The 115,343-nt window shown below is 61.7% G+C and carries 96 protein-coding genes, 2 tRNA genes and 4 rRNA genes (2 of these 102 only partly in view); 42 read left to right on the top strand and 60 right to left on the bottom strand.

Features of this window, described 5'->3' with window-relative positions; genetic code table 11:
- The 17 genes from pgaB to LQ249_RS01695 form a co-directional block, all read right to left on the bottom strand.
- Positions 1 to 447 carry the start of a poly-beta-1,6-N-acetyl-D-glucosamine N-deacetylase PgaB gene (pgaB, locus tag LQ249_RS01775; RefSeq protein WP_046385107.1) on the bottom strand. It extends 1,551 nt beyond the left edge of the window, so the window shows 447 of its 1,998 coding nt (coding positions 1-447); it begins with the start codon at positions 445 to 447; its stop codon lies beyond the left edge, outside the window.
- A gap of 12 nt (positions 448 to 459) precedes the next feature.
- A complete protein-coding gene (gene pgaA, locus LQ249_RS01770) occupies positions 460 to 2,940 on the bottom strand; it encodes a poly-beta-1,6 N-acetyl-D-glucosamine export porin PgaA (protein WP_057006045.1) in 2,481 nt (826 codons plus the stop codon).
- Between the two features lie 302 nt (positions 2,941 to 3,242).
- Positions 3,243 to 4,739, bottom strand: coding sequence for a YdgA family protein (locus tag LQ249_RS01765; RefSeq protein WP_126587699.1), 1,497 nt, complete (start codon positions 4,737 to 4,739; stop codon positions 3,243 to 3,245).
- Positions 4,740 to 4,888: 149 nt separating this feature from the next.
- Positions 4,889 to 5,521, bottom strand: a complete 633-nt coding sequence (locus LQ249_RS01760) for a hypothetical protein (protein WP_026139839.1) — start codon at positions 5,519 to 5,521, stop codon at positions 4,889 to 4,891.
- Positions 5,522 to 5,617: 96 nt separating this feature from the next.
- A complete protein-coding gene (locus LQ249_RS01755; RefSeq protein WP_046385110.1) occupies positions 5,618 to 7,060 on the bottom strand; it encodes an efflux transporter outer membrane subunit in 1,443 nt (480 codons plus the stop codon).
- Positions 7,057 to 7,947 carry an efflux RND transporter periplasmic adaptor subunit gene (locus LQ249_RS01750; protein WP_017845524.1) on the bottom strand — a complete coding sequence of 297 codons (891 nt, stop codon included), beginning with the start codon at positions 7,945 to 7,947 and terminating at the stop codon, positions 7,057 to 7,059. Before LQ249_RS01750 ends, LQ249_RS01755 begins: the two co-directional genes overlap by 4 nt.
- Positions 7,944 to 8,153, bottom strand: coding sequence for a DUF1656 domain-containing protein (locus LQ249_RS01745; RefSeq protein ID WP_046385111.1), 210 nt, complete (start codon positions 8,151 to 8,153; stop codon positions 7,944 to 7,946). The genes LQ249_RS01750 and LQ249_RS01745 overlap by 4 nt, the downstream gene beginning before the upstream one ends.
- The gene (locus LQ249_RS01740) at positions 8,150 to 10,228 is read right to left on the bottom strand and encodes an FUSC family protein (RefSeq protein ID WP_057006042.1); all 2,079 of its coding nucleotides are present in this window, start codon (positions 10,226 to 10,228) and stop codon (positions 8,150 to 8,152) included. The genes LQ249_RS01745 and LQ249_RS01740 overlap by 4 nt, the downstream gene beginning before the upstream one ends.
- Complete coding sequence (locus tag LQ249_RS01735) at positions 10,225 to 10,656, bottom strand: MarR family winged helix-turn-helix transcriptional regulator (RefSeq protein ID WP_017845527.1); 432 nt, start codon at positions 10,654 to 10,656, stop codon at positions 10,225 to 10,227. Before LQ249_RS01735 ends, LQ249_RS01740 begins: the two co-directional genes overlap by 4 nt.
- 513 nt (positions 10,657 to 11,169) lie before the next feature.
- On the bottom strand, positions 11,170 to 11,586 hold the full coding sequence (locus LQ249_RS01730) for a hypothetical protein (RefSeq protein ID WP_169882130.1): 417 nt from the start codon (positions 11,584 to 11,586) through the stop codon (positions 11,170 to 11,172).
- A complete protein-coding gene (locus LQ249_RS01725; protein ID WP_128192268.1) occupies positions 11,583 to 11,783 on the bottom strand; it encodes a hypothetical protein in 201 nt (66 codons plus the stop codon). The genes LQ249_RS01730 and LQ249_RS01725 overlap by 4 nt, the downstream gene beginning before the upstream one ends.
- Positions 11,784 to 12,028: 245 nt before the next feature.
- Positions 12,029 to 12,265 carry a DUF2789 domain-containing protein gene (locus tag LQ249_RS01720; RefSeq protein WP_177030626.1) on the bottom strand — a complete coding sequence of 79 codons (237 nt, stop codon included), beginning with the start codon at positions 12,263 to 12,265 and terminating at the stop codon, positions 12,029 to 12,031.
- Positions 12,266 to 12,330: 65 nt separating this feature from the next.
- Positions 12,331 to 12,918 (bottom strand): adenylyl-sulfate kinase, encoded by a 588-nt coding sequence (gene cysC, locus LQ249_RS01715; protein ID WP_201021698.1) that lies wholly within the window; start codon positions 12,916 to 12,918, stop codon positions 12,331 to 12,333.
- Positions 12,902 to 14,416: a TolC family protein gene (locus LQ249_RS01710; protein WP_232566137.1), complete on the bottom strand. Its 1,515-nt coding sequence runs from the start codon at positions 14,414 to 14,416 to the stop codon at positions 12,902 to 12,904. The genes cysC and LQ249_RS01710 overlap by 17 nt, the downstream gene beginning before the upstream one ends.
- 40 nt (positions 14,417 to 14,456) lie before the next feature.
- On the bottom strand, positions 14,457 to 21,431 hold the full coding sequence (locus LQ249_RS01705) for an Ig-like domain-containing protein (RefSeq protein WP_232566136.1): 6,975 nt from the start codon (positions 21,429 to 21,431) through the stop codon (positions 14,457 to 14,459).
- Positions 21,432 to 21,482: 51 nt separating this feature from the next.
- Positions 21,483 to 22,316, bottom strand: a complete 834-nt coding sequence (locus tag LQ249_RS01700; protein WP_017845533.1) for a sulfotransferase family protein — start codon at positions 22,314 to 22,316, stop codon at positions 21,483 to 21,485.
- A gap of 118 nt (positions 22,317 to 22,434) precedes the next feature.
- Positions 22,435 to 24,048, bottom strand: a complete 1,614-nt coding sequence (locus LQ249_RS01695; RefSeq protein ID WP_057006041.1) for a glycosyltransferase family 39 protein — start codon at positions 24,046 to 24,048, stop codon at positions 22,435 to 22,437.
- A 202-nt stretch (positions 24,049 to 24,250) separates the two neighbouring features.
- On the opposite strand from LQ249_RS01695, the gene LQ249_RS01690 reads away from it, so the two are divergent.
- Together LQ249_RS01690 and LQ249_RS01685 are read left to right on the top strand one after the other, a co-directional pair.
- The gene (locus tag LQ249_RS01690; protein ID WP_046385118.1) at positions 24,251 to 24,838 is read left to right on the top strand and encodes a phage tail protein; all 588 of its coding nucleotides are present in this window, start codon (positions 24,251 to 24,253) and stop codon (positions 24,836 to 24,838) included.
- 55 nt (positions 24,839 to 24,893) lie between these two features.
- Positions 24,894 to 25,202 (top strand): hypothetical protein, encoded by a 309-nt coding sequence (locus tag LQ249_RS01685; RefSeq protein ID WP_046385119.1) that lies wholly within the window; start codon positions 24,894 to 24,896, stop codon positions 25,200 to 25,202.
- On the opposite strand, the gene LQ249_RS01680 is transcribed toward LQ249_RS01685, so the two are convergent.
- The 4 genes from LQ249_RS01680 to LQ249_RS01665 are packed head-to-tail and all read right to left on the bottom strand — an operon-like array spanning position 25,178 to position 29,837.
- Entirely contained in the window at positions 25,178 to 25,693 is a 516-nt protein-coding gene (locus tag LQ249_RS01680) for a GNAT family N-acetyltransferase (protein WP_046385120.1), read from the bottom strand. The two genes, LQ249_RS01685 and LQ249_RS01680, sit on opposite strands and share 25 nt — an antisense overlap.
- Before the next feature lie 15 nt (positions 25,694 to 25,708).
- Positions 25,709 to 27,805 carry a biotin/lipoyl-binding protein gene (locus LQ249_RS01675; RefSeq protein WP_046385121.1) on the bottom strand — a complete coding sequence of 699 codons (2,097 nt, stop codon included), beginning with the start codon at positions 27,803 to 27,805 and terminating at the stop codon, positions 25,709 to 25,711.
- Positions 27,805 to 29,124, bottom strand: coding sequence for an efflux RND transporter periplasmic adaptor subunit (locus LQ249_RS01670; RefSeq protein ID WP_232566135.1), 1,320 nt, complete (start codon positions 29,122 to 29,124; stop codon positions 27,805 to 27,807). Before LQ249_RS01670 ends, LQ249_RS01675 begins: the two co-directional genes overlap by 1 nt.
- The gene (locus LQ249_RS01665; protein WP_231590069.1) at positions 29,121 to 29,837 is read right to left on the bottom strand and encodes an efflux RND transporter periplasmic adaptor subunit; all 717 of its coding nucleotides are present in this window, start codon (positions 29,835 to 29,837) and stop codon (positions 29,121 to 29,123) included. The genes LQ249_RS01670 and LQ249_RS01665 overlap by 4 nt, the downstream gene beginning before the upstream one ends.
- Positions 29,838 to 30,056: 219 nt before the next feature.
- Between LQ249_RS01665 and LQ249_RS01660 the strand changes: the two genes are divergently transcribed.
- Complete coding sequence (locus tag LQ249_RS01660; protein WP_128192273.1) at positions 30,057 to 32,225, top strand: outer membrane assembly lipoprotein YfiO; 2,169 nt, start codon at positions 30,057 to 30,059, stop codon at positions 32,223 to 32,225.
- Positions 32,222 to 32,926 carry a DUF3142 domain-containing protein gene (locus tag LQ249_RS01655; protein ID WP_046385125.1) on the top strand — a complete coding sequence of 235 codons (705 nt, stop codon included), beginning with the start codon at positions 32,222 to 32,224 and terminating at the stop codon, positions 32,924 to 32,926. The genes LQ249_RS01660 and LQ249_RS01655 overlap by 4 nt, the downstream gene beginning before the upstream one ends.
- A gap of 126 nt (positions 32,927 to 33,052) precedes the next feature.
- Here the strand turns inward: LQ249_RS01655 and LQ249_RS01650 are convergent, their stop codons facing one another.
- The 8 genes from LQ249_RS01650 to LQ249_RS01615 form a co-directional block, all read right to left on the bottom strand.
- Complete coding sequence (locus LQ249_RS01650; RefSeq protein WP_046385126.1) at positions 33,053 to 34,498, bottom strand: efflux transporter outer membrane subunit; 1,446 nt, start codon at positions 34,496 to 34,498, stop codon at positions 33,053 to 33,055.
- Complete coding sequence (locus LQ249_RS01645; RefSeq protein WP_046385127.1) at positions 34,495 to 35,553, bottom strand: HlyD family secretion protein; 1,059 nt, start codon at positions 35,551 to 35,553, stop codon at positions 34,495 to 34,497. Before LQ249_RS01645 ends, LQ249_RS01650 begins: the two co-directional genes overlap by 4 nt.
- A gap of 27 nt (positions 35,554 to 35,580) precedes the next feature.
- Complete coding sequence (locus LQ249_RS01640) at positions 35,581 to 37,116, bottom strand: MFS transporter (RefSeq protein ID WP_057006032.1); 1,536 nt, start codon at positions 37,114 to 37,116, stop codon at positions 35,581 to 35,583.
- 107 nt (positions 37,117 to 37,223) lie between these two features.
- Positions 37,224 to 38,180, bottom strand: a complete 957-nt coding sequence (locus LQ249_RS01635) for a LysR family transcriptional regulator (RefSeq protein WP_057006033.1) — start codon at positions 38,178 to 38,180, stop codon at positions 37,224 to 37,226.
- 72 nt (positions 38,181 to 38,252) lie between these two features.
- Positions 38,253 to 39,101, bottom strand: a complete 849-nt coding sequence (locus LQ249_RS01630) for an ABC transporter permease (protein WP_057006034.1) — start codon at positions 39,099 to 39,101, stop codon at positions 38,253 to 38,255.
- A 12-nt stretch (positions 39,102 to 39,113) separates the two neighbouring features.
- A complete protein-coding gene (locus tag LQ249_RS01625; protein WP_232566134.1) occupies positions 39,114 to 39,965 on the bottom strand; it encodes an ABC transporter ATP-binding protein in 852 nt (283 codons plus the stop codon).
- A gap of 1 nt (position 39,966) precedes the next feature.
- Positions 39,967 to 40,992 carry an ABC transporter substrate-binding protein gene (locus tag LQ249_RS01620; protein WP_017845545.1) on the bottom strand — a complete coding sequence of 342 codons (1,026 nt, stop codon included), beginning with the start codon at positions 40,990 to 40,992 and terminating at the stop codon, positions 39,967 to 39,969.
- Positions 40,993 to 41,006: 14 nt separating this feature from the next.
- Complete coding sequence (locus LQ249_RS01615) at positions 41,007 to 41,900, bottom strand: TauD/TfdA dioxygenase family protein (RefSeq protein WP_102618795.1); 894 nt, start codon at positions 41,898 to 41,900, stop codon at positions 41,007 to 41,009.
- A gap of 332 nt (positions 41,901 to 42,232) precedes the next feature.
- On the opposite strand from LQ249_RS01615, the gene LQ249_RS01610 reads away from it, so the two are divergent.
- From LQ249_RS01610 to LQ249_RS01590, 5 genes are all read left to right on the top strand, one after another.
- On the top strand, positions 42,233 to 42,931 hold the full coding sequence (locus tag LQ249_RS01610; protein WP_026139846.1) for a GntR family transcriptional regulator: 699 nt from the start codon (positions 42,233 to 42,235) through the stop codon (positions 42,929 to 42,931).
- A 379-nt stretch (positions 42,932 to 43,310) separates the two neighbouring features.
- Complete coding sequence (locus LQ249_RS01605; protein WP_046385135.1) at positions 43,311 to 44,069, top strand: DUF3050 domain-containing protein; 759 nt, start codon at positions 43,311 to 43,313, stop codon at positions 44,067 to 44,069.
- Entirely contained in the window at positions 44,066 to 45,013 is a 948-nt protein-coding gene (locus LQ249_RS01600; RefSeq protein ID WP_046483732.1) for a diiron oxygenase, read from the top strand. The genes LQ249_RS01605 and LQ249_RS01600 overlap by 4 nt, the downstream gene beginning before the upstream one ends.
- Positions 45,010 to 48,378 carry an amino acid adenylation domain-containing protein gene (locus LQ249_RS01595; RefSeq protein WP_232566133.1) on the top strand — a complete coding sequence of 1,123 codons (3,369 nt, stop codon included), beginning with the start codon at positions 45,010 to 45,012 and terminating at the stop codon, positions 48,376 to 48,378. The genes LQ249_RS01600 and LQ249_RS01595 overlap by 4 nt, the downstream gene beginning before the upstream one ends.
- A 19-nt stretch (positions 48,379 to 48,397) precedes the next feature.
- A complete protein-coding gene (locus LQ249_RS01590; protein WP_232566132.1) occupies positions 48,398 to 48,856 on the top strand; it encodes an SRPBCC family protein in 459 nt (152 codons plus the stop codon).
- A gap of 39 nt (positions 48,857 to 48,895) precedes the next feature.
- Here the strand turns inward: LQ249_RS01590 and LQ249_RS01585 are convergent, their stop codons facing one another.
- From LQ249_RS01585 to LQ249_RS01545, 9 genes are all read right to left on the bottom strand, one after another.
- Entirely contained in the window at positions 48,896 to 50,776 is a 1,881-nt protein-coding gene (locus LQ249_RS01585) for a methyl-accepting chemotaxis protein (protein ID WP_079442568.1), read from the bottom strand.
- Positions 50,777 to 51,122: 346 nt separating this feature from the next.
- Positions 51,123 to 51,238: ribosomal RNA gene (rrf, locus tag LQ249_RS01580) — 5S ribosomal RNA — on the bottom strand.
- Positions 51,239 to 51,347: 109 nt separating this feature from the next.
- Positions 51,348 to 51,463: ribosomal RNA gene (rrf, locus tag LQ249_RS01575) — 5S ribosomal RNA — on the bottom strand.
- Positions 51,464 to 51,620: 157 nt separating this feature from the next.
- A 23S ribosomal RNA gene (locus tag LQ249_RS01570) occupies positions 51,621 to 54,512 on the bottom strand.
- A 247-nt stretch (positions 54,513 to 54,759) separates the two neighbouring features.
- Positions 54,760 to 54,835: transfer RNA gene (locus LQ249_RS01565), tRNA-Ala, on the bottom strand.
- 27 nt (positions 54,836 to 54,862) lie between these two features.
- A tRNA-Ile gene (locus LQ249_RS01560) sits at positions 54,863 to 54,939 on the bottom strand.
- An 82-nt stretch (positions 54,940 to 55,021) separates the two neighbouring features.
- Positions 55,022 to 56,558: ribosomal RNA gene (locus LQ249_RS01555) — 16S ribosomal RNA — on the bottom strand.
- Together the 16S, 23S and 5S rRNA genes with 2 tRNA genes alongside form the textbook arrangement of a ribosomal RNA operon.
- A 639-nt stretch (positions 56,559 to 57,197) precedes the next feature.
- Positions 57,198 to 58,418, bottom strand: a complete 1,221-nt coding sequence (locus LQ249_RS01550; protein ID WP_046381519.1) for a CaiB/BaiF CoA transferase family protein — start codon at positions 58,416 to 58,418, stop codon at positions 57,198 to 57,200.
- A gap of 13 nt (positions 58,419 to 58,431) precedes the next feature.
- Positions 58,432 to 59,613, bottom strand: coding sequence for an acyl-CoA dehydrogenase (locus LQ249_RS01545; RefSeq protein ID WP_017849059.1), 1,182 nt, complete (start codon positions 59,611 to 59,613; stop codon positions 58,432 to 58,434).
- Between the two features lie 156 nt (positions 59,614 to 59,769).
- Between LQ249_RS01545 and LQ249_RS01540 the strand changes: the two genes are divergently transcribed.
- The 20 genes from LQ249_RS01540 (at position 59,770) to LQ249_RS01445 (ending at position 80,282) form a co-directional block, all read left to right on the top strand.
- A complete protein-coding gene (locus LQ249_RS01540) occupies positions 59,770 to 60,669 on the top strand; it encodes a LysR family transcriptional regulator (RefSeq protein ID WP_104904171.1) in 900 nt (299 codons plus the stop codon).
- A gap of 452 nt (positions 60,670 to 61,121) precedes the next feature.
- Positions 61,122 to 62,243, top strand: a complete 1,122-nt coding sequence (locus LQ249_RS01535) for a Re/Si-specific NAD(P)(+) transhydrogenase subunit alpha (RefSeq protein ID WP_046381520.1) — start codon at positions 61,122 to 61,124, stop codon at positions 62,241 to 62,243.
- A gap of 15 nt (positions 62,244 to 62,258) precedes the next feature.
- Positions 62,259 to 62,579, top strand: a complete 321-nt coding sequence (locus tag LQ249_RS01530; RefSeq protein ID WP_003187417.1) for an NAD(P) transhydrogenase subunit alpha — start codon at positions 62,259 to 62,261, stop codon at positions 62,577 to 62,579.
- Positions 62,579 to 64,015 carry an NAD(P)(+) transhydrogenase (Re/Si-specific) subunit beta gene (locus LQ249_RS01525; RefSeq protein WP_017849056.1) on the top strand — a complete coding sequence of 479 codons (1,437 nt, stop codon included), beginning with the start codon at positions 62,579 to 62,581 and terminating at the stop codon, positions 64,013 to 64,015. Before LQ249_RS01530 ends, LQ249_RS01525 begins: the two co-directional genes overlap by 1 nt.
- Positions 64,016 to 64,194: 179 nt before the next feature.
- On the top strand, positions 64,195 to 65,688 hold the full coding sequence (locus tag LQ249_RS01520; protein WP_017849055.1) for an acetyl-CoA hydrolase/transferase family protein: 1,494 nt from the start codon (positions 64,195 to 64,197) through the stop codon (positions 65,686 to 65,688).
- A gap of 316 nt (positions 65,689 to 66,004) precedes the next feature.
- Positions 66,005 to 66,220: a DUF1127 domain-containing protein gene (locus tag LQ249_RS01515; protein ID WP_017849054.1), complete on the top strand. Its 216-nt coding sequence runs from the start codon at positions 66,005 to 66,007 to the stop codon at positions 66,218 to 66,220.
- A gap of 265 nt (positions 66,221 to 66,485) precedes the next feature.
- A complete protein-coding gene (locus LQ249_RS01510; RefSeq protein WP_232566131.1) occupies positions 66,486 to 66,668 on the top strand; it encodes a DUF1127 domain-containing protein in 183 nt (60 codons plus the stop codon).
- A gap of 159 nt (positions 66,669 to 66,827) precedes the next feature.
- Complete coding sequence (locus tag LQ249_RS01505; protein WP_017849052.1) at positions 66,828 to 67,148, top strand: DUF2388 domain-containing protein; 321 nt, start codon at positions 66,828 to 66,830, stop codon at positions 67,146 to 67,148.
- A 106-nt stretch (positions 67,149 to 67,254) separates the two neighbouring features.
- Positions 67,255 to 67,563 carry a DUF2388 domain-containing protein gene (locus LQ249_RS01500; RefSeq protein ID WP_046381522.1) on the top strand — a complete coding sequence of 103 codons (309 nt, stop codon included), beginning with the start codon at positions 67,255 to 67,257 and terminating at the stop codon, positions 67,561 to 67,563.
- 26 nt (positions 67,564 to 67,589) lie between these two features.
- Positions 67,590 to 67,910: a DUF2388 domain-containing protein gene (locus tag LQ249_RS01495; RefSeq protein WP_057004952.1), complete on the top strand. Its 321-nt coding sequence runs from the start codon at positions 67,590 to 67,592 to the stop codon at positions 67,908 to 67,910.
- Positions 67,907 to 69,868: a DUF7844 domain-containing protein gene (locus LQ249_RS01490; RefSeq protein ID WP_057004951.1), complete on the top strand. Its 1,962-nt coding sequence runs from the start codon at positions 67,907 to 67,909 to the stop codon at positions 69,866 to 69,868. Before LQ249_RS01495 ends, LQ249_RS01490 begins: the two co-directional genes overlap by 4 nt.
- Before the next feature lie 311 nt (positions 69,869 to 70,179).
- Positions 70,180 to 71,487 (top strand): CitMHS family transporter, encoded by a 1,308-nt coding sequence (locus tag LQ249_RS01485; protein WP_017849048.1) that lies wholly within the window; start codon positions 70,180 to 70,182, stop codon positions 71,485 to 71,487.
- Positions 71,488 to 71,551: 64 nt separating this feature from the next.
- Positions 71,552 to 72,319, top strand: a complete 768-nt coding sequence (locus LQ249_RS01480) for a TerC family protein (protein ID WP_017849047.1) — start codon at positions 71,552 to 71,554, stop codon at positions 72,317 to 72,319.
- 211 nt (positions 72,320 to 72,530) lie between these two features.
- A complete protein-coding gene (locus LQ249_RS01475) occupies positions 72,531 to 74,189 on the top strand; it encodes a Na/Pi cotransporter family protein (RefSeq protein WP_126589231.1) in 1,659 nt (552 codons plus the stop codon).
- A 57-nt stretch (positions 74,190 to 74,246) separates the two neighbouring features.
- Complete coding sequence (locus tag LQ249_RS01470) at positions 74,247 to 75,629, top strand: M16 family metallopeptidase (protein ID WP_046381525.1); 1,383 nt, start codon at positions 74,247 to 74,249, stop codon at positions 75,627 to 75,629.
- 70 nt (positions 75,630 to 75,699) lie between these two features.
- Positions 75,700 to 76,731 (top strand): DUF5924 family protein, encoded by a 1,032-nt coding sequence (locus tag LQ249_RS01465; protein WP_046381526.1) that lies wholly within the window; start codon positions 75,700 to 75,702, stop codon positions 76,729 to 76,731.
- 54 nt (positions 76,732 to 76,785) lie between these two features.
- Positions 76,786 to 77,934, top strand: a complete 1,149-nt coding sequence (locus tag LQ249_RS01460; RefSeq protein ID WP_046381527.1) for an ABC transporter permease — start codon at positions 76,786 to 76,788, stop codon at positions 77,932 to 77,934.
- Entirely contained in the window at positions 77,931 to 78,734 is an 804-nt protein-coding gene (locus LQ249_RS01455) for an ABC transporter ATP-binding protein (protein ID WP_046381528.1), read from the top strand. The genes LQ249_RS01460 and LQ249_RS01455 overlap by 4 nt, the downstream gene beginning before the upstream one ends.
- 1 nt (position 78,735) lies before the next feature.
- The gene (locus LQ249_RS01450; protein WP_046381529.1) at positions 78,736 to 79,674 is read left to right on the top strand and encodes an MlaD family protein; all 939 of its coding nucleotides are present in this window, start codon (positions 78,736 to 78,738) and stop codon (positions 79,672 to 79,674) included.
- The gene (locus LQ249_RS01445) at positions 79,671 to 80,282 is read left to right on the top strand and encodes an ABC-type transport auxiliary lipoprotein family protein (protein WP_177033575.1); all 612 of its coding nucleotides are present in this window, start codon (positions 79,671 to 79,673) and stop codon (positions 80,280 to 80,282) included. Before LQ249_RS01450 ends, LQ249_RS01445 begins: the two co-directional genes overlap by 4 nt.
- A 103-nt stretch (positions 80,283 to 80,385) precedes the next feature.
- Here LQ249_RS01445 and LQ249_RS01440 read toward each other — a convergent pair whose 3' ends face one another.
- From LQ249_RS01440 to LQ249_RS01420, 5 genes are all read right to left on the bottom strand, one after another.
- Positions 80,386 to 81,615: a nucleoside recognition domain-containing protein gene (locus tag LQ249_RS01440; RefSeq protein WP_017849039.1), complete on the bottom strand. Its 1,230-nt coding sequence runs from the start codon at positions 81,613 to 81,615 to the stop codon at positions 80,386 to 80,388.
- Positions 81,616 to 81,710: 95 nt separating this feature from the next.
- Positions 81,711 to 83,042 (bottom strand): glutamate/aspartate:proton symporter GltP, encoded by a 1,332-nt coding sequence (gene gltP / locus LQ249_RS01435; protein ID WP_232566130.1) that lies wholly within the window; start codon positions 83,040 to 83,042, stop codon positions 81,711 to 81,713.
- Between the two features lie 728 nt (positions 83,043 to 83,770).
- A complete protein-coding gene (locus tag LQ249_RS01430; RefSeq protein ID WP_046381532.1) occupies positions 83,771 to 84,238 on the bottom strand; it encodes an inhibitor of vertebrate lysozyme family protein in 468 nt (155 codons plus the stop codon).
- Positions 84,239 to 84,240: 2 nt separating this feature from the next.
- Positions 84,241 to 84,405 carry a DUF1328 domain-containing protein gene (locus LQ249_RS01425; protein WP_003170804.1) on the bottom strand — a complete coding sequence of 55 codons (165 nt, stop codon included), beginning with the start codon at positions 84,403 to 84,405 and terminating at the stop codon, positions 84,241 to 84,243.
- Positions 84,406 to 84,484: 79 nt separating this feature from the next.
- Positions 84,485 to 84,784, bottom strand: a complete 300-nt coding sequence (locus LQ249_RS01420) for a hypothetical protein (protein WP_017849036.1) — start codon at positions 84,782 to 84,784, stop codon at positions 84,485 to 84,487.
- Between the two features lie 376 nt (positions 84,785 to 85,160).
- Between LQ249_RS01420 and algB the strand changes: the two genes are divergently transcribed.
- A complete protein-coding gene (algB, locus tag LQ249_RS01415; protein ID WP_017849035.1) occupies positions 85,161 to 86,507 on the top strand; it encodes a sigma-54-dependent response regulator transcription factor AlgB in 1,347 nt (448 codons plus the stop codon).
- A gap of 10 nt (positions 86,508 to 86,517) precedes the next feature.
- Complete coding sequence (locus LQ249_RS01410) at positions 86,518 to 88,305, top strand: KinB sensor domain-containing domain (RefSeq protein WP_126589234.1); 1,788 nt, start codon at positions 86,518 to 86,520, stop codon at positions 88,303 to 88,305.
- 3 nt (positions 88,306 to 88,308) lie between these two features.
- Here the strand turns inward: LQ249_RS01410 and LQ249_RS01405 are convergent, their stop codons facing one another.
- From LQ249_RS01405 to LQ249_RS01380, 6 genes are all read right to left on the bottom strand, one after another.
- A complete protein-coding gene (locus LQ249_RS01405; RefSeq protein WP_057004947.1) occupies positions 88,309 to 89,085 on the bottom strand; it encodes an N-acetylmuramoyl-L-alanine amidase in 777 nt (258 codons plus the stop codon).
- Between the two features lie 88 nt (positions 89,086 to 89,173).
- Complete coding sequence (locus LQ249_RS01400; RefSeq protein ID WP_232566129.1) at positions 89,174 to 91,258, bottom strand: GGDEF domain-containing protein; 2,085 nt, start codon at positions 91,256 to 91,258, stop codon at positions 89,174 to 89,176.
- Positions 91,255 to 92,133, bottom strand: a complete 879-nt coding sequence (locus LQ249_RS01395; protein ID WP_046381537.1) for an endonuclease/exonuclease/phosphatase family protein — start codon at positions 92,131 to 92,133, stop codon at positions 91,255 to 91,257. Before LQ249_RS01395 ends, LQ249_RS01400 begins: the two co-directional genes overlap by 4 nt.
- 10 nt (positions 92,134 to 92,143) lie before the next feature.
- Complete coding sequence (gene dsbA / locus LQ249_RS01390) at positions 92,144 to 92,779, bottom strand: thiol:disulfide interchange protein DsbA (protein ID WP_017849030.1); 636 nt, start codon at positions 92,777 to 92,779, stop codon at positions 92,144 to 92,146.
- A gap of 167 nt (positions 92,780 to 92,946) precedes the next feature.
- Positions 92,947 to 93,552: a c-type cytochrome gene (locus LQ249_RS01385; RefSeq protein ID WP_017849029.1), complete on the bottom strand. Its 606-nt coding sequence runs from the start codon at positions 93,550 to 93,552 to the stop codon at positions 92,947 to 92,949.
- 37 nt (positions 93,553 to 93,589) lie between these two features.
- Entirely contained in the window at positions 93,590 to 93,889 is a 300-nt protein-coding gene (locus LQ249_RS01380; protein WP_017849028.1) for a c-type cytochrome, read from the bottom strand.
- Positions 93,890 to 94,081: 192 nt separating this feature from the next.
- Between LQ249_RS01380 and yihA the strand changes: the two genes are divergently transcribed.
- Positions 94,082 to 94,723, top strand: a complete 642-nt coding sequence (gene yihA / locus LQ249_RS01375) for a ribosome biogenesis GTP-binding protein YihA/YsxC (RefSeq protein ID WP_017849027.1) — start codon at positions 94,082 to 94,084, stop codon at positions 94,721 to 94,723.
- A gap of 269 nt (positions 94,724 to 94,992) precedes the next feature.
- Here yihA and polA read toward each other — a convergent pair whose 3' ends face one another.
- On the bottom strand, positions 94,993 to 97,767 hold the full coding sequence (gene polA / locus LQ249_RS01370) for a DNA polymerase I (RefSeq protein WP_169882140.1): 2,775 nt from the start codon (positions 97,765 to 97,767) through the stop codon (positions 94,993 to 94,995).
- A gap of 74 nt (positions 97,768 to 97,841) precedes the next feature.
- Between polA and LQ249_RS01365 the strand changes: the two genes are divergently transcribed.
- Positions 97,842 to 98,132: a DUF2782 domain-containing protein gene (locus LQ249_RS01365; RefSeq protein ID WP_017849025.1), complete on the top strand. Its 291-nt coding sequence runs from the start codon at positions 97,842 to 97,844 to the stop codon at positions 98,130 to 98,132.
- A gap of 56 nt (positions 98,133 to 98,188) precedes the next feature.
- Positions 98,189 to 99,142 carry a homoserine kinase gene (locus LQ249_RS01360; RefSeq protein WP_017849024.1) on the top strand — a complete coding sequence of 318 codons (954 nt, stop codon included), beginning with the start codon at positions 98,189 to 98,191 and terminating at the stop codon, positions 99,140 to 99,142.
- Positions 99,143 to 99,193: 51 nt separating this feature from the next.
- Here LQ249_RS01360 and LQ249_RS01355 read toward each other — a convergent pair whose 3' ends face one another.
- Entirely contained in the window at positions 99,194 to 100,123 is a 930-nt protein-coding gene (locus tag LQ249_RS01355) for a zinc ABC transporter substrate-binding protein (protein ID WP_017849023.1), read from the bottom strand.
- 58 nt (positions 100,124 to 100,181) lie between these two features.
- On the opposite strand from LQ249_RS01355, the gene zur reads away from it, so the two are divergent.
- From zur to LQ249_RS01335, 4 genes are read left to right on the top strand one after another with little or no spacing between them, the layout of a single operon-like run.
- Positions 100,182 to 100,664 carry a zinc uptake transcriptional repressor Zur gene (gene zur, locus LQ249_RS01350; RefSeq protein ID WP_026140288.1) on the top strand — a complete coding sequence of 161 codons (483 nt, stop codon included), beginning with the start codon at positions 100,182 to 100,184 and terminating at the stop codon, positions 100,662 to 100,664.
- Positions 100,664 to 101,449 carry a zinc ABC transporter ATP-binding protein ZnuC gene (gene znuC, locus LQ249_RS01345; RefSeq protein WP_017849021.1) on the top strand — a complete coding sequence of 262 codons (786 nt, stop codon included), beginning with the start codon at positions 100,664 to 100,666 and terminating at the stop codon, positions 101,447 to 101,449. The genes zur and znuC overlap by 1 nt, the downstream gene beginning before the upstream one ends.
- Positions 101,442 to 102,230, top strand: coding sequence for a zinc ABC transporter permease subunit ZnuB (znuB, locus tag LQ249_RS01340; protein WP_017849020.1), 789 nt, complete (start codon positions 101,442 to 101,444; stop codon positions 102,228 to 102,230). Before znuC ends, znuB begins: the two co-directional genes overlap by 8 nt.
- A gap of 37 nt (positions 102,231 to 102,267) precedes the next feature.
- Positions 102,268 to 102,987, top strand: a complete 720-nt coding sequence (locus LQ249_RS01335; protein WP_017849019.1) for a PA5502 family lipoprotein — start codon at positions 102,268 to 102,270, stop codon at positions 102,985 to 102,987.
- Positions 102,988 to 103,119: 132 nt separating this feature from the next.
- Here LQ249_RS01335 and katE read toward each other — a convergent pair whose 3' ends face one another.
- Positions 103,120 to 105,282, bottom strand: coding sequence for a catalase HPII (gene katE, locus LQ249_RS01330; RefSeq protein ID WP_261754920.1), 2,163 nt, complete (start codon positions 105,280 to 105,282; stop codon positions 103,120 to 103,122).
- Between the two features lie 244 nt (positions 105,283 to 105,526).
- Between katE and LQ249_RS01325 the strand changes: the two genes are divergently transcribed.
- The 3 genes from LQ249_RS01325 to LQ249_RS01315 are packed head-to-tail and all read left to right on the top strand — an operon-like array spanning position 105,527 to position 108,030.
- Positions 105,527 to 106,534: a methionine ABC transporter ATP-binding protein gene (locus LQ249_RS01325; protein ID WP_017849017.1), complete on the top strand. Its 1,008-nt coding sequence runs from the start codon at positions 105,527 to 105,529 to the stop codon at positions 106,532 to 106,534.
- On the top strand, positions 106,534 to 107,208 hold the full coding sequence (locus tag LQ249_RS01320; RefSeq protein WP_017849016.1) for a methionine ABC transporter permease: 675 nt from the start codon (positions 106,534 to 106,536) through the stop codon (positions 107,206 to 107,208). The genes LQ249_RS01325 and LQ249_RS01320 overlap by 1 nt, the downstream gene beginning before the upstream one ends.
- A 51-nt stretch (positions 107,209 to 107,259) precedes the next feature.
- Entirely contained in the window at positions 107,260 to 108,030 is a 771-nt protein-coding gene (locus LQ249_RS01315; RefSeq protein ID WP_017849015.1) for a MetQ/NlpA family ABC transporter substrate-binding protein, read from the top strand.
- A 144-nt stretch (positions 108,031 to 108,174) separates the two neighbouring features.
- Here the strand turns inward: LQ249_RS01315 and LQ249_RS01310 are convergent, their stop codons facing one another.
- Genes LQ249_RS01310 through LQ249_RS01290 form a run of 5 tightly spaced genes read right to left on the bottom strand, consistent with a single transcriptional unit; the run spans position 108,175 to position 112,107 of the window.
- On the bottom strand, positions 108,175 to 108,810 hold the full coding sequence (locus LQ249_RS01310) for an SCO family protein (protein WP_017849014.1): 636 nt from the start codon (positions 108,808 to 108,810) through the stop codon (positions 108,175 to 108,177).
- Entirely contained in the window at positions 108,807 to 109,706 is a 900-nt protein-coding gene (cyoE, locus tag LQ249_RS01305; RefSeq protein ID WP_046381540.1) for a heme o synthase, read from the bottom strand. The genes LQ249_RS01310 and cyoE overlap by 4 nt, the downstream gene beginning before the upstream one ends.
- On the bottom strand, positions 109,694 to 110,773 hold the full coding sequence (locus tag LQ249_RS01300; RefSeq protein WP_017849012.1) for a COX15/CtaA family protein: 1,080 nt from the start codon (positions 110,771 to 110,773) through the stop codon (positions 109,694 to 109,696). The genes cyoE and LQ249_RS01300 overlap by 13 nt, the downstream gene beginning before the upstream one ends.
- 10 nt (positions 110,774 to 110,783) lie before the next feature.
- The gene (locus LQ249_RS01295) at positions 110,784 to 111,377 is read right to left on the bottom strand and encodes a hypothetical protein (protein WP_057004956.1); all 594 of its coding nucleotides are present in this window, start codon (positions 111,375 to 111,377) and stop codon (positions 110,784 to 110,786) included.
- Positions 111,343 to 112,107, bottom strand: coding sequence for an SURF1 family protein (locus LQ249_RS01290; protein WP_046381542.1), 765 nt, complete (start codon positions 112,105 to 112,107; stop codon positions 111,343 to 111,345). The genes LQ249_RS01295 and LQ249_RS01290 overlap by 35 nt, the downstream gene beginning before the upstream one ends.
- A 32-nt stretch (positions 112,108 to 112,139) precedes the next feature.
- On the opposite strand from LQ249_RS01290, the gene LQ249_RS01285 reads away from it, so the two are divergent.
- On the top strand, positions 112,140 to 112,343 hold the full coding sequence (locus LQ249_RS01285) for a twin transmembrane helix small protein (RefSeq protein ID WP_017849009.1): 204 nt from the start codon (positions 112,140 to 112,142) through the stop codon (positions 112,341 to 112,343).
- Positions 112,344 to 112,349: 6 nt separating this feature from the next.
- On the opposite strand, the gene LQ249_RS01280 is transcribed toward LQ249_RS01285, so the two are convergent.
- The 3 genes in view from LQ249_RS01280 to ctaD are tightly spaced (at most 43 nt apart) and all read right to left on the bottom strand, a layout consistent with a single transcriptional unit that may run on beyond the window.
- Complete coding sequence (locus LQ249_RS01280; protein WP_017849008.1) at positions 112,350 to 113,237, bottom strand: cytochrome c oxidase subunit 3; 888 nt, start codon at positions 113,235 to 113,237, stop codon at positions 112,350 to 112,352.
- A gap of 35 nt (positions 113,238 to 113,272) precedes the next feature.
- Complete coding sequence (locus tag LQ249_RS01275; RefSeq protein WP_026140285.1) at positions 113,273 to 113,824, bottom strand: cytochrome c oxidase assembly protein; 552 nt, start codon at positions 113,822 to 113,824, stop codon at positions 113,273 to 113,275.
- Between the two features lie 43 nt (positions 113,825 to 113,867).
- Positions 113,868 to 115,343 carry the 3' portion of a cytochrome c oxidase subunit I gene (gene ctaD, locus LQ249_RS01270; protein WP_017849006.1) on the bottom strand. 114 nt of this gene lie beyond the right edge of the window, so only the last 1,476 of its 1,590 coding nucleotides appear in the window; the start codon falls outside the window, past its right edge — the gene reads right to left on this strand; it ends in the stop codon at positions 113,868 to 113,870.

The following is a 115,343-nucleotide window of genomic DNA, read 5'->3' as shown; positions in this document are numbered from 1 at the left end:
CACCGGTTGGTTCATCGGCGTGTCGATCCAGGTGCCAACCGGCGCGAGCAGGGCCGGCCAGTGATAGGCCCGCAGTATCGGCATCACGCGGGTATAGAAGCTCGAATAGCCATCATCGAAGCTGAGCATCACGGCTTTCGGCGGCAGCGCTGGACCGCCACGGCGGGCCGCGAGGATCTGGTCGACACTGACCGCCTGGTAACCGTTCTCCCGCAGCCAGGCCAACTGCTCGATCAAACGTTCGGTACGCACCGCCACCACCGCCTGGTCGGGGTCGCGATCCTCGACGTCGTGATAGGCAATGCCCAGGAAATGGTTTTTCGGCCACGGCACTTCGTTGGCCGGGGTCGGCCGCTCGGCGGGTGGAGTGAAAGGGGCGGGCTGCTGGGCACAGGCACTGGCCAGCAATACACCCAGGACCAGCAAGCAACGGCTGAGGACAGTCATGGTCAGGCTCTTCTAGAAACGGTAAGTGAGGTCGACGAGCAGGCGCAGATCGCGTTCGCGATCACCGTCATAGGGTCGACTGATCAGGCTCAGGTTGGCGCCGGCTTCGAGAACGTCGTTCCAGCGAAAGCGTTGGCCGTAACCGATCAAGCCGACACCGCCGGTGGAATAATCCCTCTGGCTATACGTACCCGCTCCGACTTGGAACTGCTGACTCCACTGGGTCTCGTAGCGGTGATAGAGCACATGGTTGACGGTGACGGTGGGCAACACGCTGAAGTCCGACTTCGGGTTGAAGTACACCGTGTCGGCCTTGCTGTTGTGGCTGGCGCTGACTTCCAGGCCCAGGTCCACTTGCACGCCCGGCGAGCTGTAGATGCCCTCGCGGCCAGTGAGCAAGGTTTCGATGCGGTCGTTGCCGTCGCTGAAGTGCGACGGGCTGAGGGACAGCTTCCACTCACGGCTTTCATTGGCGCGCCAGCGGATGAAGCCGCTGCCGCCGTTGGCCGTGATGTCGGCATTCAGCGCACGCAACGGTGTGGTGGCCGAGAGGTAATCGAGGCTGCCGCCGTATTGCCAGTTATCGTTGATGTCGCGGGCGATCGACACGCGCGCGCCTTGTTTGGAGCCAAAGCCGTAGGAGTGGTTGGACACCTCGGCTTCCAGGGTCATGTCGCGGGTCCGCCGCTCCACGCCCACGCGCTGCCAACGGTGCTGGCCGGTGCCTTCGGAAAAGTCGGCGGTGGCGTAGCCGGCGCCGGCGAACAGGCGCCAGTCTTCATCGATGGGCGGCGTGTAGATCACGCTTTCAATGCCCCAGTCACGGCTGCCGGTGACCGCGCCCACGTCGCCGTTATTACCGCCGCCATAGCTTTTGCCGGTGTAGGCCTCGACGCGCACTTCGGCCATGTCGTGGACGTTGCGCAGGCGCTGGAGACGCTGCACCTGGCGGCTGTCGGGGTTGCGGGCGATGACGTCGTCGGCGAGCACGTCGAGTTGGCGCCACTCCTGCAGATCCATGGCGGTGTAGGCCTGGGACACTTCCAGGCTGATGTCGCGCGGCACCTGGGCTTCGGTTTCCTTGAGGGTCGCTTCGGCGCGCCGTGGCAGGTCGCGGGCGCGGTACATGTCCGCCTGGGCCAGGCGCAGGCCGACGTTGCCCGGAGCCCGTGCCACCAGGGCTTCCAGGCCGGCTTCGCTGCCCGGCAGATCGCCCCCGTACACGCCGGACTGCGCCGACAGTTGCTGGGCATCCATCCATGCATCGTTGGGGTTGCCGATGGGCAGGCCTTTGAGTTCGACCCGCGGTTTCTGGTTGTCGGCGAGGGTAGTGGCAACCTTGCGGGCTTCGACACCTTTGTCGCTTTCCTGCAGGGCGTAGAACAAGGCCGTGCTGTCTTCGACCCGGTCATCGGGCTCGGCGTCGGTGGCGCTCAGTGCCTGGCGATACAGCGGCTCGGCCTTTTCCGGCTGGCGCTGGTCGAGGTAGGACGCCGCCACCCAGCGCACTGCGTAGGTCGGCAATTGCACGCCTTCGGCCGTGAGGGTTTCGTACTCGCGAATCACCTCGGCGGTGCGCGCCCGGGCCTTGAGTGCGCCCAGGCGGTCGATGCGCCAGCGCACCACGTCGTCATGGGCGCTGGCATCGGGGGTCCAGCGGGTGAGCAGTTTGTCGTAGTCCTGCAGGGCGCGGTCGGCGATCACGTAGCGTTCTTTCTCGGTGCGCGTGGCGAACTCGGCCATGCGTACCCGTTCGGCGGCCAGGTCGCCTTCGAGGCGGCGCTGGGTGACGGGGTCGAGCAGGCCCGGGCGCTGGGTCGCCAGACGCAAGGCCGGCTCCGGCAGGCGGGCCTTTTGCAGGGCGACGATGTATTCACGGGCGACCTCAGGCTTGTCGCCGGCGCGGATAAACGCTTGGTCGAACTCGAACAGGGCGTCGTAATTCAAGCCGGCGCGGGTCAGCGCGTAGCCCAGGGCCATGCGCCGGTTGGGGTCGTCGGGCTTGGCCGCGACCATTGCGCGGGTGCGCTGCACGGCCTCGCTGGCTTGGCCGCCGTCGGCCTGGGTCAACGCCAGGCCGAGTTGCAGGTCGGTATTGTTCGGTTCACGCAGCAACGCCTGGCGATACACCGCCTCGGCCTTGGCCCACTGCTGTTGGTTGCGATAGGTGCGCGCCACCGTGGCGAGCGCCTGGGGCGTGAGGTTGCGATTCTGGCCCTGGGCCTCGTACACCTTCAGTACTTCGGCGTCCTGGCCGGCCCACCCGGCGATCACCAGATGGTCGCTGACCTGGCCCGCTGTCTGCCGTTCGGCAGGCAACTGGCGCAGTTGGGTCAGCGCGGGGGTGAAGTTGCCGTTGCGCGCCTGAATGATCAGGGCGTCATAGGCCGGGTCGGCCACGGCGAAGGTGGGCATCAGCAACTGACTGCACAAGGCGACCCCGATGAGCAGTCGCAACCGGCCTGATGCACTGAGTGGAGGGTTTGGCAACATATCGCGAGCTTCCTTACACACGGAAAGCTGTAACGATAGGTGGTCCTGAGCAATTTGCTGCAGGGTGCCGGCGTCTCGGGACCCGGCCTAGCTTTCCTGTGGGAACTATCCCTCAAGAAAATAGGAAAAAGTCCAATTCAGAACAATTGTTCAGAATTGCCCGACATCCTGAAAAAAATCAATGTGGCGACGGACTTACCGAAGATAACGGGGCTTCAGCCAATCGCCATGGCGACTATTTGACCCGTTTCACCCGCAAACCCGCCCCCGCTTTTTTTATTTCTGACCGGTGCAGAATATTTTTACTGCGCGCCGCCCATCGCACCGACTTTGGACATGACGAAGGAGAGGAATTGCTCAACCGTCATCTTCTGGCCGTTGAACGTCACTTCGTTGTTGGCGTAGTGCAGCTTGGACACCACGTCGCTGCCGACCAGGGTCGCCAGTTGCGTACCGACGGCCATGCCGCTGATCATCTCGCTGGCCATCTGGGATTGCTGCTCGATGGCTTCAGGGTCGGTCACACCACCGAGCTGCGCTTGCAGGGCGGCAACGTCGGCGATCATCGGCTTGGACAGGCTCAGGTTGGCATCGAGCAACGCGATGATCTGCTTGCCCAGCTCCATCGGCGGCAGTTCCATGCTGCTTGGCTTGGCCAGGTCCACGACCAGGCTGAATTTGCTTTCGCCACGGGTGGTTTTCAGCGACAGGTTTTCCACCGCCACTTGCGGCTTGGCGGCCAGCAGTTGGTTGACGTTGGTATCGGCCAGGGCCTGCTCGGCGTCGCTCAGTTGCAGCTCGGGTACCGGTTCACCGGCGGCAGCGGCGGCCTGCACGGGTGCCATCTTGTCCTGATAGAGCTTGGTCAGCACCAGCATCGACGGCACGTCGACGTTCTTCATGCTCAGGGCCATGGCGGCCGAACCCACGGGTTTGCCCTGGTAACCGATCTCGTCGATCTTGTAATCGACGCGCCCGGCCAGGTTGTTGTCCTTGGTGTCGCTGGTGTCTTTCTGCTCGAAGCCCTTGAGGGTCAGCACGGCCTTCTGCGGGCCCATGGTGAGCTTGGTGTCGGTCAGTTCCACGGTGTTCTGCCCGGTGTAGAAACCGAACGTGGATTTTTCCAGGTTGCTGGCCACTGTCAGCCCGGCCAGTTCGGCTTCGAACGGCGAGCCATTGGCGTCGACGACGGCGACCTTGAGGCTGTTCATGTAACCGTCGGCCTTGACCTTCTTGCCTTCGGCGCTGCTGTCGAAGTTCAGGTTGGCACCGGAGAAGCTCACCGACGACTTGTCGTCCTTGAACGCCAGGGGCAGCAATTCGACGTTGCCGTTGACCGAGAGGCTGTAGCCGATGTTGGCCACGCCCTTGAGCGGCGACACGTCTTTGGCGGCGGCAAACCACTTCTCGGTGGTGGCGTTCTTTTCCAACTCATAGTGACTGGTGGCCATGACCGGCAGCCACTTCAGCGTGACCAGGCGCGACAACGGCAGCGGGCCGTGTTCGATATGGTCGACGAACAGCAATTCAGGGTTCGGGTTGTCTTCGCCGAAGACCGCACCTTGTGCTTTCAGGCGGTAATGGGCGGTGCTGCTGAACACGCCACGCTCCAGGGACACCAGCTCAAGGGCCATCGTGCCGTCGACGCCGGCCATGGAGGTCTTCAGTTCCTTGTTGGCGTTCTGGATCGCGGTTTGCAGCACCGGTTCCAGTTGCTTACCGGTGTACCAGGCGCCGCCTGCACTGACGACGCCAACGGCGACAACAAAACCCAAAAGAACGACTGCTGGCTTATTCATGAGGTGACCTGATCAAATCCTGTGAGAAGTGGGCTGTCTTCCTTGAACCCCGAGTGAGGTTGGCTCAAGCCCGCCGAAAAACGGGGGGAAGATTAGCACTGGCGGCCGCGAACGGCCCAGACTTTCAGAGGGATCAGTTCCACGCAAGTTCAGGAATATTCCGTTTCGATCTCGTCCAACTGGTGGTCGAAACTCTTCAACCGGGCAGTCCAGGTGTACACCAACACCTCGAATTCACGGTGTATCACGGCATTACCGGGGGTATCGACCTTGGGGTCGCAGAAGTCCAGTTGGTAGCGCTCGCGGGCCATCTGCGTGGCCACATCGGACAATTCCCGCGCATTATTCAGCCAATGCCTACCGTCGGCGACCTGCCGATCCAGCAGCACGCATTGTTTTTTCAGGGTCTCGAGGCTTTTTTCCAGGGGCGTGCCGGTCAGGTCGCCCATGACTTCCTGGAAGGTGCGCCCGGGCTGCCAATAGCTGCCCCAGAAATAGCGGTCGAACACGGTTTCGACCCGCCGCAGGGCGACCTTGGTGTCCCAGATCGCGACGCGGGTCTTGCCTTGTTCGAGGAGTTTTTTCTTCACCTTTTGGTTTTGGTAGGACGCCCAGGCGACGACGCCGATGGACAAGGTGCCGATCACCAGGCAGGCGCTGTCGAGAAACACCATGGCCGTGTCGATTCGGTGAGCGAGCATGACGCCGTAGAAGTAGGCCGCCGATAACAACACCAGTGCGAAGCACACGCACCAGAAAGCGGGAGCATAAGGGTTTTTCATTATTGGAATCCCCATGAGCAAACGCGAGCTGTGTCAGGCGGGCCCTCTGCCGGTCAAAAAGCATGGCGGCCCGCTTGTCAAAGCATAGCTAGCTGCTCAGGGTTTGCCGGGCTGTGAGGCTTGCGTTCGTCCGCTTTCCCAGCCGCCGCCCAGGGCCAGGAACAGATCGATCTGGCTCATGGCAACCTGGGTGTTGGCCGCCGCCAGTTGCGCGCGCACATCGGTGTAGGTGCGCGTGGCTTGCAGGTCGGCGAGGAACGATGCGCGGCCGGCCTGGAAGAAGCGGTGGGTCTGGTCTGCGGCTTCCTTGGCCGATGCGTCGGCTTCGGCCAGGGCATCGCGGCGCTGTAACTGCGCGGTGTACTGCGCCAGGCCGGTCTGGGTTTCGCGGATGGCGTTGAGCACCACCCCGTCGAAGTGCGCGAGGGCGCCCTGGGTTGCCGCTTCGGCTTCGTGGATGCGCGCGCGGGCGCCGTTGGTCGGCACGGTCCAACTGATCATCGGGCCAAAGCCCCAGCGGTTGGTGGCCGGCGTGCCGAGATTTTCGAGCAACCCGACCGTGCTGACCGAGGCGCCGATGCTGATGTCCGGGTACAGCGCGCCCGTGGCCACGCCGATGCGCGCAGTGGCCGCGGCCAGTTGGCGTTCCGCCTGGCGCACATCGGGGCGACGCTTGAGCAGCGTCGCGCCATCGCCCACCGGCAGCAGTTGGGCGATGTGCGGGAGTTCGGCGCACGTACCGGTGCCCGCCGGCAGTTGCGCCACCGGCTTGGCCAGCAGCATCGACAGGCGAAACAGCCCGGCCTGGCGCGCAGCTTCGTAGCGCGGCATGTCGGCGCGCAAGGATTTGTACTGGGTCTGCGAGCGGGTGACCTGGGTTTCATCGCCGCGCCCGGCGTCGCGCAGGCGCTGGGTCAACGTCGTGCTCTGGGCTTGCAGGTCGAGGGATTCGTTGGCGATCGCCAGCTCTTCGTTGGCCGCGCAGACTTGCGTGTACGAACGCACCACATCGGCGACCAGGGTGATCCGCGCAATATCGGCCGCGGCCTGGGTTGCGTCGGCGCTGGCCTGGGCGCTTTCGATGCCGCGCTGCAAGGTGCCGAACAGATCGAATTGATACGAGGTGGTGATCCCCACGCTGCCGATGTTGCCCACCGGGACTTTTTCCGAGAGTAAAAACGCTTCGCCGGACTCTTGCAGGCGCTGGGCTTCGGCCTTGGCGCCGGCGCTCCAGCCGCCGACGGATTCAGCCTCCTGCACCTGATAGCGCGCCCGCTGCAAGTTGGCGGCGGCGACGCGCAGGTCGGTGTTGGAAGCCATGGCCTGGCGCACCAGTTCATCCAGGCGCGGGTCGTTGTACAGCTTCCACCAGTCCGCCGGCACCGGCGCCGAGACCACGTTAGCGCCCTCGCCCGCCAGTTGCCCTTGCAGGTCGCCACGGTTCATGGCGGCCTTGTCCGGCAGTCGATAATCCGGGCCGACCACCTGGCAGGCTGACAACAGCACACCCAGCGCCGCGGTTGCCAAAATCTGCTTCATGGCTGGGCTCCGTCCTTGGGCTTGTCGCCGATGATCGACACCGTCGCGGTGCGCCCGGCGATCATGCGAAAGTCCGCCGGCACCTCGTCAAACGCGATACGCACCGGAATCCGCTGGGCCAGGCGCACCCAGCTGAACGCCGGGTTGACGTTGGGCAGCAGGTTGGCGCCGCTGCTGCGGTCACGGTCCTCGATACCGGCGACGATGCTCTGCACATGGCCGTGCAGGCGGGCGCCGTCGCCAATCACACGGATATCGACGCCCATGCCGACGTGGATGCCGTCGAGCTTGGTCTCTTCGAAGTAGCCGTCGATATGGAAGGAGTTGCTGTCCACCACCGACAGCACCGGGCGCCCGGCGGTGACGAACTCCTGCGTGCGCGGCGCACGGTCGTTGACGTAGCCGTCCACCGGGCTGCGGATCACCGAACGGTCGAGGTTGAGTTGCGCCGAGTCCACCGTCACTTGCGCTTCGGCCAGGGCCGACTGGGCACGGGCGACGCGGGACTGGCTTTCTTCCAGTTGCTCGCTCGGCACCAGGTTGCCCAGGCCACGGTTACGCTTGTACTCGCGCTGGGCCTGGGCCAGGGTTTCCTGGCGGTCGGCCACGGCGGCCTGGGCCTGGCGCAGGGCCAGTTTGAAGCGGTCCTGGTCGACGGCGAACAGCACCTGGCCTTTGCTCACCAGTTGGTTGTCGCGCACGTCGACGCGCTGGATCAGCCCGGACACGTCCGGGGCGATCTGCACGATATCGGCACGGATGTGGCCGTCACGGGTCCAGGGCGCAAACATGTAGTACATGACCATGCGCCATACGACGACGACCGCGAAGCTCACGATCAACAACGTCAGGACGACACGGCCGATGGTCAAAAAAGGTTTTTTCATGTCATCAGGTATCGACTGAGTGAGTCCACCGCGCCCAGCAACAGCGCGTAGAGCCCCACGTTGAACAATGCCCGGTGCCAGACCAGGCGATAAAAGTGCAGACGGGTCAACAACCCGTGCACCAGCAGAAACAACACGTAAGCAATGCCCATCAGCACCAGCAGCGTGGGCAGGAACACCCCGCTGATATCCAGATCACCGATCATAAAGGCGCTCCATCAGGCAGCGGCGCCTCGGTCTCGGTGCCGCCAATCAATTCCACGCCGGGCAACAGCGCCAGGCGCAGACCCGCCAGGGCATGCAACAGATGCAGGCGGGTGTCGTCTTCGTCTTGCAGGCCTTGGCCGTTGAGGGCGCGGCGCGTGCGGTCGAGGGTCATCAGCAGGCCGCTGGGCGAAGGCAAGCGTCGGCCCGCCTTGAGGCAGGCCTTGTAGTAAGCGCCGACGCCTTCCACCACTTGGCCGAGCAACACCCGCGGTACGCCGTAGATCCGTGGCGAGTAGGCCAGCAGGTCGAGCAGGTTCAGCGCCACGCGCAAATCGCGCAGGGCGACGCCGGTGTCATGGCCGATGATGGCCAGGCGCGGCAGGTGCTGCATCAAGCGGTCGAGCATTTGCGCGGCCAGGTGCCGTTGTTCGGCCAGGTTCGCCGGTTCGGTCAGGCCGACGATGTCGTGCCAGGTGAACCGGGTCAGGCGCTTGGCGGCCAACTCGGCACCGAAGGGCCGCGCGATCAGCGTCCACACAAAGGCAAACAGCAGGCCCACGGGCCCGGCCAGGTTGACGTTGGCGAAGTTGAGGAAGTCGGCGTCATAGGCGCCCTGGATGCTGATGAACGACGAGGTGTTCACCAACGTCAGCAGCATGCCCAGGTAGAAACGCGGTTGGACCGTGAGTGTGCCGATGCAGATAAACGGCACCGCGAACGCCAGCACCAGCATGGGGAAATCGTGCAGGTTGGGCAGCACCAGGAACAGATACAGGCTGGCGAACAGCACCGACATGGCGGTCCAGAAAAAGAACCGGTAGATCTGCGGTGCCGGGTCGTCCATCGACGCAAAGAAGCTGCAGGCGACGGCTGCCAGGATCACGGCGCTGCCGCCGTCGGTCCAGCCCAGCAGAATCCACAGCACCGAGGCGACGATGATCGCGGTGACGGTGGAAAACGCCGAGTAGAACATCAGGCCACGGTCGAGAAAAGGCGTCAGGCGGCCCAGGCGCCAGTGGCGGTAAACGGCGCGCCAGGTGTCCTGGCTCTCGCATTGGATCGCGGCCTGCAGGCTGCGGCAGTCTTGCCACAGGTCGATCCACTCACCCAGGCGATACAGGGCGTTGGAGAACAGCAGCGTGTGGCGGTCGTCCAGCGCTTCGCCTGCCGGTTGCAGCGCGTCGAGTTGGTCACGCAGGGTGCGCCAGCGCTCCAACGGGGCCGACTCGGTGGTGCTTTGCAGCCACTGATCCGTGGCCTCCAACAGCGGCGCGAGCGTTTCGAGAAACTCCGGCGCACGGTGTTCGATGGCGTATAGCGCATCGTCGAGCGCATCCACCACCGGCAGCAGGTGGATCATCCGCCCGCGCAGTTCCTTGGTGTTGCGCACCGTCTGCGGCCGGGCGCCTTCGTGTGGCAACTGGCCGATCATCAATTCCAACGTGTTGAAGGTGGCGACCATACCGCCGCGCAAGGCGCTGACTTCGTCGCGCGCCACGTTGCGGCTCATAAAGCGCTGGCTGTAGACCTGGGCGTCGCTGAACCACTTGGCCACCGAGCCATCGAACACCGGCATCAGGCGCCGCGGCCAGAACATTGCGCCGACCACCGCCGCCACCGCGATGCCAAGAAAGATTTCCTCGGTGCGCGCTTCAGCCACGTCCCACACCGTCAACGGGTTATCCACCACTGGCAAGGCGATCAGCGGCAAGGTGTAGCCGGCCAGCATCAGGGCGTAGTTGTTCGCGGTGCGCAGGTGCATGGAGAGAAACAGCAGGGTGCCCGTCCACAATGCAATCACCACCACCAGCAGGTAGGGCGATTGCACAAACATCGGCACGAACACCACCGCCGCCGCCGCGCCCATGAAGGTGCCGATCGCACGGTACAGCGCCTTGGAACTGGTCGGCCCGACAAACGGGCTGGAGACGATGTACACCGTGGCCATCGCCCAGTACGGACGCGGCATTTGCATGAGCATGGCGATGTACAACGCGATCATCGACGCCGCGAACGTGCGTACCCCGTAGAACCAGTCCTTGGCCGGCGGCATGCCGGTAAAAAATCCTCTCAAGATGCTGCAACCACAGGGTATTGATGCGCGACTTCAAAGGCGCGCAACACGCGCAGCGCAACCTCCATGTCCGCAGGCGCAATATCGGCCAGCACGTCGCGGCGCAGGCGCACCAGTTGCGCCTCCACCGCCTGTACCAGCTCACGGCCCCGCGCGGTGAGGCTCAAGGCCTTGGCGCGGCGGTCGTGGGTGTCTTCGCTGCGGCACACATAGCCGCCGCTGCACAGTTGGTCGAGCAGGCGCACCAGCGACGGGCTTTCCATCCCCGAAGCCTGGGCCACTTTGACTTGATGCACCCCGTCGCCCAGGCGGCCGATCATCAGCAACGGCACGGCGCAGGCTTCGGAAATACCGTAGCTCACCAGCGTGTTCTGGCAGATTTTGCGCCAATTACGGGCGCCCACCACCATGCTGCTGCTGAGGTTCATCTGGAGTTGTTCGAGGGTCTTGGGCACTGGATCGTTCGCATACAGTTAGTTTGCTAACTATCAATATGGTGGATGGCGCTAGATGCGTCAAGTTTTGAAACAAATTTAGCGGATGGGTGGTGTCGGTAAGTAAAGCGGCTTTCAGCACGAAGGTTGGATCTTCAACGATAGCCGCAACGCCGCATGACCCATGTGGGAGGGGGCTTGCCCCCTCCCACATTTGGATCGGTGTCGGCTTCAGGATTGCTGTGCTGCCTGCCATTCGGGCGTGGCGTGGGTAAGTAAAGCGACTTTCAGTGTGAGGGTTGGATCTTCAACGATAGCCACAACGCCGCATGACCCATGTGGGAGGGGGCTTGCCCCCGATAGCGGAGTGAAGGCAATACACGATTGACTGATCTGCCGCTATCGGGGGCAAGCCCCCTCCCACATTTGGATCGGTGTCGGCTTCAGGATTGCTGTGCAACCGGCTTATTGACCGCTCAGTCTCCTAAGTGGCTCTGCCGGAAAATATCAGCACCTTTTGCTCCACCGCCAGACGCTCCAGACTTTCACTGCCTCGGATACAACAACTAACGCAGCCATTAACACCACGTTGTAGTTGGGAACAAGCTGAGCACCCACTAGCAACAGCGAAACAGAAGGCACAATAAAAGCCAATCGCAAGGGTGTTTGAAGGTAAGTAATCCACCTCACCTGTTCACGTCCAAGAAAGAACAGCAAGCACGAGATCACAATGGAAACTTGCAGCAGCATGGCAAAGCCGAACATGAATAACTGCACAACGCTATGATCACGCAGCACCCATAAAGCACTTTCAAGATCACTTAAAAAAGGAATCCTTGCCTGTATTACGGCGGCCACTGCATAGCGAATCAGATAAAGGGCATCCATGGCTCCCCAAAACCAAAAAACATGCTTGCGCGTCATTTTCCTGCGTCCTTTGATCTTTTTTCCCCAGAACAACAAACAGGGGAAATATTGCATTCACCAAGAAGTTCACTCAGTCCCTGCAACGCATAAGGCGCACGGAAAAACTCCCTTACTTTGCTGCCGGCAAAATAGGGACTCTCGATTTTTGTGAGGTCATATTGTTCAATTTCAGCGCGGGGGATCAGTCGTTTCATGTTGTGTTCAGAAGAAGGAGTCAGCCCCGTTGATAAGGGTTCCTCACTCTGCCCACCATCATCCACTTCCTTTTAGTCGATAGGAAATTTCCCAACCTCGTGTATCACCCGCCCCAGCGCGCAGGTCGATTGCCATGGTGCGAAGCTTTCCAGAAAAAATTAACTGGGCCGCTTACAGCCCAGTTTTTTACCGCACACTAATTTTTTTACATTACGGCATTTCATCAAAGATTTTTTTTCACCTCTCAATCACGCCGCAACATCAGGTTCAACTCATCCACCACTTCAGCCCAATCCGCATCCTCCAGAATTTCCTCACGCAAAAACGCTTTCTGGCTATCCGTCCAGAAAAACGCATCGGCCAGTTTCAGGTCCGCCTTGAGCGGTGAGTGCGCGGTGACGAATTGCTCGATGCCAGCGGGGTCGTCGGCCAGGCCGAGTTGTTTGAACAGGGAGGGCAAGCTGTGTTCAGGCGATTGCATGATGAGCTCCGGATAGGTGGGTTTATCCGAGTCTAGCCCTCACCCACGGCAGGCGCGAGCTTGCGCTACAGGGTTTGCAACCAGGCCTGCAGTTGTGCGACGCATTGCTGCACGGATAGCTGGCCGGTCTCCAGGACCAGGGCGGCTTGCGGCGGCGGTTCGTAGGGTGAGCCGATGCCGGTGAACCCCGGCAGTTCGCCGCGTCGGGCGCGGGCGTAGTGGCCTTTGGGGTCGCGGCGTTCGCAGATGTCCAGTGCGGCGTTGCACCACACTTCCCGATAGTCCGCGCCCAGGCGTTCGGCGAGCACCGCGCGTAATTCGACCAACGGCGCGATCAGCGCCAGGATCACGATTTGCCCGTTGTCCACCAGCAACGCCGCCAGTTCGGCGGCGCGGCGGATGTTTTCCAGGCGGTCGCCGTCGGCAAACCCCAGGTCTTTGTTCAAGCCGCCACGCAAGGCATCGCCGTCGAGCACGATGCTGTGTCGGCCTTGTTCGAACAACGCCGCCTGCAGCCCTTGGGCCAGGGTCGATTTACCCGACGCCGGCAGGCCGGTCAGCAGGATCGCCACGCCGCGATGACCGTTGCGAGCCTCACGCTGGGCACGCGTGATGCTCGCGGTCGGTGCCACCAGGTTACTTGGCGGCGGCACGGGGCACCGGGGCGGCGATGTTGCCGGCGGCCCACGCCGATTCGCGGCCGGCCAGCGCGGTGGCGATGGACTGCACGCGGTCGGAATCGACCTGCTCCGGCAACGGGTCGAGCCCGGCGCTGGCGAAGATCTGGCCGTAGGCGTTGCGCAGGTCGGCGTAGGCCAGGTCGCGGCGCAGGTCGGCTTGCAGGGTATTGAGTTCGCCCTGGATCAGGTCCAGTTCGCCCAGGCCTGCGGCTTGGTGACGGTTGCGCAGTTGGGTGAGGATCTGCCCGTCGATGTCGGCCAGCTGTTCGTTGGTCTTGAACTGGCGCACGGCGTCCTGGAAGTTCGCGTTGGCGACGTAGAGTTGCGCCAGCACCGCGATGGACATGGCCTGGCGCCGTGCGGTGGCGACTTCTTCGCCGGCCTTGGCGACGTCGATGGCCGCCGGGGCGGAGAGCACGTTGAACAGGTTCCAGGTGACCTTGGCGCCGTAGTCGGCCCAGCGGTTGTCCACCAGGAACGAGTTGCTGTCGTAATGCCCACCGGCCGAGAATTCCAGGCCCGGCAGCAGGCGCAGCATGGCCTTGCGGGTTTCGGCGGCGCTGATGCGGGTCTGGTAGTCCTGCTCGCGCAGTTCAGGGCGGTTGGCCAGGGCTTCCTGTTCCAGGCTGGCGAAGTTGACCTTGAGCTGCGGCACGGCGTAGTCGTCCGGCGTGGCCAGCTTGAGGTCGGTGCCCATGGGCAGGTTGATCAGGGTCGACAGTTCAGTCTTGGCCAGGGAGAGCGCGCGGCGCTGTTCCTGCAATTGGCGCGTGGCTTCGATCAGCGAGCGCTGGTAGCCCAGGGCCTGGATCGGGTCGCCGATACGCTGCTCGCTCATGCTTTGGCTGTTGCTCTGGGCCTGGTCGACCCGCGCCATCAGGCTGTCGATCTGGGTCAGCAGGCGTTCGGCCGCGACCGCCCGCCAATAGGCCGAGCGCACATCCTGGACGATGGTGTTGATCACCTTGCGGCGCCGCTCCTGGACGATCAGGCGTTGGTCGCCTTGCTGCTTGGCACTGATGTAGCTGACGCCAAAGTCGAGGACGTTCCACACCATGGTCAGGTCGGCCACGCGACGGTCGCGGTCCTGGGATGTCGACGGTTCCAGGGACTGGGTGCCGGTGCGAACACTCTGGCTGCTGGAGGCGTTGGTGTTGTTGCGCCCGGCGTAACCGGCGGACAACGCCATGCGCGGCAGCATGTCGAAACTGGCGAGGTCGAGTTGGCGCTTGGCCAGGGCCTCCTCCATGATCTTCAAGCGCCCTTCGAGGTTGTATTTAACCGCCCGGGCCATGGCCTGGTGCAGTGTCAACGGGCCGTTCAATGGCTCCTGATCCTTGTACATACCGTGCAGGTCGCTGCGGGCTCGCTGCTCACTGACACTGCGCTCAATCGGCTCGCTGGTGACCGCACAACCGCTGATCGCCAGCGCCAGCACGCTGGCGCCGAACAACTTATGAACTGTATTCATCCTTGGACTGCCCCTGTTACTGCGCCTTGATTTAAGTGTGTCAGGCCTGCATTTCGCTGATGCCGACCTGTTGCAATGCCTTCGCCAGGTCAATCACCTGACGCTGTTCCACGTCTTTGATCTGCTGCAATTGCTGGCCCAGGGTCGGGGCGCCGAATGCGCCCCGCAGGCCTTGGGCCGCGTCACCGCCGCCCTGGATCGCTCGGCCGTCGAACGCCTTGAGGCCACTGTCCCCGCCACCACTCTCACGATTGAACAACCCCGACAAGGTGCTTGAGCCAAACACCCCTCCATCGCCGCCGCCAAAACCGAGGAAGCCCTGCGCGCCGCCGTTCGCGCCACTGTCGCTGTTGAACACCTGGGCAATGAAGCTGGGCGCCAAGGCACCGTTGCGAATGAAGATGTTACCGATAGGCGGCAAGCCCGCGCCCATCTCGCGCTGTTCGAACAACGCCGGGAAGCCAATGGGTGAACCCAGGTCGCCCACGGGCCGGCCAAACACGATCGGTTGCAGCGGCACATCCGGCGCGCCGGGTGGCGGTGCCGGCTCGGTGACGCGGAACAGCGGGTCGCCGGTCAGGGCAATGGTGTTGATCGCGTAGTTGTTGGAATTGGCATAACCGCTGCCAGCGTTGCCCGTCATGTCATTCACCAGGCCCGTGTCGAGGGTGATGAAGTTGCTCGGGTCGTTGAGGTTGGCCGTCGGTGTGAGGGTCGCGGTCCAGGTTTTGCCGCCGTCGTTGCTGGCCAGGTTGGACAAGGTGCCGTTGGCCACGCTGAGGTCATCCAGCACGAAGCCGCTGACTTTTTCACTGAAGGTAAACGTGACGGTGGTGGTCTGGCCGACGGTCAGGTTCGGGTTGGCAATGGTGATGGTCGCCGTCGGGCGTTCGCCATCGATCACGAAGTTGTTCGAGATCGCAATGCCGCTGCCGGCGTTACCGGCAGCATCGTTGACCTGGCCGGCGTCCAGCACGATCACGTTGGTCGCATCGGTAATCGCCGCCGTCGGGGTCAGGGTGGCGGTCCAGGTTTTGCCGCCATCGTTGCTGGCCAGGTTGGACAGCACGCCATTGGCCACGCTCAGGTCAGACAGATCGAAACCGCTGACGGCCTCGCTGAAGCCGATGGTGACGGTGGTGGTCTGGCCGATGCCCAGGGTGCCGTTGGCCACCGAAATGGTCGCGGTCGGGCGCTGGGTGTCGATCGCATAGTTGTTCGAATCGGTGCTGCCGCTGCCCGCGTTGCCGGCGGCGGTCTGTACGCCGCTGTTGTCCAGGCTGATCAGGTTGCTGGTGTCGGTCACGTCGGCCGTCGGCGTCAGGGTCGCGGTCCAGGTCACGCCGCCGTCGCTGGAGCCCAGGTTGCTCAGCACGCCGTTGGCCACGCTCAGGTCGGCCAGGGTGAAACCGCTGACAGCCTCGGAGAAGGTGATGGTCACCGGGGCGGTCTCGCCGGCCTTGAGGGCGGTGTCGCCGACCACGATAGTCGCCGTCGGCAGCACGGTGTCGATGCTGTAGTTGGCCGAGTCGGTCGTTCCCGTACCGGCGTTGCCGGCCAGGTCGGCAATGCCGGTATTGGCCAGGGTGATCACGTTGCTGGCGGCGCGGATACCCGCCGCCGGTGTGAAGAGAGCCGTCCAGGTGATGCCGCCGTCGCTGCTGCTGACCGCGCTCAGGGTGCCATGGGCGACGTTCAGGTCGCTGTTGTCAAAACCGCTGACGGCTTCCGAGAAGGTGACCGTGACCAAGGAGGTTTCGCCGGCACTCAACACAGGGTCGGCCATCACGATGGTCGCCGTTGGCCGCTGGCTGTCGATGGTGTAGTTGTTCGAGTCGGTGGTGCCGCTGTCGCTGTTGCCCGCCAGGTCGGCGATGCCGGTGTTGTCCAGGGTGATCACGTTGCTGGTGTCGGTGATGCCGGACGTCGGGGTGAACGTCGCGGTCCAGGTCACGCCGCCGTCCGCGCTGCTCACGGTGCTCAAAGTGCCGTTGTTGATCGTCAGATCGGCGTTGCTGAGCCCGGTTACCGCCTCCGAGAAGGTGATCACCACCAGTGAGCTGTCACCCACGCCGAGGGCCGGGTTCGCGACCACGATGGTGGCCGTTGGGCGCACGGTGTCGACGGCGTAGTTGTTCGAATCGGTGGTGCCGCTGCCGCTGTTGCCGGAGCCGTTTTGCACACCGCTGTTGTCCAGGGTGATCACGTTGCTGGTGTCGCTGATCGCGCTGCTCGGCGTGAAGGTGGCTCTCCACGTCACGCCGCCGTCGTTGCTGCTGACGGAGGTCAGCGTGCCGTTGGCGATCGTCAGGTCGGCGTTGGTAAAACCGCTGACCGCTTCGGAGAAGGTAATGGTAACCAGCGAGGTGTCGCCGATTTTCAGGGCATTGTCGGCGACGACGATAGTTGCGGTTGGCTGCACCGTGTCGATGGTGAAGTTGCCCGAGTTGGTGACACCGCTGCCGGCGTTGCCGGCCAGGTCGGTGTAGCCGGCGTTGTTCAGGCTGATCAGGTTGGTGGTGTCGCGGACGTTGCCGGTCGGCGTGAAAGTCGCCGTCCAGGTCACGCCGCCATCCGCGCTGCTGACTGTCGAGAGGGTGCCGTTGGGTGCGTTCAGGTCGCTGTTGTCAAAACCGCTGACGGCTTCCGAGAACGTGACCGTGACCAGGGAAGTTTCGCCGGCACTCAACACAGGGTCGGCCATCACGATGGTCGCCGTTGGCCGCTGGCTGTCGATCATATAGGCGTTGGACGACGTGGTGCCAGACCCGACGTTACCGACGCCGTCGACCACGCCGGTGTTATCCAGGACAATGTGATTGTTGTTCTGAGAGACGCCTGCCACAGGCGTCAACGTCGCGGTATAGGTGATGTTGTCGCTGGTGCTCAGGCTGCTCAGGGTGCCATTGTCGGTGGTCAGATCGGCCAGGCTGAACCCGGTCACTGCTTCGCTGAAAGTGATGGTCACCAGCGACGAGCCGCCGATCCCCAGGTGGTCGTTGTTCACCACCACCGTCGCGGTCGGACGTTGGGTGTCGATGGCGTAGTTATTGGAATTGCTGGTGCCGACGCCGACATTACCCGACACCGCCGCCTGGACACCGCTGTTGTCCAGGGTGATCAGGTTGGTGGCGTCGCTGATCGCGCTGCTCGGGGTGAACGTCGCGCCCCAGGTAATGCCGCCGTCGCTGCTGCTGACCGCGCTCAAGGTGCCATTGGTGATCGTCAGGTCGGCATTGCTGAAACCGGTCACGGCCTCGTTGAACGTAATCATCACTTGGGAGGAGTCACCGATTTTCAGCGTCGGGTTGGCCACCACGATGGTCGCCGAAGGCAACACCGTATCGACGGTGTAATTCGCCGAGTTGGTGGTGCTCGCGCCTGCGTTGCCGGACAGGTCGGCGATGCCGGTGTTGGCCAGGGTGATCACGTTGCTCGCGCTGTTGGTGTTCGTTCCTGGGGTGAAGGTCGCGGTCCAGGTGATGCCGCCGTCGGCGCTGCTCAGGCTGCTCAGGCTGCCGTGGCTTGCCGTCAGGTCGGCGAGGGTGAAGCCGGTCACGGCTTCGCTGAAGGTGATCGTCACCAGCGACGTTTCGCCAGCGGTCAGCGCCGGGTCGGCGACCACGATGGTCGCGGTGGGGCGCACGGTGTCGATGACGTAGTTATTGGAGTCGCTGGTGCCGGTGCCGGTGTTGCCGCTGGTGTCGCTATAGCCGGTATTGTCCAGGGTGATGACGTTGGTGGTGTCGGTGAGGTTTGCACTCGGCGTGAAGGTCGCGGTCCAGGTGATGCCACCGTCGTTGCTGCTCACCGCACTCAGGGTGCCATTGGACACCGTCAGGTCGACATTGGAGAAACCGACCACGGCTTCCGAGAAGGTAATGGTCACCAGCGAGGTCTGGCCAATGCCCAGGGAGTTGCTCGCAACCACCAGGGTCGCGGTCGGACGCACGCCGTCGATGGCCACGTTGTTCGACGTGGTAGTGCCGCTGCCGGCGTTGCCCGCCACGTCCTGGACCCCGGTGTTGTCCAGGGTGATGTGGTTGCTCGCGCTGACGATACTCGCCGTCGGGGTAAAGGTGGCGGTCCAGGTGGTACCACCGTCGTTGCTGCTGACCGCACTCAGGGTGCCATTGGACACTATCAGGTCGGCGTTGGTGAACCCGGTCACGGCTTCACTGAAGGTGATGGTCACCAGCGAGGTCTGACCGATGCCCAGGTTGGTGTTGGCGAACACGACAGTCGCGTTCGGCCGCGCGGTGTCGACCGCATAGGTGTTGGAATTGGTGGTGCCACTGCCGGCGTTGCCCGCGCCATCACTGACCGCGGTGTTGTTCAGGGTGATGACATTGCCGGTATGGGAGGCCCCAGGGGTCGCAGTCAGGGTTGCGGTCCACGTGAGACCACCGTCGTTGCTGCCCAAGTTGCTCAGGACGCCGTCGGCGACCGTGAAGGCGCCGACGGTGAGCCCGGTTACCGCCTCGCTGAAGGTGATGGTCACCAGGGACGTGTTACCGCTGATACTCAGTGCGGTATCGGACACCACAATGGTCGAGGTCGGCAGCACCGTGTCGATCGCATAGGTGTTGGACGTGGTCGTGCCGGTACCGGCGTTGGTCGCGGTATCGGTATAGAGGGTGTTGTCCAGGGTAACGACATTGCCGCTGCTGCTGTTGCTGGCGCTTGGTGTCAGGGTCGCGGTCCAGTGGATATTGTCACTGGTGGTCAGGTTGCTCAGGGTGCCGTTGGACGCCGACATGTCAGTAAGGCTGAAACCGCTCACCGCTTCGCTGAAGGTAATGTTCACCGTCGAGTTGACCGTGGTGCTCAACGTCGGCGCAACGACCGTAACGGTCGCGGTTGGGCGCACGGTATCGATGCTGAAGCTGTTGGACGAGGTGGTGCCGGTCCCTGGTGTCCCCGTCGACGTGGCGGTGACGCCGGTATTGTCGAGGACAATCTGGTTGGTGGCGCTGGTCACGCTCGCGCTCGGCGTAAAGGTCGCGGTGTAGGTGATGTTGTCGCTGGTAGTCAGGGTGCCCAGGGTACCGTTGCTGATCGTCAGATCGGCGCTGGTAAAGCCGGTCACGGCCTGGTTGAAGGTAATGGTCACCTGCGAGGTGCTGCCGATGTGCTGCGCGGTGTTGCTGACCACGATGGTCGCGACAGGGGCCGGACTGTAAGCGGTGTTCGCCGTTCCGCCGATATCGTTGAACAGACCGTTGACTGCTGTGGGTTTGCTGCCCGCCGAGGCGTTGGTGGCCAAGCCTCCGTTACCACTGGCACCGGTGTTGGCCGAACCGCCCAGCGCCGCGAAGTTGGCCGCCGTGATCAATACCGTGCCTTTGTTCCAGATGGCACCGACACCCAGGCCACCGTCACCGCCATTCAGAGTAGTGCCGCTGCCGGCCGCCGAACCACCACCGCCGCCGCCGCCGGCACCGATGTTACCGGTAATCGAGCTGGTGCCGACGATGGTCAGGGTGGCGCCGCTGGCGTTGTAGATACCGCCAGCCGCTCCGCCGCCCTTGCCACCGGCACCATCCCAGCCGGAACCACCCCCGCCGCCGCCGATCGACAAGCCGCCAGAGGTCGCTGTGCCGCCAGCGGAACCGTTGGTATAACCGTAGATGCCGGTCGAGCCGGCACCACCGCTGCTCGAGCCGCCGTTGCCGCCCATGGTGCTGTAGCCCCCACCCTTCCCACCCTGGTTGGGGGTGCCCGCAGTTCCGGCGTAGACACCGCTCCCGTTGCCGGTACTGCCACCACGCCCGCCGTTGCCTCCGCCCACCGCGCCGCCGCCGCCACCGGCACCGCCGAAATTGCCATTGACCACGCCACCGCCACCACCGCCACCCGAGGCTGCGTTCTCTGTCACGCTGACGTTATTGAGGGTCAGGTTACCGAAGTTACTGATCCCCGCCCCGAGCAAATTGGCCGCGCTAATACCGCTACCGCCATTGCTGCCGTCGCCAGCCGCCAAGCCCTTGGTAATGACCAGGCCGTCCAGGGTCGCGGTGACACCGCTGTTAACCTTGAGCACCTGGGTCTTGTACTGCCCGCTGATGGTCACATCGGCAACACCATCGTTGTTCAGGTCGCCATCGATGGTCAGGTTTTTAGCGATGACCAACTGCGTGTCCAGATTGACCGTCATGCCCGGGGTGCTGAAGGTGACGGTCTCGCCGACACCCACATCGGTCAGGGCCTGGCGCAGTGTGCCGGCACCGCTGTCTGCGGCGCTGGTCACCGTGATGTTTGCCAGGCCGTACTGATACGCCGACATCGCCTGGTACGACAACGCCGTATGACTTTCGATGGAGCCGGTGGCGACTTCCAGGGTCCAGTCGCCGCCCAGGCCGGTGCGGTTGGTGGACGCGGCAACATCGCGCCCGGTCAGTTGCGCCAGCGAGTCGACAAAGTTGATGCCCTTGTCGCTGGCGGCGGTGTTGCAGGCGTAGATCAGGATATCGCCGCCCACGTTCATGTCCTGGCCGATCTGCGCCAGCACTTCGCTGCGGGCTGCGACGTTGTCGGCGGACAAATAGGTGCTGCCCAGCCACAGATCACCGGCATTGCCGTGGGCGATGATCTGCACCGAGCTGACGCCCTGATGGCTGCCCAGGTAATCGGCGATCTGCTGCAGGCCGTCCTTGCTCGCATCCAGTTGCACCACTTGGGTGCCGGGTGCGACGCCTTTGAGCAGCTCGGCGGAATCCTTCACGCGGGCATCGACAAACACCACGCTCTGCCCCGGCACGGCAACCGGTGCGGGGGTGGCGGGCGCGTCGGACTGCGCGTGGCTTTCGCTACCGGTGGCGGCGTGTTCGGTGGTCGTCGGCGCCTTGGCCGCAGCATCTGCGGTGGCGTGGCTGTCGGCCTGGGCCGCATCGGCCACGGTGGCGGCCACTGCGCCGTCGAACAGCATGCGCGGTTCCAGGGACATAATCATCGGCGTCGCCAGGGTGCTGGCATTGGTTGTTGCTGGCCGTGCCTTAAGGTTGTTCCACCACATGCTGCTCACCCGTTGGTCGAATGCTGATTTGCGCAATGAAAAAAACCGCGATCAACTGATCGCGGCATCGGCTTTGGTACGGATCACATTGGCGGCGCTGGAAGTGCCATCACGCCAAAAAGACATATGCGCGAACTGCTCGAAGAGATCGGGCGGCAGGATGGTCCGCCGGGGCTGCAGTTCCACCTTCGGCTTGACCCGATGCAAACCGCTCACGCCGAGGGCGTCGTCGAAGTCCGGCGCGTCGTAGCTCAGGTGCTCGAAATCGTGCTCGAACCAGGGCTCGCCAATAAATTCGTAGACCAGCCGCATGACCCGCTCGGGGGCCTGAGAGAGCAAGTCGTAGTCGACCACCAGCATCGAGTCGGCATGTTCGCCGTAGTACGCCTCTTTGAGCGCCGACCAGGCGTACCCCACCAGGCGATTGCGCTGGCCAAGGGTTTCGACACGGCTGTAGACGGTGTTGCGCTCGACGTCGTCGTTGAACAGCTTGGTGTTTTCGAAGGGGTTGGCGCGGTACACACGCTCGAGGCTGTCCATGATCCACGCCACGTTACGCACGCAGGCAATCACCTTGGCCTGGGGGAACAGGTCGTGCAGCGCCGGCATGCGGGCGCACCATTGGCGATTGGTGTCGAACACCACCGGCACAGGGGCGCGGTCGGCGTAATAGGCATCGAACAACCCGCGCAGCAAGCGGCGCCGGGTATTGGCATCGATGACCGAGCCGAACTCGCTGCCGGCACTGCATTGCCCCAGCACGCCGTTGAACAGAGTGCCCACGGGGCTGCTCATGCCAGCGTGAAAGCGCGGGTTCTGCAAGAGGATCGCAGACAGCAGCGTCGAACCGGAGCGGGGCAAACCGGAGATAAAGTGATACTGCATCCCTTCACCACTTTTGTAGGACAAAAATCCATTTGTATACGAATCGTAACTGATGATTACAAAGTTCACTAGTGGTCAAATGCCACTGTTTTGATATTCCCTTCATTCCAAATGGATATTAGCGGCAGGCCTCTGGCTGCGAAGGCTCTGGGCCGAGGCATAGCACGAATAATCGCGCCCTGGCACCGCCCCCGTCCTGCTGCATTTTTTCACGCCATCCGTCCGGTAGCGGCGCAAAATCGTCCGGTGCTTCGTTGCTGCTGATCAGCCAGACACGCTGGGTATCGGCCGGTAATGCCGACAAACGGTCGAGGTAAATACGCCCGCCGTCCTGATCCACCAGCGTGCCAAAACCATAGGAGTTCGGCCGCGTCGGCGTGCCATCCGGTTTGGGCGGGGTGTAAAGCTGCAATTGGGCGTCGGTCCGGTCGTAATACACGTAGCTGAGGTACCACAGCATGTCGCTGAGGACGATGCGGTCACCTTCCTGGTAGTTGCGATTGACGAACTCCACCGGCACGTTGAACTGATCATCCACATCCACGGTGGCATTGTTCTTCACCCCCAGCAGTTCCACACCGACGCACAGCACGAACAATGCCGCGCCCAGCCATGAAAGACGTCCGGGCAGGCGGTCGATGGCCAGCGCCAGGATGATCGGCAAAGCCAGGGCATAGACGGTGAGGTAACGCTCGATAAACACCGACGAGATAAACGACACCCCGTACACCAGCAGCAACGGCAGCAAGAAAAACAGCGCCAACAGACCGGCCGACCGGTAGCGCGTCTGATCGCGCCAGGCGCAGACGCCGACCACGGCCACCAGCAGCAGCGGGAATGACCAGAACAGCACAGGCGATAAGCCAAGACCCTCGTCCTGCAACATGAACTGCCAGATCATCGACGGCACGGAGAACAGGTTGATCGGCTCTTCCCAGCCGATGTCGCCGCCGACCTTGAGCTGTTCGACATGCTGCACCAGGCCCACCAGGTTCGGCAGCCAAGGCAGGTACACCAGCACGATCGCGACGTTGGCCACCCACCAGGCCGGACGCGTGATCAAGCGCCGACCGGGGGGCTGGGACGCACTCAACAGGCCCAGCCAGGCCCAATGCACCAACACACACAACGCGGTGAAGTAATGGGTATAGAAACCGGCGGCCATCAGCAGCCCATACCCCAGCAGGTAGCGCGTGCGCTCGGGGTGGCGCACCCAATACACCAACGCCAGCGTCGCGCCCAGCAGCCACACGCCAAGCAGCGAGTACATACGCACTTCCTGGCTGTAGCGCACCGCGCTGGGAAACAGCGCCAGCAGCACACCCGCCAGCACGGCGGCACGAAGGGTGGACAACTGCCGCGCAAGGCAGATGCCCAGGCCCACCACGACCACACCGGGAATCGCACTCATGCTGCGAATCGACCAGATGCCGTCGCCGAACAGCTCGATCCAGCCGCGCAGCAAGAAGAAATACAACGGCGGATGCACATCGTGGGCGGCGTGAAACCACAGGTCGGTCGCCGCATATTGGCTGAGCAGCAGGCTCGAGCCTTCGTCGCCCCAGATCGCCGCGGCCGTCAGGCCATAAAAACGCACGGCCAGCGCCAGCGCCAGAATCGGCACCCACCATAACTGGCGCAACCAATCGCCACCGTCACGGCCCTTTGCGAGGCGATTGACAGCAGAAATCACCCCAACTTTGTCGTCTTGCTCTACCACAGACCGTCGCACCCCGATTCCCCCGCCACTGCCCATTTCCAGGGCCAAACCTGCGCATGCGCAAACAAGCGCCACTCTAGGACAAAAGCCCCGGATTCGCTCGTTGTTTCGCAACCGGCAGGCAGCGCTCAAAACCTGCGTCTACGCTCTGCGATGAAGCCGGATCGACTGGCTTTATATCCCCTTGAACAGCTCACACAAGGATGAACGATTCATGGAAGTATTCATCGGCACCATCCAACCTTTCGCCTTTAATTTCGCCCCAAGAAACTGGGCCTTCTGCGCCGGCCAGCTCCTGCCCATCAGCCAATACCAGGCGCTGTACGCGCTGATCGGCACGACATATGGCGGGGACGGCACGCAAACCTTCAAGCTGCCTGACCTGCAAGGTCGCCTGCCCATCGGCCAAGGCAATGGCCCGGGCCTGTCGCAGCGGTTGATCGGCGACGTCGACGGCGTCGAAAGTGTGATGGCCACCCAGGCCAACCTACCCACGCACACCCATAGCACGGCGGCGCTGGCAGTCAGCGCGGCGGTGCAACTGGCCGCCACCGCCAGCAACCCGCTTACAGCGCCGAGCGCCGCCAACGCGTTTATCGGCGCCTCCGGCGGCGGGCCGGGCAGTGCCTCGATCTTTTCCGACCAGCAGGGCGCCAGCCCGGTACCGCTCAAAGGCGTCAGCACGAGCTTGACCGGCACGCTGGCCTTGGCCGGCCAAGGGTTGCCCATGGACACGATGAACCCGTTCCTGGTGATCAACTTCAGCATTGCCCTGAACGGGGTCTTCCCGTCACGCGACTGACCCGCACCCGGGCCGGGGCACTTGGGCCTCGGCCTCTCTGACACGGAGCCGATGTATGTTGAACCTGGTCACCCCCGAGCACTTTCGCCCTCTGCTTGCGCGCACGAGTGTGTTGTACCTGCCGGATGGGTCGGCGCTGCCGATCCAGATCCAACAGGTGACTGATGCGCCCAAAGCCAGCGTGCCGGGCAGCCCGCGCACGGCCTTCAGCGTGTTGCTCGACAGCCTGGAGCCGACGGATTTCGTCGACGGCCTCTGCCGTTTGCCGCTGGCGCAGACCTGCCTGGAGCAGGTGTTTGTGTCCCGCGAACCCGCCATGGGCCGCGACAACGCCCGCGGTTATTTCTGCATCGTGTTCAACTGAGACGGGTACCACACCAGCCGCTGCGCGGCGGGCGTCTCTTCCTCCAACCGAAACCCCAGCGCCAGGTAATGCTGGCGCGCATGGGGGTTGCTCGCCCACACCACCGTGGCCACCGGGCAACACACCTGCTGCGCGGCCCGTTGCACGCCGTGCAGTACCGCGCGGCCAAAACCCTGGCCTCGGGCAGCGGGGATAAACGCCAAGTACAGCACACGGATTTCATTCGGGCCGAAATCGGCACTCAGGGCGCCAATGGGCGTGTCGAGTTTTTCGATCACATAATGCAAGGCCCCGGGAAAATGCTCGCCCATGCCGTTTTCCTGCACTTGAAACTGTTGCGCGATCACCGCCTCGACCAGCCCCTGCTCACCGTCGATCCACTGCAAATCGGCACGCGCCGAGCGGTAGAGGCTTTGCAGAAATGGCCCGTCGGTGGGCCGTGACGGGCGCACCACCAGGCCCTGCGCCAAAGCGCCATCCTTGTTCAACATGCCTTTGCACTCCTGTCAGAATCCGCTTTCCCGCACACCCAAGGCCGCCGCTCGACGCCAGGCCACGCCCAGCACCGACTCGCTGCGCCCTTGCAACACCACCACGCCGCGCAGCGGTTGATGGGGGGTGGCGATCGGTTGCGCACTGCGCAACCGCACGCCGTACTGCGCCTGCACTGGCGCCGGGCGCTGGTTTTCGTCGCGGCGCACGGCAATCGGCCCGTGGTGGTCGGAGGTCAGGGCTTCCTGGTCCAGATAGGCCACGCCGTTGGCATCGATATCGGTCAGCACCACCGGGATGGCGGCGCGCATCGGGTCATCGGCGATAAACCGCCCGCTCGCCCCCGGCGTCACCCGCCACAGCTCGGCTTCCGCCAGATACCCGCGCAGGCGCGCGCCCTCCTCGACCACTCGCGCCAGCGCGTCTTTAGGCGACAGCCAGCGGCCCACGCTCAACTGCGGCAGCACGTCGCGCACGGTGCCGGCATGGGGCGCACGCAACAGCAGGCGTTCGCGCTGGGCGGCAAGCCCGCGGTATTCGGCCAGGGCCTGGGACAGGCGCTGATCGTTGATCCCGGCGTCGGCCGCGGTTTCACTGCGTCCGGCCTGGCGACGCATCTGCAACTGCAGGATCTCCACTTCGCGGCGCACGATGCTTTGCCGCGCATCCAAATCCGGCGATTCCAATTCGATCAGCACCTGGCCCTGGGTCACGACTTGCCCATCCACCACCCGCAACTGTTTCACCCGCGCCGCCACCGGCGCGTGCAAGGCACTGGCGCGCCCGGCCTCGAGCATGCTCGGCAACTCCACGGCACTGCGCCACGGCACCACCAGAGCCAGCACGATCAACAGCAGGCCCAGGCCGCTGAGCAGCACCCGCGGCGCATGGGCCTGGCTGCGGCGACTCCACCATTCGCGCCACTCCTTGAAGATCGGCAGGCAGATGAACCACACCAGTTCCACCAGCATCAGGAAGATCCCCAGCAGCTTGAAGAACAGGTGATACACCGCCAGGGCAATCCCCAGGAACAGCGCCGCCCGCCACAACCAGGCCAGGTAACCCCACCACAGCAGGCGCCGTTGCATGTTCGGCGCCCAGGGTTCCGGCGCCGGTTCGCCATAGCCGAACAACCACTCGCGCAGGCGCCAGCGGCAAAGGGCGAAGGCGCGACCTTGCAGGTTGTCGACGCCCCACAAGTCGCTGATCAAAAAATAACCATCGAAACGCATGAACGGGTTGAGGTTGATCGCCAGGGTGGTCAGCCACGTCGCACTGGCCAACATGAACGCCGCCGTGCGCGCCGCGCCGTCCGGCAGCAGCGACCAGGCCAGCAAGGCCACGCAGGCCAACAACAACTCAGCCATCACCCCACCGGCGCCGATCAGCAATCGCGCGCGCCGATCATTGACCCGCCAGGCGTCACTCACATCGGTGTAGAACATCGGCAGCAACACCATGAACGCCACGCCCATGCTTTGCACGCGGCACCCGGCGCGCTTGGCCATGAAGGCATGGCCGAATTCATGGCACAGCTTGGCGAAGAACAGCGCCACGCCAAACGCCAGGGCACCGCCGAGGCTGAACAGGTGCGGGAACGTCGCCAGAAAGCGCTGCCAGTCCCGCGCCACCAGAAACACACCCAGGCCCAGGGTCAGCGGCAAGCCGTAGCGCAACAGCCCCGGCCCGAAGCGCGCCAGCCACGGCCAGGCGCGGTTGAGGAACGCGTCCGGGCGCCACAGCGGGATGCGGAAGAACAAATATTGATGCAGCAGGATTTGCCACAGGCTTTGCTTACGGGCGGCGGCCTTGTAGGCGTAACTGGCACGTTGCTGCGGGTCCAGCGCGGCGATCAGGTCATGGGCGCGCAGGAAACTCAGCAGCTCATCCACTTCACTGGCGCCCAGGGGCAGGCCCGGCTCACGGTTGGCGGCTTGCAGGACGTGTTGCGGGTCGCCCAGGGACCAGTGGCGCAGCAGCCGAATGGCGGTGGCGCCGAGCTTGAAGTAACGCCCGCGCACCGGGTCGGCCAGGGTCCAGCGCGGCGAGCCGTCCAGGGCCGCGCCGGCGCTGGACAGTTGCAGGTCTTCGCGCAGCGGGGGCAGGTTCATCAGAGGCCAACGCTCTGGCGCAAGCCGGCCAATGGCCGACGCAACAGGTACAGGGCCAGGGGCGCGCGCTCACCGAAGAGCTTCGCCGTGCCGCGCAGGCCGATGCGTGGCGGTGCCTCATCGAAGCGCGCATCGAGGCGATAGGCGAGTTGCCCGCCGGGCGTGGGCTGCGCCTCGTAGGCGGCGCGTTGCAAGGTGGCGAGGTGGCGCTGCAACGGGTCGCTGTCGAGGAACAGCGCAACCTGGGCGTCGGGCGCCAATGCGATGGCATCGCCCACCGCCAGTTCGATGCGCAACTCTGCCTGGCCGGGGTCGGCGATCTGCAGCAGACGCTCGCCGGTCTGTACCGGTTTGCCGGTCCAGCGTTCGGCGTCGGCAAACACCGCGATACCGTCACGCTCGGCGCGTACTTCGCTGCGCTTGAGCAGTTCGCGGGCATAGTCGCGCTCGGCGCGTTTTTGCTCGACCCGGGCCGCGAGCAGGTCGATACGCGAACTCGATTCGGCATCGGCAAAGGCGCGCTGGGAATTGGCCTTGAGCTCCGCTTCGGCCACGCCCAGGGCACGCGCCGCCACATCGGCCTGGGCCGTGAGGGTGGTGCTTTCGAAGCGCAGCAGCAGGTCGCCGATTTTCACCGTCTGGTTGGGCTTGACCAGGAACTCGGCGATCACCCCGTCCAGCGGCGCCGCTACCACCTGGCCGGCCAACGGCACCACTTCGGCGGGCGCCAGTACCGATTGGCGCACCGGAATCAGCAGCATCAGCAGTAACGCGACGACCACCAGCACCTGGCGTTTGCGGGTCAGGCGCAGGCGCCACGGCTGGCGCGGTTGCAGCGCACGCCAGGCGTGGCTGTAGGTGTCGCCCAACTGCGCCAGCAGCACTTGCTCGGCCGGGTTCCAGGGCGTATCCCGCGCCAGCCACACACCGCCGAACACGCGGCCTTGCGGGTCGATCAAGGGCAACCAGAACACATGGCCGGCGGACAGGCTCTGCCAGTCGGCCTGCAGTTGCGCGCTCAATTGCGCGGCCGGCACTTCCCGGGCGGTCTGGCCCAGCCCGTGTTTGTGCAATTGGGCCACGGCCTGCTCGACGAAGGCCACAAACGGCGCGTTCGGGTCGACGCTGCTCACCGCCGTCACCGCCCGCACCTTGCCGGCAATCAACAGCGCCGCATGGCGATAGCCGAACAGCGGTTGCCCATCGTTGACCAGGCTGTAGGCCAATTGCTCAGTGCTCTGGGCGGCGCGGGTCTGGCGTTCCAACTCGAGAAACTGCGCGAATACCCGCTCGGCATTGCCCGTCATCGGTGCGTTCATTGCAGTTGTGCAAAGTGCGCGGTGCCGCTCATGCCGGCCATCAACCCACTGGCATTGGGCAAGGTCGCGACCAGCAACAGGGTCTGGCTGCCTTCGTCGATGCGCGCGCCAAGGCGTTTGACGGTGGCGTTGAATGCCTGGCCGGTTTCGTCGGGGGTGAAGCTGAACGTCTGCCCGGGCTTGAGTTTGCCCATCCAGCGCGACGGCACCAGCAGGTGGATCTCCAGGCTGCGGTTGTCGACGATTTCCAGCAGCGGTGCGCCGGCCGAGACGCTTTCATAACGTTGGACTTTGCGCTGCACCACCTGGCCGTCATACGGCGCCAGCACGCTGCAGCGCTTGACCTGCACCTGATAGACCTGGGACTGGGCCTGGGTTTCGGTGAGTTTGGCTTCGGCGCGGGCCACTTCGAACCGGCCGACCGAATTCAGCGCCGCCAGTTGTTTGTTGTGGGCCAGTTCTTCGCCAGCGCCACGGCTGGCGGCCGAGGCGGCATTGAGTTGGGCCTGGTAGGCCGAGCAATCGAAACGCGCCAGGGTGTCGCCTTTCTTGAACGACTCGCCCTCGCTGAACGGCAGTTCGACAATCCGCCCCGACAATTCACTGGCAAGCATCGCCTGGTCACGGGCGCGCAATACACCACGGGCTTCGCTGTCGGCGCTGACGGCCGCTGCGGGCGCGTGGTCCAACAGCGGATCGTCCGCCATGACCATCGGCGCCAGGCTCACCAAGCAGGAAAATCCCAGTACCGATCTACATAACTGCTTCATACATTCGACCTCCCTGACGATGTGCGCAGTCTAGGGCAGCGGAGTTAAATTGCCACTACCCCCAGTCAGACAAATCAGCATTTTTTGTAGGCCTTTGCCGAAGCCTTCGCCGGATCACGTTATGATTGCCGACCTCCAAGGACTCAGGATCAAGGACACGTCATGCACATCGGTTTTCTGTCACCCCTGGCACTGGCCCTGCTCGCCGGTCTCTCCCTGCCGGCACTCGCCAGCTCCGACGACTCGTGCTACCCCGACTGGAGGGTCTCGCGGGACAGCCTGGACACCTGCAACAACCTGCCGTTCCTGAGCCCCGGCAATGACAGCCGAACCAACCTGCGCCTGTTGCTGGCCGACAAAAAAGCCGCGCCCCTGACGCCGAACGCCTTGAGCGAGGACGACCTGTCCCAAGGCTTCGGTCCGGTGCCGTTCCCGGTGTACCGCCTGGTGCCGATCGCCGCCGCGCCGGCCGAAGCGGATAACACATCGCACACCTCGCCCAGCGCCGAACTCGACACCCTGCTCCAGCCTTTGGGCATCAAGCGCGACGAATACAAATCGGCGGGGGCTGACTTCCTGAATGGCGAAGGCAGCCGCTGCCGCAGCAACGACGATGACAGCGCCACCGCGTTTATCCGCCAGGTGCTCAAGGCCGACATGCCGGCAGCCGAACGCGAGCTACTGGTGAAGGCGCGTTTGCAATTGCTCACGGCCTGTTCTTGGGAAGGCCAAGTGCTGGATGCACAGCAGATCCAATCCAGCGAAGGCCAATTGTTCCGCACTTATCTGCAGGCCGCCGCCGACTTCTATAGCGGCCGTTTCAGCGACGCCGAGCGCGGTTTCGCCGGCGCCAGCACCAGCAATGTGCCCTGGCTGAAGGAAACCGCGCTGTACATGACCGCGCGGACGTCACTGAACCAGGCGCAGGCCGACGCCTTCGACGAATACGGCATGCCGCAACTCGAGCATGTGGATAAGTCCGCCCTGAGCGACGCCGAGGAAGGCTTCCTCGGTTACCTGAAGACTTATCCACAGGGTGATTACGTCGCCTCCGCCCGTGGCCTGCTGCGCCGGGTGTATTGGTTGGCGGACGATCAAGCCAAGCTCGCCGAGGCCTATGCCTGGCAACTGACCCAGGCCACCGACGCCCAGCGCAATGTGTCCGTGGATGAGCTGGTGGCCGAAGCCGACGTCAAGCTGCTGATGGTCAACGGCAAGGCAGTCCAGAACCCGATGATCCTGCTCGTCAGCGACCTGATGCGGATGCGCGCTCACACGCCGCCGGCCCTCAGCCGCGCCGATCTCGATCAGCAAAAAGCCGTGTTTGCCGACACGCCGGCGCTGTTCGACTACCTGCAAGCGGCGTATGCCCTGTACGTCGAGCATCAACCCGACAACGCGCTGAAACACCTGCCCCAGGACGTGCCGTCGAACCCGGATTACTTCGCCTTCAGCCAACAGACCCTGCGCGGCCTGGCCCTGGAAGCCAAGCAAGACTGGAAAGCCGCCGAAACCCTGTGGCTGCAACTGCTGCCGCTGGCCAAGCAACCGTTGCAACGCGACCAGTTGGAGCTGGCACTGGCGATGAATTACGAACGCAGCGGCCAGTTGGCCAAGGTGTTCGCCGCCGATTCGCCGATCAGCGCCAAACAGGTGCGCTACATCCTGCTGCGCCACATCGCCGGGCCGGACTTGCTGCGCCAACAGATCGCCCAGGCCCACGACCCGCTGGAGCGCCAGACCGCCCAATTCGTGCTGCTCTATAAAGACCTGCTGCGCGGCCAGTTCGCCACCTTCGACGACGACCTCAAGCAACTGCCGGCGTCGGCCCCGGACGACAAGCTGGGCACCAGCCTGGGTTATGTCTACAGCGCCAGCCAGACGTTGAAACTGTTCCAGTGGAACGGCGAAAAAGCTGAATCCGGCTACGCCTGCCCGAGCATTGCGCAAACCGCCGCGACCTTGCAGAACGACGCGAAAAACCCACAAGGCCTGAACTGCTTCGGCGAGTTCATCCTGCGCAACAACCTCGACGGCATGCCCCTTGAACAGGCACGCGCCGCCGGCAGCCTGGGCAGCACGCCATCGGACTTCAAGGGTGACACCTTCTCGCGGCTCGACGGCTACCAACAGGTGATCGGCAACCCCAAGGCGCCGAAAACCGACAAAGCCTACGCGCTGTTCCGCGCCATCAACTGCTACGCGCCCGCCGGCTATAACAGCTGCGGCGGCGAAGACGTCGCACCGGCCGTGCGCAAGGCCTGGTTCCGTCAACTCAAGACGGGCTTTGCCGACACGCAGTGGGGCAAATCCCTGCAGTACTACTGGTGAAACCGCTGTGGCTCGGCTTGCTGTTGCTGGCAAGCCCGGCTTTCGGCGCGGTCGACGCCCGCGACTATGACGCCTTCTGGCTGTGGAGCGGGGTCACGCCGCAGCCGGTGCTCAAGCAGGCAAACACCCTGTACATCCTCCAGGGCCAGATCAACGCCACCCGCCGCGCCCCCCAACGCGGCGTGCAATTGATCGCCCAGGGCATAAGCGTGCCGCGCATCACCCAGGGCGACATCTGGCTGGTCTACCGCGCCCACACCCTGCGCTGGCCGGACCGCGTCTACACCCAACTGCTCGGCCAGGTACAACGCTGGCGCGACGCCGGCAACCCGGTGATCGGCATCCAGATCGACTTCGACGCCCGCACCCAGTACCTGCACGAATACGCCGACTTCCTGCGCGACCTGCGCCAGCGCCTGCCCGCCGACCTGCGCCTGAGCATCACCGGCCTGATGGACTGGAGCAGCAACGCCGACCCAACCGCCATCGCCCGGCTCAACGGCGTGGTGGATGAGGTGGTGGTGCAGACGTATCAGGGGCGCCAGAGCATCCCGGATTACGCCGCGTATCTGCCACGGATGAATCGGCTGGGGCTGCCGTTCAAGATCGGCTTGATCCAGGGCGGGGAATGGACGGCGCCGGGGTATTTGAAGGGGAGTGAGTGGTTTCGCGGGTATGTGGTGTTTTTGCGCAACCCCTGATCAATCCTGACGCCCAATTAAAATATGCAAGAAGCCATGCGTCTTTGCTCCAACGGAGGCCCGGGCTAACCTCGACCCCTTTCTAAATCTTCGCCTCGCAGGAAATGACGAGAAGATTTTCCCATTTCAGCGTCGAACGTCCGTCAACGGGTAGACCGACTCCCAGCCGCCGCCCAGCGCTTTATACAACCCCACCATCGCCAACGACACGCCGGTAGAGCTTTCCACCCACTGCTCTTGCGTGGTCAGCAGCGCGCTTTGCACGGTGAGTACGTTGACGAAATCCACCACGCCTTCGACGTACTGGTGTTGCGCGGTGGACAGGGCGATCTGGTTCTGGCGCACCGCTTCGGCGAGGCTGTCGCGGCGCAGTTGGCTGGTGTTGTAGCGGGTCAGTTGATCGTCGATTTCATGCCAGGCACGCAGCACGGTGTGTTGGTAGGCCAGCGCGGCTTCCTGCTGCTGGGCTTCGCGCAGGTTCAACATGCCTTGCAAGCGCCCGCCGTTGAACAGCGGCAGGCTGAATTGCGGGCCGAAGGCAAATGCGCGGGAGCCCCAGGAGCCGAAGTCCGACAGTTGCATGGCCTGGGAGCCGAGACTGCCGGACAGGGTGATGCGCGGGTAGAAGTCGCCCCGGGCCACGCCGATGCTGGCGGTGGCGGCGTGCAGGCGCGCTTCGGCCTGGCGGATATCGGGGCGGCGTTCGGCGAGTTGCGAAGGCAGGCCGATGGCAACCTGACGCGGGGTCTGCGGCACGGCCGCGTCCCTGGACAGTTGCGCATGCAGGGCTTGCGGCGGTTCGCCCATCAGCAGGCTGAGAGCGTTGATCAACTGGTCCTGGCGTTGCTGCAAATCCGGCAGGCGCGCTTCGATGGCCGCAACCTGGGCGGCGGCTTCAGCCACGTCCAGGTCCGTCGCTACACCGTCAGCCAGGCGAAGTTGCGACAGTGAGAGGCTGCGGCGGGCGACGGCAAGGTTTTGTTCGGTGACGGCGCGGGTGTTCTGCACGCCGCGCAGTTGGATGTAGTCCTGGGCGGTCTCGGCCAGCACCGACAGCAACACGGCGCGGCGGTCGTTTTCGGCGACGTGCAGGGTGGCGTCGGCGGCCTCGGTTTCGCGCTTGACGCGGCCCCAGAAGTCCAGCTCCCAGGAGGCGGAGAAGCCCATGTCCCATTGGTTGAACGCCGAGCGGCCATTTTCGCCGGAAGGGTCGCTCAAGCCTTTGCCGCTGTTGCGTTTGCGCTGAGAGCCACCCGTGGCATCGACATTGGGGTAACGTTCGGCGGTGATCACCTGGCGCAGGGCGCGGCTTTGTTGCAGGCGGCTGCTGGCCAGTTTCAGGTCCAGGTTATCGGTGAGGGCGCGACGGGTGAGGGCCGACAGTTGCTCGTCATGGAACACGTCCCACCAGCGCTCTTGCAGCGCATCGCTGACCGCGCGACTGGCCGCCTGACGGCCCTGGGGTTCGGCCCATTGCGCCATGGGCAGGCCTTGTGGCCGCTGAAAATCCGGGCCGACGCTGCAGGCGGTCAGGCTGATGAGGCTCAAGGTAAGCCAGGCGACCTGTCTCATTGCTGGGCCACCTCACGCTGTTGCGCGACGGACCGGGTGTCGACGCTGGCTTCCACCGACATGCCGACGCGCAGGCGTTCGGTCAGCGCTTGGTGGGGTTCGAGGACGATCTTCACCGGAATGCGCTGCACCACCTTGGTGAAGTTGCCGGTGGCATTGTCCGGTTTGACCGCGGAGAACGTCACCCCGGTCGCGGGTGCCAGGCTTTCGAGGTGACCGTCGAGCAACTCGCCGTCGAGGCTGTCGACGCGCACCTGCACGGCCTGGCCGGCATGCATATGGAGAAGCTGGGTTTCCTGGAAGTTAGCGACCACGTATGCCTCGGCCAACGGCACCACCGCAAGGATTTTGCTGCCCGGCGTGACGTAGGCGCCGACCCGCACCGCGCGTTCGCCGACCATGCCATCCAGCGGCGCGACGATGCGCGTATAGGACAACTGATAGCTGGCCATTTCCAGAGCGGCCTGGGCGCGTTTGAGTCCACCGGCGGCGGCGTCGCGCAAGGCGCTGAGGATCTCCACCTGCTTGCGCTCGGCCGCCAGCACCGCCGTGGCATTGGTCAGGCGCGCGGTGGCCTGGTCGATGCGCGTCCTGGCTTGCTGGGCGTTCTGCACAGTGCCCGCACCGACACCGGCGAGGTGGTTGTAGCGGTTCAGTTCGTGTTCGGCGAAGGCGACTTCGGCGCGCTCTGCCGCCACCGTGGCCTGGGCCTGGGTGATCACCGAGCTTTGGCGCTCAAGGGTGGCGGTGGCGTTTTTCAGTTGAGCCTGGGCCACCAACATATCCGCATCGGCAGCCTGGGCGGCGGCGCGAAAATCGCGGTCGTCGATCAGCGCCAACAACTGGCCGGCCTTGACGCGCTGGTTGTCTTCCACCAACACCTCCTTGATAAACCCGGCCACACGGGGTGCGACCAGGGTGAAGTCGGCGGCGACGAAGGCGTCATTGGTGGTCTGGCGCTGGCTGCCCAGCAGACCCGGCACAGCCTGGTACAGCAGCACGCCGACGGCGAACACAGCGATGGCGGAGACAGCCATTTTGTCTTTGCGTTTCATGGAAAGTCCTTAGGGCTCGGTGAGCAATCAAGTCGGCGCGCGGGGCGGAAAAATCCGCGTGGGCATCCAGAAAATCAGCAGGATCAACGTCGCCGCGACAACCGCCATGACGTAATAGAGATCCGAGGAAGTGAGTACCACGGCCTGCGCGTGCAGGCGCTGGGCCAGGCCCGGCGCGTCGCTGTCGGCCAGTGGCGAGTTGCCCAGGCGGTCGACCAGCACAGTCGAGTGGAAATGCAGGCGCCGGGTGGTCAACACATCGAGAACGGCGGTGGCGATCACGGCGGCCAACCCCTTGACGGTGTTGAACCAGGCCGAAGCGAACGGCCCGTCCGCCGGTTGGATGCTGCCCGTGGAGAGCATCAGCAGCGGCAACACGGCCATGGGTTGGCCGAAGATTTGCAGCAGATACAGGCCATAGAAATCGTCGCGCACCCACGCCGACGTCAGGTGCACACTGCCGATGCAAGACAGCGCCAACAGGCCCAGCCCGATCCCCAGCACCCAACGGCAATCGACCCAACGCAGGTTGCACATCGCCGCCACCAGCGGCAGCGCGATCAATTGCGGCAGCGCCATCAGCAACATCAGCGGCGCGGTTTGCAGCGGCCGGTAACCCTGAATCTGGGCAAGGAAACTCGACGGGATGATGATCACTGAGGTCAGCACTATCAACACCCCCGCGAGCACGATCAGGGCAAACGCTAAGTTACGCAGGCCAAGCATCTGCAAATTGAAAAACGGCATCGGGTGCGACCATTCATTGAACATGAACAGCACCAGCAACAATGCGCCGCCGCCCAGCAAGCCGGTGATCAGGCCCGACTCGAACCAGTCCAGGCGGTTGCCCTGCAACAGGCCGATCACCAGCATGCAGATCGCCGGAAAACCCAGCAGCAGGCCGCGCCAGTTGAACTGCTTGAAGCGCTCCAGCCGCAGCGGGTCTTGTGGCAGGCCGTAAGCCACGGCGGCCATTGCCAGCAGGCACGGCCCGACGATCTGCCAGAACGCCCATTGCCAGCCGACGTATTCGGTCCACAACGCCGCCAGCGGCGTACCCAGACTCGGCCCGAAGGTGGCCGTGAGCGCGTAGCCGGCCAGGCCATACAGTTTGACGTCGGCCGGCAGAAAACGCAGCGCCACGGTCATCAGCATCGGCGGCAACGCGCCGCCCGCCAGGCCTTGCACAGTGCGCAACAGCAGCAGGCTTTCGTAGTTCGGCGCAAACGGACACAGGATGCCGAGCACGGTGAACAGGCCGATGGCGCACAGGGTGAAACGGCGCAGAGAAAACGTCACCGAACACCAGGGCGCAAACGCCATGGCCGCTACGGAAGTGGCCGTGTAGGCCGCGACCAGCCAGGTGCCTTCGTCAAAACCGATGTACAGCGCGCCACGGATATCGGCGAGGGCGACCTTGGTGACCATTTCGTTGAGACCGGACACCAACACCGCGAGCAAAACGCCGACCAGGCCAACGATGATACGCGGGCCGAACACGGGCGGGCTCGGGGCAGTGGGTTTGGCCGCGGCCAGGGGGGCCGGGGCAGCGAGGGACGTCATGAACAAGTAACTCGGGATGAGAAATACCCGAGCAGTTTAATTGGGCACATTCATGACAAAAAGTTACTTATTGGAAGGTTATAAGTGCGCCGGACGCAATCCTGGGCTCACCCCTTCCACCCTTGATCATGCACGCTTAAAGCCTGGGCAGGCTGGGCTTCCAACCAGGTGGCGTGGCAACTCTCGCGCAGGGTTTCGCGCAGCCATTTGTGGGCCGGGTCCTTGTCGAAACGCGGGTGCCAGAATTGGGCCAGGACCAGGGTCGGCAGGGAAATCGGCAACGGGAACACACGCAACGGCAACTTCAAGCGATTGACGCTGTAGAGCGCTTCCTTGGGCACCGGCAGTAACAGGTCGGAGTCGGGCAACATGAACATCGCGCCGTGAAAACCCGGGGCGATCATTGCCACGTGGCGCTCCAGGCCCAGGGCGTTGAGCGCAGTGTCGATCGGCCCGCGGGCGATGCCGCGTCGCGAGATGCTGATGTGGGAATAGCTGGCGAACCGTGCGGCGGTGATCTCCTCATCGAACAAGGGATGATCTTCCCGAGCGAGCCCGACGAAGGTGGTGGAGAACAGGTTCTGCACCTTGACTTCGGGACTGGCGGGCAGGGTATTGCTCACCCGCAAGTCCAGGCGCCCTTCGCGCAGCGCTTCGTCGTCGGTATCGCCTTCGGGCACGAAGCACAGCTCGCATAACGGTGCCGAACGCTCCAGGGTGTCGAACAGACGACCGCCATACACACCGATGAAAAAGTCGTTGGCCCGCACGCTGAAGCGCCGGCGCAGGGTGCTCAGGTCAACCTGATCCGCCGAACGGAACAGCAGCGCCGCCTGTTCCACTACGCTGCGCACCTGGCCCTGCAACGCCAGCGCCTTGGGCGTCGGCACCAGGCCACGCCCGGCGCGTACCAGGATCGGGTCACCCACCGCCTCGCGAATACGCGTGAGGGTGCGGCTCATCGCCGCCGGGCTGAGGTTCATCCGCCGCGCAGCACCGACCACGCTGCCCTCGTCGAGCAATGCGTCGAGAGCGACCAGCAGGTTCATGTCCGGTAGTTGCATGCCAAGCACTCGTGATCGATAGGGAGTGAACTGGGCGCAATCGTAACAGGGATGTCGCGTGGGGCTACAGCATCAACGCTGCATGCCCCAACGCTTCACGGTGAGCCGCTCGAACGTGTCGAACACCAGGTTCTCCACCAACAAGCCGATCAGGATCACCACCGCCAGCCCGGCAAAAACCTTATCGGTGTACAGCTCATTGCGGTTCTGGAAGATGTACCAGCCCAGGCCGCCTTTGCCGCTGGTGGCGCCGAACACCAGCTCGGCGGCAATCAGCGTGCGCCAGGCGAATGCCCAGCCGATTTTCAGGCCGGCGAGGATCGACGGCAGTGCCGCCGGGATCAGGATGAACAGCACGAAGCGCATGCCCTTCAACCCGTAGTTGCGACCGGCCATGCGCAGGGTTTCGGACACGCCGAGAAACCCCGAATAGGTGTTGAGCGCCAACGCCCACAACACCGAATGCACCAGCACGAAAATCAGGCTGTTCTGGCCCAGGCCAAACCACAAGAGCGCCAGCGGCAACAGCGCAATCGCCGGCAGCGGGTTGAACATCGAGGTCAGGGTGCTGAGCAGGTCGCGGCCCAGTTGGGTCGAGACCGCCAGTGTGGTCAGGGCAAATGCCAGCACAATGCCGATCAGGTAACCCTTGATCAGCACCACCAACGAAATGCTGACTTTGCTCAGCAGCTCGCCACTCAGAAGCCCGTCGTAGAGCGCGTGAAACGTCTGCAAGAAACTCGGCAGCAATAGGTCATTGTTCTGGTAGCGCGCAACCGCTTCCCAGAGGATCGCGAGCACGATCAGGATCAACCCTTTGCGCAACCAGCCTTGTTGCCACACGCGTTGGCGCAGGGGCAGCTCGCGCTCCACGGGGACGCTGAGCAGCGGTTCGAGGGTGACTTCATATTCCTGGCGCATGGGAGGGGCCCTTCAGTAAGCGATGCGGATATCGACGAAGCCCAACTCACGTTCGGCTTCGGGCGCTTCATCGAACAGCAGGCGATGAATCCTTCGCGCCGAGGCCTGGAATTGCGCACCGCCAAGGCTGTGCAGATCGTATTGATGGCTGTGGATTTCCGCGCGCACACGCCCGGGATGGGGCGACAGCAACAGGATGCGATTGCCCACCACCAGCGCCTCTTCGATGGAGTGGGTGACGAACAGCAAGGTGAAACGCACCTCTTCCCAGAGCCGCAGCAACTCTTCCTGCATCTTGCGGCGGGTCAGCGCATCGAGGGCGGCGAAGGGTTCGTCCATCAACAGGATTTTCGGCTGCATCGCCAGGGCGCGGGCGATGGCCACGCGGGCTTTCATGCCGCCGGAGAGGGTGTGCGGATAGGCGTCGGCAAAGGCGCCGAGGCCGACTTTGTCGAGGTAGTGCAACGCGCGTTCTTCGGCGTCCCGACGCTTGAGGGTGTTCGACGCCAGCAGCGGGAACATGACGTTTTGTTTGACGGTTTTCCACGGCGGCAACTGGTCGAATTCCTGGAACACCACGATGCGGTCTGGACCGGGCTGTTCGACCTTCTGCCCCAGCAGGCGGATCTCCCCTTCGCAAGGCTGGATAAACCCGGCGATGGACTTGAGCAAGGTGGATTTGCCGCAACCCGACGGGCCGAGCAACACGTAGCGGTCGGCCGGGTCGATGTCGAAACTGACTTGGTGCGTGGCCCGCACCACGCGCTCGGGGGTGCGGTATTCGAGGCTGACGTTATCCACCGCCAGCAGCGCAGTGGCGGTGGGCAGGTTGCTGGCCGTGTGGCCTTGCAGGGGCGCGTTCATCTCAGCTTCCTTGCAGCGGCTTGGCGTCCTGGAAGAAGTAGTCCTTCCACGATTCCGGCTTGTTCTTGATTGCGCCGACGCGGTAGAGGAACTCCGCCAGCGGGTAAGTGTTTTTCGGCGTGACACTGAATTCGAATTGCGGGTTGTCGATGATTTTCAGCAGCTCGGCACGGTCGATCTTGGCCTTGGTCACGCGGATGTAAGTGTCGGCGGCGGCGCCTTTGTCGTGCTGGGCGAATTGCGCGGCTTCGGTCAGCGCATCGACGAATGCCTTGTAGGTTTTCGGGTTGTCGTTACGGAATTTTTCAGTGGCGAACAACACCGTCGGCGAGTTCGGGCCCAGCAGGTCATAAGTGTTGAGCACCACATGCACATTGGGGTTCGCCAGAGCCTGGTCCTGGAACGGCGGGTTGGAAAAGTGCCCGGTCAGCTCGGTACCGCCGGCGATCAGCGCCGCCGTGGCGTCGGGGTGCGGGACGGCGACGGTGTACTGATCGAGGCGATTGAATTGCTTGTCGCCCCACTGCTTGGCAGCTGCGTATTGCAGGAAGCGCGACTGCACCGACACCCCCACCGCCGGTACCGCGATGCGGTCGTTATCGGTGAAATCGGCGATGGTCTTGACCTTGGGATTGTTGCTCACCAAGTAGTAGGGAAAGTTACCGAGGGAGGCGACGGCCTTGACGTTCTGCTTGCCGCGGGTACGGTCCCAGATGGTCAGCAGCGGCCCGACGCCGGCACCGGCAATGTCGATGGAACCGGAGAGCAACGCATCATTCACGGCCGCGCCGCCGGAGAGTTGGGTCCAGTCGACCTGGATATCGAGGCCTTCCTGCTTACCGTATTTTTCGATGAGGTGCTGGTCGCGCACCACGTTGAGCAACAGGTAGACGATGCCGAACTGCTCGGCGATGCGAATCTCACCTTCAGCCTGCGCCACCGTCGGGGCGACGAGGCTGCCGGCCAGCAGGCTGATACCCAGGCCGAACGTGGCGGCCAGCCGCGCAAATGGAATGTTTCTGGACATGGTCATGCTCCGAATCAGAAAGGCGCGTCGCCCTGGATGGTGGTGCGGTACAGCTTGCGGCGCAGATGGCTCGGGCAACCGGTAGCCAGGTGGATCAGCGAGCGGTTGTCCCAGAACACCAAGTCGTGGGGCTGCCAGTGGTGGCGGTAGATATTGTCCGGCAGCACGCTGTGGGCGTAGAGCTGGGCCAGCAGGTCGCGGCTTTCGTCTTCCGGCAGGCCGACGATGCGGGTGGTGAAACCTTCACTGACGAACAGCGCCTTGCGGCCGTTTTCCGGGTGGGTACGCACAATCGGGTGGACCACTTCGGCGACCTGGGCGAGCTGCTCGGGGCTCAGTGTCGGGCGCCAGTTGCCTTCGAATTTGGTTTCGCTGTAACGCGCGGTGTAGGAATGCGCAGCGCTGCGGCCGTGTACGGCGTTGCGCAGGTGCTCGGGCAAGTGGTCCCAGGCCTTGTGCATGTCGGCAAACAGGGTGTCGCCGCCTTCGGCTGGCAGTTCCCGGGCATGCAGCATCGAGCCCAGGCTGGGCAGTTCTTTATAGGAAAGGTCCGAATGCCAGAACTTGCCCGCATCGCCCAGGCCGATGGCTTGGCCGTTTTCGATGATGTTGGAGACGATCAGGATTTCCGGGTGGTTGGCCAGCAGGAACTGCTTGAGCACATGGATCTGCAGCACGCCAAAGCGGCGACTGAAGGCGATCTGCTGGTCGGGGGTGATGCGCTGGTCGCGAAAGACCACCACATGGTGATCCAGGTGCGCGCGGTGAATGCGGGCGAAATCCTCGTCATTGACCGGGCGGGACAAATCCAGGCCAATGATCTCGGCCCCCACGCTGCCGGGGAGTGGACGAATCTCAAAGGTTTGGGCGTTAGGGATCGCTGCTGGAACAGTAGAGGTGGCTGACATGAATTCACTCCCGATCGGACAGGAGAGTGACTTTATAGATATAAGAACTGTATTTTAAATACCGTTAGAGAATATGCATAGACAGGAATGCACCGACGAAACCCTGCGTTGGGCGGCGGGAATGGCACAAACGATGGCGGTGAAGTGTTCAATGCAGGGCAATCCGACACCACCGTGTAAGACACCGCAAAAGCTCGATGTGGGCACCCAGAGTGGCGTGTTTAGCCGCTTACAAGCCGAAAACCTTGCTCGTTTGACAAGCCTGTAGGCAATCTCTAGTGTGCATTGGATCCAATAAGCCATTGCCATTCTATGAGGAGGCTAGCGTAGCCGTGACGCAAAAGCCGAGCCCTTTGAGCAGTATCAAGGTCAGCGGGCCTATTCCCGCCCATCTTGCTCGTTCCGTAATCGAAGAAACCTTGCGCAACGCCATCCTCGATGGCCGATTGCCTTGTGGTACCGCCATGCGCCAGCAGGAGCTGGCCAGCCTGTTCGGCGTCAGTCGCATGCCCGTGCGTGAAGCCCTTCGGCAGCTGGAAGCCCAGTCGTTGCTGCACGTCGTGACGCACAAGGGGGCGGTGGTTGCACCGCTGATCGAAGACAATTCGGCCGAGACCTACGCCCTGCGCATGCTGCTGGAGTCCGAAGCGCTGCGCTTGTCGATTCCGTTGCTCAGCGCAGACGACATTGCCCAGGCCGATGCCTTCATCACGGCGCTGGAACAAGAGAAAGACTATACCGAGATCGGCCGGCTCAACCGCCTGTTCCACATGGCGCTGTATGGCAAGGCCCCCAACCGGCGGCTACTCACGTTGGTCGAACACGGTTTGAATGAAGAGGAGCGCTTCCTGCGTTTCAACCTTGAGGCGATGGGGCTCGGCGAGACGTCCCAGGAAGATCACCGCGAACTGCTGAGCCTGGTGGCGCAGAAGAAGGTCGACGAAAGTATCCTGACGTTGCGCAATCACTTGATGCGAGGCATGGAGGTCATCAGCACTTACCTCAAGGGCCTTGAGGCGACCGGCAACTGAACTTTTCCAGCCTGCTTCACCGATCAAGCATTGCGGGGCGACCTTCGCTGTTGGCAGAACCTGCATCAAGACGCCCCGGTTAAAACTATTCGACTGCGTAATGCCTGCTAATGTTCGAGAAACTTCCCACGTTTAATAATATAACTTACCCACAATCGGAATCTTTTCGAAAAAACATCTAATACATTTATAAGCTCGCCCAAACGTTTAATCGGCTTATTATCTTTCTTCAATAAACCAAGCACCTCAACAGCTTGCACGAACCCTTGTTTGGGCAGCGCTGCGCGCGCTGCTTGGCTAAACGTTATCTGTCCGCTTTTGGGCTGCAAAAGCCCAGCACTGTTTTCAGAGCAGTCGCAACAACTTATAGGCATCAACTATGTATCAAGGTTTACTTAAACAAAAAAAACTGCAGTTATGCAGCCATCCGTTATTTGAAGAAATAACTTCACTTGGCAAGTTACAAATCTTTATGGAAAACCATGTATTTGCCGTTTGGGACTTCATGAGCCTCACCAAACGCCTGCAACGGGACCTGACCTGTACGCAATTACCCTGGCTCCCGCCGACCGACCCGCAAGCCGCCCGCCTGATCAACGAAATCGTGCTGGGCGAGGAGTCGGACGAACACCCCCGGCGCGGTCATTGCAGCCACTTCGAGCTGTACCGCGAAGCCATGCTCGAAGTGGGCGCCAGTACCCACGCTATCGATACGTTCATCACGCTGCAACGTCGGGGCGTCGAGGCCAATGCCGCCCTGGGCCAGGTCGATGTGCTGCCCGGCGTGGCCCGCTTCGTCGCCAGCACGTTGCACATCGCGTTGAATGCGCCCACCCATTGTGTGGCCGCCGCCTTCCTGCACGGCCGCGAAAGCATTATCCCGAGCATGTTCGAACGGCTGTTGCAGGGCAGTGAGATCATCAGAAGCCAGGCGCCAACCTTGGGCGAGTACCTCAACCGCCACATCGAACTGGACACCCAAGACCACGAGCCAGGGGCGCAGAGGATGCTCCAGGGCCTTACCGACAACGCACCCGAGCGCCAGCAACAGGCGGCTGAAACCGCGGTCAACGCCGTGGAAAACCGCATCAAGCTCTGGGACGACGTACACACCTTGCTGCAACAGGTGCGCCCATGAACATCAGCGCCTACCGCTCCATCGCCGAAGACTGGGAACGCCGCGCCACCATCCGCACACGCCCTCGCCGCCTGCTGGAAAACGACGACAAACTGATCTATCCGCTGTGCCGCCAACCTCTGGTCCTCAGCGCGACCTTCCTTGAACATTGCCCGCAGTGGCGCGACTTCGTGCTGTTGCAAAGCTTCTACAAATTCATCAATGACGTGGTGATTTTCGAAACCGAGATCGTCGACAGGACCGCGCGCAACATCGCCAAGAACCGTTTCGCCCTGCCCTTCCCCCTTGTGTGTCGCTACGACGCGATGACCGTCGTGGTGGACGAGGACTATCACGCCCTGGTCGCGCTGGACTTCCTGCAACAGACCGTGAAGATGACCGGTATATCACCGCTGGATCTGCCCGGGCAGATCGAACTGAGCCGCGCCCTGCCGGCGGCGCAGGCGCAAGCCCCGGCGCACCTGCGCGATGCGGTGGAATTGATTGCCGTGGCCATTGCCGAAAACACCGTGACCCATGACGTGGCGGCGTTTTCCAGGGACGACAGCGTCAAGGCCTCCATCCGTGGCTTGATGGCCGATCACCTGTTCGACGAAGGGCGCCATGGGCAGTTCTGGACACGCCTGGTGCGCCTCTATTGGCAGGCGGCAAGCCCGGCTGACCGCGACAGCATTGCGCCGGTCTTGCCCATCTTTCTGGCGCATTACCTGACCAACGAGCTGCAAAAATCCTTCGACCTGCAACTGATCGATCAGTTGGACGTCAGCGCTGACGTTCGCCATGCGCTGCGGGCCGACATGGCGGCACTGGAGTTCCCCATCACCCGCCACCACCCGCTGATCGGCAACATCATGGGCTTTCTGCAACACAGCGGTTTGCTGCAGACACCGAGCGTGGCCCTGGCATTGGCCGACTATCTGCCGGTGGCCGGGAGAGCGGCATGAGGCGCCTGACAATTGGATGGTTGGGTATCAGCCGTGCCCTGGATGCGGTGAGGGTGGAGTTGGAACAGTATGGTCATCTGTCGGGGCATGACGCTGCCGACCTGGTGATCGAGGACGGTAGCGAGTCACTGCCCGAACACCTGGCCGCCGCTCCACGCATCAGCCTGCGCCTGGGCGTCGGCCCGCTGACGGAGCTTGGGTTGCCGCGGCTGCAGTTACGCGCTTATGCCGCCGGCCAACGCTTGCTGGCCGTGCTGGACCTTGCCGACGCGCCCAGCGGCAATGGCCAGCGACTGCGCCTGCAAGCGACAAGCGCGCTGGTGGAATGGGTCGCCGTGCTGGTCAGCGGCTTCGCCCGCGACCCGGAGTATTGCCCCGCCGCGGCCGGCACCAATGCCTGGCCCGAACACAGCTTGCAAAAGCTGGAGGCACTGGCGTTCGTGCATCGGTTCAATCACACCGCCGATGTGCAATTGCTGCAGGCAGCGCAGGTGCCGATAATCGAACGACTGCAGGCCAGCCTGCTCACCTTCGCCGCACGACCGGCGCTGAACATTGCCGGCCGTGTGCTGACCTACCGACAATTGCACGCTCAAGCACGGGCGATCCAGCAACGCCTCGGCCCACTGCTGGAAGGCCTCGAGGTACCACCGGTGGTCGGGGTGTGCCTGGAAAAAACAACGGCGTTGTATGCCAGCATTCTTGCGGTGCTGGGCTGTGGCGCGGTTTACCTGCCGCTGGCACCGGATCATCCGGCGCAACGCCAACAGGCCATGCTGGACAGCGCGGGAGCCAGGCTGTTGCTGGATGATGGCGGCCACCCACTGCGCGAGTACTTCGTTTCATTGGATGTCAGTGCGCTCGATCAGCACGACACGTCACCGTTGCTGCAGCATCGCCCCTCCCCCGATGCACCGTGCATGGTGCTCTTCACCTCGGGCACTACCGGCCGCCCCAAAGGCGTGTTGCTGAGCCAGAGCAACCTGGCCCATTTCACCGCCTGGTTCGGCGGTTGCATGGGGCTGGACGAGCAGAGTCGGGTACTGCAGTTCGCTTCGTTGAGCTTCGACGCCTCGCTGATGGATATCTTCCCCAGCCTGATTGCCGGCGCCGAGTTGATTGTTCCAAGCGAGGCGCAACGACGCGACCCGCAGCAGTTGGTAGAACTGATCCGCCAGCAGCAGATCACCCATGCCTTCCTGCCACCGGCGCTGCTGAGCATCCTGCCGCTGGACCAACCGCTGGGCCTGACGCACCTGCTGACCGGCGGCGATGCCTGTGAACCCTATGTGATCGAACGACTGGCCGGCCAATGCCAGTTGCACAACCTCTATGGCCCCACCGAAGCCACGGTGCTGGTCACCCATCGCACGTTGCGGCCCGGGGACAGCAATCGCAACGCCGGCCGTCCCATCGCCAACAGCCAGGTGCTGATACTCGATGAGCATTTGCAGCCAGTGGACGAACAGGTGATGGGCGAGCTGTACATCGTCGGGCCGGGCGTGAGCCTGGGGTACTTGAACGCAACACAACTGCACGACGACCCTTTTGTCGAACTGGTACTGCCGGGAGGACAACCCGTGTGCGCCTACCGCAGCGGTGATTACGCAAAGTGGACCGGCGACGGCATCGAGCTGGGCGGGCGTCGGGACGAGCAAGTGAAGATTCGGGGGTTTCGAGTCGAACCCCAGGAGATCGAACAGTGCCTGCGTGCCAGCCGCCTGTTCCGCCAGGTGGCGGTGGTGATCGACGGTGATCGCAGGATTCGCGGTGTGGTCGCCCAGCCGGAACCGGGTGCCACGATGGACGACCTCAAGCAGCATGCACGGCAGTGGCTGCCTGATTACATGCAACCCGAGCGGTGGATCGAACTCGCCGGTCTGCCTTACGCGAGCAACGGTAAAGTCGATCGCCAGGCCTTGTTGCAACTGCCGGTGCAGCGCCCTTCGAATCACACCGCAAAGGCCGCGCAAACGCCGCTGCAGGTTGAGCTGTTGGGGCTGTGGCGTGAGTTGTTGCAGCTTCCCACGGGCACGTTGTCCATCGATGACAGCTTCTTTAACGTCGGCGGCCACTCCATTTTGCTGTCGAGCCTGCTGCTGCGGGTTCGCGAACAATTTGGTCGCAGCCTGCCCCTGAACAGCTTTTTTGAAATGCCGACCATTCGCACGCTCGCGGCGCTGCTGGAGGACGGCCCGCGCGCTGCCGCACCCGTCGGCCAGGCGGTTCAAGACGCACAGCGGGAACCGGCTTTTGAGGTGCTGCCCGAGGACCGCGCCGGTGATCGCCGCAAAGTGATCGTGACGGGGGCCAACAGTTTTATCGGGGTCCACATTGTCGAAGCCTTGCTGGCCGGCGGTGCGACCGAAGTGGCATGCCTGGTGCGGGAACTGCCGAACCAGCCGGCAACGGTACGGTTCACCCAGGCGTTGCAGGAGTACCGCCTGGAACATCTGGACCGGAGCCGGGTGCAGGTGTACGCCGCCGATGTCAGCCAGCCTGGCCTGGGCCTGGCCGCCGAGGTGTACGAGCGCCTCGCCAGGGACTTTGGCGTGCTGGTGCATAACGCGGCGCGGGTCAACCATGTGATGGACTACGCGTCGCTGGTGAAAGACAACGTCGACCCGGTACTGGAATGCGTGCGCCTGTGTGAAACCCACAGCAAAAAAGTCTTCAACTTCATCTCGACACTCTCGGCATGCAGCGCCATCGACGCCGCGGGACAGGTCCTCGAGTCGCCTGCTGCGGCGACACCGCCGATCTACATCAAGAATGGTTACAACCTGTCCAAATGGGTGGCCGAGCGGCTATCGGCACGCGCGCTGGAGCAAGGTGCCTGGGTGAATATCTATCGTCCGGGCAATATCAGTTTCAACAGCCAAAGCGGTGTTTGCCAACCACAGAAAAATCGCCTGATGCTGATGCTCAAGGGCTCGCTGCAGTTGGGTCTGGTTCCGCGGTTAGCGGTGAACTTCGACCTGATGCCGGTGGACTTTTTTGCACGCTTCATCGCGTTCCACTGCGCTCATTTCGCAACCGGGCGCAGCGTGTACAACCTGCATAACCCACAACCCCTGAGCTGGGAGCAGTACCTCGATGCATTCCGCGACGCCGGCTACACATTCGAGCGGGTCAGTGTCGCGCAGTGGCAACGGCAACTGCGAACGGTGGGCCGCGAAAATGCGCTGTTTGGCGTGCTGGGTTTTTACCTGGACGGGTTGGGTGAAGACATCGGCGATACGTCGATGATCCGTCACGACAACGCACGCCGGGGCGTGGAAGAAATGGGTAAGCCGTACCCCGAGAAAAGCCCGGCGCTGTTAGGCAAAGGCTGCGACTACCTCAAGGCCATCGGCTTTCTCTGAACCGCCTCAGGACAACCTCATGAAACCGTTGCAACCCGATACATTGATCCGCAACCCCCGGGGCACACCAGTGGTGGCCTCTGTCGTAGTCACCTGCGAGGCCGCCAGGCTGTGGGGCTTGGTGGGGGACTTTGCAGGCTTTGATGCGTTCATTCCCGCCTTGTCGCACATCGAAATGACCGGCACCGGCGTAGGCGCTTTACGCACGAAGTATTTCCACGATGGCCATTGTGCGGTGGAGCAGCTCAACAGCCGCGACGAAGAGGCCATGTTCATGACCTGGACCACGGTCTACAACACCTTGGGCGTGGCCCGCCTGTGGGCGGCAATGCGTGTGGAGCCATTTGGCTGCGGATGCTCCAGGGCGACCTGGACGCTCATCGGCGAACCGGTCGACAGCGCGCAGGAAGGGTTCGAACACTTTATGCAGAACTTCGCCGACGGCGCACTGGAAAATGTCCGACAAATGCTCGGCTAAGCAGTAGGAGCGAGAGGCCTCGCTCCTATGCCGTTGAGGTCAGATCTTGAAACTGTCGACCAGTTGTTTCAAGCGGCTGGCCTGTTGAGACAACGCGTCACAGTCCTTCAATGTTTCATTGAGGTTGGCCACGCCTTGCTGGTTCAGCAGGTTGATCTGGTTGATGTCGACATTGAGGGTTTCCACCACCGCGGTCTGCTCCTCGGTGGCAGCGGCGACCGACTGGTTCATGCCGTCGATTTCAACAATCCGCTGCGTCACGCTGATCAGGCGCTCACCGGCCTGGTTGGCGACTTCGACGCTCTCTTCGCTGGAGGTCTGGCTCGCGTTCATGGTGGTCACCGCTTCACGCGAACCCACTTGCAGCGAAGTAATCATTTTGTGGATTTCCTCCGCCGACTCCTGGGTACGGTGAGCCAGGTTGCGCACTTCATCGGCGACCACGGCAAACCCGCGACCCGCTTCCCCGGCACGGGCGGCCTCAATCGCGGCGTTGAGCGCGAGCAGGTTGGTCTGCTGGGAGATACCTTTGATCACATCGAGAATGTGGCCGATGTTATCGGTGCTGGCGTTCAAGGTTTCGATCTGGGTGCAGGACAGGCTGATCTTTTGCGACAGTTCCGACATCGCCAGGATGGTTTTCTCCACCACTTTGCGCCCATCGTCAGCCTGCTCGCTGGCACCACTGGCGTGCTGGGAAGCGTCAGCGGCGTTACGCGCGATTTCCTGGGTCGCGGCGCCCAGTTCGTTGATTGCCGCCGCTACGCTGTTGGTGCGCGCGCTCTGCTCGTCAGAACCGACGATCGAAGCGTTGGACGACGCCATTACGCGCTGGGACAAGTCATGCACCTGGCGTGTTGCCGAGGACACCTCGGAAATCGAGGCGTGGATACGCTCGACGAACTGGTTGAAGGCACTGCCTACCTCGCCAAACTCATCTTTGCTGGTCACGTCCAGGCGGCGGGTCAGGTCACCCTCACCCTGGGCGATGTCCTGCATGGCAACGCCCATGGTGGTCAACGGCCGCAGCAGTACTTGGATCAGCAAGCTCAAGAGCACCGCAATCGCCACCACGGCAATCAGCATGGCAATCAGCGCGGAGGTGCGGAATTTACCCAGGGGTGCGTAGGCTTTGTCTTTATCAATCGACAAGCCGATGTACCAGTCCGCACCTGGCAAGCCGGCGATAGGGGTGAAGGACAGAATGCGATCCTGACCGTTGAGGACAACATCCTGGTTAAGCTTCTCGATGCGGACGCTGGTGCCTGGGTAGATGTCCTTGAGGTTCTTCATCACCTGGCCCTGATCGGGGCTGACGATGACCTGACCGTCGCCGCTGACCAGGAACGCATGGCCGATGCCGCCGAAGTCTACCGAGTTGATGATCTTCACCAGCGTTTGCAGGCTCAGGTCACCACCGACCACGCCCAGCAACTCGCCGTTCTTTTTCACCGGCATGGCGATGGTCACGATCTGCCCACCCACGGCTGCCATGTAAGGCGGGGTCAGCATCGGTTTGTCAGCCGCCACGGCTTGCTTGTACCAAGGACGCTGGCGCGGGTCATAGCCATCGGGCATTTTTGCGTCGGGGCGTTGGGTGAACACGCCGTTGGTTTGGCCGACGTAAGTGAACTGGAAGTTCGAGGTGAGTGCGGGCTGATCAACCAAGCCTGGAAGATCTGCAGCACTGCCCTGGTGAGCCATGTTTTGTGCCAGGTTTTCGAGTATCAGCACACGGCCACTGAGCCAGTTCTGCACACTGCTGGCGGTGAGTTCTCCGGATTGCTGGATGGACGACTCCAGGTTCTGTTTGATGGTGCTGCGCTGTAAGTAATCGTTGTACAACGTGAATAACGCGAAGGCCAAGACCACGACGCCTGACGCGGCCAACAGAATTTTATGACTGAACTTTAGATTCATTTCATCGACTTCTTTTGCCAAAGGGGGGGAGCGTGCTGGGTGGAACATTCCATGTAACGCCTGGGCAGACGCTTGATCTGCTCCAAATCGGTGCACGCATGGCTCGTCAGGCTTTCGGCCAAATGAAGTGGAATCTTAAGGTTTTGTCAGAAAGATCCTCTTTTTGAGTGGGAAACAGACCGGCGGTACAAGCAAGGCGTCCGAAACTGCAAAGTCTTGCAGTTTTCGAGGACGGATGAGCATCGATCAGATGCAGGGAGTCAGCTGAGCAGATATGCGACCGAAGCAGACCTCTTAAACGACAAAACCCCTGTCTGCGCAAGCAGACAGGGGTTTCGGAATTTAATCTTGACGATGACCTACTCTCACATGGGGAAACCCCACACTACCATCGGCGATGCATCGTTTCACTGCTGAGTTCGGGATGGGATCAGGTGGTTCCAATGCTCTATGGTCGTCAAGAAATTCTGTGTACCAGACCGTTGCCTTGGCAACGCTCCAGTGAAATTCGTGGACTTCTACTAAAACAAAACCCCTGTCTGCGTGAGCAAACAGGGGTTCTGGAATTTAATCTTGACGATGACCTACTCTCACATGGGGAAACCCCACACTACCATCGGCGATGCATCGTTTCACTGCTGAGTTCGGGATGGGATCAGGTGGTTCCAATGCTCTATGGTCGTCAAGAAATTCGGGTACTGAGTCGTGGCCTGTTGGCCTCGCTTCAGCAAATTGGGTATGTGATAGCTTTCGGTGTTTTGTAAGAGTCGAACTTTCGGTTCATTTCGTCTTCACACACCGCAATCTGATGCTCTTTCGAGTAGTCAAATTGCTTGGGTGTTATATGGTCAAGCCTCACGGGCAATTAGTATTGGTTAGCTCAACGCCTCACAGCGCTTACACACCCAACCTATCAACGTCGTAGTCTTCGACGGCCCTTCAGGGGACTCAAGGTCCCAGTGAGATCTCATCTTGAGGCTAGTTTCCCGCTTAGATGCTTTCAGCGGTTATCTATTCCGAACATAGCTACCCGGCAATGCCACTGGCGTGACAACCGGAACACCAGAGGTTCGTCCACTCCGGTCCTCTCGTACTAGGAGCAGCCCCTCTCAAATCTCAAACGTCCACGGCAGATAGGGACCGAACTGTCTCACGACGTTCTAAACCCAGCTCGCGTACCACTTTAAATGGCGAACAGCCATACCCTTGGGACCGGCTTCAGCCCCAGGATGTGATGAGCCGACATCGAGGTGCCAAACACCGCCGTCGATATGAACTCTTGGGCGGTATCAGCCTGTTATCCCCGGAGTACCTTTTATCCGTTGAGCGATGGCCCTTCCATACAGAACCACCGGATCACTAAGACCTACTTTCGTACCTGCTCGACGTGTCTGTCTCGCAGTCAAGCGCGCTTTTGCCTTTATACTCTACGACCGATTTCCGACCGGTCTGAGCGCACCTTCGTACTCCTCCGTTACTCTTTAGGAGGAGACCGCCCCAGTCAAACTACCCACCATACACTGTCCTCGATCCGGATAACGGACCTGAGTTAGAACCTCAAAGTTGCCAGGGTGGTATTTCAAGGTTGGCTCCACGCGAACTGGCGTCCACGCTTCAAAGCCTCCCACCTATCCTACACAAGCAAATTCAAAGTCCAGTGCAAAGCTATAGTAAAGGTTCACGGGGTCTTTCCGTCTAGCCGCGGATACACTGCATCTTCACAGCGATTTCAATTTCACTGAGTCTCGGGTGGAGACAGCGCCGCCATCGTTACGCCATTCGTGCAGGTCGGAACTTACCCGACAAGGAATTTCGCTACCTTAGGACCGTTATAGTTACGGCCGCCGTTTACCGGGGCTTCGATCAAGAGCTTCGCGTTAGCTAACCCCATCAATTAACCTTCCGGCACCGGGCAGGCGTCACACCCTATACGTCCACTTTCGTGTTTGCAGAGTGCTGTGTTTTTAATAAACAGTCGCAGCGGCCTGGTATCTTCGACCGGCATGAGCTTACGGAGCAAGTCCTTCACCCTCACCGGCGCACCTTCTCCCGAAGTTACGGTGCCATTTTGCCTAGTTCCTTCACCCGAGTTCTCTCAAGCGCCTTGGTATTCTCTACCCAACCACCTGTGTCGGTTTGGGGTACGGTTCCTGGTTACCTGAAGCTTAGAAGCTTTTCTTGGAAGCATGGCATCAACCACTTCGTCATCTAAAAGATGACTCGTCATCAGCTCTCGGCCTTAGAATCCCGGATTTACCTAAGATTCCAGCCTACCACCTTAAACTTGGACAACCAACGCCAAGCTGGCCTAGCCTTCTCCGTCCCTCCATCGCAATAACCAGAAGTACAGGAATATTAACCTGTTTTCCATCGACTACGCTTTTCAGCCTCGCCTTAGGGACCGACTAACCCTGCGTCGATTAACGTTGCGCAGGAAACCTTGGTCTTTCGGCGTGGGTGTTTTTCACACCCATTATCGTTACTCATGTCAGCATTCGCACTTCTGATACCTCCAGCAAGCTTCTCAACTCACCTTCACAGGCTTACAGAACGCTCCTCTACCGCATCACTTACGTGATACCCGTAGCTTCGGTGTATGGTTTGAGCCCCGTTACATCTTCCGCGCAGGCCGACTCGACTAGTGAGCTATTACGCTTTCTTTAAAGGGTGGCTGCTTCTAAGCCAACCTCCTAGCTGTCTAAGCCTTCCCACATCGTTTCCCACTTAACCATAACTTTGGGACCTTAGCTGACGGTCTGGGTTGTTTCCCTTTTCACGACGGACGTTAGCACCCGCCGTGTGTCTCCCATGCTCGGCACTTGTAGGTATTCGGAGTTTGCATCGGTTTGGTAAGTCGGGATGACCCCCTAGCCGAAACAGTGCTCTACCCCCTACAGTGATACATGAGGCGCTACCTAAATAGCTTTCGAGGAGAACCAGCTATCTCCGAGCTTGATTAGCCTTTCACTCCGATCCACAGGTCATCCGCTAACTTTTCAACGGTAGTCGGTTCGGTCCTCCAGTTAGTGTTACCCAACCTTCAACCTGCCCATGGATAGATCGCCCGGTTTCGGGTCTATTCCCAGCGACTAGACGCCCTATTAAGACTCGCTTTCGCTACGCCTCCCCTATTCGGTTAAGCTCGCCACTGAAAATAAGTCGCTGACCCATTATACAAAAGGTACGCAGTCACCTAACAAAGTAGGCTCCCACTGCTTGTACGCATACGGTTTCAGGATCTATTTCACTCCCCTCTCCGGGGTTCTTTTCGCCTTTCCCTCACGGTACTAGTTCACTATCGGTCAGTCAGTAGTATTTAGCCTTGGAGGATGGTCCCCCCATATTCAGACAAAGTTTCTCGTGCTCCGTCCTACTCGATTTCATGACTAAGAGATTTTCGCGTACAGGGCTATCACCCACTATGGCCGCACTTTCCAGAGCGTTCCGCTAATCTCAAAGCCACTTAAGGGCTAGTCCCCGTTCGCTCGCCACTACTAAGGGAATCTCGGTTGATTTCTTTTCCTCAGGGTACTTAGATGTTTCAGTTCCCCTGGTTCGCCCCTTACACCTATGTATTCAGTGTAAGGTAACCATCTTATGATGGCTGGGTTCCCCCATTCAGACATCTCCGGATCAAAGTCTGTTTGCCGACTCCCCGAAGCTTTTCGCAGGCTACCACGTCTTTCATCGCCTCTGACTGCCAAGGCATCCACCGTATGCGCTTCTTCACTTGACCATATAACCCCAAGCAATCTGGTTATACTGTGAAGACGACATTCGCCGAAAATTCGAATTTCTCAATTAAGAGAACTCACAAATTTTACCTTAGCCTGATCCGTTACCAGTGAAAGTAACGTTCAGTCTATCTTTCTATCACATACCCAAATTTTTAAAGAACGATCTAATCAAAGACTAGAAATCAACATTCACCATCATCACGATGGAATGCTCATTTCTAAGCTTTCAAACTTCAGAAGCAGTAGTGGTGGAGCCAAACGGGATCGAACCGTTGACCTCCTGCGTGCAAGGCAGGCGCTCTCCCAGCTGAGCTATGGCCCCGTATTTCTACAGGTTCCCACACAAAATTGGTGGGTCTGGGCAGATTCGAACTGCCGACCTCACCCTTATCAGGGGTGCGCTCTAACCAACTGAGCTACAGACCCAATTTCGGGCTGCTTCTTATCGTCTTCTTCAATGAATCAAGCAATTCGTGTGGGAACTTATGGAGCAGCTGATGTCGTCGATTAAGGAGGTGATCCAGCCGCAGGTTCCCCTACGGCTACCTTGTTACGACTTCACCCCAGTCATGAATCACACCGTGGTAACCGTCCCCCCGAAGGTTAGACTAGCTACTTCTGGTGCAACCCACTCCCATGGTGTGACGGGCGGTGTGTACAAGGCCCGGGAACGTATTCACCGCGACATTCTGATTCGCGATTACTAGCGATTCCGACTTCACGCAGTCGAGTTGCAGACTGCGATCCGGACTACGATCGGTTTTCTGGGATTAGCTCCACCTCGCGGCTTGGCAACCCTCTGTACCGACCATTGTAGCACGTGTGTAGCCCAGGCCGTAAGGGCCATGATGACTTGACGTCATCCCCACCTTCCTCCGGTTTGTCACCGGCAGTCTCCTTAGAGTGCCCACCATTACGTGCTGGTAACTAAGGACAAGGGTTGCGCTCGTTACGGGACTTAACCCAACATCTCACGACACGAGCTGACGACAGCCATGCAGCACCTGTCTCAATGTTCCCGAAGGCACCAATCTATCTCTAGAAAGTTCATTGGATGTCAAGGCCTGGTAAGGTTCTTCGCGTTGCTTCGAATTAAACCACATGCTCCACCGCTTGTGCGGGCCCCCGTCAATTCATTTGAGTTTTAACCTTGCGGCCGTACTCCCCAGGCGGTCAACTTAATGCGTTAGCTGCGCCACTAAGAGCTCAAGGCTCCCAACGGCTAGTTGACATCGTTTACGGCGTGGACTACCAGGGTATCTAATCCTGTTTGCTCCCCACGCTTTCGCACCTCAGTGTCAGTATCAGTCCAGGTGGTCGCCTTCGCCACTGGTGTTCCTTCCTATATCTACGCATTTCACCGCTACACAGGAAATTCCACCACCCTCTACCATACTCTAGTCAGTCAGTTTTGAATGCAGTTCCCAGGTTGAGCCCGGGGATTTCACATCCAACTTAACTAACCACCTACGCGCGCTTTACGCCCAGTAATTCCGATTAACGCTTGCACCCTCTGTATTACCGCGGCTGCTGGCACAGAGTTAGCCGGTGCTTATTCTGTCGGTAACGTCAAAACAATCACGTATTAGGTAACTGCCCTTCCTCCCAACTTAAAGTGCTTTACAATCCGAAGACCTTCTTCACACACGCGGCATGGCTGGATCAGGCTTTCGCCCATTGTCCAATATTCCCCACTGCTGCCTCCCGTAGGAGTCTGGACCGTGTCTCAGTTCCAGTGTGACTGATCATCCTCTCAGACCAGTTACGGATCGTCGCCTTGGTGAGCCATTACCTCACCAACTAGCTAATCCGACCTAGGCTCATCTGATAGCGCAAGGCCCGAAGGTCCCCTGCTTTCTCCCGTAGGACGTATGCGGTATTAGCGTCCGTTTCCGAACGTTATCCCCCACTACCAGGCAGATTCCTAGGCATTACTCACCCGTCCGCCGCTCTCAAGAGAAGCAAGCTTCTCTCTACCGCTCGACTTGCATGTGTTAGGCCTGCCGCCAGCGTTCAATCTGAGCCATGATCAAACTCTTCAGTTCAAACATCTTTGGGTTTTTAAGAAACCCTAAACTTGGCTCAGCAATCGTTGGTTACATCTTTGATTTCTCGCGGAGTAACTTGTGATGCTGATAATCTTGTTGACTATCAGTCTGACTCCACAAGCACCCACACGAATTGCTTGATTCAGTTGTTAAAGAGCGGTTGGTTAAGATCTTTCGTCTCAACCGAGGCGCGCATTCTACAGCAGCCTCATTTGCTGTCAAGTGATTATTTTCAGAAGTTTTCAAAGTTTCCTTTGTAACTTCAACCACTTGCGCTTCCGATCTCTCGTTAGCGGGAGGCGAATTCTACAGCGTTACACGCTGCTGTCAACACCTCTTTTTCTCCGCTTTCGACCGAGAAGATCGAAACGTCAATAGAGCCAAACAACCCTGCCCTACCAACTCCTTCCAGGCTTCGATGAACTGAAGCTGGTCGCTGTCGAATCTTGCGTAACTCTTTGTTTACCAAGGAGTTTTCCGTTTCGACTGCGCCGGAAGTGGGGCGAATTATAGACGTCCAGGATTTGCCGTCAACCTTTAATTTCGCTTATCTATCCAATAGTTAGCATTGGTTAAAAAACAACCAACTTTCTTCTATATAGAGCCCTTAATGACGCTCTATATAGAAGAGAGGACTCAGATAACCCCAGCTTCTTTTAAAGCAGCCACATTCGCCGGCATCAACCCCAGCACTTCCTGCAACACCCTGACCGTATGCTCACCCAATAAAGGAGGCGCGCTGCGGTATTCCACAGGGGTCTTGGATAACCGTATAGGACTGGCAACCTGAGGCACCATCCCCGCCAGTGCGTGAGGCAACTCAATCGCCAGCCCGCGCGCCTTGACCTGGGCATCCGCGAATACCTGCGCCAGATCATTGATCGGCCCGCACGGCACGCCGACTCGCTCCAGTTGCGACACCCATTCAGCCGTCGTCTTGAACACCGTCGCCTGGCGAATCAAGGGAATCAGTTCCGCGCGATTGGCCACCCGCACCTTGTTGGTCGCGAAACGCGGATCATCCGCCCACTGCGGCTGACCTGCCACCTGCGCAAACTTACGGAACTGCCCGTCATTCCCCACCGTCAGGATGAAGTCGCCATCGGCCGTGGGAAAATCCTGATAAGGCACGATATTCGGATGTGCATTGCCCAAGCGCTTTGGCGGCACGCCTGTCGTCAGGTAGTTCATCGCCTGGTTGGCCAGACAAGCCACCTGCACGTCCAGCAGCGCCATATCAATATGTTGCCCGCCGCCGTCACGCTCGCGATGAGCCAGCGCCGCCAGGATCGCCACCGTCGAATAGAGCCCCGTAAGGATGTCAGTCAACGCCACCCCCACTTTCACCGGGCCCGCCCCCTCATCACCCTCAGGCCGCCCCGTCAGGCTCATGAGTCCGCCCAACCCCTGGATCATGAAGTCGTAGCCCGCACGCGCCGCATAAGGCCCCGTCTGGCCAAACCCCGTGATCGAGCAATAGATCAACGCCGGGTTGACCTCCTTCAGCGAGGCATAGTCCAGCCCATACGCCGCCAGGCCGCCCACCTTGAAGTTCTCGATCAGGATGTCGGACTTGGCCGCCAGGTCACGCACCAGCTTCTGCCCCTCCGGCTGCGTGAAGTCGATGGTCACCGACTCTTTGTTGCGGTTGGCCGACAAGTAATACGCCGCTTCACTGGTGTTCTCGCCATACGCGTCCTTGAGGAAGGGAGGGCCCCAGGCACGCGTGTCGTCACCATTGCCCGGCCGCTCGACCTTGATCACTTCGGCCCCAAGGTCCGCGAGGATCTGCCCGGCCCAAGGGCCCGCCAGTACTCGCGACAAATCCAGTACCCGCAGATGCGAAAGCGCGCCCATGCCCGTGCTCCTATTAATAGAACGCCTGAAGACCGGTTTGCGCGCGCCCCAGAATCAAGGCGTGTACATCGTGGGTACCTTCATAGGTGTTCACCACTTCCAGGTTGACCAGGTGACGCGCCACCCCGAACTCGTCGGAGATACCGTTGCCGCCCAACATATCCCGCGCCATGCGTGCGATATCCAGCGACTTGCCGCAGGAATTGCGCTTCATGATCGACGTGATTTCCACCGCCGCAGTGCCTTCATCCTTCATCCGCCCCAGGCGCAGGCAGCCTTGTAGGGCCAGAGTGATCTCGGTCTGCATGTCCGCGAGCTTCTTCTGGATAAGCTGGGTCGCCGCCAATGGCCGACCGAACTGATGCCGATCAAGGGTGTATTGGCGAGCGGTATGCCAGCAGAACTCGGCAGCACCCAGCGCGCCCCAGGAGATCCCGTAACGAGCGGAGTTAAGGCAGGTGAAGGGGCCTTTCAAGCCACGCACATCCGGGAAGATGTTCTCGTCGGGCACGAACACGTTGTCCATGACGATCTCGCCGGTAATCGAAGCCCGCAGGCCGACCTTGCCGTGAATCGCCGGAGCGCTCAGACCTTTCCAGCCTTTCTCCAGGACAAAACCGCGGATATCGCCGGCATCGTCCTTGGCCCACACCACGAACACATCGGCGATCGGGCTGTTGGTGATCCACATCTTGGCGCCGGTCAGGCTGTAGCCGCCATCCACCTTGCGTGCCCGGGTAATCATCGCGCCCGGGTCGGAACCGTGGTTAGGCTCAGTCAGACCGAAGCATCCGATCCATTCACCCGACGCCAGTTTCGGCAGGTATTTCTGTTTTTGCGCTTCGGTGCCGAACTCATTGATCGGCACCATGACCAGTGACGACTGCACACTCATCATCGAGCGATAGCCGGAGTCGACTCGCTCGACCTCACGCGCAATCAACCCGTAGCTGACGTAATTCAGGCCACTGCCGCCGTACTGCTCGGGAATCATCGCGCCCAACAGGCCGGTTTCGCCCATCTCACGGAAGATCGCCGGGTCGGTCTTTTCATGGCGGAAGGCTTCGAGCACCCTTGGCGCCAACTTGTCCTGGGCGAATTGCTCAGCACTGTCGCGCACCATGCGCTCTTCTTCGGTGAGCTGTTGATCCAGCAGCAGTGGATCGATCCAGTTGAAGCTTGCCTTGCCAGCCATGAATAAGTCCTCGCAAAGAAATCAGAAGTCGTGGATGCAGACTAGGCTCGGCAAGCGCAGAGGGCAAACGAGGTTTTTGCATAGGCTTGTGCTAATTTCTCACTCCGTAACGGCCGAGAAGGGCGCAAACGCGCCTTATAAGTGAGAACAAGGTACATGCGCAGAAAAATCCCCAGCACCACCGCCCTTGTCAGCTTTGAAGCTGCAGCCCGCCACGAGAGCTTTACCAAGGCGGCGCAGGAGCTCTCCATCACTCAGGGCGCCATTTGCCGACAGATCGCCAGCCTCGAGGAGTTTTTAAGTGTCGAGCTGTTTCGACGCTCGCGGCGTGGGGTCAAGCTGACGGAAGCGGGCCTGTCGTATAGCCGTCGTGTCGCCACGCAATTGGACGCGGTGGAGCGCGACACCTTGTCCGTCATGGGACAGCAGGGCGCGAACGTCATCGAGCTGGCAGTGGTGCCGACCTTTGGCACCCAATGGCTGATCCCTCGCCTCAAGGACTTTCAGCGCCAGCACCCGGAAGTCACGGTCAACCTCACCAACCGCACGCGCCCCTTCCTGTTTGCCGACACCGAATTCGACGCCGCGATCTATTTCGGCGATGCCGACTGGTCCGGTACCGAATCCCACCGGCTGATGGGAGAAAACCCGGTCCCGGTGTGCAGCCCGCGCTTACTCGGCAGCCGCACACACTTCAGCCCCCAGGAAATCGCAGAACTGCCGCTGCTGCAGCAGACCACGCGGCCCTATGCCTGGCGCCAGTGGTTCAACGCGCAACAACTGAACATACCCCGCGACATGACAGGCCCCCGCTACGAGCTATTCTCGATGTTGTCCCAGGCGGCCATGCATGACATGGGCATTGCGCTGATTCCACCGTTCCTCATCCAGCGCGAACTGAACGAGCACCAACTGGTGATCGCGAGCCCTGAAGCACTGAGCAGTTCGAAGGCGTATTACTTGATGATTCCTGACAGGAAAGTCGAATCTGCCTCCCTGCACGCCTTCAGGGACTGGCTGATCGACCAGTCCCAGCGCTATAGCCCAGTAATCTAAGGGCGGAGCGGCATTTGTTGACTATGTAGTCAGCTAAAATAGAATCCTACAGATATATATAAATGTCGCATTCCAGCAAACTGTACCTGTTCGGCGAAAATGAGGCTAAAAGCCATGATTCTCATGGTTTGTAGCAACTATTACCGGCTAATGCCCGACTATTCACAACGGCGAGGGCGAAACTACCAAAAAACCGAAATACACCTTTAACCACTTGTATTTAAATAAGTTATCTCAAGGCATTGCGACAATCAGTCACAGGGTGACTTGTAGTTAATTTTTCGTCACCCGTCATAATCCCTTGAAGGCCGTAAAGTTCGCCTGCAAAATGCCGCGCCCCGCTGTCATTTCAGCGGGATCGTGCTGATCGGCCGCCCCAGATGCGCCACTCACGGTGCGCTGGCCTTTTTACAATAAGATCAAAAGCAAAAAGATCATGCAGGAGATTTCACGTGCACATTGGTGTTCCTCTCGAAACCCAGACCGGTGAAACGCGGGTGGCTGCCACCCCGGAAACCATCAAGAAGCTGATCGGCCAGGGCCATAAGGTCACTGTACAAAGCGGGGCGGGCATTAAAGCCAGCATCGTCGACAGTGCCTATGAAACGGCAGGTGCAACCATTGGCAGCGCCAGCGATGCATTTGGCGCGGAGCTGATCCTTAAAGTGGTTGCCCCCAGCGACAGCGAACTGACGCTGATCAAAAGCGGCACCGTGCTGGTGGGCATGCTCAATCCGTTCAGCAATGAAACCATCGCCAAGCTGGCCGAGCAGGGCATCACGGCCTTCGCGCTCGAAGCCGCGCCGCGGACTTCGCGGGCCCAGAGCCTGGACGTGCTGTCGTCCCAGGCCAACATCGCCGGTTACAAGGCCGTGTTGCTCGCCGCCCATCATTACCCACGCTTCATGCCGATGCTGATGACTGCCGCCGGTACGGTAAAAGCCGCACGCGTGTTGATCCTCGGCGCTGGCGTCGCGGGCCTGCAGGCCATCGCCACGGCGAAACGCCTGGGTGCAGTGATCGAAGCGTCTGACGTGCGCCCGGCCGTGAAGGAGCAGATCGAATCCCTCGGCGCCAAGTTCGTCGACGTGCCTTATGAGACCGACGAAGAGCGTGAATGCGCCGTCGGCGTCGGCGGTTACGCACGCCCGATGCCGACCAGCTGGATGCAACGCCAGGCCCTGGCGGTCCACGAACGCGCCAAGCAGGCCGACATCGTCATCACCACCGCCCTGATCCCGGGCCGCAAGGCTCCGACCCTGCTCAGCGCCGACACGGTTGCCCAGATGAAGCCAGGCTCAGTGGTGATCGACCTTGCCGCAGCCCAGGGCGGCAACTGCCCGCTGACCGTCGCCGACCAGGTGGTGGTGGAAAACGGCGTGATCATTTGCGGCCCGACCAACCTGGCGGGTGCCGTCGCCGCCGACGCATCGGCCCTGTATGCGCGCAACCTGCTGGACTTCCTGAAGCTGGTCTTCAACAAGGAAGGGCAGTTTGAAATCAACCTCGAAGACGACATCGTCGCCGCGTGCCTGATGTGCCGCGACGGCCAAGTCATCCGCAAAAACGCCTAAGCAGGGATTCAGACGATGGAAGAGCTTATCTCCCCCGGTATCTACAACCTGATCATCTTCGTGCTGGCGATTTATGTCGGTTACCACGTGGTCTGGAACGTTACCCCCGCACTGCACACGCCGTTGATGGCGGTGACCAACGCAATCTCGGCGATCGTGATCGTCGGCGCCATGCTGGCCGCTGCGCTGACCGTGACTCCGCTGGGCAAGACCATGGGCACCCTGGCCGTGGCCCTGGCGGCCGTCAACGTGTTCGGCGGCTTCCTGGTGACTCGCAGGATGCTTGAGATGTTCAAGAAGAAAGCCCCGAAAGTAAAAGAAGAGGCGCCGAAGTAATGAGCATGAATCTTGTCACGACGCTCTATCTGATCGCGTCGATCTGTTTCATCCAGGCCCTCAAAGGCCTGTCGCATCCGACCACTTCGCGGCGCGGCAACCTGTTCGGCATGCTCGGCATGGCGCTGGCGGTGCTCACCACCGTGGGCCTCATCTATAAGCTGGGCGCTGAGCTTGCCACTGCCGGCATCGGCTACGTGATCGTGGGCCTGCTGATCGGCGGCACCGCCGGCTCGATCATGGCCAAGCGCGTGGAAATGACCAAGATGCCGGAACTGGTCGCCTTCATGCACAGCATGATCGGCCTGGCCGCGGTGTTTATCGCCATTGCCGCCGTGGTCGAACCGCAATCCCTGGGCATCGTCAAACACCTGGGCGATGCGATCCCGGCCGGTAACCGCCTGGAACTGTTCCTCGGTGCCGCCATCGGCGCCATCACCTTCTCCGGTTCGGTGATCGCCTTCGGCAAGCTGTCGGGCAAGTACAAGTTCCGCCTGTTCCAAGGCGCACCGGTACAGTTCGGCGGCCAGCACAAACTGAACCTGGTGCTCGGCCTGACTACATTGGGGCTCGGCCTGACCTTCATGTTCACCGGCAACCTCTCTGCCTTCGCGCTGATGCTGGCCCTGGCGTTCGTGCTGGGCGTGCTGATCATCATCCCGATCGGCGGCGCCGACATGCCGGTAGTGGTGTCGATGCTCAACAGCTACTCCGGCTGGGCTGCGGCAGGGATCGGCTTCTCGCTGAACAACTCGATGCTGATCATCGCCGGCTCGCTGGTGGGCTCCAGCGGTGCGATCCTGTCCTACATCATGTGCAAGGCGATGAACCGCTCCTTCTTCAACGTGCTGCTCGGCGGTTTCGGCAATGCGCCGGATGCCGGTGCGGCGGCCGGTTCGAAAGAAGCGCGCCCGGTGAAGTCCGGCTCGGCCGACGACGCCACGTTCCTGCTGACCAACGCCGATACCGTGATCATCGTGCCGGGCTATGGCCTGGCAGTGGCACGGGCACAGCATGCGCTGAAGGAACTGACCGAGAAGCTGACCCACCGTGGCGTGACCGTGAAGTACGCGATCCACCCGGTGGCCGGCCGCATGCCCGGACACATGAACGTATTGCTGGCCGAGGCCGAAGTGCCTTACGACCAGGTGTTCGAGATGGAAGACATCAACTCCGAATTCGGCCAGGCTGACGTAGTACTGGTGCTCGGCGCGAACGACGTGGTCAACCCAGCCGCCAAGAACGATCCGAACTCGCCGATTGCCGGCATGCCGATCCTCGAAGCGTTCAAGGCCAAGACCATCATCGTCAACAAGCGCTCGATGGCCAGCGGCTATGCCGGCCTGGACAACGAGCTGTTCTACCTGGACAAAACCATGATGGTCTTCGGCGACGCCAAGAAGGTTATCGAAGACATGGTCAAGGCTGTCGAGTAACACTGCGCCAGCGCAATACCCGAAACCCTGGCCTGCAGTAGGCTAGGGTTTTTTATTGCAGCATGAAAACCGACCAAAGGCCCTAAATCGCTGCCCGGCATTCGACCATGGTAGCGGGCCGAAAACTTTTGAAATCACTAAACTGCGCACCTTGCCTCCGTATCTCGAGATAACAATCCATGTACCGTGATCGTATCCGCTTGCCTTCGCTGTTGAACAAGGTCATGAGCGCGGCTGATGCCGCCGCACTGATCGAGGACGGCATGACCGTCGGGATGAGCGGCTTTACCCGTGCGGGTGAAGCCAAAGCCGTCCCTCAAGCTCTGGCCGAACGTGCCAAGACGTCGCCGCTGAAAATCACCCTGATGACCGGCGCCAGCCTGGGCAACGATCTCGACAAGCAACTGACCGAAGCCGGCGTACTGTCGCGACGCATGCCGTTCCAGGTCGACAGCACCCTGCGCAAGGCGATCAATGCCGGCGAGGTGATGTTCATCGACCAGCATTTGTCGGAAACCGTCGAACAACTGCGCAACAACCAGCTCAAGCTGCCTGACATTGCCGTGATCGAAGCCGTTGCGATCACCGAACAAGGCCATATCGTGCCGACCACTTCCGTGGGCAACTCGGCCAGTTTCGCGATTTTCGCCAAGCAAGTGATCGTCGAGATCAACATGGCGCACAACCCGAACCTGGAAGGCCTGCACGACATCTACATCCCGACCTATCGGCCGACGCGCACGCCGATCCCGCTGGTAAAAGTCGACGACCGCATTGGCAGCACCGCGATCCCGATTCCGCCGGAGAAGATCGTCGCCATCGTGATCACCAACAAGGCTGACTCGCCTTCCACAGTGACGCCGCCGGACGCCGACACCCAAGGCATCGCCAGCCACCTGATCAACTTCCTCAAGCAGGAAGTGGACGCCGGCCGCATGACCAACAAGCTCGGCCCGCTGCAGGCCGGGATCGGCAACATCGCCAACGCCGTGATGTGTGGCTTGATCGATTCGCCGTTCGAAGACCTGACCATGTATTCGGAAGTGCTGCAGGACTCGACGTTCGACCTGATTGACGCCGGCAAGCTGAGCTTCGCCTCCGGCAGTTCGATCACCTTGTCGGAGCGGCGCAACAGCAACGTGTTCGGCAACCTGGAGCACTACAAGGACAAACTGGTGCTGCGCCCGCAAGAAATTTCCAACCACCCTGAAGTGGTTCGTCGCCTGGGCATCATCGCGATCAACACCGCGCTGGAGTTCGACATCTACGGCAACGTCAACTCCACGCACGTGTGCGGGACGCGGATGATGAACGGGATCGGCGGCTCGGGCGACTTCGCGCGTAACGCGCACCTGGCAATCTTCGTGACCAAGTCGATTGCCAAGGCCGGGGCGATTTCCAGCGTGGTGCCGATGGTCAGCCACGTCGACCACACCGAGCACGACGTCGACATCCTGGTGACCGAAGTGGGCCTCGCCGACTTGCGTGGCCTGGCGCCACGGGAGCGCGCACGGGTGATCATCGACAACTGCGTGCATCCGGACTACCGCGATGCGTTGAACAAATACTTCAACGCCGCTTGCGCGATTGGTGGCCACACCCCTCACGTCCTGCGCGAAGCCCTGAGCTGGCACATTAACCTGGAAGAAACCGGGCACATGCTCAAGGATTGATCGATACACAACCGAGCTGATGCACACAGTTTCATCAGCTCGGTTGCACCACCCTCCTTTCTGTAAAAAACTGTACTGCTGTACCGGTCTTTTCCTACCGAAATATCCCACACCCTTCTTCTAAAATGCCATTTTTGCACTGTTTCAGTGCGGACAGGTACAGTTGCCCCATTTCCGTACAGTACAGCCGCTATAAACAGTTAACTGGCCCCTCACAATACAGGTGAACTGTATCTAGAGAGTCTTGCGCGGGAGGAGGATCATTGGCATCAGTTAAACCACTACCTAATCCCGCCACAAGCGGAAGGATGTCATCATGGAACGTACACTCAGTTCCGATCTGTTCTTTGAAGAAAAAGCTGTAAGCACCCAGGCTTCCCTGCCTCTGCGCGTTATCGCCAACCTGATGCTGTGGCAGCGCCGCATCTCCAGCCGCCATCAACTGGCTCGTCTGGATTCGCGTCTGCTGGCTGACGCAGGTATCAGCGAAGCACAACGCTACGAAGAGCTGAGCAAGCCGTTCTGGCGCTAATGAGCGCTCGCTGGCCCTGACCCACCGGGTCCACAGCCAGCAACCTGATTCGTTAAGCAAAGCCCGCCCCGGGTCACCGGAGGCGGGCTTTGTTGTGTCTGGGCCCGGGTGTTTTCGGCCCCGAACAGATCGCTTGCAAAGCAACCAGTACAGTTAAACTATTATAACAATTAGGCAGTACAATTTAGCGCCGGTGTATCTGTATCGGTCGAAACGATCCGCTCAACATGGTCTTCCAAAAAAAAGACCCTGTAAGGCGCTCCCCATGCACCCACAAACCCCGCGCACCACGTTGTTACGCCGCACCGTCGCCACGCTCGCCAGGTGGCGGCAACAGGCCCGAGAACGACACCAACTGGCCCAGCTCGACCCGCGAGAGCTGTCCGACGCGGGTATCAGCCCCAGCGAGCGCCAGGTCGAGCTGTCCAAGCCGTTCTGGCGTGACTAGACAGTCAAGACGCTTTTCGAATGGACAGGCCGCGGCTTAATATCCGGTCACCACGTGGCGAACCGTGTAGAACGGGCGTCTGATGCTCAATGGCATCCACATCCGTTTCACAGTGGCCGCTGCGCGTGACCTTATTTGTTCATCTACAGGAGTAACCCCATGTCCCGTCTTCGCCTGCTGAGTGCCGCCGCCCTGTTGGCCCTCGCCGCCAACGCCCATGCGTCCAGCCTCATCGTGACGACCGACTCGATCGTCGGCGCATTGAAAGCCACCTCCGATGCCAGTTCCGATGCCACCTCCTCCCTGCGTGACAACAAGGTCGTGCGCGCCGCCCGTGACGACGCCGCCAGCTTCGTCGCCAGCCAAGGCGCCATTCGTGGGGTCAAACTGGAAAGCGCTCTGGCACAGATCCGCCAGCAAGCGCCACAACTGAGCGCTGCGACAGACGCACAACTGGCCCAGGCCATTCTGGCCATCTGAAAACCCGTCGGAACAAGGGAGCGCCAGCCGCTCCCGGATGCCTCGACGCTGGCTCTCGCCCGGGCATTGCGCTAGCCTTGGCGCTCGCTTTCAGTTGTCGAGTCCCATGGCTTTTTCATACCGCCTAGTGCTGGTTCCCGTGATGTTTGCTGCCGGCTGGTCGCCATTGGCTTCGGCCTTTGATCTGTCCACCCAGAGCACTGTGGTGAGCGCTTATGCCACCAGCAAAGTGACCTCCGCGCCGTTTGACCGAAAGTGGGTGCTGGCCGCCCAGGATGACGCTGCCGCATTCATTGCCACTGACGGCCGATGGCGGGGGGCTCGGCTGGAATCAGCGCTGGATCGTCTGCGCCGCAGCCAACCAAAACTTAACGCCAGCGACCTTGAACTGGCGCAAGCAATTCTCGTCCAATAATCATCTTTGTATTTCGGAGTCATTCCATGCGTAGCCCGCTGATCGCCGCCGCTCTCGGCCTGCTGTTGTTGACCGATGTCGCCCACGCGCAGACCTTGAAGGCCACCAGTAACATCATCGTCCGCGCCTCCGCGCGCACCATTGATTTCACCTCGGACACCACCACCTCCATCCGCGACTCCAAAATCGTGCGCGAAGCCCACGATGACGCCGCCAGCTTCGTCGCCAGCAACGGCGAGATCCGTGGCGCACAACTCGAAGCCGCCTTCGACACCCTGCGCACCCGCCTGCCGGAAGCCCGTGATGCCAGCGACCAGACCCTCGCCGAAGCCATTCTCGCGCTGTGAGGCGTCTCATCGCCTGGCTCCTGGCCGGGGCTGTGCTGTTGTGTGCCGGCGCAGCCCAGGCCAGCCTGCAACTGCGGCTCATTACCGAAGGTTTGAGCCCAGCCGAACAGCAGGCCAGCCAGGCGTTGCTCGATGAAGCGCTGCGCTCACTGCCGCCGCGCTTCATCGAACAGTTGGACCGGCGCATCGATGTCGGCTGGACCGACAAGATGCCCGCCAACGCCTACGGCCAGGCCTCCCTGGTGTCCGAGCTGGACCTCAACCGCAACCTGCTCGCCAGCCTGACCGACGGCAGCGCCGCCACCCGCAAGACCAACCGCCCCCACGGCACCGTGCGCCGGGAAATGCTCGCCACCGTGCTGCATGAACTGACCCACATCTACGACCGTGCGCGCCTGTGGCCCAGCGCCGAGCGCGCGCTGATCCGACGCTGCAGCCGCCAGAACAACATCACCGGCCTGGTCGGACTGCCCGATCAATGCCGTGGCCAGAACGACCGCCGCTTCACCCTCAGCGACGACCCGCGCCTGCTCGACCTCGCCGGCTGGCCGCAATACGTCGGCCGCCGCGGTGAGCGCGAGCAGCACAACCGCCAGGTCGCGCGCAGCCCGGACCTCTACGAAACCAGCAGCCCGCTGGAGTTCGTCGCGGTCAACATGGAATATTTCCTCCTCGACCCGAGCTACGCCTGCCGCCGCCCCGCGCTGTTCCGCTATTACAAGGAACACTTTGGCTGGGCGCCGCCCGCGCAAGACACCTGCGCCAAGACCTACGCCTTCCTCAACGCCGGCAACGATTTCGCCAAGACGCCCCTGGGCCATGTCGACCCGGAACGGGTCTACGAAATCGATTACCTGCTCGCCGAAGCCAACCAGAACCTGGTCAGTCGCTGGGGCCACAGCATGTTGCGCCTGGTGATCTGCGCGCCTGGGCGCCCTCGCGGCCCGGACTGTCGGCTGGATCTGGACCAGCATCTGGTGTTGTCCTACCGCGCCTTTGTCGGTGACGTACAACTGTCGAGCTGGGACGGCCTGGTGGGCAAGTACCCGTCACGGCTGTTCGTGTTGCCGCTGGCCCAGGTCATCGACGAGTACACCAAGACCGAGTTGCGCGGCCTCGCCTCGGTGCCGCTGAAGCTGACGCGCCGGGAGATCGAGGACACCGTCGAACACGCGGCCGAAATGCATTGGAGCTACGACGGCAACTACTTCTTCCTGTCCAACAACTGCGCGGTCGAAGGCCTGAAACTGTTACGCAGCGGCAGCGCCAACCCGCAACTGACCGGTCTGGACAACATCACGCCCAACGGGCTGCTGGAGGTCCTGCAGGCGCGCGGCCTGGCCGATACCAGCGTGTTGAACGACAAGCGCGAGGCGCTGCGCCTGGGCTATCACTTCGACTCGTTCCGCGAGCGCTACCAAGCGATGTTCGACGTGCTGCGCAAGCGCCTGCCGATCCAGCAGACCCAGGTCGAAGACTGGCTGTCCCTGAGCGCGCAAGAGCGCCGCCACTGGTTCGAGCAGGCCGACCTGCGCACCAGCGCCGCATTACTGCTGCTGGAACAGGCAAGCTTTCGCAAGCAATTGATGCTGGCCCAGGACGAAGTCAAACAACGCTACCTCGGCGCCCGCGAGCTGAAAAATGGCGGCATGGAGAAAGCCAACGCCACGCTGCAGCAGATTCTCGCCAACAGCGGCTTCCTCAGCCGCCCGGCAGAACTGCTGGGCAGCGGTGGCTACGGCTTGCCGCAACCTTCGGAGTCCAAGCGGCTGGAATCGGAAAGTGCCGAGCGCCAGAAACAGCTGCAATCCCTGACCGGCGAACTGGATAAAGAGGTGAGGGCGCTGCTGGACCCGTCCCGCGCCGCCGAGATTGCCGCGTGTGAAGCCAACCTCAAGCAGGTTGGCGAACATCTGCGCAAACTGCACAAAGCAGCGGGCGGCCTCGAATTGCCCTGAAAATTTGCGCATACACCAGCTGAATGTGGGAGCAAGCCCCCTCCCACATGTTGATCTGCGCAGGCCTGGAGACCGTGTGTCATTTCCACCTCACCTGTTTGATCAACGAAAGCTGGCTGAAAGCTTACGCGTCTAGGATCGCCCCCACTGCCGGCAACAGACCGGCTGTTAACAACAACAATGGTGATTCCCGATGTCCGCTCGCTCCCGCCTGTTCGCCCCCACTCCACCCGTAAGCCTCGTGCCTCTCGTTCTGCGCTGACCCCACCCGGTTCGCCATTCCTTAGCCGCGCTACGCCTGGAGTATTCCTATGCTGACTTTCCTTGGCTTTGCCATGGTCATCACGTTCATGTTCCTGATCATGACCAAGCGCCTGTCCGCGCTGATCGCCCTGATCATCGTGCCGATTCTGTTCGCGCTGTTCGGCGGTTTTGCGCCGAAGATCGGCCCGATGATGCTCGAAGGCATCACCAAGCTCGCGCCGACCGGCGTGATGCTGATGTTCGCCATCCTCTACTTTGCCCTGATGATCGACTCCGGCCTGTTCGACCCGGCCGTGCGCAAGATCCTCAAGATGGTCAAGGGCGACCCGCTGAAAGTCTCGGTCGGCACCGCCGTGCTGGCCTTGGTGGTGTCCCTCGACGGTGACGGCGCCACCACCTACATGATCTGCGTGGCCGCGATGCTGCCGCTGTACCAGCGCATCGGCATGAGCCCGCGGATCATGGCCGGCCTGATCATCCTCGCCGGTGGCGTGATGAACATGACGCCCTGGGGCGGCCCGACCGCTCGCGCCGCGAGTGCGCTGCATGTGGACCCGTCAGACATCTTCGTCCCGATGATCCCGGCCATGGCCGCCGGCGTGGTCGCGATCCTGGTGATCGCTTACATGTACGGCAAGCGCGAACGTGCGCGCCTGGGTGAACTGCACCTGCAGGGCGACGAGATCGATCACAGCGAAATCAGCGTGTCGCAATACCCGGATGCCCGCCGTCCGAAGCTGATCTGGTTCAACGGCGTGCTGACCCTGGCGCTGATGTGTACGTTGATCGCCGGCCTGTTGCCACTGCCGGTGCTGTTCATGGTGGCGTTCAGTATCGCGATGATCGTCAACTACCCGTGCCTGCAACAGCAGAAAGACCGCGTCGCCGCCCATGCCGGCAGCGTACTGGCCGTGGTGGGGTTGATCTTCGCTGCAGGGATTTTCACCGGCATCCTGTCGGGCACCGGCATGGTCGACGCCATGTCCAAGAGCCTGCTGGCGGTCATTCCAGAAGCCCTGGGCCCTTACCTGGCGGTGATCACCGCACTGGTGAGCATGCCGTTCACCTTCTTCATGTCCAACGATGCGTTCTACTATGGCGTACTGCCGGTGCTGGCCGAAGCCGCCAGTCACTATGGCATCACCGCCGTAGAAATGGCCCGCGCTTCCATCGTCGGCCAACCCGTACACTTGCTCAGCCCGTTGGTGCCATCGACTTACCTGCTGGTGGCCCTGGCCGGTATCGAATTCGGCGATCACCAGCGCTTCACCCTGAAGTGGGCAGTGCTGGTGTGCCTGTGCATAATGTTCGCGGCGTTGCTGATGGGGATTTTTCCGCTGTTCAGCACTCTATAATCGTACCGACTCACCGCGCGGCGCTGCAGCTGGCGCGGTTTAACACTCGCTTAAAGGAATACACATGGAATGGCTGACCAATCCGGAAATCTGGATTGCCTTCTTCACCCTGACGGCCCTCGAGATCGTTCTGGGCATCGATAACATCATCATGATTTCGATCCTGGTCAGCCGCATGCCCAAGCACATGCAGGCGCGTACCCGGATCTTCGGCCTGGCCCTGGCCATGGTCACGCGAATCCTGTTGCTGCTGTCCATCACTTGGGTCATGCGCCTGACCGACGACCTGTTCGTGGTCTTCGGCCAGGGCATTTCCGGGCGCGACCTGATCCTGTTCTTCGGTGGTTTGTTCCTGCTGTGGAAAAGCTCCCAGGAGATGTACCACGCCCTGGAAGGTGAAGACGAAACCCACGAAGAGCCCAAAGGCGCCGGTGGCAAGTTCATCTACACCATCATCCAGATCGCGATCATCGACATCGTGTTCTCCCTGGACTCGGTGATCACTGCCGTCGGCATGGTGTCCCACGTGCCGGTGATGATCGCGGCGATCGTGGTCGCGGTGCTGGTGATGATGGCAGCGGCCGGCACCATCAGTGACTTCATCGACAAGCACCCGTCGCTGAAGATGCTGGCGCTGTCGTTCCTGGTAGTGGTGGGTACCGTGCTGATCGCCGAATCCTTCGACGTGCATGTGCCTAAAGGCTACGTCTACTTCGCCATGGCGTTCTCGCTGGCGGTGGAAGCGGTGAACATCAAGATGCGTACCGCCATCGCGAAAAAGAAGAAACAGCAGGACCCTGTGAAACTGCGCAAGGACATTCCGGGTCAATAATCTTGATCCGCTGCTGAAATGGGGCGTTCGCGCCCCATTTTTTCATCTGCACAAAACTGACTTCATGACAGTTTTGTTTCAAACCCGACTTTAGCTATGCGATGCTGGCGCACAGCCCTTTCGCCAACTACAGCTTAAGTACAAGACGTAGAACGGCACGCGGCAATTCTCATTGGCTCCTGTTGGAGCCCACCCACACGGGGGGCCGAGCATGCTGACCTTGCTCAATCTGCTTTCCGCCGTGACCCTGCTGATCTGGGGCACGCATATCGTCCGTACCGGCATCCTGCGGGTCTACGGTTCCAACCTGCGCCACGTCATCGGGCAAAACATGTCCAAGCGCTGGCTGGCGTTCGTCGCCGGTATCCTGGTGACGGCCATGGTGCAGAGCAGCAACGCCACCGCCATGCTGGTCACATCGTTTGTCGGCCAGGGCCTGATGGGGCTGATGCCTGCCCTGGCGACCATGCTCGGCGCCGACGTCGGGACGGCGCTGATGGCCCGGGTGCTCACCCTGGACCTGTCCTGGCTGTCGCCGCTGCTGATCTTTCTCGGGGTGATCTTCTTCCTCTCGCGCAAGCAGACACGGGCCGGGCAATTGGGTCGGGTCGGGATCGGCCTCGGGCTGATCATCCTCGCCCTGCAGTTGATCGTCGAAGCCGCCGGGCCGATTACCCACGCACAGGGCGTGAAGGTGCTGTTCGCCTCACTGACCGGCGACATCCTGCTCGATGCGCTGGTCGGCGCGTTGTTCGCGATGATTTCCTACTCCAGCCTCGCCGCCGTACTGCTGACCGCCACCCTGGCCGGCGCCGGAGTGATCGGCTTGCACGTGGCCATCGGCCTGGTGATCGGCGCCAACATCGGCAGCGGCGTGCTGGCCTTCCTCAGCACCAACATGCAGAACGCCGCCGGACGCCAGGTGGCCCTGGGCAGCCTGTTGTACAAATTGATCGGCCTGTTGCTGATCATCCCGGTGCTCGACCCGCTCGTGTTGTGGATGGACAGCCTGGATTACAGCGCCCAAGGCATGGTCATCAGCTTCCACCTGCTCTACAACGTCAGTCGCTGCCTGATCCTGCTGCCGAGCATCGGCCCGATGGCCCGGGTCTGCGCGTGGTTGCTGCCCGAACGGGAAGAGGCCAACGGCAAGGCCACGCCGCGCCACCTGGACCTCGCCGCCCTGGCCACGCCAAGCCTGGCGCTGGCCAACGCGGTGCGGGAAACCCTGCGCCTGGGCGACCTGATCGACAACATGCTCACCGCAATGCTCGAAGTGCTGCGCGGCAAACAGACGGCCATCACCCAGGAAATGCGCAGCCTCAGCGACGACGTCGAGGCGCTCTACAGCGCGATCAAACTCTACCTGGCGCAAATGCCCCGCGAAGACCTCAGCGAACAGGACAACCGCCGCTGGGCCGAGATCATCGAGCTGTCGATCAACCTGAAACTGGCCGGCGACCTGATCGAACGCATGCTGCGCAAAGTCCAGCAGCAGAAAACGTCCCAGCGTCGCCAGTTCTCCGAAGTGGGCCTGGAAGAACTCACCGGCCTGCACAGCCAACTGATTGCCAACCTGCGCCTGGGCCTGTCGGTATTCCTCAGTGCCGACCCGGAAAGCGCACGCCAATTGCTGCGCGAGAAACGCCGCTTCCGCGCCCAGGAGCGGCGCCTGGCCCATGCCCACGTCAGTCGCCTGCAACGCAAGATCGTACAGAGCCTGGAGACCAGTTCCCTGCATTTGGAACTGATTGCCGACATGAAACGCTTGAACTCATTGTTTTGCAGCAGTGCTTATGTAGTCTTGGAAACGTCCGACACCGGCGCGCTGTCCGCCGAAGATATTGCCGACATCACACATTCGCCCTGAACGTAAGACGGCCGCTGAAGTCAGTTAACACTGACCTCACTCGCCAGGAAGCCAGTTATGCGTCGCCTGTTACTCGCCTGCCTGCTCATGGGCTCTGCACACGCCTTTGCCTTTGACCGCCTGCACGTCGAGGGTTACACCTTGCCCAACGGCCTGCAACTGCTGCTCAAACCGGGCACCGAACGCGGGCATGTGGCGATTCGCCTGGTGGTCGGCGTGGGCCTGGATGACTTCCGTTGCGAAGACAAGGAACTGCCGCACCTGCTCGAACACTTGTTGTTCAGCGGTATCGACGGCGGCGGCGAAGGCGACCTCGAAGAACGCATGCAAGCCCTGGGCGGCGAGTGGAACGCCTACACCAGCAACGCCGACACCACCTTCGTGATCGAGGCGCCCGCGCAAAACCAGCGCAAGGTCCTGGACCTGCTGCGGGCGATCCTCACCCGCACCGAACTGACCGATGCCCATATCAATGCCGCCAAGCAGGTGGTCGAGCGCGAAGACGGCGGCCATTACTCGCACCTGCAACGCCTGCTGGACCGCCAGGACCTGGGCCACACCGCCAGCAACCAATTGGCGGTCGAACTGGGCCTCAAGTGCGCCGAACGCGCCGAGGCCGGCCAGTTGACCCGCGACCAGTTGGAGCAACTGCGCAAAAACTGGTACGCCCCCAACAACATGACGCTGATCATCGTCGGCGACCTCGACAAACTGCTGCCGGCCTATCTGGAACGCACTTATGGCCAACTTGTCCCGGTCGAGCCCACCGAGCATCTGGCCCTGCCGGAAATCCAGCACGCCGCCGCCAACCGCCGTGACCTGATCCATGGCTGGGTCGGCAACGGCGCCAAACTGCACTGGTTGTTCCCCGAGCCGGTACTCGACGACCAGCATGACGAAACCTACAACCTGCTCAAGGACTACCTCGACTGGGCGCTGTATCGCCAACTGCGCCTCAAGCACGGTTTGTCCTACGGCCCGTGGAGCGAACGCGAAGTGCTCGGCGGCGTCGGTTTCCTCAGCCTGAATGCCGACCTCGAACGGGAAAACCTCGCCGAAGCCGAACAGGTGTTGCAAGACCTCACGGCCCAACTGCTCAAGGACGGCCTCGACCCGGCGGCATTCGCCCGCCTGCAAAACGCCGCCATCGCACGCCAGGCCTGGGCCGTGCAGGGCAACAGCGCGCTGGCCGACTATTACTGGAGCGCCTCGGGCGACTACGACAACGGTCACTTCAGCGACCCGGTCAAACGCATCAAGGCCGTGAGCCTGACGCAGACCAACCAGGCCATGCGCCAACTCTTCAAGCAGCCGGGCTATTGGCGCATCGAGAAACCGCTGCTGAGCTACGACATGCTGAACTGGATCGGCGCCGGTGTGCTCGGGCTGATCGCGATTGGAGTGATCGGCGTGCGCAGTTATCGCAAACGGATCGCGTAATGAGGCACCGCACCCAGGGCTAAGACGTTATTCTGTCTGGGATTTTTCCTACAAAGACTGTGACCGCCGAATGCCGAACCTGAACCACTACATCCAGCGCATCCTCGAACTGATGAAGCGCTACCCAGGGGTGATTGCACTCGGCGGTTTCATCTCGGGGGTGAGCAGCTTCATTCTGGTGGACCGCCAGCAGGGCATGGCCAGCTGGATCGCGGTGATCATGCTGGTGAGCTGGCTGTGGCTGATGCTGGAAAACAGCTTTACCCAGCTGTTCACCAAACTCTTCAAGCGCGAAATCCCCGAACCGCTGCTGCGTTACGCCACCCAGATGATCCACCAGGAAAGTCTGTTTTTCGTGCTGCCGTTCTTTTTCATCACCACCACCTGGAACAGCGGCCAATCGATCTTCACCGGGCTGCTCGGCGCGGCGGCGCTGGTGTCAATCACCGACCCGCTGTATTACAAGTGGCTGGCGCCCAAACGCTCGCTGTTCCTCGCCTTGCACACCTTGACCCTGTTCGCCGCGCTGCTCACCGCGCTGCCGATCATCCTGCACCTGACCACCGCCGAGAGTTACAAGCTGGCCCTCGGCGTGGCCATGGTCCTGTCGATCCCGAGCCTGGCCGTAAGCCTGCCGCTGCGCAGCGTCAAAGGCTGGGCGATGCTGCTCGGGGTCACGGCCGCGATTGGCTGTGCCGGATGGTTCCTACGCAGTTGGGTTCCACCGGCCACCTTGTGGATGACCGAAGTGGCGATCAGCACCCAGTTGCAAGACCGCACACCCGGCGACGATCTCAAAGAGGTCAGCGCCGACCAACTGCGCAGCGGCGGGCTGTATGCCTATACCGCGATCAATGCCCCGCGCGGGCTGGATGAGCGGATCTACCATGTGTGGAAATTCAACGGCCAGGAAGTCGACCGCATCGCCCTGGATATCCACGGCGGGCGCAAGGAAGGCTACCGCGCCTGGACCCACAAGCAGAACTTCCCGGCCGACTCCGTGGGGCGCTGGCAAGTCCGGGTGCTGACCGAGGACGGGCAGGTGATCGGTGTGCTGCGCTTCAAAGTGACTGACACAGCACAAACGGACAACCCAAAGTAAGCTGTATCGTGCTATTACGTAGGCATTGTGGATAGCCAGACAAGCTCGGAGCTTATGACCACTCGTACCTCGGCCGGCACAGCCCACCTCGATACGTCCACCGCCCCCCCGTTACTCAGGATTACGGGGGACTGGACGCTTGCCCACTACACAAATCTGAAGAAGCTGTCGGACAAACTCGACGGCCAATACGACGCCGGCGCCCGCATCGACCTCAATGGCCTCGGTGCCCTCGACACAGCCGGCGCCTCACTGCTGGTGGAGCTGCTGGGCCCGGACCGCATCGAGCAATCTGCCGAGCAGACCGATTGCAGCCTGTCCGCCGCCGACCGCGCGCTGCTCAAGACCGTCTACCGCTCCCTGAACGATTTCTGCGTACCGGAAAAAGCGCCGGAAGAAGCCGCCGGCATCCAGTTGCTGGCGCGCATCGGTGCCGCGGTGGACACAGTGTGGCTGGACAGCAAGCAACTGCTGGGCTTTATCGGCCTGATCCTGGAAACCTTCGCCCGCAGCATTTTCCGGCCCAAGCGCTGGCGCGTGACGCCGATGGTTGCGCATATCGAACAGACCGGCCTCGACGCCGCGCCCATCGTCGCCTTGCTGACGTTTCTGGTGGGCGCCGTGGTGGCATTCCTCGGTGCCACGGTACTCAAGAGCTTTGGCGCGACAATTTTCACCGTGGACCTGGTGGCGTTCTCCTTCCTACGGGAATTCGGCGTCTTGCTCACCGCGATCCTGATCGCCGGCCGCACCGCCAGTGCCTTTACCGCACAGATCGGCTCGATGAAGGCCAACGAAGAAATCGACGCAATCCGCACCCTGGGCCTGGACCCGATGGAGTTGCTGGTATTGCCTCGGGTACTGGCACTGCTGGTGTCGCTGCCGATGCTGACGTTCCTGGCGATGCTCTCGGGGATTGTCGGCGGCGGGGTGGTGTGTGCGCTGACTCTGGATATTTCACCGGCGATGTTCCTCTCGCTGCTGCAGTCGGACATTGGCGTGAAGCATTTCCTGGTGGGCATGGTGAAAGCGCCGTTCTTCGCCTTCCTGATCGCCGCCATCGGTTGCCTGGAAGGCTTCAAGGTCAGCGGCAGCGCCGAGTCGGTCGGCGCCCATACCACCTCCAGCGTGGTGCAATCGATTTTTGTGGTGATCGTGCTCGATGCAGTCGCCGCGCTGTTCTTCATGGAGATGAGCTGGTGAGTCGCCGACCCCGAGCGCCCAGCGAGGCGGTGATCGAAGTCCGTGGGCTGTGCAATCGCTTTGGCAGCCAGAGCGTGCATGAAAACCTCGACCTGGATCTGTACAAGGGCGAAATCCTCGCCGTGGTCGGCGGTTCCGGCAGCGGCAAGTCGGTGCTGTTGCGCAGCATCGTCGGCCTGCGCCGGCCCAGCGCAGGCGAGGTACGGGTATTCGGCAAGGACTTGTCGAACCTGCCGGAGCATGAGCGCTCCCTGGTGGAACGACGCTTTGGCGTACTGTTCCAGAAGGGCGCGCTGTTTTCCTCGCTGACGGTGATCGAGAACGTCGCGCTGCCGCTGATCGAACACGCCGGCCTGAGCCGCGCCGACGCCGAGCACCTGGCTGCGGTCAAACTGGCCCTGGCCGGGTTGCCGTTGTCGGCGGCCGACAAATACCCGGCGTCGCTGTCCGGCGGCATGATCAAGCGTGCAGCCCTGGCCCGTGCCCTGGCGCTGGACCCGGACATCCTGTTCCTCGACGAACCCACCGCCGGGCTCGACCCGATCGGCGCCGCGCAATTCGACCAACTGATCCTGACCCTGCGCGATGCGCTGGGCTTGAGTGTGTTCCTGGTCACCCATGACCTGGACACGCTGTACACCATCACCGACCGCGTGGCGGTGCTGGCGCAGAAGAAAGTGCTGGTGGCCGATGCCATCGATGTCGTCTCGGAAACCGACGACGCCTGGATTCACGAATATTTCCACGGCCCCCGGGGCCGCGCGGCATTGGATGCCGCTCAACCGCTCAACGAGGTATGACATGGAAACCCGAGCCCATCATGTGATGATCGGTCTGTTCAGCGTGATTGTGGTGGTCGGCGCGATGCTGTTCGGCCTGTGGCTGGCCAAGTCCAGCGTCGACACCGCGTTCCAGGATTACGAAGTGATTTTCAACGAGGCGGTCAGCGGCCTGTCCCAGGGCAGCTCGGTGCAGTACAGCGGGATCAAGGTGGGCGATGTCATCAGCCTGCGCCTGGACCCCAAAGACCCGCGCCGCGTGCTCGCGCGCATCCGCCTCTCCGGGCAGACGCCGATCAAGGAAGACACCCAGGCCAAACTGGCGCTGACCGGCATCACTGGCACATCGATCATCCAGCTCAGCGGCGGCACACCGCAAAGCCCGAAACTCAAGGGCAAGGACGGCAACCTGCCGGAGATCATTGCCTCGCCATCGCCAATCGCGCGGTTGCTGACCAACAGCAACGACCTGATGACCAGCATCAACCTGCTGCTGCACAACGCCAACGAAATGTTCTCCGCGCAGAATGTCGAGCGCATCAGCAACACCCTGGACCACCTGGAACAAACCACCGGCGCGATTGCCGAACAGCGCGGTGATATCAAGGTGGTGATGCAGCAACTGATGCAGGTCAGCAAGCAGGCCGGTGCCGCCCTGGAGCAGACCACTGCGCTGATGCGCAATGCCAACGGCCTGCTCAACGATCAAGGCAAGCAGGTCTTCGGCAGCGCCGAACAAGCGATGAAATCCCTTGAGCAAAGCACCGCGACCATCAATACCTTGCTGACCGATAACAAGGACTCGGTGAACAGCGGCATGCAGGGCCTCAACGAACTGGCGCCGGCCGTGCGCGAACTGCGCGAAACCCTCGGTTCGCTGCGCGCCATCTCCCGCCGCCTGGAAGCCAACCCCAGCGGTTACCTGCTGGGCAGCGACAAGAACAAGGAGTTCACGCCATGAAGCGTGCTTACCAACTGATCGCCCCCGTGGCCCTGGCGCTGGTCAGCGCGTGCTCGATCCTGCCCAGCCCCAACCCGTCCGACGTCTATCGCTTGGCCTCGGCCCCGGCGACCACCCAAGCGGCGCCGGTAGCCTGGTCGCTGCGCGTGACCAAGCCGCAGACCAGCGAGTTCCTCGACAGCTCGCGCATTGCCGTGGTGCCCCAGGGTGATCTGATCAGCAGCTACGCCAACTCACGCTGGAGCGACCCGGCGCCGGTGCTGCTGCGTAACCGCTTCATGGATGGCTTCCAGCGCGATGGCCGGGTGACACTGCTGAGCAGCGACGAGACCAACCTGCAGGCCGACTACGAGTTGGGCGGGCAATTGCAGGCGTTCCAGAGCGAATACCGCGGCAACGCGGTGGAGGTGGTGATCCGCCTGGATGCGCGGCTGGTGCGCGGCAGTGATCAGCGGATCATTGCCAGCCGCCGGTTTGAAGTGCGCCAGCCGGTCGGCGACAACAAAGTACCGGCGGTGGTGGCCGGGTTTGGGCAGGCGGGGGATCAGTTGAACAAGCAGGTGGTGGATTGGGTGGTGGCGCAGGGCAACACTGCGCCGAAGCGCTGAGGGCCTCATCGGGAGCAAGCTCCCTCCCACAGTTGACCGCGTTTCGTCAGGATGAATACGGTTGAGTGTGGGAGGGAGCTCGCTCCCGATAGCCATCCAAGCCTTAACCGAAAAACCAGTAGCACACCGCAATCGCCGCCACCACACCAGCAAACTCCGCCAGCAATGCACAACCCACCGCATGCCTTGCCCGCTGGATGCCCACCGAGCCGAAATACACCGCCAACACATAGAAGGTGGTCTCGGTACTGCCCTGAACCGTCGCCGCCACCAACGCCGGGAAGCTGTCGACGCCCTGGGTCTGCATGGTCTCGATCAACATCGCCCGTGCGGCACTGCCGGAGAACGGCTTGACCATCGCGGTCGGCAGCGCGTCGACGAAGCGCGTGTCCAGGCCGGTCCAGGCCACCACATGACGAATGCCTTCCAGGCCAAAGTCCAGCGCGCCGGACGCACGCAACACGCCCACCGCGCAAAGCATCGCCACCAGGTATGGCAGCAGGTTCTTGGCGACGTCGAAGCCCTCTTTGGCCCCTTCGACAAACGCCTCGTACACCTTCACCTTGCGCAACGCGCCGACCAGCAGGAACAGCATGATCAGACCAAACAGCGTCAGGTTGCCGAGGATCGACGACAGCCCGGCCAGCGCCGTGGCGGACAAGGTTGCCAGCAATGCCATGAAGCCGCCCAGCAGCAGTGCGCCCGGGATCAAATAGGCCAGCACCACCGGGTCCCACAGCCGCAGGCGCTGCATCACCGCCACCGAGAGCAAGCCCGTCAGGGTCGACGCGCTGGTGGCCAGCAGGATCGGCAGGAACACCAGCGTCGGGTCGGCCGCGCCTTGCTGGGCGCGGTACATGAAGATGGTCACCGGCAACAGCGTCAGCGAGGACGCGTTGAGCACCAGGAACAGAATCTGCGCGTTACTCGCGGTATTGGGGATCGGGTTGAGTTCCTGCAACGCCTTCATGGCTTTCAGGCCGATGGGCGTGGCGGCGTTGTCCAGGCCCAGGCCGTTGGCGGCGAAGTTGAGGGTGATCAGGCCGATGGCCGGGTGGCCGGCCGGCACTTCCGGCATCAGCCGGCGGAACAGGGGGCCCAGGGCCTTGGCCAACCAATTGACGATCCCGGCCTTTTCGGCGATGCGCAAAAACCCCAGCCATAACGTCAGGGTGCCGAACAGCAACACCATGACCTCCACCGACAATTTGGCCATGGCGAAAATGCTTTCCACCATCGCCGCAAAAATCCCGGCGTTACCGCCCACCAGCCATTGCGCCAGTGCTGACACCATTGCCACGACAAAGAAGCCAAGCCACAGGCCATTGAGCATCAGTTGAATCCCCCGAAAGATGGGGCGAATGATAGCGGGGCTGGCAGAAACGACAAACCCCGGATTTCCCGGGGTTTGTTCGCATCAGGCTGGCCTCAGCCGCGGCTGGTCTCGCCGACCGGCAGCACTTGCTTGGTGCGCCAGTGCGGCAGGGAGTTCCAGTAGCGCTCGCCCTTGGCATCGTCGTACATGCCTTCCCAACGGGAGATAACCAGTACCGCCAGGGCGTTGCCGATCACGTTGAGCGCGGTACGCGCCATGTCCATGATTCGGTCGACGCCGGCAATGAACGCCAGGCCTTCCAACGGAATGCCCACGCTGCCCAGCGTCGCCAGCAACACCACGAAGGACACACCCGGCACACCGGCGATGCCCTTGGAGGTGACCATCAGCGTCAACACCAGCATCAGTTGCTGGCCGACCGACAAATCAATGCCATACAGCTGCGCGATAAAGATCGCCGCGATGCTCTGGTACAGGGTCGAACCATCGAGGTTGAACGAATAACCGGTCGGCACCACGAAGCTGCAGATCGCCTTCGGCGCGCCGTAGGCTTCCATCTTCTCGATCACACGCGGCAGCACGGTTTCCGAACTGGCGGTGGAGTAGGCCAGCACCAGCTCATCCTTGAAGATACGCATCAGCTTGATCACCGAGAAGCCGAACAGGCGTGCGATCAGGCCCAGGACCACAAAGGCGAAGAACAGGATGGCGACGTAAACCAGAATCACCAGCTTGGCCAGTGGCAGCAGGGAAGCGAAGCCGAAGCTGGCGACGGTCACCGCGATCAGCGCGAACACACCGATAGGCGCGTACTTCATGATCATGTGGGTGACTTTGAACATGCTCTCGGACACGCCCTGGAACATCGTCACCAACGGTTCGCGCAGCTCAGGCTTGAGGCTCGACAGGCCCAGGCCGAACAGCACGGAGAAGAAGATGATCGGCAGCATCTCGCCACGCGCGACGGCGGCAAAGATGTTCGACGGGATCAGGTTGAGGATGGTCTGGACGAACGCATGCTCATGCTGCACTTCCGCTGCGGTCGCCTGGTACTTGGAGATGTCCACGGTACCCAGGGTACTCATGTCGATGCCCGTACCGGGGTGGAACAGGTTGGCCAGCAACAGGCCGACCACGATGGCGATGGTGGTGACGATTTCGAAGTAAAGGATGGTTTTGACACCGATGCGCCCGAGCTTTTTCGCGTCACCGACACCGGCAATGCCGACGATCAGCGAAGAAATCACAATCGGGATCACGATCATCTTGATCAGGCGGATAAAGATATCGCCCGCTGGCTGCAGCACATTGCTGATCCACCAGGCCTTTTCAGCACTGAAATGGTTGAGCACGGCACCGATTGCGATACCCAGCACCAAACCGATGAGGATCTGCCAGGCGAGGCTTAGCTTTGCCTTCTTCATGTCATTACCCTTACTTCAAGTGAACTTAAGGCAAATGCGCCAGCTGCAACGCTCGGAAGCGAAAAAGTGTGTGCATCTGCCTCCGTAGAAAGTCATCGCCGCATGGCCGAAATGGCTTACTGGCAGGCGAAAAAAGGCGCAACTATTCCCATGCAAGGGGGCGACGTCTAATGCCGTAAACGCCTACCCCATGCCGAATCGGCATGGCTTTTTTTAAGAATAACTGTCCGAACGGTCAGTTCAAATGCGACATGTTGCCCGGTGAATATGCCGTGAACCGGTCAAATCAGGCTCGCTCAGAGATTCAGGAGACCTCAGGGCATTCGCGAAAATGCCTGTGTATTCAGGGGCCTGTTGTCTGAAATGTCCTATAGCGCAGGCAAAATTTTCTCGATAGATGGTCGCCCCGACATACCCAGTAATGATTGGGCTCGGGCGAAAAGAAGACTCTCGGCTATGAGCGGCATAAGAAGCGGGGATGAACGTCATAAGCGCGCCGCAAATCCAGCAAGCTCGAAAGCGGGTGGACTTGCGGCGCAGCTTTTCACCTGACCCGGCCCTTGCGCAGGCACTCCCTGTCCCCGTAGGTCGCGCCGATCGCGAAGGATCAGAGCAACCCGGCCCCCTGGTCATGCATCACCCTTGGCGAGCGATGCAAACAGAAAGAAGCGCACAGGCTTCTTTCTATGGACGCCAGTCCCGTAGACGACAAATGCATCAGACGGAACCTAGTACCAATTCGGATCTTTCTTAAGCTGCTCCATCAGCAGTTTTTGCATGCCTGCGTCCGGCTTACCGATAAACCGGTAATCGGCGTGCCGGGTCGGGGACTTGTCCGCCGGCAGGCCGGCCGGGACTTCCACCAACATGGCGTAGGCATCTTCCTTGTCGTAACTGAAGGCGACGATCAGGCGCTTGTTTCGGCAGGTGTCTGCGGTTTCGCAGAGCGGCCCGACCAAGTACTTGTCGCCACCTTCTTCGACGGCATTCATTTGCTCGGCGGCGCCAGACAGGTTCATGACCCATTCTGGCAGGCGCTCTTCTTTCTTCACCACGCTTTGCCAGGTTTCACGGTACTGCGGGTCCGCGCCGAGCAATTCGTTGGCGCGGCTCTGGCCGTCGTGAGCGGCCATCGCCAAGCCGCTGCCGCCCAGGAGCAGGACGGCAGCCATGGTTTTGAGGGACAAACGGGTCATATTCAGCCTCGGCCACGACGACCAAAGAAGAACGAAGCGATGAACATCACCAGGAAGACCACAAACAGGATCTTGGCGATACCCGTGGCGGTGCCCGCGATACCACCGAAGCCCAGGACTGCAGCCACAATGGCGATGATCAGAAATGTGATTGCCCAACTCAACATGGTGATTCTCCTTACGCTTTTATAGGGGGTGACAGCGGTACTGCCGTGCAATCGCTCAACTCAAGCGACCTTTTATTGCCTAGAACACCCAACGTTCCTGGGATGGCAGTTCATTCAGGGCAGACGCCTGGTCAACCATCCGCAGTTGGGGAACGGTTACATCGGCAGAAACGCTGCCAACGGAACGGCTATCAATGGAACGAAAGTGGGTCTGGGTCATCGCCGGACGTTCGAAATGCGGGGTTTGCTGCTGACTCTGCTGCCAATGCTGCAGCTGCTGGCCGCCAATCAACGTGACCATCAAGGCCAGGCTGGCAAACAGGCCTTGTTGCAAGCGCAGTGGCGATACATGCAGTGAGCTGAGGCTTGGGCGAGTCATGCTGCTTTCTCCCGCATTTTGATTATTCGTTAGGAGAGCTATTGCAGAGCGCATGCCAGTTTTTTTACAAAATAATATTCAACTAAATCAATCAGTTAGATATATGCGACCGGAGCAAAGCCCAGCATCCTGCACGATGGCCGCCTGGGCGCCGTGCGAAATGCACGATCGCCAGCGGTCGGATCGACGGATAGAAAACCCATCGCGCGTTGCCGAAGTGGCAAGAAGGCATGAAAACGCCATTGGGCGCAGGCTTTGTAGGAATGCAGGCAGATAGCTGCACGACGTTGCGTTTTATCGATCAGAATGAACCATGCAACTTGCCCGATTATTCCGGGACTAAACACCATCATTCATATTAAGGAGCGCGGGACAGATGGAATCAGCCAAGGAACTTCAAGGCCGCATTCTTTTGGTGGACGACGAATCCGCGATCCTTCGTACCTTCCGTTATTGCCTGGAAGATGAGGGCTACACCGTAGCCACCGCCAACAGCGCCGCCCAGGCCGATGCCTTGATGCAACGCCAGGTGTTCGACCTGTGCTTCCTCGACCTGCGCCTGGGCGAGGACAACGGCCTGGATGTGTTGGCGCAGATGCGTATCCAGGCGCCGTGGATGCGCGTGGTGATTGTGACCGCGCATTCCGCCGTCGACACCGCGGTGGATGCCATCCAGGCCGGCGCGGCTGATTATCTGGTCAAACCGTGCAGCCCCGACCAACTGCGCCTGGCCACCGCCAAACAGCTGGAAGTGCGCCAGCTCTCCGCGCGCCTGGAAGCACTGGAAGGCGAAGTGCGCCAACCGAAAGACGGTCTCGACTCCCACAGCCCGGCGATGATGGCGGTGCTGGAAACTGCGCGCCAAGTGGCCGGGACTGACGCCAACATCCTCATCCTCGGCGAGTCCGGCACCGGTAAAGGCGAGCTGGCGCGGGCCATTCATGGCTGGAGCAAGCGCTCGAAGAAATCCTGCGTCACCATCAACTGCCCGTCGCTGACGGCGGAGCTGATGGAAAGCGAACTGTTCGGCCATAGCCGCGGAGCCTTTACCGGCGCCAGCGAAAGCACCTTGGGCCGGGTCAACCAGGCGGATGGCGGCACGCTGTTTCTCGACGAGATCGGCGATTTTCCCCTCACTTTGCAACCAAAGTTGCTGCGTTTTATCCAGGATAAGGAATACGAGCGCGTGGGCGACCCGGTCACCCGGCGCGCCGATGTACGCATCCTCGCGGCCACCAACCTGAATCTCGAAGACATGGTGCGCGACGGCCGCTTCCGCGAAGACTTGCTGTACCGCCTCAACGTCATCACCTTGCACCTGCCGCCGTTGCGCGAACGCAGCGAAGACATCCTGGCCTTGGCCGACCGCTTCCTCGCCCGCTTCGTCAAGGAATACGCCCGCCCGGCGCGGGGCTTCAGCGATGAGGCACGCGAAGCGCTGCTCAACTACCGCTGGCCGGGCAATATCCGCGAGCTGCGCAACGTGGTGGAGCGCGCGAGCATTATCTGCCCGCAGGAAAAAGTCGAAATCAGCCACCTCGGGATGGCCGAACAGCCGACCAACAATGCCCCCCGTATCGGTGCAGCGTTGAGCCTGGACGAGCTGGAAAAAGCGCATATCGGCGCGGTACTTGCCACCAGCGACACCCTGGATCAGGCGGCCCGCACCCTGGGCATCGACGCGTCGACGCTGTACCGCAAACGCAAACAGTACAACCTGTGAGCGGCACCCTATGAAGTTAGCGATGACATTGCGCACTCGGTTATTCCTGAGTATCTCAGCGCTGATCACCGTCGCCCTGCTGGGGTTGATCCTGGGCCTGGTCAGCGTGATGCAGATGGCCAAGACCCAGGAGTCGTCGATCCGCAGCAACTTCATCACCCTCGACCTGGGACTCAAACTGCGCCAGAGCCTGGGCGATCAGTTGATGATGATGCTCGAACAGCGCCCCAATCCCGAGGCGCTGCAAGCGTCCGAACAGCGTTACTTCGAGCTGCTCGACCAAGGCATTGCGCATGAACAGCGCGACGGGAACAGCGGCGGTTTCAGCCGGGCCCGGGCCGACTATCAGCGCTTCCTGGCGGCTTTTGACGAGTCTCAACAAGCGTCCCCACCGCCCGGCAGCAAAGAGAAAATCACCGAAACCTTCAATGTCCTGCGCAACGGCCTGATCGCCGAGCACAAGCAGGCCTTGGAAAACATCAGCGCCAGCGAACATAAATCCCGCGAGCGCGCCTTGTTGATCGCCGGGCTGCTGGGGTTGGTTGGCCTCGCGGTGTTGATCATCGGTTTTGTTACCGCCCATGGCATCGCCCGACGGTTTGGCGCGCCGATCGAAGCACTGGCCAAGGCCGCCGACAAGATTGGGCAAGGCGATTTCGAAGTGACCCTGCCCATTTCTTCGGCAGCGGAAATGAACCAACTGACCCGGCGCTTCGGCATCATGGCCGAAGCCTTGCGCCAGCATCAGGCAACCAATATCGACGAGTTGCTCGCCGGCCAGCAGCGCCTGCAGGCGGTACTCGACAGTATCGACGACGGCCTGTTGATGATTGACCGGCAAGGCCGCCTGGAGCACCTCAACCCAGTGGCACAGCGCCAGTTGGGCTGGGACGAGGAACGTCTCGGCCAGGGCCTGGGCGAGGCGCTGGGTCGCCCGGAAATGGACGATCAGCTGCAACTGGTGCTGCGCGGCGGCAGCCTGGAGCGCGCGCCGGACGACTTGGAAGTGGAAGTCGAGGGCGAACTGCGCCTGCTGACCTACAGCCTGACGCCGGTGAGCCACACCCAGGGGCATATCCTCGGTGCCGTGATGGTGCTGCATGACGTCACCGAACAGCGCGCCTTTGAACGGGTACGCAGCGAGTTCGTGTTGCGCGCCTCCCACGAACTGCGCACGCCGGTGACCGGTATGCACATGGCCTTCGGTTTGTTCCGCGAACGCGCGAAGTTTCCTGCGGAGTCCCGTGAAGCGGACCTGCTGGATACGGTCAATGAAGAAATGCAGCGCCTGATGCAACTGATCAACGACTTGCTCAACTTTTCGCGCTACCAGAACGGCCTGCAGAAACTCACCCTGGCCGCGTGCGATGTCACCGACCTGCTGGAGCACGCACGGGCGCGCTTTGCCGAGCCGGCGAATGCACAACACATCGAACTGCTGGTAGAAGCCCAGCCCGACCTGCCTCGGCTGTATGCCGACCAGGCGCAACTGGAACGCGTGCTCGACAACCTGTTGGGCAACGCCCTGCGCCATACCGCCGAGGGCGGGCAGATCCGTCTGCAGGCACGGCGCCATGGCGAGCGGGTGATCATCAGCGTCGAGGACAACGGCGAAGGTATCGCCTATGGCCAACAAGGGCGCATCTTCGAACCCTTCGTGCAGGTGGGTCGCAAGAAAGGCGGCGCCGGCCTGGGGCTGGCGCTGTGCAAGGAGATCGTGCAACTGCACGGTGGCCGCATGGGCGTGTATTCGCGGCCGGGGCAGGGCACGCAGTTCTACATGGCGTTGCCGCTGTAGCGATTAACGCCGGTCGAGGGCACGCAGGATCGCGGCACTCTCGGCATCCGGCGTGCCATCGAACAGCGCAGGGCGAAAGTGCATCTGGAACGCGGCGAGCACATGGCGCGTGGCGACGTCCAGCTCACCGGTCTGCGGCGTCTGGTAGCCCAGGTGCGCCAACGCTTCCTGGAACCAGGTGATGCTCGGCAGTTCCGTGGCGTACTGCGCCTGGAAGCGTGCCACCGCCTGCGCGTCGGGCCAGACGCCCAGGCCTTTCTCGGCCAGGCGCTTCCATGGGAACAACGGCCCCGGGTCCAGCTTGCGCAGCGGCGCGATGTCGCTGTGACCGATGATGTTTCTGGGGTCGATGCCGTTGCGCGTGCTGATGTCCTTGAGCAACACCTCCAGGGATTTCACCTGCGCTTCGGAATACGGGTACCACACGCGGCCCGTCGGCGTGTCGCGGAACCCTGGGTTGACGATCTCGATCCCGATGGAGCTGGAGTTCAGCCAGGTGCGGCCCATCCACTCGCTTTCCCCGGCATGCCAGGCGCGCTGGCTTTCATCCACCAGCTTGTAGATGGTGCCCGAAGCGTCGTCGCCGATCAGGTAATGGCTGCTGACCTGACCATGGGTCAGCAGCGCCAGGGAGCGTTCGAGGTTGGTCGAGGTGTAATGGACGACCACGAACTGCACGCGGTTGTCATGGTTGACCGAAGGGTGGCTGGTATCCAGGCGCGGGCCGCTGGCGCAGCCGCTGAGCAGGAGGAACACAAAGGCGAAGTACACGGATTTCATGGCGGATAACGTTACGCTGAAGACGATAATGCAACAGTGTAACGTACCGTTTGTGGCCCGAACGTCAAATTACAAAATGGAACATCTTTTAGGCCGCCTGCACCCGGTTACGTCCCGCTGCCTTGGCCCGGTACAACGCCTCATCGGCGCGCTTGAGCGCCAGGTCGCTGCGCTCGCCGGGCTGGAACTGCGCCACGCCCATCGACACCGTGATCGTCACCGGCTCGCCCTTGAAGTGGAACGGGCAGACTTCAATCGCCGCGCGCAGCACTTCGCCAGCGCTCAGGGCATTCGCCAGGGGTGAGTCGGGCATCAGCAACACAAACTCTTCGCCGCCGAAGCGCGCAATGAAGTCGCCGGGGCGCAGGCGCTTGCGCAGCACGCTAGCGATGATTTTCAGCACTTTGTCGCCAGCCTGGTGCCCGTAACCGTCGTTGATACGCTTGAAGTGATCGAGGTCCAGCATCGCCAGCGACAGGCTGTTGCCGCGCTGATGCCAGAGGTTGACCTCATGGTCCAGGCGCTCGCTCCACGCGGCACGGTTGGGCAAGCCGGTAAGCGGATCGACCAGCGCTTTCTGGCGCTGCACTTCGAGGTGATCGCGATAACCCTGGGCCTCCTGCTCCATATTGGCGACGCGTTCGGCGAGCCCTTTCAAGCGCTCCGCCACTTCCTGCTCGCGCAGGTCACGCTGCTGCTGGTGCTGGTCCATGGTGCCGAGCAGGCCTTCAAGGTGGCTTTCCAATACCTGCTTGAGGCTGTCCAGGTCGGCGGCGCCCTGCACACTGCTTTGCAGGCCGTCGACCTGTTCGCGGATTTGCGTGTCCAGCTCACGGGCGGCCGAACGACTGTCGGCATAGCCTTCGCTGGCCGTCTGCAGATGGCCCTGGAACGCTTCGAGGCGTTCGTTGAGCTGCTTGAGGTAGGCCTCGAACTCATGCTGGCCGCTGTCGGTGATCGCCAGCATCAGCGTGGCCAGGTCATCGAGGATCGGCAGCAGTTCGTACCAGTTCAAACCATGGGCCAGGCGCTCGCGCATGGCTTCGGCCTGGGGCCGGTGGCGCTCGGGCAGGGACAGGTCTTCCAGCAGGCCAAGCAAGGTGTCTTCAATGTGTTTGGCCACGGAGCTGTAGGACGGCTCCGGCGAATCGGGCAGGGCGTAGATTGCGTCCGCCAGCAGCTCGACCGGGTCCGGCGCGTCCAGCACCGGCGGCAGTGACAGGCTGCCGATGACGGTTTGTTGCGGTGCATCGACCTGAACCGGCGGTGGTTCGATAAGCGCGGCGAGTGCGCTTTCGGCGCCAGGTTCTGGCGCCGCTGCTGGAAGCGCGGCAGGCGCCGCCACTTCGACGGGCCGGGCGATCGGCACGGGCTGGGGCGCGGCTTCGGGGGCGACGACCGGGCTCACGACCTCGGCCACCGTGGCCGCCTTGGCTGCCGCCACCGGTTCCGGCGGTTCCGGCGGGGGCGGGGCCGAGCCTTGCGGCAACGGCGCGAACGCCCGCAGGGCCTGGGCCAACTCGTCGGACTGGGGCGGCGGTGCCGCCTCGGCGACGGGTTCGGGCACCGGCCTGGCGGCGGCGGGCGCAGAGGGCGCAGAAGGCGGCGGCGCGGGCTCGCCGGTCGGCGCCTCACTCGCAACTTCCTTGGCGCCAAACAGACGTTGCAGCAGGCCGGGACCGGGGCGTGGGGTTTCGCCGTCCGGTTCCAGGTTATTCAACGCCTGCCCTTGCAGGTTGCTCAACTCACTGAGCAACAGCGGGATCTCGCGCGCCTGGCCCACGCGGCTATCCAGCTGCTTGGCGAAGGTTTTCAACGGGCGGGCCACCTCGCGGGGCAGCGGCAGTTTCTGCAACTGCGCAACCAGGGCCGTGAGCGCGGCGCTCATCTGGTCAATCCGGGTTTCGCGACGCTGCTCCGAATCCAGTACGGCTTTTTCCAGGCGCGGCAGCAATGCGGCGAGGGCGGCATCCATGTCGTCGCTGCGCACCACGTCGCGCATTTCCTTCATGCATTGATCGACCGCGCGGTCGGTGCCTTCAGCGGCCAACGTACTGCGCACCAAGCCTCGGCGCAGCAGGTCGAGGCGGGCGGCCCAGCGGCGTTCGAGTTTGTCTTGTTGATCGATGCTTTTAAGGTATTTCTCTTTCCAGCGCTGGGCTTCGTCGCTCATGCAAGGGGTCCGCGAGGGCCGGGGCTCAACGCGGGCAATGCATCCACCGTGAGCGAACCCGGCAGACGAATCTCTACCGCGACCGGCAGGTGATCGGAGATGGGCTGCGCCAGCACCTGCACACTTTCAAGCGTGAGGGTCGGACTGAGCAGGATGTGGTCAAGACAGCGTTGCGGGCGCCAGCTGGGGAACGTGGCTTCGACTTGCGGCGCCAGCAACCCAAGGTCACGCAACGGGGAATTCTGCAGCAGGTCGATGGCATGGGTGTTCATGTCACCCATCAACACCTGATGCTTGTAGCCGCCAATCAACTCACGCACGTAGGCCAACTGCAGGTTGCGGGTACGCCCCCCGAGCGCCAGGTGCATCATCACCACCACCAGGGCTTCCGAACCTTCGCCAAAACGCACGAGGATCGCGCCACGACCCTTGGGGCCCGGCAATGGGTGATCTTCGATGGCCGATGGCTTCAGGCGGCTGAGCACGCCGTTGCTGTGCTGCGCCAGACGCCCGAGGTTGCGATTGAGTTGCTGATACCAGTAGGGAAATGCACCCAACTGGGCCAGGTGTTCCACCTGGTTGATGTAGCCGGAGCGAATGCTGCCGCCGTCGGCTTCCTGCAGGGCGACCAGGTCGAAGTCGCCCAACAGGTCGCCGATCTTCTGCAGGTTGCCGGCCCGCCCGTTGTGGGGCAGCAAGTGCTGCCAGCCACGGGTGAGGTAGTGCCGGTACTTCTCGGTACTGATACCCACCTGGATATTGAAGCTGAGCAGCCGCAGGCGGCTGTCCGCCGGCAGGCCCGTGGATTCCAGGTGAGCTTCGTTGACCTGCGGGTCATGCAGACCGACAACGCGTTCGGTACCCCAGCGACGCATGGCAGGCCCCTTACTTGGCGGCGCGTTCTTTGGCGATCAACTGGTCGGCCACATTGAGGGTCGCTTCAGGACCGCCGGTGGTGCCCAGGTCGAAACGGTACTTGCCGTTGACGATCATGGTCGGAACGCCTTGCACGCCATAAGCCACGGCGAGTTTCTTGGCGGCTTCGATCTGGCCCTTGATGGCGAAGGAATTGAAGGTGGCCAGGAACTTGTCCTTGTCGACACCTTGGGTCGCGACGAAGTCAGCCATGTCCTCAGGCTTGGTCAGGCGCTTGCCTTGTTTCTGGATCGCCTCGAAGACAGCGTTGTGAACCTTGTGCTCGACACCCATGGCTTCCAGGGTCAGGAACAGTTGGCCGTGGGCATCCCAGGGGCCGCCGAACATGGCAGGGATGCGTTTGAAGTTCACGTCCTTGGGCAGTTTCTCAACCCATGGGTTGATGGTTGGCTCGAAGGCGTAGCAATGCGGGCAGCCGTACCAGAACAGCTCCACCACTTCGATCTTGCCCGGCACCGAAACCGGCACGGGGTTGGCCAATTCCACGTAGGTTTTACCGGCTTCAAGCGGCACGTCGGCGGCTTGTGCGGTCATGCCGAAGAGGCTGGCGGTGACGAGAGCGGCGCTGAGGATCAGATTACGCATGCTTTACTCCTGGACAAATAAAGTCGCCTCACGCGACCTTTGTTGTGACAGGTCTGCGCGGGCATGAGTTCGTTAGTGTAACGGCACCGGCCACAAAAAAGGGCGGCCTAGGCCACCCTTTTTATGCTTGCATCAACGGATTAATCGAGCGTTAACGCAGCCCTCGATCAGTGCAGCCCCTGAATGTATTGGGAAACCGCTTCGATGTCCTTGTTGCTCAGCTTGGCGGCAATGCTCTGCATGATTTTGGTATCGCCGTCGTTGGTGCGATTGCCTTCACGGAAGTCCGTCAGTTGCTTGGCGACGTACTGCGCATGCTGGCCACCCACATGCGGGAAGCCCGCAGCGGCGTTGCCCACGCCGTTAGGCGAGTGGCAACCGATGCAGGAAGGCATGCCTTTGTCGAGGTTGCCGCCACGGAACAGTTCTTCGCCACGGGCCACTTGCTTCGGATCAGCAGCTCCCACGCTGCCTTTCTGGCTGGAAAAATAGGCCGCGATATCGGCCAGGTCCTGATCGCTGAGGTTGGTCAGCAAGCCGGTCATTTCCAGGACCGTGCGCTTGCCGTCCTTGATGTCGTGCATCTGCTTGGTCAGGTAACGCTCACCCTGGCCGGCCAGTTTAGGGAAGTTCGGCGCCGGGCTATTACCATCCGGTCCATGGCAAGCACCACACACGGCGGCTTTCGCCTGACCCGCAGCAGCGTCGCCTGCAGCATGGGCAACACCGGTGATGCCCAAGGTCAACAGCAGACTCACGATCAGTTTGTTCATCAGCTAATCCAACTACGGCTAAGGGTTTAAGAGTTATCTAACCGGGTTTACTCACCATCCACTCAATGATGGCCTGGTAATCCTCGGTACTGCAGTCCATGCACAAACCACGCGGCGGCATTGCCTTGAAACCCTGGGTCACGTGTTGCACCAGCGTGTCCATGCCTTGCGCCAGTCTGGGCGCCCAGGCTGCCTGGTCACCCCGCTTCGGGGCGTTCGGCAGTTGGCCGGCATGGCAAGCCACGCAAACTCGGTTGTACACCGCTTCCGGTTCCTGTGTAGCCTGAGCGCCGTAAAGCGGCATCAAGACACCGACAGCAAGCAACCATCTGGTCATACATCGACCTTTTCAGGGTTTGGGAGCGTTTTGCGTTCTAATGCGCAATAAAGGTCTATCGCTCCCGTGAACTTCATCCTTCGCTGGGACAAAGCACACACAAAATCTGCGGCATTATATACTGGCGCTACTGAAACGGAAACGACACCGCTTGCCGCACCCTTTTTCGGCACCGCCCATATCGGAAATCTCATGCAACTCAAGAACCCCATCCTCGGCCTGTGCCAACAGTCCACGTTCATGCTCAGCGCCGCCAAAGTGGACCAATGCCCCGATGACGAGGGCTTTGAAGTCGCCTTTGCCGGCCGTTCCAACGCGGGCAAATCCAGCGCCCTGAACACCTTGACCCATGCCAGCCTGGCGCGCACCTCGAAAACCCCGGGCCGCACGCAGTTGCTCAACTTCTTCAAGCTAGACGATGATCGGCGTCTGGTCGACCTTCCGGGCTACGGTTATGCAAAAGTACCTATCCCGCTGAAGCTGCACTGGCAGCGTCACCTCGAGGCTTACCTGGGTGGCCGGGAGAGTTTGAAGGGTTTGATTCTGATGATGGACATCCGTCATCCAATGACCGACTTCGACCTGCTGATGCTCGACTGGGCAGTCGCCAGCGGCATGCCGATGCATATCCTGCTGACCAAAGCCGACAAACTGACCTATGGCGCCGCCAAGAACACGCTGTTGAAGGTGCAGGCGGAAATCCGCAAAGGTTGGGGTGACACCATCACCATCCAGCTGTTCTCGGCGCCAAAGCGCCTGGGCCTGGAAGAAGCCTACACCGTGCTGGCCGACTGGATGGAATTGGCCGACAAGGGCGCAGAAACCGCGGAGTGACTTTTGCGCAGGCAAAAAAAACCCCGGACTTCGTATGGGGAGGGGAAGTTCGGGGTTCAAGCTCCGGACCGCTAGGGCGGGGTCCAGATATCTGCCAACACTTAACACAACATAGGAGCATTGAAGGGCTTCACCGCCCATTCAGTAACTCTGAGTGGCATTTCATGAGTTAAGTTCCGGCAGGTACAAAAAACTATTTGCAATAAGCGACGGCATTTTCGGATCTAAAGCGTTCTGCCACCACCCTCGGCGGTGGCAGAACCGCGCTATCAGTGCGCTTCGTCCCAGTTATCACCCACGCCCACTTCCACCAGCAGCGGCACATCCAGCGTCGCCGCGTGGCTCATGTGCTGGCGGATCTCGTCACGCACTTGATCGACCAGATCCTCGCGAACCTCCAGCACCAGCTCATCGTGTACCTGCAGGATGACTTTGGCATCCAGGCCTGACGCGGTCAGCCAGTTATCCACCGCCACCATGGCTTTCTTGATGATATCCGCCGCCGTGCCCTGCATCGGCGCGTTGATCGCCGTGCGCTCGGCGCCTTTGCGCAGCGCCGGGTTCTTCGCGTTGATGTCCGGCAGGTACAAGCGGCGACCGAAGATCGTCTCGACATAACCCTGCTCGGCCGCCTGGGCGCGGGTGCGCTCCATATAGGCCAGCACGCCCGGATAGCGGGCGAAATAACGGTCGATATAGGCCTGGGACTGTTTACGATCGACACCGATCTGCTTGGCCAGGCCAAACGCGCTCATGCCGTAGATCAGGCCGAAGTTGATCGCCTTGGCGCTGCGACGCTGGTCGGTGGTGACCGCGCCCAGCTCCACGCCAAATACTTCGGCGGCGGTGGCCTTGTGTACGTCCAGGTCATTGCGGAAGGCGTGCAGCAAGCCTTCGTCCTTGGCCAGGTGCGCCATGATCCGCAGCTCGATCTGCGAGTAGTCCGCCGCCAGCAGCTTGTAGCCTTTTGGCGCGACGAACGCCTGACGAATCCGCCGGCCTTCAGCGGTGCGGATCGGAATGTTCTGCAGGTTCGGATCACTCGACGACAAACGCCCGGTGGCCGCCACCGCCTGGTGATACGACGTGTGGATGCGCCCGGTGCGCGGGTTGATCTGCTCAGGCAAGCGGTCGGTGTAGGTGCTTTTCAGCTTGCTCATGGAGCGGTACTGCATCAGCACCTTGGGCAGCGGGAAATCCTGCTCGGCCAGTTCGGCAAGCACCGCTTCGGCGGTCGACGCCTGGCCCTTGGCGGTCTTGCTGAGAACCGGGTGGCCGAGTTTTTCGTAGAGGATCGCGCCCAATTGCTTGGGCGAGCCGAGGTTGAATTCCTCACCGGCGATGGCAAATGCCTCACGCTCCAGTTCGACCATCTTCTCGCCGAGCTCAACGCTCTGCACGCCGAGCAACTTGGCATCCACCAGCGCGCCCTGGCGCTCGATACGCGCCAGCACCGGCACCAGCGGCATCTCGATATCGGTCAGCACGCTGACCAGGCTCGGGATCGCCTGGAGTTTTTCGAACAAGGTCTGGTGCAGGCGCAGGGTGACGTCGGCATCTTCAGCCGCGTAAGGGCCGGCCTGTTCGAGGGAGATCTGGTCAAAGGTCAGCTGTTTGGCGCCTTTACCCGCAATATCCTGGAAGCTCACCGTGGTGTGACCCAGGTATTTCTGAGCCAGGCTGTCCATGTCATGCCGTGTGGCGGTGGAGTCGAGGACGTAGGATTCGAGCATGGTGTCGTAGGCAACGCCCTGCACCGTGATGCCACAATTCTGATCGCCACCGATGGCACAGTTGGCCAGGATATTCATATCGAACTTGGCGTGCTGGCCCACCTTGAGCTTGCTCGGGTCTTCGAGGATCGGCTTGAGCGCGCGCAGCACCGTGTCGCGGTCCAGCTGCTCCGGCACGCCCATGTAGGAATGGGTCAGCGGGATGTAGGCCGCTTCGTAGGGCTGCACCGCGAACGACAACCCAACCAGCTGCGCTTGCTGTGCATCGATGCCGGTGGTCTCGGTGTCGAAGGCGAACAGCTTGGCCTCGCCGAGCTTCTTCAGCCACACATCGAAACGCGCCTGATCGAGGATGGTCTCGTACTTGAGCTCGGTGCTGACGACCGGCGCATTCTCGGCGACCGGAGCCGCCACCTCCAAGCCGGTGCGCTTGGCGTCGCGCTGCACTTCCTCGAACCAGCTTTTGAACTCCAGGAGGGTGTACAGCTCCAGGAGTTTTTCGCGATCCGGCTCGATCAGGTGCAGATCATCCAGGCCCACGTCCAGCGGCACGTCGATCTTGATCGTCGCCAGTTGATAGGAGAGGAAGGCCATGTCCTTATGCTCTTGCAGCTTGGCCGGCAGGGTCTTGGCCCCACGGATAGGCAGGCTCGGCACAATATCCAGATTTTCATACAGCTCTTTCAGGCCGCCATTGACGCCCACCAGCAAGCCAGAAGCGGTCTTCGGACCAATGCCCGGAACGCCAGGAATGTTGTCGGACGAATCGCCCATCAACGCCAGATAGTCGATAATCTGCTCCGGAGCGACGCCAAATTTCTCCTTTACGCCCTCCACATCCATGGCGCTACCGGTCATGGTGTTGACCAAGGTAATGTGCCCGTCCACCAGCTGCGCCATGTCTTTGTCGCCGGTCGAGATCACCACCGGGCGGTCCGCGGCTGCGCTGCTGCGGGCCAGGGTGCCGATCACGTCATCGGCTTCGACGCCTTCGACGCACAACAGCGGGAAACCCAGGGCAATCACGCTCTGGTGCAGGGGCTCGATCTGCAGGCGCATGTCGTCGGGCATGCTTGGGCGGTTGGCCTTGTATTCGGCGTACATTTCGTCGCGAAAGGTCCCACCCTTGGCGTCGAACACGACCGCGAACGGGCTGTCCGGGTACTGCTTGCGCAGGCTCTTGAGCATGTTCAACACGCCCTTGACCGCACCGGTCGGCAGGCCTTTGGAAGTGGTCAGCGGTGGCAGCGCGTGGAAGGCGCGGTACAGATATGAAGAACCGTCCACCAGGACGAGGGGGGCTTGGCTCATGAGCAGGATCAACCTTTTCGGCGGGTCAGGCGCTAGAATAGCCGGACCACAGACAACAAAGGGACAAGGTTATCATGCGCTCATTCAATCGCCTGCTGTTGACCGGCTTGTTTGCATTCGCTCCGATGGTTGCCATGGCGGCCGACAGTGCGCCTTCGGGTGATCCGGAAGTTACCATTCGCACAGAGGGCGACAGAACCATTCAGGAGTACCGTCAAAACGGTTTCCTGTACGCAATCAAGATAACGAAGAAAGGCTTCCCACCGTATTTCCTGGTGCGCGCGGACGGAACCGATGCGAATTTCATCCGCTCTGACCAACCGGATATGCTGATCCCGTCATGGAAGATCTTCGAATGGAAATGATTTCTTAACTTCAATTGGCGCCGCACACCGCGGCGCCCGTACTGGCAGTTTTAACCATGTCTGTGTTCACCCCCCTGGCTCGGCCCGAGCTGGAAACCTTTCTTGCCCCTTACGGGCTCGGCCGCCTGCTTGATTTCCAGGGGATCGCCGCGGGTAGCGAAAACACCAATTTCTTCATCAGCCTGGAACAGGGTGAGTTCGTCCTGACCCTGGTCGAGCGCGGCCCGGTGCAGGAAATGCCGTTCTTCATCGAACTGCTCGACGTGCTCCACGACGCCGACTTGCCGGTGCCTTACGCCCTGCGCACCACCGACGGCGTGGCCCTGCGCGAATTGGCCGGCAAACCGGCGCTGCTGCAACCGCGCCTGGCCGGCAAGCACATCAAGGACGCCAATGCCCAGCACTGCGCCCAGGTCGGCGACCTGCTTGGCCATCTGCACCTGGCGACCCAGGGCGACAAGGTGCTGGAGCGCAAGACCGATCGCGGGCTGGACTGGATGCTCAGCGAAGGAGCGCAGTTGATTTCGCACCTGGACGCAGCGCCGCAACGCCTGCTGCGCGACGCACTGGATGAGATCGAGGCCCACAAGGCGCAGATCCTCGCCCTGCCGCGCGCGAATATTCACGCGGATCTGTTTCGCGACAACGCGATGTTTGAAGGCACGCACCTGACGGGCTTGATCGACTTTTACAACGCCTGCTCGGGCCCGATGCTGTACGACGTGGCGATCGCCCTGAATGACTGGTGCTCGGACGCCGACGGCGTACTCGACGGCCAGCGCGCCCGCGCACTGCTCGGGGCTTATGCGGGGTTGCGCCCGTTTACCGCGAAAGAAGCCGAGTTGTGGCCGACGATGTTGCGCGTGGCGTGCGTGCGGTTCTGGTTGTCACGCCTGATCGCGGCGGAGTCGTTTGCCGGGCAGGATGTGTTGATTCATGACCCGGCGGAGTTCGAGCATCGGCTGGCGCAGCGCCAGCAGGTCGCGATCCAGCTGCCGTTCGCGCTCTAAAATGCGGGAGGGGGCTTCTTGCTCCCTCCTACAGACGTTATGCCTGGGCTTTCAGAGCGACTCCAGGCAGCCCGCCAAGTCATTGCCCAGCTTGTCCAGCACCTGTTCGTAACCTTGAGCGGAAGCCGGGGTGTACCCCCCCAACGCATCCAGCTCCGCCAATTTCACCGGCAAACCGGCCACCAGCGTTTCCGCCAGGCGCGGACGCAGCGGCGGCTCACTGAACACGCAGGTCTTGCCGACTTCCTGCAAACGTGTACGCATCGCCGCCACATGCTGGGCACCGGGCTGCACTTCGGCGGCCACGCTGAACACACCGGCGTGCTTGAGGCCGTAGGCCTCTTCGAAATAATCAAAGGCTTCGTGGAACACAAAGTAAGGCTTGTCGTGGATGCCGGCCATCCGCGCTTTCAAGCGTGCGTCCAACGCATCCAGTCGGCTCACGAACGCCTTCACGTTGAGCTGGTAGCGCTCGGCATTGGCCGGGTCCGCGGCGCTGAGGTCGGCGCCCATGCGTGCGGCAATCACCCGGGCGTTGAGCGTCGACAACCACAGATGTGCATCCAAAGTGCCTGGGCGATGATCGTGGTCATGTTCGTCGGCATCGTCGGCGTGGGAATGGCTATCTTCGGCGAAACGACGGAGTTTCATGCCCGGAAGATCCTGCACGGCCACCGTCGGCAGGCTGCGCCCCTTGAGGACGCGGGGCAGGAAGCCTTCCATGTCCGGGCCGATCCAATACAGCAGGTCTACCGACTGCACGCGCCGCACGTCGGATGGGCGCAACGCATAGTTATGCGGCGAGGCCCCCGGCGGCAACAACACCTCGGGAACCGCCACGCCGTCCTGCACAGCCGCAGCAATCAACTGCAGCGGCTTGATGCTGGTCAGCACCTTGACCTCCGCCTGAGCGGCACCCGCGGTGAGCAAACTGGCGACAAATACGACAAAAACGGGAAAAAGTCGGGACACGATGACCACTCAATGGCGTAGGAACGGGTAACATAATAACGTCTCTATCAAATATCTGTCGCCGCTCATGCCTATAACACCGCTTGCCAGCCGTCCCCACGACCACTCTCACTGCGTGCATACCGCGCTGTCGGAGGCCGACACCCTCTGCGCACGGCAGGGTCTGCGCCTGACCGCCCTGCGTCGGCGCGTGCTGGAACTGGTCTGGCAGAGCCACAAGCCGCTGGGCGCCTACGACATCCTCGGCGTGCTCAGCGAGCAGGACGGTCGCCGCGCCGCGCCGCCCACGGTGTACCGCGCGCTGGATTTCCTGCTGGACAACGGCCTGGTACACCGTATCGCGTCACTCAACGCCTTCGTCGGCTGCAACCACCCGGAACACGCGCACCAGGGGCAGTTCCTGATCTGTCGCAAGTGCCACGCCGCCATTGAGCTTGAGCAAAGCAGCATCAGCGACGCCATCATCCAGAGCGCCGCCGACGTCGGCTTCAAGGTGGAAGGGCAAACCGTCGAAGTCGTCGGGCTCTGCGCCGGTTGCCAGGGGGCTTGATGAGCAACGCGTTAATCCGCCTGGAGCAGGTCGGGGTCACGTTCGCCGGGCAAAACGTGCTGGATAACATCGCGCTGAGCGTCGAACCGGGGCAGATCGTCACGCTGATCGGCCCCAATGGCGCCGGCAAGACCACCCTGGTGCGCGCCGTACTCGGCCTGCTCAAGCCCGACACCGGCAGTGTGTGGCGCAAGCCCAAGCTGCGTGTCGGTTATATGCCGCAAAAACTCTTCGTGGACCCGACGCTGCCCTTGTCGGTGCTGCGCTTCCTGCGCTTGGTGCCGGGCGTGGACCGCGCCCGCGCGCAAGCCGCGCTCAAGGAAGTCGGTGCCGAACAGGTCATCGACAGCCCGGTGCAAAGCATCTCCGGCGGTGAAATGCAGCGCGTGTTGCTGGCCCGCGCCCTGTTGCGCGAGCCGGAGCTGCTGGTGCTCGACGAACCGGTGCAGGGCGTCGACGTCGCCGGCCAGGCCGAGTTGTACAGCTTGATCACCCGCCTGCGCGACCGCCTTGGCTGCGGCGTGCTGATGGTCTCCCACGACCTGCACCTGGTGATGAGCACCACCGACCAAGTGGTGTGCCTCAACCGCCACGTGTGCTGCTCCGGCCATCCGGAGCAAGTCAGCGGCGACCCGGCGTTCGTCGAGCTGTTCGGCAAGAACGCGCAGAGCCTGGCGATTTATCACCACCATCACGATCACGCCCATGACCTGCATGGCGCCGTGGTCGACGATCCCGCCACACCCCACACTCACGTTCATGGAGATAGCTGCAAGCATGGCTGATTTTCTGCTCTACGCCCTGCTGGCAGGCTTGGCTCTGGCGCTGGTGGCGGGCCCGCTGGGCTCGTTCGTGGTCTGGCGGCGCATGGCCTATTTCGGCGACACCTTGTCCCACGCCGCATTGCTGGGCGTGGCCCTGGGCTTTCTGCTGGATGTGAGCCCGGCCATCGCCGTGACCGTCGGCTGCCTGCTGCTGGCGGTGCTGCTGGTGACCCTGCAACAGCGCCAGCCGCTGGCCTCCGACACGTTGCTGGGCATCCTGGCGCCCAGCACTCTGTCCCTGGGCCTGGTGGTGCTGAGCTTCATGCATGAAGTACGCATCGACCTGATGGCTTACCTGTTCGGCGACCTGCTGGCGATCAGCCCCACGGACCTTGCGTGGATTCTCGGCGGCAGCGCAGCCGTGCTGGTGCTGCTGGTGACGCTGTGGCGCCCGCTGCTGGCAATCACCGTGCATGAAGAACTGGCCACGGTGGAAGGCTTGCCCGTGCCCGCGCTGCGCATGACCTTGATGTTGTTGATCGCCGTGGTGATCGCTGTCGCGATGAAGATTGTCGGCGTATTGTTGATCACGTCACTGCTGATCATTCCCGCAGCCGCCGCCCAGCGCCACGCCCGCTCGCCGGAACAGATGGCGATCGGCGCCAGCGTACTGGGGATGCTGGCAGTGTGTGGGGGCCTGGCGCTGTCCTGGTTCAAGGACACGCCGGCAGGGCCGTCGATTGTGGTCACGGCGGCCGCCCTGTTTCTGCTGAGTTTTGTCCTGCCCCGTCGAGGGGTGTAGACTTGCTCGCTTTTTGCGCAAATAGAGAGTCGCAGGAATGAAGCCGTTCACCTCCCGTTATCTGCTCCTTGCCGCATTTTCCCTGCTGCTGGGCGCTTGTCAAAGTACCCCGCCCGCCGCCCCCGAGGCCCCGGACGCACGCGCTGTCGCCATCGCGCAACTGGAGCAAAACCTGGCCAGCAGCGAGCTGGCCACCGCCGAAGACCAACTGGCCGCGCTGCAAGCCCAGTCGCCCAACGATCCGGCGCTCGAGGCTTACCAGCGTCAACTGGCCGAGGCCTACCTGCAACGCAGTCAGATCGTGTTGCAAAAAGGTGATGTCAACGCCGCCGCTACCGCCCTCAGCCGCGCCCGCGCATTGATGCCCAAGGCTCCGGCGCTGACCGGTGGCGTCAACAGCGCCATCACCCACGCGCGCAAAGCCGAGCTGGACAAAGCCGAGGCCGCCCTCAAGGCCGCCGAAACCAAGCCCGTCGCCAAGGTCATCGACCCGGCCGCGCAGAGCACCACCGTGGCGCTGAACCTCACAGACATCGAAGAGCTGCGCCATCAGCTGGATGCCATCGCCACCGACGTGGTGAATTACCAGTGCGATGTGACCATCCAGGCACCGCGCACCCAGGATTACCCGTGGCTGGCGACCTTGCTGAGCAAACGGGTCAAGCGCATTGATTCGGGCTACGACCTGACGATTCACCGGCAGATCCTGAAGACTATTCCGGCGCAGGTTGTGCTGATTCCGCGCAAGGCGGAATAAAGCCATCGGGGGCAAGTCGAATCGTCGCACCGCCCCTCCCACACTTTGAATGTATTCACCGTTCAAAATGTGGGAGGGGCGGTGCGACGATTCGACTTGCCCCCGATGGCGATCTAACCAACAACAGATGGCTTAAGCCGGAACCGCCTTGGCCTTCGGCTCACGCTCCCAGACCCGATGCTGGGCAATCGCTTTAAAGAACGCCTTGAACGCCTTGGCATCCGCCCCCACGATCAACCCCGCATCCGCCTCGAGCTTGAGCAGATCAAGCAAGGGCTGCGCGTCACTGGCCACGGCAATCGCCTTCAGGTGCTTGTAGGCCTCCAGCAGGTAGTGCAACGCCACGCCGTCCCCACTCAACGCCTTGATCGACGCCTTACCGCCGGGCACGAACACCGCATCAAACGCAATCGAGGGCAGGCCTGCCATCGACGCATCCACCGCCAGATGCTTGCCATCGGCCGTGGTGACCGGCGCCGAGGTCGGCCCGAGCAACTTGGCGTGTGCGCCCTCGGCTTGCAGCGCTTTCTTCAATGCAGCAATTGCCGCGCCGTCGACACCATCGGCCGCCAGAATCGCCACTTTGCGCGTTTTGATATCGCCCGACAGCAGGTTCACCTGGCTCAACGCCGGCGACGCTTTCACCGACGCCTTGCGCGGCGGCACCGTGCCTTTGGTCGGTGCGGGCAGACCCAGGTTCTGTGCAACGCGCCTGGCCAGTTCCAGGTCGATGTTGGCCAGAATCTCATTGACCTGACGGGCACGGATAACCTCGCGCTCCACCTTGCCCAACTCAAAACTGTAGGCCGCAATGATGTGCTCTTTCTCATGGTGGCTCATGCTGTTAAAAAACAGCGTGGCCTGGGAGAAGTGATCGCCAAACGACTCACTGCGCTCGCGCACCTTGTTGGCATCGACGCGCTCGTAATAGGTTTCGAAACCACCCTCCTGAGCCGCGGGCGGCGTTTCTTTCGGCCAACCGCCATCGATCGAATTCGGCTCATACGCAGCCCGGCCCTTATCGATCACAGTGCGATGCTGGGCATCCCGCTGACCATTATGGAAAGGCACTACAGGCCGATTGATCGGCAGCTCATGAAAGTTCGGCCCACCGAGTCGGCTGATCTGGGTATCCGTGTAGGAAAACAGGCGGCCTTGCAGCAGCGGGTCGTTGGTGAAGTCGATACCCGGCACGATATGGCCAGGGCAAAAGGCGACTTGCTCGACTTCGGCAAAGAAGTTGTCGGGGTTGCGGTTAAGCACCATCTTGCCCAGCGGCGTAATCGGCACCAACTCTTCGGGGATGATCTTGGTCGGATCGAGCAGGTCGAAGTCGAACTTATGCTCGTCTTCTTGCGCAACGATCTGTACACCCAACTCCCACTCAGGGTAGTCACCGCCCTCAATCGCTTCCCACAGGTCGCGACGGTGGTAATCGGTATCTTTACCGGCAAGCTTTTGCGCTTCGTCCCACACCAGGGAACAGGTGCCGACTGTTGGATGCCAGTGGAATTTCACGAAGCTCGATTTACCTTCGGTATTGATCAAGCGAAAGGTGTGAATACCGAACCCCTGCATGGCACGCAGGCTTTTCGGAATAGCCCGGTCAGACATGGCCCAGATCACCATGTGCGCCGATTCCGGCTGCAGCGAGACAAAATCCCAGAACGTATCGTGGGCCGAGCCTCCGGTAGGCATTTCATTGTGCGGCTCAGGCTTTACCGCATGCACAAAGTCAGGAAACTTGATCGCATCCTGAATGAAAAATACCGGCATGTTGTTGCCCACCAGGTCGAAGTTGCCTTCCTCGGTGAAGAACTTCACGGCAAAACCGCGCACGTCGCGCACCGTATCGCCCGAACCACGCGGGCCTTGCACGGTGGAAAAACGCACGAACACCGGCGTTTTATGCTCGGGGTTACGCAGGAAACCGGCCTTGCTCAGCGCCGAATGGTTCTCATAGGTCTGAAAATAGCCATGCGCGCCCGTACCGCGCGCATGCACGATGCGCTCCGGGATACGTTCATGGTCAAAATGCGTGATTTTTTCACGCATGATGAAGTCTTCCAGCAGCGAGGGGCCGCGGGCACCGACTTTCAAGGTGTTCTGGTTATCGGAAATCTTCACGCCTTGGTTGGTACGCAGCGCCTGGCCGGTCGCGTCGCTACGGAATGCCTCCAGGGCCTGCAGCTTGGCGTTGGTGTTGCCACGGTCCAGGGTATCGGTGCCCGCCAGTTCACTCTTCGGCGGGATGGCTGGCTTGTGGGTACTCATCAGACAAAACTCCTTATTCAAAGTGGCCAGAGCGGTCCCCGGCTCGTTTGAGCAAAACCCCAGGCACGGCACCCGGGAAATCGAGTTGCTGAAGTAGTGACTGACACGAATTTGCACCGTTCCTTTTTTATGACCTTTGATCGCGTTATTGCCAAATCACTGGTTGAATGCGAAATAAATGCTAAGAACCGCTATACGGACAGGCTAAAATGCGCGCCCGGCTAACCGCTGATCCCTTTTCCATGCGCCCCACAAGGTTCGCTACGTGATCGAGTTTCATAACGTCCATAAAACCTACCGCGTCGCCGGTAAGGAAATCCCCGCGCTTCACCCAACCAACCTGCGCGTCGAGAACGGCCAGGTGTTTGGTCTGATTGGCCACTCCGGTGCGGGAAAAAGTACCTTGTTGCGCCTGATCAATCGCCTCGAGCAACCCAGCGGCGGGCAGATCAACGTCGATGGCGAAGAAGTCACGGCCCTGGATGCCAACGGCCTGCGCCGTTTCCGCCAGCAGGTCGGGATGATTTTCCAGCACTTCAACCTGCTGGCCTCCAAGACCGTCGCCGACAACGTGGCGCTGCCGCTGACACTGGCCGGCGAATTGTCGCGCAAGGCCATCGACCAGCGCGTCGCCGAACTGCTGGCGCGCGTCGGCCTGTCGGACCACGCCAAGAAATACCCGGCGCAACTGTCCGGCGGTCAGAAGCAGCGCGTCGGCATTGCCCGCGCCCTGGCGACCAAGCCGAAAATCCTGCTGTGCGACGAAGCCACCAGCGCCCTTGACCCGCAGACCACCGCCTCGGTGTTGCAACTGCTGGCCGAGATCAACCGCGAGTTGAAGCTCACCATCGTACTGATCACCCACGAAATGGACGTGATCCGCCGCGTATGCGACCAGGTGGCCGTGATGGATGCCGGCGTGATCGTCGAGCAAGGCTCGGTGGCCGACGTGTTCCTGCACCCCAAGCACCCGACCACCAAGCGCTTTGTCCAGGAAGCCGATCAGGTCGACGAAAGCGAGCAGCGCGATGACTTCGCCCATGTACCGGGCCGCATCGTGCGCCTGACGTTCCAGGGCGAAGCGACCTACGCACCACTGCTGGGTAACATCGCCCGCGAAACGGGTGTGGACTACAGCATCCTCGCCGGGCGTATCGACCGCATCAAAGACATCCCCTACGGGCAACTGACCCTCGCCATCACCGGCGGTGACATGGAAGCGGCCTTTGCCCGCTTCACCGCCGCCGACGTCCACATGGAGGTGCTGCGCTAATGGAAGTCCTGATGAGTTTCTTCGCCAATATCGACTGGTCCGAAATCTGGCTCGCCACAGGCGACACCATGACCATGCTGTTCGGTTCGCTGTTCTTCACCGTGCTGCTCGGCTTGCCCTTGGGCGTGCTGCTGTTTCTGTGCAGCCCGCGCCAGCTGTTCGAGCAAAAAGGCCTGTACGCGTTGCTGTCGCTGAGCGTGAACATCCTGCGCTCGCTGCCGTTCATCATCCTGTTGATCGTGATGATCCCGTTCACCGTGCTGATCACCGGCACTTCGCTGGGCGTGGCCGGTGCGATTCCGCCGCTGGTCGTGGGCGCAACACCGTTCTTTGCGCGCCTGGTGGAAACCGCGCTGCGTGAAGTGGACCGCGGCATCATCGAAGCCACCCAGTCCATGGGCGCTAGCACGCGCCAGATCATCACCCATGCTTTATTGCCTGAGGCCCGCCCCGGCATTTTCGCGGCGATTACGGTGACGGCGATTACACTGGTGTCCTACACCGCCATGGCCGGCGTCGTCGGTGCCGGCGGCCTGGGCGACCTGGCCATCCGTTTCGGCTACCAGCGCTTCCAGACCGATGTGATGGTCGTCACGGTGGTGCTGTTGTTGATCCTGGTGCAAATTCTGCAAACCGTCGGCGACAAGCTGGTGGTGCATTTTTCTCGAAAATAACGACTATTGCCGGCTATACGCCGATAAATGCCCGAACAAGGAGCTTGCTGGATGAAAAAACTACTGGTTGCTTTCGCCGCCGTCGCCGCGTTTTCGGCCCACGCCGAGACCATCACGGTTGCCGCCTCGCCGGTGCCCCACGCGGAAATCCTCGAATTCGTGAAGCCGGCACTCGCCAAAGAGGGCGTGGACTTGCAGGTCAAAGTCTTCACCGACTACGTGCAGCCCAACGTACAAGTGGCCGAAAAGCGCCTGGACGCCAACTTCTTCCAGCACCAGCCGTACCTGGATGAGTTCAACAAAGCCAAGGGCACGCACCTGGTGAGCGTCGGCGCGGTCCACCTCGAGCCCCTGGGCGCTTACTCCAGCAAGTACAAGACCCTGGCCGACCTGCCTGACGGCGCCAACGTCGTGATCCCGAACGACGCCACCAACGGCGGCCGTGCGCTGTTGCTGCTGGCCAAGCACAACCTGATCACCCTGAAGGACCCGACCAACATCCTGTCGACCATCAAGGACATCACCGCCAACCCGAAAAAACTCAAGTTCCGCGAACTGGAAGCCGCCACGTTGCCGCGCGTGCTGACCCAGGTCGACCTGGCGCTGATCAACACCAACTACGCGCTGGAAGCCAAACTGGACCCGTCCAAGGACGCTCTGGTCATCGAAGGCAGCGACTCGCCTTACGTGAACATCCTGGTGACCCGCGAAGACAACAAAGACTCGGACGCGGTGAAGAAGCTGGTCGCAGCCCTGCACACGCCTGAAGTGAAGAAGTTCATCGAAGAGAAGTACAAAGGCGCGATCAAGCCGGCGTTCTGATCCGACTCGCTCCCCAACACACCGCAGATCAAACAATGTGGGAGGGGGCTTGCTCCCGATAGCGGCAGTTCAGTCGATGCATACGTTGACTGACCCACCGCTATCGGGAGCAAGCCCCCTCCCACCTGTGTTTTGTGTTGCCTGTTATTTGCGCTGCAACAGCCCTGGCAACTGCGCCACCAGCTTCTGGTTGTTCAGCGGCGCACGAATGAACCCACGCTGGGTGCCATCCGGACCGATCAGCGCGAGGTTGCCGCTGTGGTCGACCGTGTAGTTCGGCTTGGTCGTGTCCGCCGGAATGAACGGGATGCTCACCGCGTTCGACACCTTCTGCACATCGTCCACATTCGCGCCGGTCAGGCCTTCGAATTGCGGGTCGAAATAGCCCAGGTATTGCTTGAGCTGAGTCGGCGTGTCGCGGTTCGGGTCGACGCTGACCAGGATCACCTGCAACTTATCCACAGCCTCTTTGGGCAACTCGCTCTTGATCTGGCGCAGTTGGGCGAGGGTGGTGGGGCAGATGTCCGGGCAGAAGGTGTAGCCGAAGAACAGCAGGCTCCACTTACCCTTCAACTCGTTGACCAGCACCGGCTGGCCGTCCTGGTTGGTCATGGTCACCGGCGGCAATTGGCGGCTTTGCGGCAGCAGGATGATGCCGGCATCGATCAAGGCGGTCGGGTCGCCCTGGCCCTTGCCCGAGAGCACTTTGTTGACGGTCAGGCCCATGATCAACGCGACAATGGCCACCAGAATGAAGACAGTTTTTTGAGTTCGGGTCATAGGTTCAACAGTAAGTAGTGGTCTACAAGCAGGGCGATAAACAGCAGGAACAGGTACCAGATAGAGTACTTGAACGTGTTGATCGCCGCGTGCGGCTGAGCGCCACGGTACAGCACCCAGGCCCATTGCAGAAAGCGTGCACCCAACACCAGCGCAGATCCGAGGTACAGCAGGCCGCTCATATGGATGACGTAGGGCATCAGGCTCACCGCCAGCAGGACGCAGGTGTAGAGCAGGATATGCACCTTGGTGTAGTGCTCGCCATGAGTGACCGGCAGCATCGGAATATCGGCCTTGGCGTATTCCTCCTTGCGGTGAATGGCCAGGGCCCAGAAGTGCGGCGGGGTCCAGGCGAAGATGATCAGCACCAGCAGCAGCGGCTCGGCGCTGACATGCCCGGTGACCGCAACCCAGCCCAACAGCGGCGGCGCCGCGCCGGCCAGGCCACCGATGACGATGTTCTGCGGCGTCGCGCGCTTGAGAAAGCCGGTGTAGATCACCGCATAACCGAGCAACGAAGCCAGCGTCAGCCAGGCCGCCAGCGGGTTGGTGAACGCCAGCAGCAGCGCCAACCCGGCAACAGCCAGAAACAAAGCAAAGGCCAGCGCCGCCCCGGGCGATACACGCCCTTGAGCGATCGGGCGCTTTTGTGTGCGCGCCATCAGCGTATCGATGCGCCGATCGACGACATGGTTGACCACCGCCGCGCCACCGGCACACAGGGCGATCCCCAGATTGCCGAAGATCAGCACCGCCCACGGCACCCCGGCGCGGGTGGCGAGGAACATGCCCACCAGCGAGGTGATGAGCATCAGCACCACCACTTTCGGCTTGGTCAGCTCCAGGTAGTCACGCCAGATCGCCTGGCCGTGACGCGCACCGATCAAGGTCGCCATGGCATCTCTCCTTTGAGGGTGATAAGGCCCGATACGTGTTTACGCGGGCTGAAGCGCCAGCCGAACGGCATCTGGCGGCGCACCCGGACCAGGCTGGTACGGGCGTGGTAATTGACCAGTACCAGGGTCAGCAACAAGGCTGCGCCACCGGCGTTGTGACCGACCGCCACCGGCAGCGGCAGGTGGAAATACACGTTGCTCAGGCCCAGGCCGATCTGTGCCGCCAGGGCGATCAGCAGCAAGCCCGCGAGCCGGGTCATGCCCACCGCGCGCAGCTGCCAGGCCAGGCCCAGCAATACCAGGGTGACCAGCAGCGCGCCGATGCGGTGGGTCAGGTGAATGGCCGTGCGCGCGTCGCTGTCGAGCTGGCCGCCGAGGTAATTGGGGCCGATGTGCTGGGTCAGGTGGAAGCCATTGGCAAAGTCCGCCGCCGGCCACCACTGGCCGTGACAGGTGGGCAAATCGATACAGGCCACCGCCGCGTAGTTGGAACTCACCCAGCCGCCCAGTGCGATCTGGCCGATCACCAGCACCAGGCCGGCGGTGGCCCAATATTGCAGGCGCTTGGGCACGATCAGCGCGGGCAGCACACCGGACAGGCGCAGGGTCAGCAGAAACAACAGGCTCAAGGTCGCAAAGCCGCCCAACAGATGCCCGGTCACCACTTGCGGCCAGAGCTTGAGCGTCACCGTCCACATACCGAACGCCGCCTGGGCGAACACCACCGCCAACAGGAACAGCGGCAACTTCACCGGCTGGCCGGGGTCGCGCCGATGCCGCCACGAGCGCGCCGCCAGCAGCACGATCAGCAGGCCCAGGGTGCCGGCAAAGTAACGATGGACCATCTCGCTCCAGCCTTTGTCGGCCTCCACCGGCGTGTCCGGGAAATGCAGCTCGGCATGGGCCAACTGGGCGTCGCTTTGCGGCACGCTGATAAAGCCGTAGCAGCCCGGCCAATCCGGACAACCCAGGCCGGCGTGGGTCAGGCGCGTATAGGCGCCGAGCAATACGACAATCAGCGCCAGCAAGGTGGCAAACAGCGCGAGGCGAAATCCAGGTTTGGCCATAACGATGCCCTTATCCGATGTTCGACAGTTTCAACAACTGGCGCAGGTCGTTGAGCAAGTCCTTGCCCTTGACCGTCGTGTCGTAGCGCAGCACCAGGTTGCCGTGGGGATCGACGATCCACAGTTGCGCCTCGCCCGGTGCGGCAGCGGCTTTGCCGAAGGTCGTCAGGTCCAGCGGGTAGCGTTGCAATTGCGGGTATTCGGCCTTGAGCCTGGCCTCGTAATCGGCGCCGACCGGCTGCGCACTGGCCAGGGCATGACTGGCCCGGGACGCATCGCGGCCAAGGCCGATCTGCAGCTGCCGCGCCAGGTACACCAGTTGCCGGCACTCGGCGGCGCAGGCGCTGGGCGCGGTGACGAGCAACTGCCAGCGCTGTTCGTCCGCCTGCACGCCGATATCGGCGCGGGTCTGGCCGTTGCCGATCAGTTCGCCGTGGTAACTGCGACTGTCCGGCACCCAGAACTGCAGCTTGTACATAAAGGTGGCGAGCGCCATCGGGCCGATCACCATCAGCAGGATCAGGATCAGTTGCCAGCGGCCTTTGCGCCGGTCGGGCGTCGCTGGCGCATCAGACATGTTGAGTGGATTCATGGCCGCTCCCATGGTGCTTCTCCTTTGCGTTGTGCCATCCGAGGTAGAGGTAAAGGCTGAGCAGCGCCAGCGCCATGGCGAACCATTGCACCGCATAGGCCAGGTGTTTTTCCGGGCCCATGGCAACGATGGGCCAGGTGGTTTCGTAGGTGCCGGGGCCGGCTTCGGCGCGCAGTTCGTAGGCAAAACCGCTGCGCCCCAGCTCGGCCCACAGCGTGGCCGGATGCAGCGCGGTGAGCAGGCGCGGCCAGTGCGTGGTCGCCGGGTCGGCGTGCAACTGGAAGGTTTCGCCGGGCGCGACATACACCCAGGCGTCAAGATTCACCGGCTGTTCCGGCGTGCTGAAGACGGGCGGCGCGCGCCGATCCGGCCAGGGCAACCAGCCGCGATTGAGCAGCAGCCACAAGCCGCTGGCCTGGTCGTGAAACGGTTGCAGCAGCTCGACGCCGGCCTTGCCATTACGCATGCGGTTGTCGAGCAACACACTGTGCTCGCCGTCGAATTGGCCGCGCAGATGCACGCGACGGAAGGCCGGATCAGCCATGCTGTCGAGTTGCGCACTGCCCACCGGCTCAGCGGCGCGGCGCTCGGCATAGCTGTCCACCATCAGCTGTTTTTCATGGCCGCGCGACAGTTGCCAGAACCCCAGGCCCACCATCAGCGGCAGCAACACGAGCACCACCAACGTCGGCGCGATACCGGGGCGAAAGCGCTGGATGGCACTGGCTATACTGGATTTCATCGCCCCTCCCCTATAAGCCCTGGAGCCAGACCATGCTCAAAGCCGCCATTGCCCTGATGCTGATCGCGACCGTCGCGAGCCTGTTCAGTGGCTTGTTCTTTCTGGTCAAGGACGAGGGCCACTCCAACCGCCTCGTCACCGCCTTGACCGTGCGTGTCGTACTGGCCGTGATCACCGTGGCGTTGATCGCCTGGGGCTTTTTCAGCGGCCAGTTGGTGTCGCATGCGCCTTGGTAGCGCGCCTCACAGCACATACACGAAGAAAAACAGGCCAATCCAGACCACATCCACAAAGTGCCAATACCAACTGGCCGCCTCGAAACCGAACTGGTGCTCGGCATTGAAGTGCCCGCGCAAGATACGCATCAGCATCACGAACAAAATAATCGTGCCGATGGTCACGTGGGCCCCGTGAAAACCGGTGAGCATGAAGAAGGTCGCGCCGTACACGCCGGAGCCCAACGTCAGGCCCAGCTCTTTGTAGGCGTGGATGTATTCCTCGGCCTGGAACCCAAGAAACCCCAGGCCCAGCAGCACCGTGATCGCCAGCCAGAGCTTCAGCGCACCGCGATGGCCTTTGCGCAGCGCATGGTGGGCGATGGTGATGGTCACGCTGGAACTCACCAGCAGGATGGTGTTGACCAACGGCAGGCCCCACGGGCTGATGGTGCCTTCGGGCGCGGGAAACAGCGTGGGATCGGGGTTGTTGAGCAGCGGCCAGACAAACTCGAAATTCGGCCACAGCATATGCGCGATGCCTTTGGAGCCTTCGCCCGCCAACCACGGCGCCGACATATGCCGCACATAAAACAGCGCACCGAAGAACGCGATGAAGAACATCACTTCGGAAAAGATGAACCAGGTCATGCCCCAGCGGAACGAGCGGTCCATCTGCGCGCTGTACAACCCGGCGCGGCTTTCCTTGATCACCGCGCCGAACCAGCCGAACAGCATGTAGGCCAGCAACAGGCCACCGACGAAAAAGATCCACGGCCCGTGGGATTCCGGGCGCGCAGCCTTCAGGTCGTTGAACCACACGCCCAGGCCATACACGGTGATCAGCAGGCCAACCGTAGCAATTATCGGCCATTTGCTTTGCGCTGGTACGTAGTACGTATCATGAGTCGACATGTATTCGCTCTCCTGATTGAGCGGGCAAACAGTAGCTAGCCGCCGCTATGGACAGCCACGGGCGGTTGGCGCGCGGTGATATCAAACAGCGTGTACGCCAGGGTCAAATGCTTCACATCCTTGGGCATGTCGCGATCGACAATGAAGCGCACCGGCATTTCGATGCGCTCACCGGGTTGCAGCACTTGCTGGGTGAAGCAAAAACACTCGGTCTTATGGAAGTACATCGCCGCTTCAGCCGGGGAAATGCTCGGGATCGCCTGGGCGGTCATCGGCTTGTCGCTGGGGTTGTAGGCCACGAAGAGCATTTCGTTGACCGCGCCGGGGTTGACCACGATCTCATCGGCCTTGGAATGGAACTCCCAGACCATGTCGATGGCATTGGTGGACAGGAACTGCACCCGCACCTGGCGCGACGGATCGACGATCTGCTCGCCCTCATACTGCCCGGCCGTCTTGCCGTTGATGCCGAACGCCTTGCACATCACGTCGTAGATCGGCACCAGGGCAAAGCCGAAGGCGAACATCGCCAGCACCAGGATCAACAGGCGGGTGACCAGGCGCTTGAGTGGCACGGAGTCAGCCATGGCGATCACCCGACAGTGTGGGAGGGGATTTGTGGAAGCCGGTTCATTTGACCTCCGGTGGCGTGGTGAAGGTGTGGTACGGCGCGGGCGAGGGCACGCTCCACTCCAGGCCTTCAGCGCCGTCCCACGGCTTGGCCGGTGCTGGCGGGCCGCCGCGGATGCACTTGATCACGATAAACAGGAAGAAGATCTGCGTGGCACCGAACATGAACGCGCCGATGGACGAGACCATGTTGAAGTCGGCGAACTGCAGGTTGTAGTCCGGCACCCGACGCGGCATGCCGGCCAACCCGACGAAGTGCATCGGGAAGAACGCCATGTTCATGCCCACGAAAGACAGCCAGAAGTGCAGCTTGCCCAGGGTTTCGTCGTACATGTGACCGGTCCATTTCGGCAGCCAGTAGTAGGCCGAGGCGAAGATGCCGAAGATTGCGCCAGGCACCAGTACGTAATGGAAGTGCGCCACCACGAAGTAGGTGTCGTGGTACTGGAAGTCTGCCGGCGCGATGGCCAGCATCAAGCCGGAGAAACCGCCGATGGTGAACAGGATCACGAACGCCACCGCAAACAGCATCGGCGTCTCGAACGTCAGCGAGCCTTGCCACATGGTGCTGACCCAGTTGAACACCTTCACCCCCGTCGGGACGGCGATCAGCAGGGTGGCGTACATGAAGAACAACTCGCCCACCAGCGGAATGCCGACCACGAACATGTGGTGCGCCCACACGATGAACGACAGGAACGCGATACTCGCCGTGGCGTAGACCATCGAGGTGTAGCCAAACAGCGGTTTGCGCGAAAAGGTCGGGATGATCGAGCTGACGGCGCCGAAGGCCGGCAGGATCATGATGTACACCTCGGGATGGCCGAAGAACCAGAACACATGCTGGAACAACACCGGATCACCACCGCCGGCGGCACTGAAGAAGCTGGTGCCGAAGTGGATGTCCATCAGCATCATCGTCACGCAGCCGGCCAGCACCGGCATCACCGCGATCAGCAGGAAGGCGGTGATCAGCCAGGTCCACACGAACAGCGGCATTTTCATCAGGGTCATGCCCGGTGCGCGCAGGTTGAGAATGGTGGCGACCACGTTGATCGCGCCCATGATCGAACTGATGCCCATCAGGTGGATGGCGAAGATGAAGAACGTCACGCTTTCCGGGGCGTAGGTGGTGGAGAGCGGGGCGTAGAAGGTCCAGCCGAAATTCGGCCCGCCACCCGGGGTGAACAGGGTCGAGACCAGTAGCAGGAACGCCGCCGGCAGCAACCAGAAGCTGAAGTTGTTCATGCGCGGCAGGGCCATGTCCGGCGCGCCGATCATCAGCGGGATCATCCAGTTGGCCAGGCCGACGAACGCCGGCATCACCGCGCCGAACACCATGATCAAGCCGTGCATGGTGGTCATCTGATTGAAGAACGCCGGCTCGACGATCTGCAGGCCGGGCTGGAACAGCTCGGCGCGGATCACCATGGCGAACGAGCCGCCGAGCAGGAACATGGTGAAGGCGAACCACAG

The organism is Pseudomonas sp. 7-41 (genome assembly GCF_021233075.1).
Lineage (GTDB): Bacteria > Pseudomonadota > Gammaproteobacteria > Pseudomonadales > Pseudomonadaceae > Aquipseudomonas > Aquipseudomonas veronii.
Note: the sequence above shows the minus strand (reverse complement) of the source record. Positions and strands in the feature narration are given on the sequence as shown.

Bases quoted from the DNA above. Each gene is read 5' to 3' on its own strand.
- pgaA (WP_057006045.1), bottom strand. From the start codon at position 2,940: ATGTTGCCAAACCCTCCACTCAGTGCATCAGGCCGGTTGCGACTGCTC.
- LQ249_RS01765 (WP_126587699.1), bottom strand. From the start codon at position 4,739: ATGAATAAGCCAGCAGTCGTTCTTTTGGGTTTTGTTGTCGCCGTTGGC.
- LQ249_RS01760 (WP_026139839.1), bottom strand. From the start codon at position 5,521: ATGAAAAACCCTTATGCTCCCGCTTTCTGGTGCGTGTGCTTCGCACTG.
- LQ249_RS01755 (WP_046385110.1), bottom strand. From the start codon at position 7,060: ATGAAGCAGATTTTGGCAACCGCGGCGCTGGGTGTGCTGTTGTCAGCC.
- LQ249_RS01750 (WP_017845524.1), bottom strand. From the start codon at position 7,947: ATGAAAAAACCTTTTTTGACCATCGGCCGTGTCGTCCTGACGTTGTTG.
- LQ249_RS01745 (WP_046385111.1), bottom strand. From the start codon at position 8,153: ATGATCGGTGATCTGGATATCAGCGGGGTGTTCCTGCCCACGCTGCTG.
- LQ249_RS01735 (WP_017845527.1), bottom strand. From the start codon at position 10,656: ATGAACCTCAGCAGCAGCATGGTGGTGGGCGCCCGTAATTGGCGCAAA.
- LQ249_RS01730 (WP_169882130.1), bottom strand. From the start codon at position 11,586: ATGACGCGCAAGCATGTTTTTTGGTTTTGGGGAGCCATGGATGCCCTT.
- LQ249_RS01725 (WP_128192268.1), bottom strand. From the start codon at position 11,783: ATGAAACGACTGATCCCCCGCGCTGAAATTGAACAATATGACCTCACA.
- LQ249_RS01720 (WP_177030626.1), bottom strand. From the start codon at position 12,265: ATGCAATCGCCTGAACACAGCTTGCCCTCCCTGTTCAAACAACTCGGC.
- LQ249_RS01710 (WP_232566137.1), bottom strand. From the start codon at position 14,416: ATGAATACAGTTCATAAGTTGTTCGGCGCCAGCGTGCTGGCGCTGGCG.
- LQ249_RS01705 (WP_232566136.1), bottom strand. From the start codon at position 21,431: ATGTGGTGGAACAACCTTAAGGCACGGCCAGCAACAACCAATGCCAGC.
- LQ249_RS01700 (WP_017845533.1), bottom strand. From the start codon at position 22,316: ATGCAGTATCACTTTATCTCCGGTTTGCCCCGCTCCGGTTCGACGCTG.
- LQ249_RS01690 (WP_046385118.1), top strand. From the start codon at position 24,251: ATGGAAGTATTCATCGGCACCATCCAACCTTTCGCCTTTAATTTCGCC.
- LQ249_RS01685 (WP_046385119.1), top strand. From the start codon at position 24,894: ATGTTGAACCTGGTCACCCCCGAGCACTTTCGCCCTCTGCTTGCGCGC.
- LQ249_RS01680 (WP_046385120.1), bottom strand. From the start codon at position 25,693: ATGTTGAACAAGGATGGCGCTTTGGCGCAGGGCCTGGTGGTGCGCCCG.
- LQ249_RS01675 (WP_046385121.1), bottom strand. From the start codon at position 27,805: ATGAACCTGCCCCCGCTGCGCGAAGACCTGCAACTGTCCAGCGCCGGC.
- LQ249_RS01670 (WP_232566135.1), bottom strand. From the start codon at position 29,124: ATGAACGCACCGATGACGGGCAATGCCGAGCGGGTATTCGCGCAGTTT.
- LQ249_RS01665 (WP_231590069.1), bottom strand. From the start codon at position 29,837: ATGGTCATGGCGGACGATCCGCTGTTGGACCACGCGCCCGCAGCGGCC.
- LQ249_RS01660 (WP_128192273.1), top strand. From the start codon at position 30,057: ATGCACATCGGTTTTCTGTCACCCCTGGCACTGGCCCTGCTCGCCGGT.
- LQ249_RS01650 (WP_046385126.1), bottom strand. From the start codon at position 34,498: ATGAGACAGGTCGCCTGGCTTACCTTGAGCCTCATCAGCCTGACCGCC.
- LQ249_RS01645 (WP_046385127.1), bottom strand. From the start codon at position 35,553: ATGAAACGCAAAGACAAAATGGCTGTCTCCGCCATCGCTGTGTTCGCC.
- LQ249_RS01640 (WP_057006032.1), bottom strand. From the start codon at position 37,116: ATGACGTCCCTCGCTGCCCCGGCCCCCCTGGCCGCGGCCAAACCCACT.
- LQ249_RS01635 (WP_057006033.1), bottom strand. From the start codon at position 38,180: ATGCAACTACCGGACATGAACCTGCTGGTCGCTCTCGACGCATTGCTC.
- LQ249_RS01630 (WP_057006034.1), bottom strand. From the start codon at position 39,101: ATGCGCCAGGAATATGAAGTCACCCTCGAACCGCTGCTCAGCGTCCCC.
- LQ249_RS01625 (WP_232566134.1), bottom strand. From the start codon at position 39,965: ATGAACGCGCCCCTGCAAGGCCACACGGCCAGCAACCTGCCCACCGCC.
- LQ249_RS01620 (WP_017845545.1), bottom strand. From the start codon at position 40,992: ATGTCCAGAAACATTCCATTTGCGCGGCTGGCCGCCACGTTCGGCCTG.
- LQ249_RS01615 (WP_102618795.1), bottom strand. From the start codon at position 41,900: ATGTCAGCCACCTCTACTGTTCCAGCAGCGATCCCTAACGCCCAAACC.
- LQ249_RS01605 (WP_046385135.1), top strand. From the start codon at position 43,311: ATGTATCAAGGTTTACTTAAACAAAAAAAACTGCAGTTATGCAGCCAT.
- LQ249_RS01600 (WP_046483732.1), top strand. From the start codon at position 44,066: ATGAACATCAGCGCCTACCGCTCCATCGCCGAAGACTGGGAACGCCGC.
- LQ249_RS01595 (WP_232566133.1), top strand. From the start codon at position 45,010: ATGAGGCGCCTGACAATTGGATGGTTGGGTATCAGCCGTGCCCTGGAT.
- LQ249_RS01590 (WP_232566132.1), top strand. From the start codon at position 48,398: ATGAAACCGTTGCAACCCGATACATTGATCCGCAACCCCCGGGGCACA.
- LQ249_RS01585 (WP_079442568.1), bottom strand. From the start codon at position 50,776: ATGAATCTAAAGTTCAGTCATAAAATTCTGTTGGCCGCGTCAGGCGTC.
- LQ249_RS01550 (WP_046381519.1), bottom strand. From the start codon at position 58,418: ATGGGCGCGCTTTCGCATCTGCGGGTACTGGATTTGTCGCGAGTACTG.
- LQ249_RS01545 (WP_017849059.1), bottom strand. From the start codon at position 59,613: ATGGCTGGCAAGGCAAGCTTCAACTGGATCGATCCACTGCTGCTGGAT.
- LQ249_RS01540 (WP_104904171.1), top strand. From the start codon at position 59,770: ATGCGCAGAAAAATCCCCAGCACCACCGCCCTTGTCAGCTTTGAAGCT.
- LQ249_RS01530 (WP_003187417.1), top strand. From the start codon at position 62,259: ATGGAAGAGCTTATCTCCCCCGGTATCTACAACCTGATCATCTTCGTG.
- LQ249_RS01525 (WP_017849056.1), top strand. From the start codon at position 62,579: ATGAGCATGAATCTTGTCACGACGCTCTATCTGATCGCGTCGATCTGT.
- LQ249_RS01520 (WP_017849055.1), top strand. From the start codon at position 64,195: ATGTACCGTGATCGTATCCGCTTGCCTTCGCTGTTGAACAAGGTCATG.
- LQ249_RS01515 (WP_017849054.1), top strand. From the start codon at position 66,005: ATGGAACGTACACTCAGTTCCGATCTGTTCTTTGAAGAAAAAGCTGTA.
- LQ249_RS01510 (WP_232566131.1), top strand. From the start codon at position 66,486: ATGCACCCACAAACCCCGCGCACCACGTTGTTACGCCGCACCGTCGCC.
- LQ249_RS01505 (WP_017849052.1), top strand. From the start codon at position 66,828: ATGTCCCGTCTTCGCCTGCTGAGTGCCGCCGCCCTGTTGGCCCTCGCC.
- LQ249_RS01500 (WP_046381522.1), top strand. From the start codon at position 67,255: ATGGCTTTTTCATACCGCCTAGTGCTGGTTCCCGTGATGTTTGCTGCC.
- LQ249_RS01495 (WP_057004952.1), top strand. From the start codon at position 67,590: ATGCGTAGCCCGCTGATCGCCGCCGCTCTCGGCCTGCTGTTGTTGACC.
- LQ249_RS01485 (WP_017849048.1), top strand. From the start codon at position 70,180: ATGCTGACTTTCCTTGGCTTTGCCATGGTCATCACGTTCATGTTCCTG.
- LQ249_RS01480 (WP_017849047.1), top strand. From the start codon at position 71,552: ATGGAATGGCTGACCAATCCGGAAATCTGGATTGCCTTCTTCACCCTG.
- LQ249_RS01475 (WP_126589231.1), top strand. From the start codon at position 72,531: ATGCTGACCTTGCTCAATCTGCTTTCCGCCGTGACCCTGCTGATCTGG.
- LQ249_RS01470 (WP_046381525.1), top strand. From the start codon at position 74,247: ATGCGTCGCCTGTTACTCGCCTGCCTGCTCATGGGCTCTGCACACGCC.
- LQ249_RS01465 (WP_046381526.1), top strand. From the start codon at position 75,700: ATGCCGAACCTGAACCACTACATCCAGCGCATCCTCGAACTGATGAAG.
- LQ249_RS01460 (WP_046381527.1), top strand. From the start codon at position 76,786: ATGACCACTCGTACCTCGGCCGGCACAGCCCACCTCGATACGTCCACC.
- LQ249_RS01450 (WP_046381529.1), top strand. From the start codon at position 78,736: ATGGAAACCCGAGCCCATCATGTGATGATCGGTCTGTTCAGCGTGATT.
- LQ249_RS01445 (WP_177033575.1), top strand. From the start codon at position 79,671: ATGAAGCGTGCTTACCAACTGATCGCCCCCGTGGCCCTGGCGCTGGTC.
- LQ249_RS01440 (WP_017849039.1), bottom strand. From the start codon at position 81,615: ATGCTCAATGGCCTGTGGCTTGGCTTCTTTGTCGTGGCAATGGTGTCA.
- gltP (WP_232566130.1), bottom strand. From the start codon at position 83,042: ATGAAGAAGGCAAAGCTAAGCCTCGCCTGGCAGATCCTCATCGGTTTG.
- LQ249_RS01430 (WP_046381532.1), bottom strand. From the start codon at position 84,238: ATGACCCGTTTGTCCCTCAAAACCATGGCTGCCGTCCTGCTCCTGGGC.
- LQ249_RS01425 (WP_003170804.1), bottom strand. From the start codon at position 84,405: ATGTTGAGTTGGGCAATCACATTTCTGATCATCGCCATTGTGGCTGCA.
- LQ249_RS01420 (WP_017849036.1), bottom strand. From the start codon at position 84,784: ATGACTCGCCCAAGCCTCAGCTCACTGCATGTATCGCCACTGCGCTTG.
- algB (WP_017849035.1), top strand. From the start codon at position 85,161: ATGGAATCAGCCAAGGAACTTCAAGGCCGCATTCTTTTGGTGGACGAC.
- LQ249_RS01410 (WP_126589234.1), top strand. From the start codon at position 86,518: ATGAAGTTAGCGATGACATTGCGCACTCGGTTATTCCTGAGTATCTCA.
- LQ249_RS01405 (WP_057004947.1), bottom strand. From the start codon at position 89,085: ATGAAATCCGTGTACTTCGCCTTTGTGTTCCTCCTGCTCAGCGGCTGC.
- LQ249_RS01400 (WP_232566129.1), bottom strand. From the start codon at position 91,258: ATGAGCGACGAAGCCCAGCGCTGGAAAGAGAAATACCTTAAAAGCATC.
- LQ249_RS01395 (WP_046381537.1), bottom strand. From the start codon at position 92,133: ATGCGTCGCTGGGGTACCGAACGCGTTGTCGGTCTGCATGACCCGCAG.
- dsbA (WP_017849030.1), bottom strand. From the start codon at position 92,779: ATGCGTAATCTGATCCTCAGCGCCGCTCTCGTCACCGCCAGCCTCTTC.
- LQ249_RS01385 (WP_017849029.1), bottom strand. From the start codon at position 93,552: ATGAACAAACTGATCGTGAGTCTGCTGTTGACCTTGGGCATCACCGGT.
- LQ249_RS01380 (WP_017849028.1), bottom strand. From the start codon at position 93,889: ATGACCAGATGGTTGCTTGCTGTCGGTGTCTTGATGCCGCTTTACGGC.
- yihA (WP_017849027.1), top strand. From the start codon at position 94,082: ATGCAACTCAAGAACCCCATCCTCGGCCTGTGCCAACAGTCCACGTTC.
- polA (WP_169882140.1), bottom strand. From the start codon at position 97,767: ATGAGCCAAGCCCCCCTCGTCCTGGTGGACGGTTCTTCATATCTGTAC.
- LQ249_RS01365 (WP_017849025.1), top strand. From the start codon at position 97,842: ATGCGCTCATTCAATCGCCTGCTGTTGACCGGCTTGTTTGCATTCGCT.
- LQ249_RS01360 (WP_017849024.1), top strand. From the start codon at position 98,189: ATGTCTGTGTTCACCCCCCTGGCTCGGCCCGAGCTGGAAACCTTTCTT.
- zur (WP_026140288.1), top strand. From the start codon at position 100,182: ATGCCTATAACACCGCTTGCCAGCCGTCCCCACGACCACTCTCACTGC.
- znuC (WP_017849021.1), top strand. From the start codon at position 100,664: ATGAGCAACGCGTTAATCCGCCTGGAGCAGGTCGGGGTCACGTTCGCC.
- znuB (WP_017849020.1), top strand. From the start codon at position 101,442: ATGGCTGATTTTCTGCTCTACGCCCTGCTGGCAGGCTTGGCTCTGGCG.
- LQ249_RS01335 (WP_017849019.1), top strand. From the start codon at position 102,268: ATGAAGCCGTTCACCTCCCGTTATCTGCTCCTTGCCGCATTTTCCCTG.
- LQ249_RS01320 (WP_017849016.1), top strand. From the start codon at position 106,534: ATGGAAGTCCTGATGAGTTTCTTCGCCAATATCGACTGGTCCGAAATC.
- LQ249_RS01315 (WP_017849015.1), top strand. From the start codon at position 107,260: ATGAAAAAACTACTGGTTGCTTTCGCCGCCGTCGCCGCGTTTTCGGCC.
- LQ249_RS01310 (WP_017849014.1), bottom strand. From the start codon at position 108,810: ATGACCCGAACTCAAAAAACTGTCTTCATTCTGGTGGCCATTGTCGCG.
- cyoE (WP_046381540.1), bottom strand. From the start codon at position 109,706: ATGGCGACCTTGATCGGTGCGCGTCACGGCCAGGCGATCTGGCGTGAC.
- LQ249_RS01300 (WP_017849012.1), bottom strand. From the start codon at position 110,773: ATGGCCAAACCTGGATTTCGCCTCGCGCTGTTTGCCACCTTGCTGGCG.
- LQ249_RS01295 (WP_057004956.1), bottom strand. From the start codon at position 111,377: ATGGGAGCGGCCATGAATCCACTCAACATGTCTGATGCGCCAGCGACG.
- LQ249_RS01290 (WP_046381542.1), bottom strand. From the start codon at position 112,107: ATGAAATCCAGTATAGCCAGTGCCATCCAGCGCTTTCGCCCCGGTATC.
- LQ249_RS01285 (WP_017849009.1), top strand. From the start codon at position 112,140: ATGCTCAAAGCCGCCATTGCCCTGATGCTGATCGCGACCGTCGCGAGC.
- LQ249_RS01280 (WP_017849008.1), bottom strand. From the start codon at position 113,237: ATGTCGACTCATGATACGTACTACGTACCAGCGCAAAGCAAATGGCCG.
- LQ249_RS01275 (WP_026140285.1), bottom strand. From the start codon at position 113,824: ATGGCTGACTCCGTGCCACTCAAGCGCCTGGTCACCCGCCTGTTGATC.